Annotated in this window: 116 protein-coding genes, 7 tRNA genes, 1 pseudogene and 2 riboswitches (1 of these 126 running past the window's edge); of the genes and pseudogenes, 104 read left to right on the top strand and 20 right to left on the bottom strand. The window is 31.2% G+C overall.

Annotation, left to right across the window (positions count from 1 at the left end):
• The 4 genes from ACREVX_RS11405 to ACREVX_RS11390 form a co-directional block, all read right to left on the bottom strand.
• Nucleotides 1-314 carry the beginning of an ABC transporter permease gene (locus tag ACREVX_RS11405; RefSeq protein ID WP_431544304.1) on the bottom strand. The gene continues 469 nt to the left of window position 1, outside the view, so the window shows 314 of its 783 coding nt (coding positions 1-314); its start codon is at nucleotides 312-314; the stop codon falls past the left edge of the window.
• Nucleotides 314-1,171, bottom strand: a complete 858-nt coding sequence (locus tag ACREVX_RS11400; RefSeq protein ID WP_431544303.1) for an ABC transporter permease — start codon at nucleotides 1,169-1,171, stop codon at nucleotides 314-316. The genes ACREVX_RS11405 and ACREVX_RS11400 overlap by 1 nt, the downstream gene beginning before the upstream one ends.
• Nucleotides 1,172-1,179: 8 nt before the next feature.
• The gene (locus ACREVX_RS11395) at nucleotides 1,180-2,253 is read right to left on the bottom strand and encodes an ABC transporter ATP-binding protein (RefSeq protein WP_431544302.1); all 1,074 of its coding nucleotides are present in this window, start codon (nucleotides 2,251-2,253) and stop codon (nucleotides 1,180-1,182) included.
• 239 nt (nucleotides 2,254-2,492) lie between these two features.
• The gene (locus ACREVX_RS11390; RefSeq protein WP_431544301.1) at nucleotides 2,493-2,687 is read right to left on the bottom strand and encodes a CD1375 family protein; all 195 of its coding nucleotides are present in this window, start codon (nucleotides 2,685-2,687) and stop codon (nucleotides 2,493-2,495) included.
• A gap of 418 nt (nucleotides 2,688-3,105) precedes the next feature.
• Between ACREVX_RS11390 and ACREVX_RS11385 the strand changes: the two genes are divergently transcribed.
• The 11 genes from ACREVX_RS11385 (at nucleotide 3,106) to larB (ending at nucleotide 14,933) form a co-directional block, all read left to right on the top strand.
• On the top strand, nucleotides 3,106-3,891 hold the full coding sequence (locus tag ACREVX_RS11385; protein WP_431544300.1) for a CAP domain-containing protein: 786 nt from the start codon (nucleotides 3,106-3,108) through the stop codon (nucleotides 3,889-3,891).
• A gap of 285 nt (nucleotides 3,892-4,176) precedes the next feature.
• Nucleotides 4,177-5,019, top strand: a complete 843-nt coding sequence (locus tag ACREVX_RS11380; RefSeq protein WP_431544299.1) for a CPBP family intramembrane glutamic endopeptidase — start codon at nucleotides 4,177-4,179, stop codon at nucleotides 5,017-5,019.
• Nucleotides 5,020-5,366: 347 nt separating this feature from the next.
• Nucleotides 5,367-6,398: a glycosyltransferase family 4 protein gene (locus tag ACREVX_RS11375; protein WP_431544298.1), complete on the top strand. Its 1,032-nt coding sequence runs from the start codon at nucleotides 5,367-5,369 to the stop codon at nucleotides 6,396-6,398.
• A gap of 4 nt (nucleotides 6,399-6,402) precedes the next feature.
• A complete protein-coding gene (locus ACREVX_RS11370; RefSeq protein ID WP_431544297.1) occupies nucleotides 6,403-7,392 on the top strand; it encodes a lysylphosphatidylglycerol synthase transmembrane domain-containing protein in 990 nt (329 codons plus the stop codon).
• Between the two features lie 68 nt (nucleotides 7,393-7,460).
• The gene (locus tag ACREVX_RS11365; RefSeq protein ID WP_431544296.1) at nucleotides 7,461-8,645 is read left to right on the top strand and encodes a glycosyltransferase family 4 protein; all 1,185 of its coding nucleotides are present in this window, start codon (nucleotides 7,461-7,463) and stop codon (nucleotides 8,643-8,645) included.
• 210 nt (nucleotides 8,646-8,855) lie between these two features.
• Nucleotides 8,856-10,073 (top strand): efflux RND transporter periplasmic adaptor subunit, encoded by a 1,218-nt coding sequence (locus ACREVX_RS11360; protein ID WP_431544295.1) that lies wholly within the window; start codon nucleotides 8,856-8,858, stop codon nucleotides 10,071-10,073.
• On the top strand, nucleotides 10,063-10,752 hold the full coding sequence (locus tag ACREVX_RS11355; RefSeq protein WP_431544326.1) for an ABC transporter ATP-binding protein: 690 nt from the start codon (nucleotides 10,063-10,065) through the stop codon (nucleotides 10,750-10,752). Before ACREVX_RS11360 ends, ACREVX_RS11355 begins: the two co-directional genes overlap by 11 nt.
• A 2-nt stretch (nucleotides 10,753-10,754) precedes the next feature.
• Nucleotides 10,755-11,939, top strand: a complete 1,185-nt coding sequence (locus tag ACREVX_RS11350) for an ABC transporter permease (RefSeq protein WP_431544294.1) — start codon at nucleotides 10,755-10,757, stop codon at nucleotides 11,937-11,939.
• A 179-nt stretch (nucleotides 11,940-12,118) separates the two neighbouring features.
• Nucleotides 12,119-12,553, top strand: coding sequence for a hypothetical protein (locus ACREVX_RS11345; protein ID WP_431544293.1), 435 nt, complete (start codon nucleotides 12,119-12,121; stop codon nucleotides 12,551-12,553).
• A gap of 221 nt (nucleotides 12,554-12,774) precedes the next feature.
• Nucleotides 12,775-14,133, top strand: a complete 1,359-nt coding sequence (larC, locus tag ACREVX_RS11340; RefSeq protein WP_431544292.1) for a nickel pincer cofactor biosynthesis protein LarC — start codon at nucleotides 12,775-12,777, stop codon at nucleotides 14,131-14,133.
• A gap of 53 nt (nucleotides 14,134-14,186) precedes the next feature.
• Nucleotides 14,187-14,933, top strand: coding sequence for a nickel pincer cofactor biosynthesis protein LarB (gene larB / locus ACREVX_RS11335; protein WP_431544291.1), 747 nt, complete (start codon nucleotides 14,187-14,189; stop codon nucleotides 14,931-14,933).
• A gap of 131 nt (nucleotides 14,934-15,064) precedes the next feature.
• On the opposite strand, the gene ACREVX_RS11330 is transcribed toward larB, so the two are convergent.
• Nucleotides 15,065-16,192: a glycosyltransferase family 4 protein gene (locus ACREVX_RS11330; protein ID WP_431544290.1), complete on the bottom strand. Its 1,128-nt coding sequence runs from the start codon at nucleotides 16,190-16,192 to the stop codon at nucleotides 15,065-15,067.
• A 182-nt stretch (nucleotides 16,193-16,374) separates the two neighbouring features.
• On the opposite strand from ACREVX_RS11330, the gene ACREVX_RS11325 reads away from it, so the two are divergent.
• Genes ACREVX_RS11325 through ACREVX_RS11310 form a run of 4 tightly spaced genes read left to right on the top strand, consistent with a single transcriptional unit; the run spans nucleotide 16,375 to nucleotide 19,510 of the window.
• Nucleotides 16,375-17,385 carry a CotS family spore coat protein gene (locus ACREVX_RS11325; protein WP_431544289.1) on the top strand — a complete coding sequence of 337 codons (1,011 nt, stop codon included), beginning with the start codon at nucleotides 16,375-16,377 and terminating at the stop codon, nucleotides 17,383-17,385.
• Nucleotides 17,386-17,389: 4 nt separating this feature from the next.
• Nucleotides 17,390-17,626, top strand: a complete 237-nt coding sequence (locus tag ACREVX_RS11320; protein WP_431544288.1) for a hypothetical protein — start codon at nucleotides 17,390-17,392, stop codon at nucleotides 17,624-17,626.
• Nucleotides 17,627-17,677: 51 nt separating this feature from the next.
• The gene (locus ACREVX_RS11315) at nucleotides 17,678-18,442 is read left to right on the top strand and encodes a spore coat protein (protein ID WP_431544287.1); all 765 of its coding nucleotides are present in this window, start codon (nucleotides 17,678-17,680) and stop codon (nucleotides 18,440-18,442) included.
• Nucleotides 18,443-18,454: 12 nt separating this feature from the next.
• Complete coding sequence (locus ACREVX_RS11310; protein WP_431544286.1) at nucleotides 18,455-19,510, top strand: CotS family spore coat protein; 1,056 nt, start codon at nucleotides 18,455-18,457, stop codon at nucleotides 19,508-19,510.
• 70 nt (nucleotides 19,511-19,580) lie between these two features.
• Here ACREVX_RS11310 and ACREVX_RS11305 read toward each other — a convergent pair whose 3' ends face one another.
• Nucleotides 19,581-20,714, bottom strand: a complete 1,134-nt coding sequence (locus ACREVX_RS11305) for a glycosyltransferase family 4 protein (RefSeq protein ID WP_431544285.1) — start codon at nucleotides 20,712-20,714, stop codon at nucleotides 19,581-19,583.
• A gap of 139 nt (nucleotides 20,715-20,853) precedes the next feature.
• Here ACREVX_RS11305 and ACREVX_RS11300 point away from each other — a divergent pair, with 139 nt between their 5' ends.
• The 13 genes from ACREVX_RS11300 to ACREVX_RS11240 all read left to right on the top strand — a co-directional run bounded on the left by ACREVX_RS11300 (nucleotide 20,854) and on the right by ACREVX_RS11240 (nucleotide 34,639).
• Nucleotides 20,854-21,858: a CotS family spore coat protein gene (locus tag ACREVX_RS11300; protein WP_431544284.1), complete on the top strand. Its 1,005-nt coding sequence runs from the start codon at nucleotides 20,854-20,856 to the stop codon at nucleotides 21,856-21,858.
• A gap of 199 nt (nucleotides 21,859-22,057) precedes the next feature.
• Nucleotides 22,058-22,972 (top strand): sporulation peptidase YabG, encoded by a 915-nt coding sequence (gene yabG, locus ACREVX_RS11295; RefSeq protein WP_431544283.1) that lies wholly within the window; start codon nucleotides 22,058-22,060, stop codon nucleotides 22,970-22,972.
• 214 nt (nucleotides 22,973-23,186) lie between these two features.
• The gene (locus ACREVX_RS11290; RefSeq protein WP_246599354.1) at nucleotides 23,187-23,444 is read left to right on the top strand and encodes a Veg family protein; all 258 of its coding nucleotides are present in this window, start codon (nucleotides 23,187-23,189) and stop codon (nucleotides 23,442-23,444) included.
• A 287-nt stretch (nucleotides 23,445-23,731) separates the two neighbouring features.
• Nucleotides 23,732-25,294 (top strand): DUF3794 and LysM peptidoglycan-binding domain-containing protein, encoded by a 1,563-nt coding sequence (locus tag ACREVX_RS11285; protein ID WP_431544282.1) that lies wholly within the window; start codon nucleotides 23,732-23,734, stop codon nucleotides 25,292-25,294.
• A 170-nt stretch (nucleotides 25,295-25,464) separates the two neighbouring features.
• Nucleotides 25,465-26,307: a 4-(cytidine 5'-diphospho)-2-C-methyl-D-erythritol kinase gene (ispE, locus tag ACREVX_RS11280; RefSeq protein ID WP_431544281.1), complete on the top strand. Its 843-nt coding sequence runs from the start codon at nucleotides 25,465-25,467 to the stop codon at nucleotides 26,305-26,307.
• Nucleotides 26,308-26,531: 224 nt separating this feature from the next.
• Nucleotides 26,532-26,723, top strand: coding sequence for a CLC_0170 family protein (locus ACREVX_RS11275; RefSeq protein ID WP_431544280.1), 192 nt, complete (start codon nucleotides 26,532-26,534; stop codon nucleotides 26,721-26,723).
• Between the two features lie 44 nt (nucleotides 26,724-26,767).
• Nucleotides 26,768-28,228, top strand: a complete 1,461-nt coding sequence (locus ACREVX_RS11270) for a spore germination protein (RefSeq protein ID WP_431544279.1) — start codon at nucleotides 26,768-26,770, stop codon at nucleotides 28,226-28,228.
• Nucleotides 28,229-28,266: 38 nt separating this feature from the next.
• Complete coding sequence (locus ACREVX_RS11265) at nucleotides 28,267-29,376, top strand: GerAB/ArcD/ProY family transporter (protein WP_431544278.1); 1,110 nt, start codon at nucleotides 28,267-28,269, stop codon at nucleotides 29,374-29,376.
• The gene (locus ACREVX_RS11260; protein WP_431544277.1) at nucleotides 29,366-30,541 is read left to right on the top strand and encodes a Ger(x)C family spore germination protein; all 1,176 of its coding nucleotides are present in this window, start codon (nucleotides 29,366-29,368) and stop codon (nucleotides 30,539-30,541) included. The genes ACREVX_RS11265 and ACREVX_RS11260 overlap by 11 nt, the downstream gene beginning before the upstream one ends.
• A gap of 60 nt (nucleotides 30,542-30,601) precedes the next feature.
• The gene (spoIIR, locus tag ACREVX_RS11255) at nucleotides 30,602-31,231 is read left to right on the top strand and encodes a stage II sporulation protein R (protein WP_431544276.1); all 630 of its coding nucleotides are present in this window, start codon (nucleotides 30,602-30,604) and stop codon (nucleotides 31,229-31,231) included.
• Nucleotides 31,232-31,308: 77 nt separating this feature from the next.
• Nucleotides 31,309-32,679 (top strand): germination protein YpeB, encoded by a 1,371-nt coding sequence (ypeB, locus tag ACREVX_RS11250; protein ID WP_431544275.1) that lies wholly within the window; start codon nucleotides 31,309-31,311, stop codon nucleotides 32,677-32,679.
• Nucleotides 32,680-33,026: 347 nt separating this feature from the next.
• Nucleotides 33,027-34,058 carry a D-alanine--D-alanine ligase family protein gene (locus ACREVX_RS11245; protein WP_431544274.1) on the top strand — a complete coding sequence of 344 codons (1,032 nt, stop codon included), beginning with the start codon at nucleotides 33,027-33,029 and terminating at the stop codon, nucleotides 34,056-34,058.
• Between the two features lie 161 nt (nucleotides 34,059-34,219).
• A complete protein-coding gene (locus ACREVX_RS11240; protein WP_373471366.1) occupies nucleotides 34,220-34,639 on the top strand; it encodes a YwiB family protein in 420 nt (139 codons plus the stop codon).
• A 468-nt stretch (nucleotides 34,640-35,107) separates the two neighbouring features.
• Here the strand turns inward: ACREVX_RS11240 and ACREVX_RS11235 are convergent, their stop codons facing one another.
• On the bottom strand, nucleotides 35,108-35,536 hold the full coding sequence (locus tag ACREVX_RS11235) for a hypothetical protein (protein WP_431544273.1): 429 nt from the start codon (nucleotides 35,534-35,536) through the stop codon (nucleotides 35,108-35,110).
• Nucleotides 35,537-35,708: 172 nt separating this feature from the next.
• Nucleotides 35,709-36,026, bottom strand: a pseudogene (locus ACREVX_RS11230) (DUF4158 domain-containing protein); the annotation flags it as partial.
• Between the two features lie 142 nt (nucleotides 36,027-36,168).
• On the opposite strand from ACREVX_RS11230, the gene ACREVX_RS11225 reads away from it, so the two are divergent.
• The 17 genes from ACREVX_RS11225 (at nucleotide 36,169) to rho (ending at nucleotide 50,182) form a co-directional block, all read left to right on the top strand.
• Nucleotides 36,169-36,564, top strand: a complete 396-nt coding sequence (locus ACREVX_RS11225; RefSeq protein WP_431544272.1) for a 5'-nucleotidase C-terminal domain-containing protein — start codon at nucleotides 36,169-36,171, stop codon at nucleotides 36,562-36,564.
• A gap of 127 nt (nucleotides 36,565-36,691) precedes the next feature.
• Complete coding sequence (gene sigY, locus ACREVX_RS11220; protein ID WP_431544271.1) at nucleotides 36,692-37,222, top strand: RNA polymerase sigma factor SigY; 531 nt, start codon at nucleotides 36,692-36,694, stop codon at nucleotides 37,220-37,222.
• Entirely contained in the window at nucleotides 37,223-37,630 is a 408-nt protein-coding gene (locus ACREVX_RS11215) for a hypothetical protein (protein WP_431544270.1), read from the top strand.
• Between the two features lie 300 nt (nucleotides 37,631-37,930).
• A complete protein-coding gene (locus ACREVX_RS11210; RefSeq protein WP_431544269.1) occupies nucleotides 37,931-38,137 on the top strand; it encodes a PLDc N-terminal domain-containing protein in 207 nt (68 codons plus the stop codon).
• Nucleotide 38,138: 1 nt separating this feature from the next.
• Nucleotides 38,139-39,065: an ABC transporter ATP-binding protein gene (locus tag ACREVX_RS11205; protein ID WP_431544268.1), complete on the top strand. Its 927-nt coding sequence runs from the start codon at nucleotides 38,139-38,141 to the stop codon at nucleotides 39,063-39,065.
• Nucleotides 39,052-39,807, top strand: coding sequence for a hypothetical protein (locus ACREVX_RS11200; protein ID WP_431544267.1), 756 nt, complete (start codon nucleotides 39,052-39,054; stop codon nucleotides 39,805-39,807). The genes ACREVX_RS11205 and ACREVX_RS11200 overlap by 14 nt, the downstream gene beginning before the upstream one ends.
• A gap of 63 nt (nucleotides 39,808-39,870) precedes the next feature.
• Nucleotides 39,871-40,587, top strand: a complete 717-nt coding sequence (locus ACREVX_RS11195; protein WP_431544266.1) for an ABC transporter ATP-binding protein — start codon at nucleotides 39,871-39,873, stop codon at nucleotides 40,585-40,587.
• Nucleotides 40,577-42,172: a putative ABC transporter permease subunit gene (locus tag ACREVX_RS11190; RefSeq protein WP_431544265.1), complete on the top strand. Its 1,596-nt coding sequence runs from the start codon at nucleotides 40,577-40,579 to the stop codon at nucleotides 42,170-42,172. Before ACREVX_RS11195 ends, ACREVX_RS11190 begins: the two co-directional genes overlap by 11 nt.
• 353 nt (nucleotides 42,173-42,525) lie before the next feature.
• Complete coding sequence (locus ACREVX_RS11185) at nucleotides 42,526-42,852, top strand: DUF2651 family protein (RefSeq protein WP_431544264.1); 327 nt, start codon at nucleotides 42,526-42,528, stop codon at nucleotides 42,850-42,852.
• On the top strand, nucleotides 42,845-43,216 hold the full coding sequence (locus ACREVX_RS11180; protein WP_431544263.1) for a GNAT family N-acetyltransferase: 372 nt from the start codon (nucleotides 42,845-42,847) through the stop codon (nucleotides 43,214-43,216). Before ACREVX_RS11185 ends, ACREVX_RS11180 begins: the two co-directional genes overlap by 8 nt.
• Before the next feature lie 62 nt (nucleotides 43,217-43,278).
• Entirely contained in the window at nucleotides 43,279-43,533 is a 255-nt protein-coding gene (locus tag ACREVX_RS11175) for a hypothetical protein (RefSeq protein ID WP_431544262.1), read from the top strand.
• Between the two features lie 5 nt (nucleotides 43,534-43,538).
• Nucleotides 43,539-43,982, top strand: a complete 444-nt coding sequence (locus tag ACREVX_RS11170) for a hypothetical protein (RefSeq protein ID WP_431544261.1) — start codon at nucleotides 43,539-43,541, stop codon at nucleotides 43,980-43,982.
• 317 nt (nucleotides 43,983-44,299) lie between these two features.
• Nucleotides 44,300-45,169 carry an AraC family transcriptional regulator gene (locus tag ACREVX_RS11165; protein ID WP_431544260.1) on the top strand — a complete coding sequence of 290 codons (870 nt, stop codon included), beginning with the start codon at nucleotides 44,300-44,302 and terminating at the stop codon, nucleotides 45,167-45,169.
• A gap of 427 nt (nucleotides 45,170-45,596) precedes the next feature.
• Nucleotides 45,597-45,896, top strand: a complete 300-nt coding sequence (locus ACREVX_RS11160) for a ribose-5-phosphate isomerase (RefSeq protein ID WP_431544259.1) — start codon at nucleotides 45,597-45,599, stop codon at nucleotides 45,894-45,896.
• A 314-nt stretch (nucleotides 45,897-46,210) separates the two neighbouring features.
• The gene (gene pyrG, locus ACREVX_RS11155; RefSeq protein ID WP_431544258.1) at nucleotides 46,211-47,812 is read left to right on the top strand and encodes a CTP synthase; all 1,602 of its coding nucleotides are present in this window, start codon (nucleotides 46,211-46,213) and stop codon (nucleotides 47,810-47,812) included.
• 280 nt (nucleotides 47,813-48,092) lie between these two features.
• The gene (locus ACREVX_RS11150; RefSeq protein WP_431544257.1) at nucleotides 48,093-48,437 is read left to right on the top strand and encodes a hypothetical protein; all 345 of its coding nucleotides are present in this window, start codon (nucleotides 48,093-48,095) and stop codon (nucleotides 48,435-48,437) included.
• Between the two features lie 218 nt (nucleotides 48,438-48,655).
• Nucleotides 48,656-50,182, top strand: a complete 1,527-nt coding sequence (gene rho / locus ACREVX_RS11145; protein ID WP_431544256.1) for a transcription termination factor Rho — start codon at nucleotides 48,656-48,658, stop codon at nucleotides 50,180-50,182.
• A gap of 50 nt (nucleotides 50,183-50,232) precedes the next feature.
• Here rho and rpmE read toward each other — a convergent pair whose 3' ends face one another.
• On the bottom strand, nucleotides 50,233-50,451 hold the full coding sequence (gene rpmE / locus ACREVX_RS11140; protein WP_431544255.1) for a 50S ribosomal protein L31: 219 nt from the start codon (nucleotides 50,449-50,451) through the stop codon (nucleotides 50,233-50,235).
• 184 nt (nucleotides 50,452-50,635) lie between these two features.
• On the opposite strand from rpmE, the gene ACREVX_RS11135 reads away from it, so the two are divergent.
• The 10 genes from ACREVX_RS11135 to upp all read left to right on the top strand — a co-directional run bounded on the left by ACREVX_RS11135 (nucleotide 50,636) and on the right by upp (nucleotide 58,152).
• Nucleotides 50,636-51,220, top strand: coding sequence for a thymidine kinase (locus tag ACREVX_RS11135; RefSeq protein WP_431544254.1), 585 nt, complete (start codon nucleotides 50,636-50,638; stop codon nucleotides 51,218-51,220).
• Between the two features lie 2 nt (nucleotides 51,221-51,222).
• Nucleotides 51,223-52,128 carry a DUF1385 domain-containing protein gene (locus ACREVX_RS11130; RefSeq protein WP_431544253.1) on the top strand — a complete coding sequence of 302 codons (906 nt, stop codon included), beginning with the start codon at nucleotides 51,223-51,225 and terminating at the stop codon, nucleotides 52,126-52,128.
• Nucleotides 52,129-52,171: 43 nt separating this feature from the next.
• Complete coding sequence (gene prmC, locus ACREVX_RS11125) at nucleotides 52,172-53,023, top strand: peptide chain release factor N(5)-glutamine methyltransferase (RefSeq protein ID WP_431544252.1); 852 nt, start codon at nucleotides 52,172-52,174, stop codon at nucleotides 53,021-53,023.
• 95 nt (nucleotides 53,024-53,118) lie between these two features.
• Entirely contained in the window at nucleotides 53,119-54,198 is a 1,080-nt protein-coding gene (gene prfA, locus ACREVX_RS11120) for a peptide chain release factor 1 (RefSeq protein ID WP_431544251.1), read from the top strand.
• 69 nt (nucleotides 54,199-54,267) lie between these two features.
• The gene (locus ACREVX_RS11115; RefSeq protein ID WP_431544250.1) at nucleotides 54,268-54,870 is read left to right on the top strand and encodes a hypothetical protein; all 603 of its coding nucleotides are present in this window, start codon (nucleotides 54,268-54,270) and stop codon (nucleotides 54,868-54,870) included.
• 36 nt (nucleotides 54,871-54,906) lie between these two features.
• Nucleotides 54,907-55,635: a ZIP family metal transporter gene (locus tag ACREVX_RS11110; RefSeq protein WP_431544249.1), complete on the top strand. Its 729-nt coding sequence runs from the start codon at nucleotides 54,907-54,909 to the stop codon at nucleotides 55,633-55,635.
• 34 nt (nucleotides 55,636-55,669) lie between these two features.
• Complete coding sequence (locus tag ACREVX_RS11105) at nucleotides 55,670-56,716, top strand: L-threonylcarbamoyladenylate synthase (protein WP_431544248.1); 1,047 nt, start codon at nucleotides 55,670-55,672, stop codon at nucleotides 56,714-56,716.
• 53 nt (nucleotides 56,717-56,769) lie between these two features.
• The gene (locus ACREVX_RS11100; protein WP_431544247.1) at nucleotides 56,770-56,967 is read left to right on the top strand and encodes a hypothetical protein; all 198 of its coding nucleotides are present in this window, start codon (nucleotides 56,770-56,772) and stop codon (nucleotides 56,965-56,967) included.
• Nucleotides 56,968-57,046: 79 nt separating this feature from the next.
• Entirely contained in the window at nucleotides 57,047-57,496 is a 450-nt protein-coding gene (gene rpiB / locus ACREVX_RS11095) for a ribose 5-phosphate isomerase B (RefSeq protein ID WP_431544246.1), read from the top strand.
• 26 nt (nucleotides 57,497-57,522) lie between these two features.
• Nucleotides 57,523-58,152, top strand: coding sequence for a uracil phosphoribosyltransferase (upp, locus tag ACREVX_RS11090; RefSeq protein ID WP_431544245.1), 630 nt, complete (start codon nucleotides 57,523-57,525; stop codon nucleotides 58,150-58,152).
• 80 nt (nucleotides 58,153-58,232) lie between these two features.
• Here upp and ACREVX_RS11085 read toward each other — a convergent pair whose 3' ends face one another.
• Together ACREVX_RS11085 and ACREVX_RS11080 are read right to left on the bottom strand one after the other, a co-directional pair.
• Nucleotides 58,233-58,778 (bottom strand): NADH peroxidase, encoded by a 546-nt coding sequence (locus ACREVX_RS11085; protein WP_431544244.1) that lies wholly within the window; start codon nucleotides 58,776-58,778, stop codon nucleotides 58,233-58,235.
• A gap of 198 nt (nucleotides 58,779-58,976) precedes the next feature.
• Complete coding sequence (locus ACREVX_RS11080; RefSeq protein ID WP_431544243.1) at nucleotides 58,977-59,672, bottom strand: Crp/Fnr family transcriptional regulator; 696 nt, start codon at nucleotides 59,670-59,672, stop codon at nucleotides 58,977-58,979.
• A gap of 135 nt (nucleotides 59,673-59,807) precedes the next feature.
• Between ACREVX_RS11080 and ACREVX_RS11075 the strand changes: the two genes are divergently transcribed.
• The 19 genes from ACREVX_RS11075 (at nucleotide 59,808) to ACREVX_RS10985 (ending at nucleotide 77,306) form a co-directional block, all read left to right on the top strand.
• Nucleotides 59,808-60,518, top strand: a complete 711-nt coding sequence (locus tag ACREVX_RS11075; RefSeq protein ID WP_431544242.1) for an ATP-binding protein — start codon at nucleotides 59,808-59,810, stop codon at nucleotides 60,516-60,518.
• Between the two features lie 236 nt (nucleotides 60,519-60,754).
• Nucleotides 60,755-61,243 carry a deoxycytidylate deaminase gene (locus tag ACREVX_RS11070; RefSeq protein ID WP_431544241.1) on the top strand — a complete coding sequence of 163 codons (489 nt, stop codon included), beginning with the start codon at nucleotides 60,755-60,757 and terminating at the stop codon, nucleotides 61,241-61,243.
• Nucleotides 61,244-61,318: 75 nt separating this feature from the next.
• Nucleotides 61,319-62,347 (top strand): glycosyltransferase family 4 protein, encoded by a 1,029-nt coding sequence (locus ACREVX_RS11065; RefSeq protein WP_431544240.1) that lies wholly within the window; start codon nucleotides 61,319-61,321, stop codon nucleotides 62,345-62,347.
• 77 nt (nucleotides 62,348-62,424) lie between these two features.
• Entirely contained in the window at nucleotides 62,425-63,555 is a 1,131-nt protein-coding gene (wecB, locus tag ACREVX_RS11060; RefSeq protein ID WP_431544239.1) for a non-hydrolyzing UDP-N-acetylglucosamine 2-epimerase, read from the top strand.
• Nucleotides 63,556-64,273: 718 nt separating this feature from the next.
• The gene (locus ACREVX_RS11055; RefSeq protein ID WP_431544238.1) at nucleotides 64,274-64,639 is read left to right on the top strand and encodes an ATP synthase subunit I; all 366 of its coding nucleotides are present in this window, start codon (nucleotides 64,274-64,276) and stop codon (nucleotides 64,637-64,639) included.
• Between the two features lie 53 nt (nucleotides 64,640-64,692).
• Nucleotides 64,693-65,373, top strand: a complete 681-nt coding sequence (locus tag ACREVX_RS11050; RefSeq protein WP_431544237.1) for a F0F1 ATP synthase subunit A — start codon at nucleotides 64,693-64,695, stop codon at nucleotides 65,371-65,373.
• A 33-nt stretch (nucleotides 65,374-65,406) separates the two neighbouring features.
• A complete protein-coding gene (gene atpE / locus ACREVX_RS11045) occupies nucleotides 65,407-65,649 on the top strand; it encodes an ATP synthase F0 subunit C (RefSeq protein WP_431544236.1) in 243 nt (80 codons plus the stop codon).
• Between the two features lie 66 nt (nucleotides 65,650-65,715).
• On the top strand, nucleotides 65,716-66,195 hold the full coding sequence (locus ACREVX_RS11040; RefSeq protein ID WP_431544325.1) for a F0F1 ATP synthase subunit B: 480 nt from the start codon (nucleotides 65,716-65,718) through the stop codon (nucleotides 66,193-66,195).
• 1 nt (nucleotide 66,196) lies between these two features.
• Nucleotides 66,197-66,730 carry a F0F1 ATP synthase subunit delta gene (locus tag ACREVX_RS11035; RefSeq protein ID WP_431544235.1) on the top strand — a complete coding sequence of 178 codons (534 nt, stop codon included), beginning with the start codon at nucleotides 66,197-66,199 and terminating at the stop codon, nucleotides 66,728-66,730.
• Nucleotides 66,731-66,745: 15 nt separating this feature from the next.
• On the top strand, nucleotides 66,746-68,263 hold the full coding sequence (gene atpA, locus ACREVX_RS11030) for a F0F1 ATP synthase subunit alpha (RefSeq protein WP_431544234.1): 1,518 nt from the start codon (nucleotides 66,746-66,748) through the stop codon (nucleotides 68,261-68,263).
• 95 nt (nucleotides 68,264-68,358) lie between these two features.
• Nucleotides 68,359-69,225: an ATP synthase F1 subunit gamma gene (gene atpG, locus ACREVX_RS11025; protein ID WP_431544233.1), complete on the top strand. Its 867-nt coding sequence runs from the start codon at nucleotides 68,359-68,361 to the stop codon at nucleotides 69,223-69,225.
• 93 nt (nucleotides 69,226-69,318) lie between these two features.
• Complete coding sequence (atpD, locus tag ACREVX_RS11020; protein WP_431544232.1) at nucleotides 69,319-70,713, top strand: F0F1 ATP synthase subunit beta; 1,395 nt, start codon at nucleotides 69,319-69,321, stop codon at nucleotides 70,711-70,713.
• 44 nt (nucleotides 70,714-70,757) lie between these two features.
• Nucleotides 70,758-71,156, top strand: coding sequence for an ATP synthase F1 subunit epsilon (gene atpC, locus ACREVX_RS11015; RefSeq protein WP_431544231.1), 399 nt, complete (start codon nucleotides 70,758-70,760; stop codon nucleotides 71,154-71,156).
• 361 nt (nucleotides 71,157-71,517) lie between these two features.
• Entirely contained in the window at nucleotides 71,518-72,246 is a 729-nt protein-coding gene (locus ACREVX_RS11010) for a YwmB family TATA-box binding protein (RefSeq protein ID WP_431544230.1), read from the top strand.
• A gap of 27 nt (nucleotides 72,247-72,273) precedes the next feature.
• The gene (gene murA / locus ACREVX_RS11005; RefSeq protein WP_431544229.1) at nucleotides 72,274-73,539 is read left to right on the top strand and encodes a UDP-N-acetylglucosamine 1-carboxyvinyltransferase; all 1,266 of its coding nucleotides are present in this window, start codon (nucleotides 72,274-72,276) and stop codon (nucleotides 73,537-73,539) included.
• Nucleotides 73,540-73,764: 225 nt separating this feature from the next.
• Nucleotides 73,765-74,829, top strand: a complete 1,065-nt coding sequence (gene spoIID, locus ACREVX_RS11000) for a stage II sporulation protein D (RefSeq protein WP_431544228.1) — start codon at nucleotides 73,765-73,767, stop codon at nucleotides 74,827-74,829.
• Nucleotides 74,830-74,973: 144 nt separating this feature from the next.
• A complete protein-coding gene (locus tag ACREVX_RS10995) occupies nucleotides 74,974-75,762 on the top strand; it encodes a peptidoglycan DD-metalloendopeptidase family protein (RefSeq protein WP_431544227.1) in 789 nt (262 codons plus the stop codon).
• Nucleotides 75,763-75,883: 121 nt separating this feature from the next.
• Complete coding sequence (gene spoIIID, locus ACREVX_RS10990) at nucleotides 75,884-76,138, top strand: sporulation transcriptional regulator SpoIIID (RefSeq protein ID WP_431544226.1); 255 nt, start codon at nucleotides 75,884-75,886, stop codon at nucleotides 76,136-76,138.
• Nucleotides 76,139-76,271: 133 nt separating this feature from the next.
• Nucleotides 76,272-77,306 carry a rod shape-determining protein gene (locus tag ACREVX_RS10985; RefSeq protein ID WP_431544225.1) on the top strand — a complete coding sequence of 345 codons (1,035 nt, stop codon included), beginning with the start codon at nucleotides 76,272-76,274 and terminating at the stop codon, nucleotides 77,304-77,306.
• 143 nt (nucleotides 77,307-77,449) lie between these two features.
• Here the strand turns inward: ACREVX_RS10985 and yyaC are convergent, their stop codons facing one another.
• A complete protein-coding gene (gene yyaC, locus ACREVX_RS10980; RefSeq protein ID WP_431544224.1) occupies nucleotides 77,450-78,004 on the bottom strand; it encodes a spore protease YyaC in 555 nt (184 codons plus the stop codon).
• A gap of 294 nt (nucleotides 78,005-78,298) precedes the next feature.
• Here yyaC and ACREVX_RS10975 point away from each other — a divergent pair.
• The 13 genes from ACREVX_RS10975 (at nucleotide 78,299) to aroD (ending at nucleotide 90,320) form a co-directional block, all read left to right on the top strand.
• Nucleotides 78,299-78,373 (top strand) — tRNA-Thr (locus tag ACREVX_RS10975).
• A gap of 4 nt (nucleotides 78,374-78,377) precedes the next feature.
• Nucleotides 78,378-78,462: transfer RNA gene (locus tag ACREVX_RS10970), tRNA-Tyr, on the top strand.
• Between the two features lie 23 nt (nucleotides 78,463-78,485).
• Nucleotides 78,486-78,561: transfer RNA gene (locus ACREVX_RS10965), tRNA-Val, on the top strand.
• Nucleotides 78,562-78,585: 24 nt separating this feature from the next.
• A tRNA-Thr gene (locus ACREVX_RS10960) sits at nucleotides 78,586-78,660 on the top strand.
• Nucleotides 78,661-78,665: 5 nt separating this feature from the next.
• Nucleotides 78,666-78,750: transfer RNA gene (locus ACREVX_RS10955), tRNA-Tyr, on the top strand.
• 108 nt (nucleotides 78,751-78,858) lie between these two features.
• Nucleotides 78,859-78,960, top strand: a riboswitch (SAM riboswitch).
• A 158-nt stretch (nucleotides 78,961-79,118) separates the two neighbouring features.
• Nucleotides 79,119-80,294: a methionine adenosyltransferase gene (gene metK, locus ACREVX_RS10950; protein WP_431544223.1), complete on the top strand. Its 1,176-nt coding sequence runs from the start codon at nucleotides 79,119-79,121 to the stop codon at nucleotides 80,292-80,294.
• A 268-nt stretch (nucleotides 80,295-80,562) separates the two neighbouring features.
• Nucleotides 80,563-82,803, top strand: a complete 2,241-nt coding sequence (recD2, locus tag ACREVX_RS10945) for an SF1B family DNA helicase RecD2 (RefSeq protein ID WP_431544222.1) — start codon at nucleotides 80,563-80,565, stop codon at nucleotides 82,801-82,803.
• A 58-nt stretch (nucleotides 82,804-82,861) separates the two neighbouring features.
• The gene (locus ACREVX_RS10940; protein WP_431544221.1) at nucleotides 82,862-83,890 is read left to right on the top strand and encodes a hypothetical protein; all 1,029 of its coding nucleotides are present in this window, start codon (nucleotides 82,862-82,864) and stop codon (nucleotides 83,888-83,890) included.
• 53 nt (nucleotides 83,891-83,943) lie between these two features.
• Nucleotides 83,944-84,543 (top strand): ComF family protein, encoded by a 600-nt coding sequence (locus tag ACREVX_RS10935; RefSeq protein ID WP_431544220.1) that lies wholly within the window; start codon nucleotides 83,944-83,946, stop codon nucleotides 84,541-84,543.
• 486 nt (nucleotides 84,544-85,029) lie between these two features.
• A complete protein-coding gene (gene hpf / locus ACREVX_RS10930) occupies nucleotides 85,030-85,560 on the top strand; it encodes a ribosome hibernation-promoting factor, HPF/YfiA family (protein ID WP_431544219.1) in 531 nt (176 codons plus the stop codon).
• A gap of 240 nt (nucleotides 85,561-85,800) precedes the next feature.
• Nucleotides 85,801-88,302 (top strand): preprotein translocase subunit SecA, encoded by a 2,502-nt coding sequence (gene secA, locus ACREVX_RS10925; RefSeq protein ID WP_431544218.1) that lies wholly within the window; start codon nucleotides 85,801-85,803, stop codon nucleotides 88,300-88,302.
• Between the two features lie 94 nt (nucleotides 88,303-88,396).
• Nucleotides 88,397-89,504 (top strand): peptide chain release factor 2 gene (prfB, locus tag ACREVX_RS10920; protein WP_431544217.1). Its coding sequence is split into 2 segments (ribosomal slippage): nucleotides 88,397-88,474 and nucleotides 88,476-89,504, totalling 1,107 coding nucleotides; the frame shifts between segments, so codons are not numbered across the junction.
• A 51-nt stretch (nucleotides 89,505-89,555) separates the two neighbouring features.
• Entirely contained in the window at nucleotides 89,556-90,320 is a 765-nt protein-coding gene (aroD, locus tag ACREVX_RS10915; RefSeq protein WP_431544216.1) for a type I 3-dehydroquinate dehydratase, read from the top strand.
• A 99-nt stretch (nucleotides 90,321-90,419) separates the two neighbouring features.
• Here aroD and dhaS read toward each other — a convergent pair whose 3' ends face one another.
• Together dhaS and proS are read right to left on the bottom strand one after the other, a co-directional pair.
• Nucleotides 90,420-91,013 carry a dihydroxyacetone kinase transcriptional activator DhaS gene (gene dhaS, locus ACREVX_RS10910; protein ID WP_431544215.1) on the bottom strand — a complete coding sequence of 198 codons (594 nt, stop codon included), beginning with the start codon at nucleotides 91,011-91,013 and terminating at the stop codon, nucleotides 90,420-90,422.
• 59 nt (nucleotides 91,014-91,072) lie between these two features.
• Entirely contained in the window at nucleotides 91,073-92,509 is a 1,437-nt protein-coding gene (gene proS, locus ACREVX_RS10905) for a proline--tRNA ligase (protein WP_431544214.1), read from the bottom strand.
• Between the two features lie 329 nt (nucleotides 92,510-92,838).
• On the opposite strand from proS, the gene ACREVX_RS10900 reads away from it, so the two are divergent.
• Together ACREVX_RS10900 and ACREVX_RS10895 are read left to right on the top strand one after the other, a co-directional pair.
• Nucleotides 92,839-95,001, top strand: coding sequence for a Tex family protein (locus tag ACREVX_RS10900; protein WP_431544324.1), 2,163 nt, complete (start codon nucleotides 92,839-92,841; stop codon nucleotides 94,999-95,001).
• Between the two features lie 58 nt (nucleotides 95,002-95,059).
• Nucleotides 95,060-95,173: riboswitch (FMN riboswitch) on the top strand.
• Between the two features lie 90 nt (nucleotides 95,174-95,263).
• On the top strand, nucleotides 95,264-95,902 hold the full coding sequence (locus ACREVX_RS10895) for an ECF transporter S component (RefSeq protein WP_431544213.1): 639 nt from the start codon (nucleotides 95,264-95,266) through the stop codon (nucleotides 95,900-95,902).
• Between the two features lie 50 nt (nucleotides 95,903-95,952).
• Here the strand turns inward: ACREVX_RS10895 and rimI are convergent, their stop codons facing one another.
• From rimI to tsaE, 3 genes are read right to left on the bottom strand one after another with little or no spacing between them, the layout of a single operon-like run.
• Nucleotides 95,953-96,402 (bottom strand): ribosomal protein S18-alanine N-acetyltransferase, encoded by a 450-nt coding sequence (rimI, locus tag ACREVX_RS10890; RefSeq protein WP_431544212.1) that lies wholly within the window; start codon nucleotides 96,400-96,402, stop codon nucleotides 95,953-95,955.
• Nucleotides 96,395-97,108, bottom strand: a complete 714-nt coding sequence (gene tsaB / locus ACREVX_RS10885) for a tRNA (adenosine(37)-N6)-threonylcarbamoyltransferase complex dimerization subunit type 1 TsaB (RefSeq protein ID WP_431544211.1) — start codon at nucleotides 97,106-97,108, stop codon at nucleotides 96,395-96,397. The genes rimI and tsaB overlap by 8 nt, the downstream gene beginning before the upstream one ends.
• Entirely contained in the window at nucleotides 97,105-97,563 is a 459-nt protein-coding gene (gene tsaE, locus ACREVX_RS10880; protein ID WP_431544210.1) for a tRNA (adenosine(37)-N6)-threonylcarbamoyltransferase complex ATPase subunit type 1 TsaE, read from the bottom strand. Before tsaE ends, tsaB begins: the two co-directional genes overlap by 4 nt.
• A gap of 266 nt (nucleotides 97,564-97,829) precedes the next feature.
• Here tsaE and ACREVX_RS10875 point away from each other — a divergent pair.
• From ACREVX_RS10875 to ACREVX_RS10820, 12 genes are all read left to right on the top strand, one after another.
• Nucleotides 97,830-97,905: transfer RNA gene (locus tag ACREVX_RS10875), tRNA-Trp, on the top strand.
• Nucleotides 97,906-97,943: 38 nt separating this feature from the next.
• Nucleotides 97,944-98,019, top strand: a tRNA-Trp gene (locus ACREVX_RS10870).
• A gap of 109 nt (nucleotides 98,020-98,128) precedes the next feature.
• Nucleotides 98,129-99,097, top strand: coding sequence for an NAD(P)/FAD-dependent oxidoreductase (locus ACREVX_RS10865; protein ID WP_431544209.1), 969 nt, complete (start codon nucleotides 98,129-98,131; stop codon nucleotides 99,095-99,097).
• 601 nt (nucleotides 99,098-99,698) lie between these two features.
• On the top strand, nucleotides 99,699-100,610 hold the full coding sequence (gene cysK / locus ACREVX_RS10860) for a cysteine synthase A (protein ID WP_431544208.1): 912 nt from the start codon (nucleotides 99,699-99,701) through the stop codon (nucleotides 100,608-100,610).
• A 188-nt stretch (nucleotides 100,611-100,798) separates the two neighbouring features.
• The gene (gene epsC / locus ACREVX_RS10855; RefSeq protein WP_431544207.1) at nucleotides 100,799-101,383 is read left to right on the top strand and encodes a serine O-acetyltransferase EpsC; all 585 of its coding nucleotides are present in this window, start codon (nucleotides 100,799-100,801) and stop codon (nucleotides 101,381-101,383) included.
• Nucleotides 101,384-101,397: 14 nt separating this feature from the next.
• Nucleotides 101,398-102,390, top strand: coding sequence for a tRNA epoxyqueuosine(34) reductase QueG (queG, locus tag ACREVX_RS10850; RefSeq protein ID WP_431544206.1), 993 nt, complete (start codon nucleotides 101,398-101,400; stop codon nucleotides 102,388-102,390).
• Between the two features lie 38 nt (nucleotides 102,391-102,428).
• Nucleotides 102,429-103,136, top strand: coding sequence for a lysophospholipid acyltransferase family protein (locus tag ACREVX_RS10845; RefSeq protein ID WP_431544205.1), 708 nt, complete (start codon nucleotides 102,429-102,431; stop codon nucleotides 103,134-103,136).
• 147 nt (nucleotides 103,137-103,283) lie between these two features.
• Complete coding sequence (gene nth, locus ACREVX_RS10840) at nucleotides 103,284-103,919, top strand: endonuclease III (protein ID WP_431544204.1); 636 nt, start codon at nucleotides 103,284-103,286, stop codon at nucleotides 103,917-103,919.
• A gap of 184 nt (nucleotides 103,920-104,103) precedes the next feature.
• Nucleotides 104,104-104,694, top strand: coding sequence for a DUF1836 domain-containing protein (locus ACREVX_RS10835; protein WP_431544203.1), 591 nt, complete (start codon nucleotides 104,104-104,106; stop codon nucleotides 104,692-104,694).
• 12 nt (nucleotides 104,695-104,706) lie between these two features.
• Complete coding sequence (gene pepT / locus ACREVX_RS10830; protein ID WP_431544202.1) at nucleotides 104,707-105,933, top strand: peptidase T; 1,227 nt, start codon at nucleotides 104,707-104,709, stop codon at nucleotides 105,931-105,933.
• 178 nt (nucleotides 105,934-106,111) lie between these two features.
• On the top strand, nucleotides 106,112-107,509 hold the full coding sequence (locus ACREVX_RS10825; RefSeq protein ID WP_431544201.1) for a S1C family serine protease: 1,398 nt from the start codon (nucleotides 106,112-106,114) through the stop codon (nucleotides 107,507-107,509).
• A 129-nt stretch (nucleotides 107,510-107,638) separates the two neighbouring features.
• Complete coding sequence (locus ACREVX_RS10820) at nucleotides 107,639-107,830, top strand: hypothetical protein (RefSeq protein ID WP_431544200.1); 192 nt, start codon at nucleotides 107,639-107,641, stop codon at nucleotides 107,828-107,830.
• 122 nt (nucleotides 107,831-107,952) lie between these two features.
• Here the strand turns inward: ACREVX_RS10820 and ACREVX_RS10815 are convergent, their stop codons facing one another.
• Both ACREVX_RS10815 and ACREVX_RS10810 read right to left on the bottom strand, forming a co-directional pair.
• Nucleotides 107,953-109,944 carry a fructose-1,6-bisphosphatase gene (locus ACREVX_RS10815; RefSeq protein WP_431544199.1) on the bottom strand — a complete coding sequence of 664 codons (1,992 nt, stop codon included), beginning with the start codon at nucleotides 109,942-109,944 and terminating at the stop codon, nucleotides 107,953-107,955.
• A 204-nt stretch (nucleotides 109,945-110,148) separates the two neighbouring features.
• Nucleotides 110,149-111,828 (bottom strand): SulP family inorganic anion transporter, encoded by a 1,680-nt coding sequence (locus ACREVX_RS10810; protein WP_431544198.1) that lies wholly within the window; start codon nucleotides 111,826-111,828, stop codon nucleotides 110,149-110,151.
• 289 nt (nucleotides 111,829-112,117) lie between these two features.
• Between ACREVX_RS10810 and ACREVX_RS10805 the strand changes: the two genes are divergently transcribed.
• From ACREVX_RS10805 to ACREVX_RS10795, 3 genes are all read left to right on the top strand, one after another.
• Entirely contained in the window at nucleotides 112,118-113,134 is a 1,017-nt protein-coding gene (locus tag ACREVX_RS10805) for a MarR family transcriptional regulator (protein WP_431544197.1), read from the top strand.
• A gap of 202 nt (nucleotides 113,135-113,336) precedes the next feature.
• Nucleotides 113,337-113,906 carry a LemA family protein gene (locus ACREVX_RS10800; RefSeq protein WP_431544196.1) on the top strand — a complete coding sequence of 190 codons (570 nt, stop codon included), beginning with the start codon at nucleotides 113,337-113,339 and terminating at the stop codon, nucleotides 113,904-113,906.
• Between the two features lie 10 nt (nucleotides 113,907-113,916).
• A complete protein-coding gene (locus ACREVX_RS10795) occupies nucleotides 113,917-114,738 on the top strand; it encodes a TPM domain-containing protein (RefSeq protein WP_431544195.1) in 822 nt (273 codons plus the stop codon).
• 78 nt (nucleotides 114,739-114,816) lie between these two features.
• On the opposite strand, the gene ACREVX_RS10790 is transcribed toward ACREVX_RS10795, so the two are convergent.
• Nucleotides 114,817-115,077, bottom strand: coding sequence for a DUF4230 domain-containing protein (locus tag ACREVX_RS10790; RefSeq protein WP_431544323.1), 261 nt, complete (start codon nucleotides 115,075-115,077; stop codon nucleotides 114,817-114,819).
• Nucleotides 115,078-115,343: the final 266 nt, after the last annotated feature.

Below are 115,343 nucleotides of genomic sequence, written 5' to 3'. Positions count from 1 at the left end.
ATATAGAGAAGTGAATCTATAATTCCTTTTCCTTTAAACTTATGCCTTTTTAGCCCAAGAGCTCCAATTGTTCCAATTACTGCTGAGATAATAGTACTTAAAGTTGCAATGGTTAAACTATTTAAAAGTGCAGTGAGTACATCGTCATCATTAAATAACTTAGTGTACCAATCAAGAGTAAATCCACTAAAAACTACATTTGACTGGGCTGAATTAAAAGAGTACATAATAATTATTGCAAACGGAACATATAAAAATGCGAAAATACAAAATATATACGTTCTTTCTAATACTTTTGATAACTTTGAATCCATTAGAACACCTCCGCGTCTAATTTTTTACCAATAATTTTTACGTAAAATAAAATTAAAATTAAGGATATAAAAATCATTACAATTGATAATGCTGCGCCAAATGGCCAATCGTTTGCTTGTAAAAATTGATTTCTAATAAGATTTCCAATGAGCATTACATTGCTTCCACCCATTAGGTCTGGTATGAAAAAGAGTCCTACAGAGGGTACAAACACTAGAATGCAACCAGCGACTATCCCAGGCATAGTTAGAGGTAATGTAACGTTTATAAAAGTCTTCCAGCTACTAGCCCCAAGATCTTTAGAGGCTTCTATATAAGATTTATCCAGTTTATCTATTGAATTATAAAGTGGAAGCACCATAAATGGAAACATTGTATATATCATTCCAATCATTACTGCTCCATAGGAATATAACATCTTTAATGGTTCTTTAATAATCCCAGTTATAAGTAGTATATGGTTTAATGACCCATTGGTACTTAAAATTACAATCCACCCATAAGTACGTATTAATGAATTAGTTAAAAAAGGTGCCATTATTAAAAGCATTATTGCAATTTTGTATTTTTTTAGCTTAGTAGCAAAGTATGCAAAAGGATACCCAAAAACCAAGCTAAATAACGTTGTAACAAATGCTACTACTATAGAGTCCCAAAACACCTTAACGTATAATGAACTGGCCATTCTTGTATAATTCGAAATTGTTGGTATATAGACTATGGAACCATCATCACCTCTTTGCATAAAACTGATAAACACAATATACAAAAGGGGCACCGCAACGAAGAAAAGCATCCAAAATGATATTGGTCCTATAGTTAAACCCTTTAAAACATCAATCTTTTTCTTTCTCATTTTTTCACCTAACCTTCTTCTACTATAACTACGTCTTCAGGTTCGAAGGACATCCAAACCGTGCTACCTATTTCTATTAAATCCTTCTTTTTATCATAATCGTAAGCTATAATTTCTAGTCCACTTTCAAGTTCCATAGTAGTTTTAATAATAGATCCGATATAGCTATGTTCCTTTATTATTGCAATAAGTCCAAATTGTGGTTTTAATGTACTATATTTAATGTTTTCAGGTCTTATTAAAATATAACTTTCTTTATTTCCAGAATTATCATAATCTTTATAGTCTACGTTCATATCATTTTCACCGAAGTGAACAGATATTTTTTGTTCGTCAATTTTTTTTATTTTAGTCTTAATTAAATTAGATTCTCCAATAAAACTTGCTACAAATTTTGTTTGTGGTCTCTCATAAATATCTTCAGGGGTGCCTATCTGTTCTATAACTCCTTCATTCATAACTGCTATCCTATCTGACATATTAAGAGCTTCCTCCTGATCATGGGTAACATATACGAAGGTAATCTGTAACTTTTTCTGAAGTTTTTTGAGCTCAACTTGCATTTGCTTTCTAAGTTTTAAATCAAGTGCGCCTAAAGGCTCGTCTAGTAGTAATATTTTGGGCTTATTTATTAATGCCCTACCTATTGCAACTCTTTGTTTTTGACCACCGCTTAATTGGTCTGTTTTTCTTTTTTCATATCCATCTAACTGCACTAAGCTAAGCATTTCTCTAACTCTTTTTTTTATTTCTACCTTATTAACCTTTCTAATTTTTAAAGCATAGGCTATATTATCAAACACATTCATGTGTGGAAATAATGCATAATTTTGAAATACTGTATTTACATTTCGTTCATTAGGCTGTTTGTTTTCAACATGACTACCTTCAAGCAGGACACTACCACTTGTTGGATTTTCAAAACCAGCTATTATTCTTAAGGTTGTTGTTTTCCCACAACCGCTTGGGCCTAGTAACGTTAGAAACTCACCTTTTTTTATAGATAGCGATATATTCTTAATGACTTCTTGATTTTCAAAGTTTTTTATTATATTGTCCATTTCTAATATGATTTCTGACAATTTCTAAGTCCCCCCCGTATTTTTTATACTTAAATTAATAATTTTTAAAATTACTTACTTTCTATAATACCATAATGTTCTATATTTTATGATATTTCTTGATTTAAAATAATAAAAATAACACAATGTACAAGCTATAAATTATACATTGTGTTATTTTAAATTTGGAATAATTATTATGAGCAGGTAAAAAGGCAATAAAAAAAGACTAATAAAAGTCTTTTTTTATGTGCTAAATATTAGTTTGTTATAAGGTTAAGTGGTGTGTCAGAATTACTTATGTCGCTTACGCTAGAAGCAACTGATGTTTGATTAGCATCGACACTTGATGCTAAAGGTGTTAAATTTTCAATTACAGCATCTCTAAACTGATCTGGTACATTATGAATTGTTCTTAGTCCTGCCTTTACAAGCCTATAATACATATCAACCATTTATATACTTCCTTTCACTAATAAGCATTTTGAAATAGAGTTAGAATATTTATCGCAGCTTAATTATTATTAAATTTATTATTTAGCCACGAATAGACGAACGCCCCTATAAACGTTTTCAAAATTCTCCATTTTGAACTAATAAGATGGACTTATAGTATATTATTTACATAATTAATTTAAATATACATTTTTATGAAATTATTTTCTTGATATATATATATTATATAAAAGAAGATAGAAATAGTTCCTAAATATTAAATATAAGCGTATTAACTATAAATATATGTAATTATGACAAATTACGACATGATTTCCATTAATAAAAAAACTGTAAACATAATTTAGATGTTAGTATAGGTATACAAAGAAAAAATAATGCTTTGTATATTAAAATTAGAAAAGTGAGGTACAAAAGATGAAGAAAACTTTAAGAGCATTAATATTATCAGTAGGTATTTTAGCAACAACAGGAATAAGTACAGCAGTGTACGCACAAGATTTTAATACCGTAAGTTACACAGTTATTACAGGAAGCAACCTTCAGCAGATATGTGCTAAGTATGGAATTCAACTTCCAGCGTATTTAACAGTTAAGCCTCAGGTAAAGGCACCTACAAAGGTAGTTCCTGCGAAGGCAGCACCTACTAAGACAACACCTGCTAAGGAAGCAACATCACCCGTTAAGGCAGCGCCAACACCTGTCAAGGAAGCACCAACGCCTGTTAAGGAAGCACCAGCGAAGGCAACTCCAGTGGAGGCTACCCCTACAAAGGCAACTCCTAGTAAGACAACAACAGCACCAACTTTATCTGCAGATAATAAATTAGAAAAAGAAGTAGTTACACTAGTTAATCAGGAAAGATCAAAACAAGGACTAGCTCCATTAAAAGAAAATGTTAAGCTTTCGAATGTAGCTAGAACAAAGTCAGAGGATATGGCGAAGAATAACTATTTTTCTCATACATCACCAACTTATGGATCACCTTTTGATATGATGAAACAATTTGGTATAACATATACAGCAGCTGGTGAAAATATTGCTATGGGTCAGCCAACTGCGGCCTCAGTAATGAATGGTTGGATGAATTCTCCGGGACACAGAGCTAATATTTTAAGTAAGAATTTTACTGAAATAGGAGTGGGACTAGCTAAAAACACTAATGGATCTATTTATTGGACTCAACAGTTTATTGGAAAATAAGTAGCTAAATACATATCTGTGTTTCTTAATATTGGAGTTTACAATATAAGAAACACAGATTTTTTTATGGAATAAAATATTAAGTCATGACATATAGTAGTGATTATAGATAACAGAATTTGCACTAAGTTAATATATGATAAATAAAATGTATGTTACACTTAGTTGTGTGATATTAGAAAGGGAGTAATCCTTTTTAAATATCTATAGGTGTAGATAAGATAAAAAATATATGTTAATTGTACAGATTTTGGAGGAGTACAATAAGTTAGAGAGAGTGATGGAGTGAAATTTTTAGATAACATAGAAAATGGAAGCACTAATATTAAAAGAATGGGAATTATTAAAGCTATATGTGTAATGGTTCTTTCAATTTTATTAGAAGCGCTAGGACAAATGCCAGTTGAGTTTTTAAATTTATTTTCTGGACGATTTGAAAAGGTAGTACCTTATGTAGTTTTTGTTTTCGGGGTACTGGTTAAATATTATGTTATCATTATTTTATTCAAATGGCTTAGTAACAAATCAGATGAGCAAAAAACTAAACATTACTTAAATCTTAGTGATTATGTTTATGCAGGGCTTATAATTATAGCTTTTCGTTTGATATTTGATAACAGCGTAATCTTTTGGGTTAGTAATATTTCTATGCCAGATTTTATAAATGAATCCTTTAGTGATCTTTCTGTTTCACCAATTATATTAATGCTTAGTGTTATGGTGGTATCACCTATATATGAAGAGATTATTTTTAGAGGGATATTGCTAAAAGGGATGTCCAAAAAAATAAATCAGGGTATAGCACTTGTTGCCTCTGCATTATTTTTTGCATTAGTACATATGAATGTTCCTCAAGGAATAAATGCATTTTTTTTAGGTCTAGCTCTTGGCTCTATATATTTAAGAACAGGATCAATTTATTTAAGCATATTTGCCCATTTTGTAAATAATTTTTTAGCACTTTCGATTTCTTCAATGTTTTCATTAATAGGTGGAAAGTATGCTATAGAAATTCATGGATTGTTTCTACTAGTAGGAGTTATACTTTTAGTTATAGTTTATGGTGGGTCTAATTCAAATAAAACTAACATTAAACCAAAAATATATAAAAAACATATGGAAATGTAGATATTTTTATTATGTTAGAGTGAAAATAAAACAAAATTTTATTAATAAACAAGAAACCTCTAACTTAACATGTTAGAGGTTTCTTGTTTATTTTCAGTATTCATCATATTTATCAGCTCCAGTTTTTTATTAAAATATAAGTGGTAAATTTATGGAATATGAGCATATAACTAAAATATAATGAATTAATATTAAAAAATAATTAATTGGGCAAGATAGTTTATGTGTAGCACTTAATAGTTATTTGGGAGATTTAAGAAAATTTTAAGGTAACATTAATCAATTTTTAATAATAGTAGAGTACAATAAATATATAAGCAAAGTTACATTAGTTAGGAGTGACTAGAATGCCTACTATAAATATGCTGTCTTCAGCAGATAAATTCAAAGGTCAAGGGGTGGGGTCAGCTTACCTAGAACAAGTAAATTTAGTTCAAAATGGATTAGATAAAGAATATAAAGTTGTAATAAATAAAAAAGCGATGACTGAAATAATGCATTATCATACTATTGATATAAAGCATTATTTAAGTGTGCCATTTGCTAAAAGAAAGGGTGTAACTGTATGTTATGTGCACTTTTTACCTGAAACTATTGAAGGAAGCATTAAACTACCTAAATTAATTAGACAAATTTTTTATAAATATATTATAAGTTTCTATAAAAAAATGGATTATTTGGTTACAGTAAACCCTAATTTCATATCAAAACTCGAAGCTTACAATATAAATAGAAAAAAAATAACGTACATTCCTAATTTTGTTTCAACTGAAAAGTTTTATGATGTTTCAATTGAAAATAAATATATTGCAAAGGAAAAATTGAAAATTCCAAGGGATGCTTTCGTTGTGCTCGGAGTAGGTCAGGTACAAACTAGAAAAGGTGTACTTGATTTTATTAGTATAGCTAAAAAACTTCCTAATATACAATTTGTTTGGGCAGGGGGGTTTTCTTTTGGGAATATTACTGATGGTTATAAGGAACTGAAAAATAAAATGGAAAATGCACCTAAAAATTTATTATTTACAGGAATAGTTGAAAGAGATTTGATGAATGATATATATAATGTATCTGATGTGCTTTTTATGCCATCATATAACGAGCTTTTTCCTATGTCTATACTTGAAGCAATGAATACTCACACTCCAATATTGTTAAGAGATTTGGAGCTGTATGAGGATATATTATTTGATTATTACTTAAAGGAACATGATAATGAAGGGTTCATTCGGGTTATTGAAAAGTTAAAAAATGATTTAAATTATTACAATCAGGCTAAAGATAAGGCAGTGCGGGGACATAATTTTTACTCTAGAGAAAGTGTGCTTTCTATGTGGAAAGATTTTTATAACAAGGTATCTAAGGTAAAAGGTAGGTAATCTAATGAAAAATTATAAATTTAATTTCATTTTGGGTATAACTTCGGTAATTATATTTGTATTGCTAATTATATTCACTCATGGGTGGATGGATTTAATTCATCAAATGAATAATTTGCAAATTAAATGGATAGTTGCTGCAGCTCTTTCAATGGTATTATATTGGAGCTTTGAAGCTAAAACGTTACAAACTATTATATCTTTAACAAAAAAAGACTATAAATTTAAAAAAGCATTTAAAGTTACTATGATTGGACAATATTTTAATTCGATAACGCCATTTGCATCTGGCGGTCAGCCAATGCAATTATATTCGCTGGTAAAACAAGGACTAGGAGTAGGTAGTTCTGGTTCAGCTCTTATGATTAAATTTATTATTTATCAAGCAATTTTAACTATTTATTCCTTAGTGCTTATACTTTGGAAAGCAAGTTTCTTCAAAGCGAGAATGAGTAATTTATTTTATTTAATTGGGATAGGATTTGCGATAAATGCTGGTATAATTATATTCTTGATTGTATTCTCTAAATATAGAAAACTAACACATAAATTAATAACATTTTTATCTAAAATATTAAAAAAGACTAAATTAGTAAAGAATATGTCAAAATTAGAAAACCGTATTAATGACAATTTAAATCAATTTCATGACAATATGGAGATAGTAAATAAGAGCAAGGCATTAATGTTTAAAGCTGTTATTTATACAATATTTCAGTTAACAATAATTTTTGTTATTCCTTATCTTATTTATCTTAGTTTCGGTATGAGAAATGCGAATATTGAGAGTATGATAGCTGGAACTGCTTTTGTAATGATGTTAACGGCGTTTATACCATTACCTGGAGCCGTGGGTGGAGCAGAAGGGGCCTTCTTTATGTTCTTTGGTTTGTTTTTTGCAGCTAATAATATACTGGCTGCTATATTGTTATGGAGAATGATTACATTTTACTCTTGTATAATCTTTGGTTTTTATGCATTTATTAAGAATTAAGAAAGGCCCGTAAATGCATATGATTTAGATGATCTTAAGAAAATTATAGTATTTGAAGGGGACTGATTATGAATATTGGAATTTTTACTGATGCTTATTATCCACAAGTAAGTGGGGTAGTTACTTCTACTATGATACTGAAAAATGAATTAATTAGACTAGGGCATAAAGTAACTATTATCACAGTAACTCACCCAGATGTAGAGGAGCGGGAAGGTATAATTAGATTGCCTAGTATACCGTTTTTCCTTTTACCTTCTCAAAGAGTTGGGATGATATATTCTCATAAAATTATGAGTAGAATAAAAAAATTGGATTTGGATTTAATACACACACAAACAGAATTTAGTGTAGGGATATTTGGAAGAATAGTGTCTAAAAGATTAGATATTCCTGTGGTTCATACTTATCATACTATGTATGAGGATTATATTCATTATGTGTCCAAGGGTATAATGCTTAAGCCCGCTTCGCAATTTGCAAAGCAGGTAAGTAAACTATATTGTAGGGATTGTAGCGCTATAATAGTACCAACAACCAAGGTTAAAGATGCACTGCGTCATTATGGGTTAAGACGACATATAGATGTAATACCTACAGGAGTTGATATGCAGCCGTTTGAAAAAAACAATTACAATGAGGAACTTATTAGAAATGAAAAGAAATCTTTTGGGATAAATGAAACGGACCCAGTTGTATTATTTATCGGACGGATTGCAAAAGAAAAAAGTATAGATGTAATAGTGAATAGTATGAAACCACTAATTGAAAAAATGCCTAATTGCAAACTACTAATGGTAGGTGATGGGCCGGAACGTGAAAACTTAGAAAGTCTTTCTAAAGACCTAGGAATTGAAAAGTCTGTAATATTTGCAGGCGAAAGACCTTGGGCAGAAATAGGCATGTATTATCAAATGGGAGATGTGTTTGTGGGTGCGTCCTTAACTGAAACACAAGGATTAACATTTACTGAAGCAATGGCGGCACAAATTTTAGTGGTAGCAAAGTATGATAAAAATTTAGATGGTATAATTGAAGATAATGTTAACGGAAGGATTTTTTATGAAGATAAAGATTTAGAAGGAATATTATTTGATATTTTGAGTGATAAAGGTAAATGTTCGTTTATGGTGGAAAATGCTTATGGCGGAGTAGAGTTATTGTCATCTAGGCGTTTTGGAGAAAATGTTGAGAGAGTTTATATGGAGGTTGAAAAACAAAGTTATATGCTAGCTAATCAGAAAGTAACATAACATAGTTAAGAAGGTGGAGATTATTTGTATAATCCATCTTTTTTTTGGTTTCATTAACGTTGATGTAGCTAAAATTATAAATATTATTCCGTTTATGTAGAAAAATGGTCGTTTAAAGCTGTTTATATTGATATATAAGAATATAATGGTAAAATATTAAGGTGAGCATGATATGTGAGTGCTTAATATGTATTTATGGGGGAAGAATTTATGAAAAAGAAACATATTATTTTTATTAGCATTATTGGTTTAATAATAATATTTGGTATTATTGCTTATGTTTTTAAAAACAATAAAGATTTAGCTTCAAGTAAAAGTGAATCGATAGCTTTATATACTATACCAACCAGAGAAAAAGTATTTGTAAATGGTATTATTGTTCCCGAAAAAACTGAGAACATATACAAAGACGAATCAAAAGGAAGCATAAATAAGGTTTCTATTACTGATGAACAAATAGTAAAGAAGGGAGCGGCTCTTTTTACATATAAAAATGATTTGATTACAGATCAAATAGATGAGGCGAACCAATTGCTTACTACTAGTAATAAGCAGAAAAAGAAATTACTTGATAAACAGGCAGATGCGAAAACACTTTTATCAAAGCAAAAGGCAGATGCAAAAAAGCAAGTAGCAAAGCAAGAGCGAGCAGCAGAAAGTCAAAGGAAACAAGCGGCAGCACAAGCAGGTGTTGATATTGCTAGTGCTCAAAGCGTTCCTGTAGATAGTGCTTCAATCGTTGCATCGCTCACAGCGAATACCGAGGCTTTGCTTAGCAGCTATCCAGATCAAATAGATGCTGCGCAAACTCAAATTGACACCGCTAGCAATCAGGTTAAAAAGCTAAAAGCTAAGGAATTCGCTTATATTACAGCACCTATAGCTGGTAAAATAATTTTAAGTGATACTAATGATATGACAAAACCGTATATTACAATTGAAGCGACTACGTATTATGTAAAAGGAAGTATTAATGAAAAAGATCAGACAAAGCTAAAGGAGAATCAACAAGTTGATATACTTATATTTGCTACTAATAAAACCTTAACTGGAAAGGTGAAAAGTGTAGGAAAGAGTCCAGCATCTGGGGGAGAAGCGGCGGCAGCGCAAGCTACCACAGGTGGTTCTTCTATATCTTATTATGATGCAAATGTGTCACTAGATTCTCAAGAAAATATTGTTAACGGTTTTCATGTACAAGCTACAGTAAGACTTGAAGGTGAAGAGATAAAAATACCTAAGAGTTCATTGCTTGAGGAAGCTGGCAAACAATATGTGTTCAAGGTTGTTAATAAAAAGTTAACCAAATTAGCAATTACTACTAAAAAGGGTACGGATACAGAGGTTATTGTGCTTAGTGGCTTAAAAGAAAATGACAGTATAGCAAAAACTGCTAAAGACATGAAAGAAGGTATTTCTGTTGAGTAATCTTATTGAGCTTACAAATATTAATAAATATTATAAGTTAAAGGACTCTAAATTACATGTATTGAAGGATATAGATTTAATTATAGAGCAAGGAGAATTTGTTATGATAATGGGGAAATCAGGTAGTGGAAAAACTACACTTTTAAACCTTCTTGGTTTCCTTGATCATTTTGATAACGGGCAATATGAATTTAATGGCAAGGATGTTACTCACCTTAGTGAAAATGAAAGATCAGAAGTTAGAAATAGTAATCTGGGATTTATATTTCAACAGTTTCACCTTATAGATTCATTGTCTATTGGTCAGAACGTTGAACTTCCTTTGCTTTATAAAGAAAATAGTGATATATCTAAAAAAGAAAGAGCAAATAGGGTAGAAAAGTATTTAGAGATTGTAGGACTCCTTCATAAAGAGAAGCAATCACCTTCACAGTTATCAGGAGGACAACAGCAGCGTATTGCAATAGCAAGAGCGCTTATTAACAATCCTTATGTGATTTTAGCTGATGAGCCAACAGGTGCTCTAGACAGTAAAACCAGAGAGGAAATTATGAATATATTAAAGAAACTTAATGAAGAAAATAAAACAATAATAATGGTAACACATGATCATGATTTAACTAAGTATGCTAGCAAAGTAATCCATCTAAAAGATGGAGTGATAACAAAGGTGGATTAGATATGTCTATAATAAATTTAATCAAAACTTCAGTATACAGTCTAAAATCACATAAATTAAGAGTTTTCCTCACAATGATAGGAATAATCATTGGTATAAGTTCTGTAATATCCATTATGTCAGTTGGTAATGGGCTAAAGGTAAAAATGAATGAATCTATGGCTGACACCGATGCAAATAAAATAAATATTACTTTTGAGCAAGAGAACTTAGAAGCGGATTTGAATTTGATTGAACCCTTTAGCAAATCGGATTCGTATTATCTTAAGAATGTGGACGGGGTAGAGAAGGCTGAGGCTGCTGCTCAGGGAATGGGTGGAATGAATTTCACATCAGGTGAAGGCTCATATTTTGATAAAAATACATTTATAATGTTACAAGATTATGATGAGAAAGAAATAACAGTTAAGTATGGTCGTTCTCTTAAAAAAGATGAAAATTCTAAAAAGTTAATTATGTTGGACTTCGTTGCAGCAGAGGCCCTTTTTAAATCTCCAGAGAATGCAATAGGTTGTGGAATAACAGTAAATGGAGTAATCTATGAGGTAGTAGGAGTTTTAGAAAAAGCGGGTGCATTTTCTCTAACCGGTGGAACTAGTTATATTTCAAAGGATTCAAGTGATGATATGAACTCGGATAACGCTATTTCAAGCTTAGATGTTTATATTAAAGCTGGTTACGACAAAGAGAAGGTTTTTGAAGGCATAAAAAAGAAGCTTATGGAATCGCATTCGAATATAAAAGGTGAGTATAAGCTTCAGGACCCTCAGGCAACAACTAAGATCTTTGAACAGATTATTGGTTATTTAACTGCTTTCGTAGCATTAATTAGTGGTATTTCCTTATTTGTTGGGGGAATAGGGGTAATGAATATAATGTATGTTTCTGTAACGGAGCGGAAACGAGAAATTGGTATTCGAAGAGCCATTGGAGCAAAACCTAAAAGTATATTGCTTCAATTTCTTATAGAAGCAATTATGGTAACAGGCCTTGGTGGGTTACTTGGCATATTATTCGGATTTATTTTTTGTAAAATAATTGGTATATTTATGCCATTCCCTCCAGTTATGAGTCTAGCAAGCGTTATAGGAGCAACTGCAATTTCTGTTATTATTGGAATAGTTTTTGGAATTATTCCAGCAATTAATGCATCTAAAATGGATCCAATTAAGGCAATTTACAATTAGTCATCTCCTGCGGAGCTGCAAACAGCTCCGCAGGAGATGCATTGACGACTTCGGAAGGAGATTTAAACTCCAACTTATAGAAGTGGGAGACTTTCCTTCTGAAATGTAATTAATATTATTAAAAAAATTTTGGTGAAAGCCATTATTATAAAAAAATAGATTTTATAGGGGGAAATATTATGGAAAATATTCAAAAACCAAAAGTCGGAGGGTGGATAAAAACATTGTGTATTCTTCAATTGATTGGCAGTGTACTTTCATTAACAGGTATAAGCAACTACTCTAAAATAGATGACCTTAACGTCACGACTGATGCAGCAAATAAAGCCTTGGGTAAAGCATTTCAGATTCCTCAAACCACGACTTTAAGTATAACTATTGGGTTGGTATTAGCAATAATATTAGGCGTAAGTATTATTTTGATATTAATGAAGAAAGAATTGGGGATATATATTTATTTTACTGTTGTAGTGGCACAAATAGTATATACAATTGTTAGAAGTGGATTTACCTGGTTTATACTCGCTAATTTGATAATGCCTATACTTATGGGTATATTTATTTGGAAGAAAAAAGAAATATTTAGTATGGAAACAAAAAATATAGAAGCGTAATATTAGTAAAAATTTAAAATATTAATTAAGCCCCCTTTTATGGAAACAACAATAAAAGTTGTTTTCATAAAAGGGGGTAATTTTATTTTAAATTTAAATAGTGAAATTATATAATATCTTATAAAAATTAATTATTTAAGGTGAGTAAATAATATTATATATGGTAAAATAAGAAAAGAGTTATAAAATGAGAAAAATATGAAAGATTGGAGTGGGTAGAAATGAAAATACTTTATTATGATTGTTTTTCAGGTATTAGTGGGGATATGAATTTAGGAGCATTGGTAGATTTAGGTGTAGATAAGAAATATTTAATAGATGAGTTAAGTAAATTAAATTTAGATGGATATGAAATAAAAGTTTCAAGAGGTGTAAGAAAAGGAATAGAGGGTACTAAGGTAGATGTAGTTTTAATGGGACATCATCATGAACACCAACATACAGAGGGAACTAACGAACATCATCATGAGCATTCTCATAGTGATATGCAAGGGGTTAATGAACATGAACATGGGCATATTCATGAATATGATGAAGCTGGACACTCTCACGTACATATTGAGGAGAGTAGTGCTACACATGAACATAGAAATCTTAAAGATATAAATGAGATTATAGAGTCTAGTGAATTGAGCTCTAAAGTAAAAGAATTAAGCAAAAAAATGTTTGTGAAGGTTGCAGAGGCTGAGGCAAAGGTTCATGGGAAAACCTTATATGAAGTTCATTTCCATGAGGTAGGCGCAGTGGATTCTATTGTTGATATAGTTGGAGCTGCCATTTGCTTAGACAATTTAAATGTTGATAAAATAATGAGTTCCTCAGTAGAACTTGGTGGTGGATTTGTTAAGTGTGCACATGGACTTATACCAGTACCGGCACCTGCTACAGTTGAAATTTTAAAGGGAATTCCAGTAAAGCTTGGAGCTGTACCATTTGAAACTACAACACCTACAGGGGCAGCAATTCTTGCAGCCAACGTATGCGAATTTAAAGATGATAATAATTTTATAATAAATAAGATCGGCTATGGAGTAGGGAATAGGGATACAAAGATTCCTAATGTATTAAGAGCTATGTTAGTAGAAGAAATAGACAAGTCAGTAACTGATAAAAAGTTACCTGGAGAGGGACATAAAACCGAATATGATAGTGAAATAGCCCAGGAAATTATTGAATGTAATATTGATGATATGAATTCAGAACTGTATGAATATATTATTGATAAGCTTTTTAATGAGGGAGCTTTGGATGTTTATCTAACACCAATTATAATGAAAAAAGGAAGACCGAGCATAAAGATAAGTGTTTTATGCACTTTAGATAAAGTAGAAAAGGTGAGGGAAGTTCTCTTTAGAGAAACTACCACATTGGGAACACGAGATTTTGAAGTACATAAAACTATGCTTCAAAGGAAATTTATTAAATTAAATACTAGTTATGGTGAAGTTACTGTAAAAGAAGCTTACTACAAGGGTGAAAAAATAAAAAGTAAATTAGAATATGAAGAATGTAAAAAAATTGCTAAAAGTAGTGGTATGTCTATAAATGAGGTATATGAAAAAATAAAAAGCGAAATATAAGGTTATGTAAAAATCAAAAGATTAAATTCTATTTTTAAGAAGGTGGGAAATATATGAATTCACAGGAAATGAAGGAATTTCTTAAAAACATAAAAGCTGGGGATATATCTATTGATGACGGAATTGATAAATTAAAAGATTTGTCGTATTCAGATCTAGGATTTGCTAAAATAGATAATCATAGAGAACTTAGAGTTGGATACCCAGAGGTTATATATTGTGCAGGTAAAACTACTGAGCAGATAAAGGACATTGTTAGTTTAATGCTTACCAAAAATGTAAATATCCTTGGTACAAGGGCATCTAAATTAATGTATGAAGGGGTAAAAGAAGTATGTGGTGATGCCCAGTACAATGAGCTTGCAAGAACAATTGTAATTAAAAGAAAAGAAGTGGAGATTCAAAGTACATATATTGCATTAGTAACTGGCGGAACTTCTGATATACCAGTTGCTGAGGAAGCGGCGATTACAGCTGAAATTTTTGGGAACAGGGTCGAAAGAATTTATGATGTAGGGGTAGCAGGTATTCATAGACTATTTGAAAATTTAGATGTTATACGCCGAGCTAAAGTAGTTATTACTGTAGCGGGAATGGAAGGTGCATTAACAAGCGTCGTTGGAGGACTCGTTGATAAACCAGTCATAGCAGTACCTACAAGTGTAGGCTACGGAGCTAGTTTTAATGGACTTGCCGCACTTCTAAGCATGTTGAATAGTTGTTCTAGTGGGGTTAGTGTTGTGAACATTGACAACGGCTTTGGAGCAGGGTATTTGGCAAGTATTATTAATAAATTATAAGGTATAAAAGAATTTATTAGGGTGGATTACAAATGGAAACAAGTATGAATGAGGTAGTTAATGTTAATAAATTTAATATGAAAATAAGTATGAAATCTCTTTATAGTCACTAGAGATTTCATGCTTTTTTATTAAGCCAATTCATTATTATAGACACTCTCATAAACTTTAAGAGTATTTTGCGCAGTATTTTGCCATGAAAATTCACTAGCCCTTAATAATGCTTTAGAACTAAGGTCATCTCTTAGACTTTCATTTCCCAGTAAGTTACCTATAGCCATTGATATCTCAGTGATATCATAGGGGTTTATTAAAATGCCACCATTACCGACAACCTCTGGAATAGATGTAAGGTTAGATGCTATTACAGGGGTACCACAATTCATAGCCTCAAGGGGTGGAAGTCCAAAACCCTCGTAAAAGGATGGATATATGAAAGTATCACAAGAGTTATAAAAAACAGGTAAATCCTCTTCTGGTACAAAACCAGTAAAAATAACGTTAGATTCTATTTTAAGCTGGCGTACAAGTTTTACTAGATTTTGACTAGGGTCTCTATAACCACCTACTATAACTAAATCATAATTTTTACTTAGATCCTTATATACTTTAGAAAAAGCAGTTATTGCAGAGGCGACATTTTTTCTTTCGCTAAAACCACCTAGGTAGAGTATAAATGGCTTTGTTAAATTATACTTAGTTTCTAGAACACTTTTGCAGTGAAGTTTATCCAAAGGAGTATATTTTTTATCTGCAGCTAAGGGTGTTACAAAAATCTTTTTTTCGTCTATTGGAAAAAATCTAAGAATGTCTCGTTTTGAAAATTCAGATACAGTTATTATTCCATCACAGCCACCCATAATTATAGGCATTTCTTTTAAAAATTTTAATAAATATCCTCGTCCAACTGTTTCTGGCATAACATATGGAATTAAATCGTGTATTGTGACTATCTTCTTGCAAAATATATCCGGGGAAAAACCTATACCGTTTTGGGGCATATGATATATGTCTATGTTCTCATTTTTTATGTTTTGGGGAAAATAATAATCTTCAAAAAAACGTTGGTGTTTTTTGGAGGTAATTATTATTTTACAGTTTTCTTTTTTTATACTTTCGTAATTATTACCTGACCAAAAAACATGGTAACTGTTTATAGAATCTATGTTGACCAAATTTTTAAGTATATTTTCTGTATAAGTTCCTATCCCGGTGCCGCTATATAAATTGATGCCCCTAGCATCAATTGCGATCTTCATAGGTTTCACTCCTTCAAATTATTAAAAAAACCTTATATTTATAAAAAATCTCTTCAAAAAGATAATATATATTAATATACTATTTTACATTAAAAAGTGTGTCATTTAAGCAAATATATTTAAGCACAAAATATTCGCGCGGTTCATATATTGCAATAGAACAATATTTTGGAGGCGAGCATTTGGAAATAGATGAATTAAAAGAGATAGTACAGGATAGTTATTCTATTTGTATAAACCATATACAAAAAATAAAAAATGTTTACAAAATAAGAACTAAAAATGAGATGTATTGCCTTAAAATCATTAATTATGAGCTTAAGCATTTTTTATTTATTATTGGCGCTATAAAACATTTGCAAAGAAATGGGTTTCAAAGTATCCCGGAAATTATACAAACTTGTGATAACGAGGAGTATATAACACTTGAGAAAAAGCATGCTTATTTAACGCCTTGGGTAGATGCAAGGGAGTGTAATTACGATGATCCACTAGATATAAAATTATGCACCTCAAAACTTGCGCAGCTCCATATAAAGAGTTTAAATTTTAAAGTTACACCTGATATGAAACCTAGAATAGCGTGGCTTAAATGGATAGAGACTTTTAAAACACGTGAGAATGAAATATTAGACTTCAAGAGAAGGATAAATGAAAAAGAAAATATTACTGGGTTTGATAGCAACTATTTAAAAATAATGAATGAAGAATTATCACGATCTACTAGTTCGATAAATAATTTATGTAAAAGCGATTATATAAATAAGATGAAAGACGAAATTAAACATAGGGGCTTTTGTCATCATGATTATGCTCATCACAATATACTTATGGAAAAAGGTGGAGGAGTGAGCGTTATAGATTTTGATTATTGCATCTTAGATACTCATTTGCATGATTTAAGTAGCCTCTTATTAAGAAGAATGAAAGGTGGAAAATGGAGCATTGAAAATGCACTTTTTATAATGGATGAGTACAATGCTACAAATTTAATATACAAAAGTGATATAGAGGTTATAGCAGCATTTATGGAGTTTCCTCAGGAATACTGGCAAATAGGAATTCAATGTTATTGGGAAAAAAGAATTAAGGGTGAAGATTTTTTCATTAAGAAACTTAAAAAAATGCATGAGGATGAAGAATGTAAGCAGATTTTTATAGAAAAATTTAGAAAAATAAAATATGGGAGGTAAGTATATGGGAAAAAATAAAAAGGACACGTGCAATGATGTATACAATGAGGATCCGGAAAATGAAATAATTCATCCGCAGGAGTCAACTGTAGAGGATTATGATATGAAGCTTGAAAATATGAAAGAAGATATAAAAAATCTTAAAAAGATAAGGAGAAGGCAAAAAAAACTTGATGAACTAGAATTTGAGCAAAGAGAAATATTAAAGAAAATGGACAAAAATTCTAAAAAGAATAAATAGTATTAGGTCTTTATCTTTATTAACTAATAGATATAATTTGAGGTGATGCCAGTGGCAATAAGCATCTATAATGATTTTTCTGACTATATGATGTATAAAGGTATTAAAAATGTAGAAAAAATCGAATTTAAATATGAGAATATAGCAGAGACTATAACAGAAAAAAAAATAATAGAGCAATTTAGAGTTATCCATGAGGTACATGAAAAATCAATAGGGTTTAACGGATATCTTAGAAATAGATTAAATAACAATACGGGGAAAACCATAGAGGCATATAAAATTTCTATCAAAAAGCTCTCTAGCGATATAAATAGTATTAATGAAAATGGACCTAAAAATTCTTTTGAAGAATTGATTGTTAAATATGGAAGTGGTGTTATAACTAAGGGTAAGGCAGCTATAGTTGCAGCGTGCGGCACGGATTATCTAGAAATTATAACAAGGAGCATGAGGCGAGGTGAAATATGTTTAGGTAATACAGATTTTCAAAACCTTAGGAAAAATGAGTTTATTGAAGTGGTTAGTTTTGCGAGTTGTTGTTACAATATGGTGGAAATAGATTGTTTTCTTTTACTTAGTAAATTAAAAAGAAAAGGGCTGAAGGTTGATTTTAGAAAGATGGCAGATGAATTTTGCCTAATCGAAGGACTAGGAAATTCTAGCTCAAAATTTCTATTAGCATTAATGTCTTATCCTCATGAATTTATGAAATGTTGTAATAGATATAGAGCAGGCACTAGGTTGTGGCATGAGGACAGGTTTTCACAGAAGCTTATAAAAGCTTTAATTCAAGATGGAGATTCTTTAATTTAGAGAGGTGACAAGATGTTAGACGTTAGATATAAAGATAGAGCTTATTTAAGTAAATATGATTTAGATGTGAACCTATTTAGTGAATTTGATCTAGTGGTGTATGATGTTATTCCAGTAAGAAAAGTATTTATACTTAATACAAATAAGGGCGATAAAGTTTTGAAAAAAGTAAATTATAGTATAGACCAACTTGAGTTTATTAACTATGGAATTGAATATATCAAGAAAAATAAATTTAACAGAATTATAGAATTTGAAAAAACAAAGTCAAATTTAATATATGTTCCTTGGGAAAGTGATATTTATTGTATTATGGATTTAGTAGAAGGCAGAGAGTGTGAGTATAGCAATCCAGTGGATGTAATGCTTACAGCTAGAGCGATAGCAGGGCTTCATAGAGGATCTGAAGGGCTCGTATATGAAGAGGGATTTAAAACGCAACTTGCCAAGAATAAAGAGAGGTTACTATGTGGTAAAGTGATAGAAAATTTCAATAAAAAACTAAATGAACTTTTGTTTTATAAAGATATAGCAAAATTAAATGAAGATAAAAATGAATTTGATTGTATATTTTTAGAGAATGTTAAGTATTATGAGGATAATATAATAAAAAGCATAAATATCCTTAAAAAGTCAGATTATTATAATTTGTGTAATGAAAAAGAAAAAATAGCATTTTGTCATCATGATCTGGCCCATCACAATATATTAGTTAATAAGGAAGAGGTATACTTTTTAGACTTTGATTATGCGGTTATAGACTTAAAGGTACATGATATTTGTAATTTTACAAATAAAGCCATTAAAGATTTTTGTTATGATATTGAAAAATGTCATAACATAATAAGTGAATATACAAAAGTAAATCCATTAGATGATAGGGAACTTAAGGTGCTTTATGGAATGCTAAGCTTTCCAGAGGATTTTTATAGTATATCTAAGGATTATTACACAAGGAAAAAGCAGTGGAGTGAGGAGATATTCTTAAACAGGCTAAAGAGAAAAGTAGAATATAAAAAAGATAGAGAGCAGTTCTTAGAAGCTTTTAAGAATTATTATAATTGTTAGATTTAAACCCCTACATAGTGATATATTAACTATGTAGGGGTTTAATTTTGGGTTATTATTAACAATAAAATCATTTTGGATTTGTACCTAATATGCTTTGATAAGCTGTTAACGTATCTGTAGCGGTATGTTCCCAGGTTAATTCAGCAGCCCTTTTTAATCCTTTAGTTATAAGTGATTCTCTTAAATCACTATCATGTATCACATTATACATTTTTTCACTTAAGTCATCAACGTCATATGGATTTACTAGTAAAGTTGAATCCTTTACTATTTCAGGAATAGAGGTAGCATTAGACGCGATTACAGGCACACCACAGGCCATTGCTTCTATTGGGGGTAGTCCAAAACCTTCATAGAAAGAAGGGTATACAAATAGCTCACAAGCGTTATACATGTAGGGGATATGCTCCATAGATATAAACCCTGGGAAAATTACATATTCATCAATATGAAGATCTTGTGCTCTTTTTTTATATATATCATATGATTTACCTTTATTACCTGCAATGACGAGTTTCATATCCTTTTTTAGTTTTGGCAGGAGCATGCTAAACGAATTTAGTAGTCCAACAATGTTTTTTCTAGGACTAAATCCGCCAATATATAAAATATAATCTCCTGTTATAGAATAATTTTTTTCGATAATAGATCTACTAAGAGTTTTGTCATAGGGTTTATAAATATCCTCACTAGCTAAATGGGTTACATATATTTTTTCCCGAGGAAAGTTGAAAACATTAATAATATCTTCTTTTGAATATTCTGATACAGTAATTATACCATCACACAGTGGGATAATATTTGGTAACTTTTCATTGAAAATTTTAAGGTATTGATCACCAACTGTATCTGGCATTTTATAAGGAATTACATCATGCAGCGTAATAACGAAAGGACAGTTTTTACGAGCGGGTAATCCAACACCATTTTGAGGAACGTGGTATATGTCTATAGACTTGTCTATTAATGGGTTATAGGTATCAACCTCACTCCAAAAATTGTTTTGATTATCTTGTTTAATCTTTTTTATTTGGAAATTTTTTTTAAAGGGTATAGCAAGCTTGCAATCATCAGGTACATATAGCAAATAGTCATTATAATTGTCAATTTTATTTAAAGAGTGAATTAGCTGGTATGAATAAGTTCCTATACCAGTCCCTCTATACCATTTTGCAGCTCTAGCATCAATTCCAATTTTCATTATAAGACTCCTTAAACACTGATTTAATATATCAATATATTTCATTATATTAAAAGAAAGCATAAATGTTATTAAAACATGGAAGAATTTATTCTAAAATTAAATATTAGTAATATAAATTATAAGGGGGGTGAGTAACATGATGAGGGAATTTGAAATTGAAAGACAGTACGGAATTAAAATAGAGAGTATACGTCCTAATAAGGGAGTGTATTTATTAAAAACAGATGGCGGAACTAAGTGTCTAAAGAAAATCAGTTACGGGACACAAAAACTTTTGTTTGTATATGGAGCTAAAGAGCATCTTGCAAATAATGGTTTTGACAAGATTGATAGATATTATTTAAATACCGAAGGAAATCCTTATGCTTTAGTTAACGAAGATATTTACACGTTATCCACATGGATAGATGGTAGGGAAAGTGATTTTCATAATGAGGAAGATCTGATCTCTGCTGCAAAACAATTAGCTTATATGCATATTGCATCAAAGGGATATGATCCACCAGAAAACAGTAAGCTTAAAACGGACCTTGGAAGATGGCCACACTTAATGGAAAAAAGAATAAAGTCTTTTGATAAAATGCTTGGAATGATTAGAAAAAAGAAGAATAATAAAACAGATTTTGATATGAACTATATTAGGAGTGTGGAATCTCAAAAAGAACTAGGCAAAAGGGCTATGGCTATTTTAGATGATTCTAGGTACTTTGATATATGTAGACTAACTGAAGAAGAAAAAGGATTTTGCCACCATGATTATACTTATCATAATATTATTATTGACAAAAATAATGACGTTAATATAATTGATTTTGATTATTGCAAAAGAGAAGTAAAGGCATTCGATTTATCTAATTTTTTAATCAAAATGCTTAAGAAGCAGGATTGGGACATAAAATATGCTGTAATAGTTTTAGAGGCATATAGTAGTGTAAATCCTCTGTCATTAGAAGAGTACAGACTCATATATGCATTTTTGGTATTTCCACAACGCTATTGGAGGCTTTGCAATAGATTTTATTATAATGAAGTTACTTGGATCCAAAATACCTTTAACAAGAAGATGGAGGAGTTAATTTCTGAAAAAGAAAAGTTTATGGTATTTATTGAAGATTATAAGAAACAATTCAACCAGAGGTAACATGCATCAGGCTATCTATAGCATGAACATTTATAGTATGCAACAGACTATTTATAGTATGCAACAGACTATTTATAGTATGAATAATGCTGTTTATTAAAGTTATGTAGATATTATTTTTACATAACTTTTTTTTGTTTTCACCTATTAGTCATATTTCCATAACATATAGTATGAGTTTAAATATGGAGGTGGCAAAGTGAAAATAGGGGACGTTGTAGTGAGGAAATCTTACGGTGGGGATATTACATTTAAAATAATAGATATTGTTATAAGAGATAATAAGGATGTGTTTTTACTTAAAGGGATAAACTTAAGAATAGAGGCAGACTCTTTAAGTGATGATCTACAATTGGTATCAGAAGATATAATTTACGAAATAGATAGGGTTTTTAATAAAAAGGTAAATGAATCTATAAAAAGGATATTAGTGAATCGTATTAAAGGAACTAGAGGAGACAAGGCATCTACTGTAGATTTTAAAAGTAAAATTAAAGAAATGCAGCTAAAACAAGAAAAGTATAAAGAATATAAAAATAAGGACATGACATTTGGGCGTCCAGGTAAAATACTACATGTTGATGGGGACGCAGACTATTTGGAAGTCTGTTTGAAAACTTACAAGCAATTGTCCTTAGATGCAGTAGGCAGAGTTGTATCTGAGAAAAATCAACCAAGTGAGATAGTAGATTTAGTTAAAGAAGTTAAACCGGACATAGTAGTAATAACAGGGCATGACGGTATGGTCAAGGGAATAACTGATTATATGGATTTAAATAATTACAGGAACTCTAAGTTTTTTGTAGAGGCGGTTGTTGCCCTTAGAACTTATAATGGAAGTTATGATGATTTAGTTATATTTGCAGGGGCATGTCAATCGTGTTATGAATCAATTTTAGATGCTGGTGCAAATTTTGCTAGTTCTCCAGAACGAGTCTTAATTCATTGTTTGGATCCAGTTTTAGTTTCTGAGAAGATTGCATACACAAATATAGAAAGTGTTGTAGCTATAGAGGATGTAATACAAAATACTATAACAGGGATTGCGGGCATAGGTGGATTACAAACTAGAGGGAAGTATAGAGAGGGGTTTCCTAAATCTAAGTTTATATAATTAATTTTAAAAAAAAATTGAATTTAAAAGAATTAAAGTAAAGCCATGTTTTAATTAGGTAAAAGGACATAAATTAGATGAAAATTAATTATATGATGAATAATCTATGAAAATCAATTTTGTTAAGGTGAAATGAACATTGACAAAATTACGATACTAGTGATAAAATATAAAGTTTAGTTGACAAAAATATATATATGGTGTATAATATAAAATGTGGAAAGAGGTGTTTGCTGTGGAAAAAATAAATGTATTGACTTCAATAAAAGATGAAATTGAAAGTCATGTTGGCGAAAGAGTAACATTAAAAGCTAATGGCGGAAGAAGGAAAATTCTTGTAGATAACGGAGTTATTGAAAAGACATATCCAAACATTTTTGTTATTAGATTAGAAAAGGACACCCACAGGACAGTGACATATAGTTATTCAGATGTTTTGACAAAAACGGTTCAAATAGTTTTTGCAGGATAAAACGATACTGCAACATAGTATCGTTTTTTATATTTATAAATTAATCTTATTAATATGAGATTGGCGAGGCATATATTAAATAGAATGTTTAAGCGTTAGCAATAACGAAACATTTTATATAATATATGCCTTTGTTTTAGTTTTAAAAATTATGTTGGAATTTGTAATACGAATTAAAAAATCAAATATCATATTTTGGGCATTGTTTCTATATATATTATTAGTAGGTTTTTTAGTGAGGAGCAATTCATAAATGCTTCCACGATAAAAATACAAGGAGGTATAATGTGGAAATAAATTTGATAAGAGAAAACATAGAATATGAGCAATTACTAGGGGAAAATTCAGTAGATACAGTGGTGAAAGAGGAATTTGTAATACCGGATACACAGCCAGATGTTAGAGAAATTCTAGTGCTGGATGTCAAAGCTCTAATAAATTCTAAACAGATAATTGAGAATAAGGTATATTTAGAAGGTCAGATTCAATATAACGTACTTTATATGACAAAGAATCAAGAACGCACAGACGTGGAAAATGTAGTGTATAGTTCTAAGTTTTCAAATACAATTGATATAAATGGTGCAATGCCAGAAATGCTTTGTGATGCCGATTGTTTTGTAGAACATATGGAATGTAGAATAGTTAACGAGAGAAAAATATGTATAGAGGGTATATTGAGATCAAAATCTGAAGTATATAAAAACTTTGTTTTTCAAATTGTTAAAGATATAGATACAGTTAAGGATGTCCAATTTTTAAAGAATCCTACTAGTATAGACAAAGTAATAAGAAATTTCACTGGTGAACTTGTTGGTAAAGCTAATATAAAAATACCAATGGAGAAACCAGAAATTGCTAAAATGATAAAATTTGATGTAAATATTCATAAAAAAGAAATAAAACTGTATGAGGGGAAAATTCAAATTAATGCATATGCATTAATTAATATGATATACAAAGGAAAAGATAGCAGAGAGTTATCTTGTATTGAACATGAAGTAATGCTTAATAAAGAACTAGAATTTGAGGATGTTAATCCTTATATGGACAACTACACAGACTTTAAGGTAGACGGTATGGAGTTCGATATTAAGGAAGATGATTTAGGAGAAAAAAGAATTATTGATGTGGAATTTTCAATAAAAACAAACACAAGAGCTATGCATAAAGAAGAAGTTGATATGATTGAAGATGTATACTCGCCAACTACAAAACTTGAGATGGATAAAAAAGATTATAACCTTAATGTAATGCAGGGACAGTTATTAACTGAGACATTGGTTAAAGGAGACATAGAGTTAGATAATACTATGGCAAAACCAAGCAAGGTTATTATGTGTAATGCTAGTGTTTGTATAACAGATAAAAAGGTTATGGAAGATAAGGTTGTAGTTGAGGGTATAATGAATGTAACGGTATTATATAGAAGTGATGATGAAGAAAAATATCTATCTGCAGTCTCTGAGGAAATTCCGTTTACCTGTGGCGCTGATATATTAGGTGCTAAGATAAATATGAGTAGTATGTGTAAAGTATCGCTAGAGAATATAAATGTGGACATAGAGGCAGGAAATATAGCAATTAGAGCTGTAGTTAAAGTATATGTTAGAGTGAATTATATGGTTGAAAAGAAATTTTTAGTAGATGTTTATCCAATAGAAGGTGAAGCACCTGTGAAAAAGGCTAGTATTACAATTTATGTAGTTCAGGTTGCAGACACCTTGTGGAAAATTGCTAAAAAATATAATACTACAATACACGAAATCGCAAGAGTAAACCAAATAGAAGATCCAAATGTTATAAAGGTTTCACAAAAGCTTATAATACCAGGTAGAATAATTATATAAATAATGACAGTGAAATTGGTAAAAAAATCCCACAGCGTTATTAATAACGCTGTGGGATTTTGATTTTTTAAAAGTAAATGTAGCAATATTAAATTTGTTGTAATATACTGAATTTAATGGTGCCGTTTCTAGTGGAAGTTCGGTCGTATAAAAAGAGTTGGAGGAAAGTCATGTTAGTAAAAGCTTATGCAAAAATAAATATATCTTTAGATATAATAGGTAAGAGGGAAGATGGATATCATTTACTAAAAATGATTATGCAAAACATAGACTTATATGATTCTCTGTCATTTCAAAAATGCAACAAGGGTATTAATATAAGCTGTAATAAACCGTACATACCTACAAATGATAAGAATTTAGTATATAAAGCTGCAAAGCTTTTTATGGACACTTATAATATTAATGAGGGCGTTAATATATACCTTAAAAAGAATATTCCTGTAGCAGCTGGTATGGCGGGTGGTAGTACAGATGCAGCGGCTGTTTTTAAAACACTTAGACAATTATTTAAAATAGACGTGGATGATAATGAACTTATGAATTTAGGTGTTAAAATAGGTGCTGACGTTCCTTTTTGTATAAAGGGGGGGACTGCTTTGTGCGAAGGAATAGGAGAAATAATCACTCCACTTACACCTTTTAAAAATCAAATCTTAGTTTTAGTTAAACCTAATTTTGGAGTTTCAACTAAGGATGTTTTTAAAAATTTAGACATTAGTAAAATTTTCAAACATCCTGATACAGAAGAATTAATAAGAGCTATGGAGGAGGAAAGACTGGCGGATGTATGTAACAATATGAAAAATTTACTAGAAAATGTTACGCTAAGAAAATATCCTGTGCTTAAAAGAATAAAAGAAGATATGGGTAAAATGGGCGCGGTTGGTTCAATGATGACTGGAAGTGGACCGACGATATTTGCTTTTTTTGATGATATGTTAAAGGCTCAAAAGTGTTATGATAAATTTAAGATTCAATATAAAGAAGTATATATAACAAGAACAATTTAAATAAAATTTTATAATGATTTGCAAGAACGTGTAAAACCCTTAAAGGGTTTTACACGTTTTTTATATTTATGAAAGTGAATATTTATATAAATGAATATTTTTTTAACGTGTCGTAAAAACTAGTTATAGAAAAGTAGACAATTAACATTAATAATGCAGCTCCGCAGGAGATGATTTAATGTTTGTATTACATTACTAATTAAATTTAAATAGGGAGAAATAAAATGAGAGTTTTAGATTTATTTGATATGTATTTTTTAGCAATGATGCTTATTCAAGGTACAGTAGTGCTTATGGTGGATGCAAGGGACTTTAAAAAATCAGGTATGGGGGTCATTAGTAAGAAAGCACGAGTATTAGGGGGAGTTGCAATTACTATATCTATCATTTTATTTGTGCTTAGATGGCTATTATAAGGGGAAATATATATTTACTTGATACATATAAGGAAGTGAAAAATATGAAAGAAGATATTAATGACGAAATTAAGCCTAGTGCAGAGGAAAACATAACATATCTAAAAGAACTACTTGAGGATAACTCTGATGTTATCTTTAGAACTTTTAATGTTGGAGAGTGGAAGGCAGCGCTAGTTTACATTGACAGTATGGCAGATAAAATTTTATTAAACGACTTTGTATTAGAACCGTTAATGTTGTCATCAAAAGGAATAGAAGATGTAGAGGAAATAAAGGATAACATACTTGCAGTTACGGATATGCATGAGGTGGAAAAACTAAGCGAAGGAGTTAAGGCCGCACTCTCTGGGGAAACTTTAATGTTTATAGATAATCTAAACTGCGCATATGTTATTGCAACGCGGTTTTGGCCTAATAGAGGAATAGGAGATCCATCTGGTGAAACTGTAATTAGAGGGGCGAGAGATGGGCTTACAGAAACTATAAGGTTTAATACTGTGTTAATTAGAAGGCGAATTAGAGATACAAGGCTAAGAATTAAAGCAAAAACTATAGGAATCAGATCCAAAACCGATGTGGCTATTATGTATATTGACGATATAGTTAATAAAGATGTGCTTCAAGAACTTGAGGATAGAATTGATGAAATAAATATTGATGCTGTTTTTGATAGTGCCTATATTGAACAGCTTATTGAAGATAATAAATATTCACCGTTTCCTCAAATACAAAGTACAGAGAGACCAGACGTAGTAGCTGCAGCGCTATATGAGGGCAGAGTAGCGTTACTTGTAGATAATTCTCCTTTCGCAATTATAGTTCCAACTACGTTGCCTAATTTGTTCCAATCTCCCGATGATTACTATCAAAGATGGATGCACAGTTCTATAATTAGATTTCTTAGGATAGTTGCTATATTTATTTCTCTTACCGCACCTGCACTTTACGTCGCGGTTACCTCGTATCATACATCTATAATACCTACCAAATTAGCTTATGCAATAGCGGCATCTAGGGAAGGAGTACCATTTCCCGCATTTATAGAGGCCATCATTATGGAACTGTTTTTTGCACTTCTTATGGAGGCTGTTATAAGGTTACCAAGGCCTATAGGAGCTACCGTTGGAATTGTAGGAGGGCTTGTTATAGGGCAATCTGCAGTAAGTGCTGGAATAGTTAGTCCCATTATGGTAATTATTGTGGCACTTACGGCTATAACTACATTTGTAACTCCTAATTATGAAGTTGCTACTGCATTTAGACTAGTTAGGTTTTTCCTTATTATTGCTTCGGCAATTGTAGGATTTTATGGAATAATAGTAGGCCTTATCATACTTCTCATTCATTTGGTAAGGATGAAGAGCTTTGGTATACCTTATTTAGCACCAGCAGTCAGTACTGATATTAGTGATTTAAAGGATATGTATATAAGAGCCCCAACATCTGAGCTAAAAGAAAGGCCCAAATATATGAAAACAGGGGATAAGATAAGACAAAAATAAAAAACATCGTCATCTAGTATGGAGGTTAAGGAGATATTATGAGAGAGAAAAAAATAATTGGGGATTTCGGATTATTCACTACTATATCTGTAGCTATAGTGGGTGTAGGAATATTTTCTTGTCCAAGAGAAGTTATAGATAAGGTAGGTAGCGACGCATGGATAGTTACGTTAGCGGCAGGCGTAATAATTTGTTTATTACTTTATCTTATTTACAGGGTGATGATGAAAAATAACTTTGAGGATCTTACAAATATACTGCAAAACACTTTTGGAAAGATTCTTGGAGGAATATTCGCTATTACATTTGCAATGTATAGCATATATATTGTATCCCTTGGGATGCGGGAGTTCGTTGAAGTAATTAAACTATATTTATTAAGGCGGACCCCTACAGAATTTATTTTAATGACCACTATTTTAACAGGAACCTATTTAGTTCGCGGTGAAATTGGTGATCTGGTTAAATTTAATGAAATTTCATTTTGGCTTATGTTTGTTCCTGCATTTACAGTTTTAATTTTTACCGCAGTAAATGCGGATTTCACAAATTTATTACCAGTGCTTAATAATAAACCGATGAATTATTTAAGTTGTTCAAAATATATTTTATTCTGTTTTGGGGGGATAGAAATAGCTTATCTTATTCTTCCTTATCTTAAAAATAAGAACAATTCATCTCGAATATTAAGAAAAAGTATTATGTTTGTAACTTTGTTTTATTTAGTTGTAATGATTCTTGTTTTAGCAGTGTTTTCTAAATCACAAAGTAAAATTTTATTATGGCCAACTATTACTATGATACAGTCTTTAGAAATATCAGGCACATTTATAGAAAATTGGGAAGGGATAGTCATGGCATTTTGGATATTTTTTTATTTTACTACATTTGTTAACACATACTTCTTTTCAGGCGAAATTGTTAAAAATGTATTTAAATTAAAAGATATTAAGTTATCTTCACTATTGATAATGCCTATTATTTATGTTGTAGCATTATACCCGGATAATATAGCTCAGCTTTATGCCATGCAGTTTAGAAGTGTTCTGGTTCTATTAACGGCATTATTTCTTTTCGTAATATTACCAATACTTATCTTACTTGTGGGAAAAGCACGCGAGAGGGGGAAAAACATAAATGAAGCTTAAGAAGATGTTGCCACTTATCCTTTGCTGTATGTTGCTTAGTGGGTGCTGGGATAAAGTAGAGATAGATAGACGTAATTTTATCTCCACTATAGCTATAGATGTAGGGGAAGATATAGCCAAAGAAAAGGAACTTAAAAAACTTAATTTAGTAGAACCCTCTTCAAGTATAAACATTAAAAAGATCAATGTAACTTATGGATTCCCGGATATGAGCATGGCGGGGGCTGAAAAGGGTGGGAGTGCTCAGGAAAAATACATTAATACTCAGGCTTATTCAATGGAGGATGCGTATTCCGAGGCTATGGCAAAAAGTAGTAGAGATATATATCTTGGTCATACAAAGCTACTTATATTATCTAGCGATATATTAAATCATAAAGATACTGTCAAAGAGATAGTAGATTATCTGCAGCGTAATCCTAGCATAAATAGGATGGTTCAGGTAGTTGTATCTGATGGCCGGGCTGAGGACTATGTAAAATTCAAACCAGAAACGGAAAATAGTACCCAATATTATATTTCCGGACTTATGGACAATAGCAATAGAAATTCTAGGATTATGAGCATGACAATTAATGAACTTCTTATATTATTAAGCGAAAATGGGAATGCGTTGCTACCTATGATAAGTTTAGATAAGGAAAAAAATGAACTTATGTTAAGTGGCGCTGCTATAATTGAAGATTATGAATTAAAAGGATCCTTTTCACCACTTGAGCTAATTAACATTCAACTTTTAAGTGGTAAGTTTAAAGCAGGTAAAAAAGCTATATATTTGGATGGACACCCTATTGACTATTTGATAGATGGATATCATAGGAAAATTAGAATTGTACAGAAAGATGATAAATTAATTATTAATGTTGATATAAACCTTGAGGGGCAAATAGGTGGATATTATGTAGGTAAAAAAATACTTGATGAAGGTCAACTTAAAAATATACAAAACGCTTTTAATAGTTCCATTAGTGAAGACTTGAGAAAAGCTATGGAACTAGCTATAAAAGAATATGGGATAGATCCATTTGGGGTCAGAGAACATATTGAGAAATTTAACCCCTCATTATGGAATAAAATTGAGAAGCGTTGGAAGATAAAATATAAAGAGGCATCAGTAAATGTAACTGTTGATACGAAAATTCGAAGAATTGGGGCAACTGAGTGAATATGATTACATAATATGGTGATACTCTTAATATAAAACATTGTATTCGGGGGGATAAACATGAAAAAATTTATATTAACGAGTTTTGCCTTAATAATTATAATTTCTTTGGTAATAAACGGGAATAATGCAAATGTGAAAGCAACTCAAAGTGATGTCGCAAGTAAACTTATAAGATTTCATGTTATAGCTAACAGTGATAACGATATAGATCAAAAGCTAAAATTAAAAGTAAGAGATTCTGTTTTAAAATATATATCACCAAAACTTTCCACATGTACGAGTATAGAGCAGTCAAGAAAAATTATAAATAATGAGAACAAAAATATGAAAAAAATTGCAGAAAAAATTATAAAACAGAATGGATTTAAATATTCAGTAGTTACGAGCCTATCAGATGAAAATTTTCCGATTAAAACATATGGAAATATAACTCTCCCTCAAGGTCAATATGAGGCTTACAGGATAATTATTGGAACTGGCACAGGCCAAAATTGGTGGTGTGTTATGTTTCCACCATTATGTTTTGTAGATATTACAAAAGGAAATGTTTCTTACCAGAAAACTGAAAAAGAAATGAAGACAGTATTATCAGATGATGAATACAAGTTAGTTGATAATACTGTAAATAGTCAGAAAATAGTTGTTAAGTTTAAACTGGTTGAGATTTTTAGTAAATGGGTTAGCTAAGAGAATATTAAAATCTAATAAAAGGATGACAATCTATAATTGTTATCTACTGGCTAAGAATATCAGGAGGGAAAGACATGAAAATGCTAAAGAAAAGAATTTTGTATACAAGTATTGTAACTATAATTGTCGTATTTTCAACTACTTTTGCTATATTAATGTTTTTGGAAAGGCTAGATTATAGAAACTATCTTCAAGGTCAATATAGTAAAAATATGTATGATCTTGTTGATTCTGTACAAAATATAAGAGTAAATCTTGGTAAGTCCGCTATTGTTGGTTCTAGAGAACAAAGCATAATAGTTTTCGAAGAAATATTTAGATTTTCGGCCGCTGCAAATGATAAATTACATTCATTGCCTCTTGACCAAGTGGTTGTTGGGGATACTAGTGAATTTTTAACTCAAGTAGGTGATTTCTGTTATTCACTTGCCAAGGCATCGTCAGAGGGCAAGGAACTTAGTGATAAGGAGTATGATGAAATCGATAAATTAGAACTACAATCTTACACACTTCAAGAACAATTAAACGGAGTGCTTAGTGATATAAATGAAGGCGCAATTAAATGGGGAGAAATCAGGAAAAAAAGTAGCAGAGTACTTGCAAAAACAGGTGGAGACCTAGTTAATGAGAAATTTACGGGTATACAAAAGCAAATAGTCCAATATCCAGCTTTAATTTATGATGGGCCATTCTCTGATAATATATTAGAAATAAAACCTAAAGTAATGTCCCAAAAACAAGTAAGTGAAGAAGCTGCAATTAAAATAGTAAAAAACATGTTAGGTGAAGACAAAATAGCAAACATTGAAAGTAAGTCAGTACAAGGTAAAACTGTAATACCTACCTATACATTTAACATAACATTTAAAGGGAGAGAAAAAAGTGGTGGAAAAGCGGTAATAGAGGTAAGTAAAAATGGAGGCAGGGTAGTATATTTATTAGATAGTAGAGATGTAGGAGAACCAACCGTAGATATTGAAAAGGCAGTAAAAGATGGAAGCGAATTTATATCTAAAATAGGATATAAAAATATGGAGCCTACATATACTCTTAATTATGAGAATACAGCAGTTGTGAGTTATGTATATAAACAAGGAGAAGTATCAATTTATCCTGATCAAATAAAACTTAAGATTGCATTAGATGATGGCAGTATTATAGGAATTGAGTCTGAAAAATTCTTGATTTCTCATGTTGAAAAAAGAGATATAGGTACTCCTAAAGTAACAATAGCAAAAGCTCGAGAAAAGGTTGGTAAAAGACTTAAAATAACTAAAACAAGTTTAACGATTATTCCTACAGATACTAATAAAGAGGTTTTGTGTTATGAATTTTCAGGAACATACAAGGATAAAAATTATATAGTATATATCGATGCGAATACTGGTTATGAGCAAAGGATTATTGAAATAATAGATACTCCTAACGGAAAATTAACTATTTAACGACATTTCAGAAGGGATGGCCAAATTTCTATAAATAGGAGTATAACTACCTTAACATAAATATAACTTTAAAGGGAATATAAATCTCCTTCTGAAGTCATTAATATACAGCTCCGGAGGAGATGACTTAATTAAATAAAAGATGTGAGGATATCTGTGTATAAAGTACATGGGTATCCTTTATTTTAGAAATTAAAATACAAAGCAATAGATAAAGATGATATAATGTTATATAGGTTAAAAAAAATATGTAAATTAAAAAAATATATATTCTGAAAATATATTTAGTAAGCTTATGTTTTGATTATTGATAATATGCTTATTATGGTTATAAGGAGATGTCGAAAGTGAAAAAGAAAATAGCAATATTATTTGGTGGACAGTCCACAGAACATGAGGTTTCAAGAGTATCAGGGGCTTCAGTGTTAAGAAATATTGATCAAACAAAATATGATATATACCCTATAGGGATAACCAAGGAAGGGTTATGGTTTGAATATACTGGGAACATAGATAACATAGAAGATGGAAAATGGGAAACTGACGAATATTTCAAGATAGCAGATGGTCAAAATCTTATATTTAATAAAGAGATAGATGTAGTATTTCCAGTGCTTCATGGGCTATTTGGTGAAGACGGTACTATTCAAGGTATGTGTAAATTATCAAATATTCCTTGTGTAGGACCAGGGGTAATGGCTTCAGCTATTTGTATGGATAAAATATATACAAAATATTTACTTGAAAAATTCAATGTAAAACAAGCTGGCTATGTGGTCATAAATTCGCATGATTATGCACAAAATAAAGATTTAATAATACAAAATATAGAAGAGAAACTTGATTATAACATATTCATAAAACCATCTAATGGTGGGTCTTCTGTTGGAATATCAAAGGCGCATAACATATCTGAATTAATTATTGGAGTAGAAGAAGCACTTAAATATGACAGAAAAATTTTAGTTGAGCAGGCTATAAATGCAAGAGAAATTGAAGTGGCTGTGATTGGTAATGACTATCCGGAGGCATCAGTACCAGGTGAAATAATTCCTGCAAAAGAATTTTATGATTATGAAGCTAAATATAAAAGTGAAGCATCAAAGCTTTTAATACCTGCAGCGTTATCAGATGAGAAACTACGATTTGTTAAAGAAGAAGCTATAAGAATTTATCAAATATTAGATTGCGCGGGCATGGCAAGAGTTGATTTTTTAGTAGATAAAGAAACCGAAGATGTTTATCTAAATGAGGTCAATACTATTCCAGGTTTTACTAAAATAAGTATGTACCCTAAAATGTGGAAAGCCACGGGAAAAACTTATGTAAAACTTATTGATGAACTTATCCAGCTCGCTATAGACAGAAATAATAAGTAGAGAGGGAGAATTTTATGACAACAGCTTTGGCTATGATTTCTGGAGGTCTTGATAGTACTCTTGCAGCAAAACTTGTAAAAGATCAAGGCATAGAAGTTATCGGAACCATCGACAAAGGAAGAAATAAATAATTATATTATTAATTAGTGAGGGGTAAATTTATGAAGAAAAATGCAATAATTTCAGTTGTAAGTAGACAATTGGATAGTGAAGATGATGGGGATGAAATTGAGGTGGTAACGCCTGGTGAATTTTATAAAAAGGATAATAGTTATTATGCAGTGTACGAAGAGACTGAAATTTCAGGAATGAAGGGTACTACTACTACATTAAAAATTGATGAAGAAAAATTCACACTTATAAGAACTGGAACAACTAATACGCAAATGAACTTTAAAAAACATATAAGAGATTTAACCTTATACAGTACACCTCATGGAGCATTAGATCTTACTGTAGACACTAGGGAACTGAAAATGAACATAGATAATAATGGTGGAGAAGTTTTTATAGATTATGATATGATAATAGGGAATCAACAAAGTTTAAGCACGACTTTACAAATTAATATTAAAGCATAACAACAAATAGTACCTTTAAACCTTAGTAATATAAGGGCTTAAGGGTATTTTATTTTTAAATTAATTAGATGGATATATAAATTATATTTAAATATATATCAAAACTGTATTGATATCAGAGGAAAAGTCTTTTGCACCTGGAGTTAACACAAAAATCTAACATTTAATTAATTTTAAACCTGATTTACAAACTTTAGAAGATATAACATAAACTAATATCCCATTAAAGTCATCTCTTTAAACATTATAGCTGTAAGGTGCAGACCTTATTTCTGTAACCCAAATAAAAAATGCTAAAATATTACTAAAATATTTAAAGTGTATACGAAAGCAGTAGTATTCAACTACATATAATAATTATATTCTTTTGAAAAGTTCTCGCCAACATAAGTCTGGGTAACACCAGTAAGAACTTTAAAATATCTTCATACCCCCAATAGTACGACTGTGTTAACCGTTAACAGTCCATCATCTTTCTTGAGTTGCGCTAGTTTTTAAATGTTTTATGAAGTCAATCCTTAAGTCAGCTTCTTTAAAAACATCTAATAAATTTAAATCATGCCAACGATTTGATATTTTACGCTTAAATTTCAAAAGATTTTTTGCCTCTGGTTGTTTGGGAGATGGAGAAATTTTTATTCTTCCATTTCCTATATCTAGAATTTTAACCTTTTCATTTTTATGAATAGTCTTATTTAGCTTAGATAAATAATCTTTCATAGATGATTTTATCTTTTCAATAAAGTCATTTACATCTAAAGGCTGATTTATTGCTAAGTAATATTCCTCTTTTTTTATATCAAAGTCTTTTGGAAGATCCTCATCAGGATTCCTGTATTTATCAGCGCCACTTATCCAAACCTCTCTGCAGCGAATCTTATCCTTTAAAGCCTGCAAGGCACATAATTCATAGTTAGCTCTCTTAATTCTAAGTGCGTTATTTTTCCATCAGGATTAATGCTGAAATCATTGAACCATATTATTTGTTGCGTGTTATTATTTTGTGATTCAGTAACAAGGAACAAGTCAAAGTTTTGATAGTTTCAACTGTCAACTTATTAAAAATATTTTAAAAGATATTATTTTCATATGTATTTATAGCTGGAGAAACTATACGCTCTAAAGTTTCTTCTGTAGTAGCCTCAATTTTTATTTTGTAAAACCTTTTATATAGTTGTTGCTTTAAATAATCAATATCATCATTACTAGGTAAAACTATTTGTATAAGCCATTCTTTAATTGATTCCATATCAGTTTTACTATATTCACGAAAGCAAAGTTCTTCTCGAATTTGCTTCTTATGAAAGAAAGCATTTCTGCTATTAAAATCATAATTTAAATAAGTTTTTTTATTAATTTTAAGTTGTTTTGCAATGAACTCGATACTTTCTTCTGAGACTGCTTATTTACTCACAGGAAATTTACCGTAATTTTGTAAAGATTTATACAGCACTGCAAATCCTATTTTTGCATCATTTGATTTATTATAAACTAATTATAACCTATCCATGCTTATTAAAGATCATTTTATGGCAAGGCTTAAGGATAATACTTATACTGAGTTTATAAATAAAGTTCAGATGGATGCAGCAAAGGTTGATATATCTAATGTAGCTATTTTTGATAACCACTGCAAGGGATTTAAGCATAATGTTATCATGAGAGATATTATAGCTAATTACAAATATCCAAACGCTCTAAAGGTAATAAATTTAAAAGGATCCAATATTAAGGATGATCTAGAAAAAAATTTAGAATATTTTTGTATAGTTAATGGCAAATTAGAGGTGTGCATGGATGGTGTTTATCCTAAACTTAAACATTATAATTATGATATGTGGGAGGGTGATTACGCGGTGGTAATTATCAAATGTTTAAGGGGAGACCTGTCCTTAAAGATATTTCCATTGATATGGCTGAATTAATTGCAAATTATATTCTTGAAAGAAAAAAGCAAAATATAATAATAATAATAATAATTATACATTATAATAAATATAGTGAACTTTTTAATCAGTATTTACGTTAAATGATTGCTAGGGGTGATTGTTATTGGATGAACTAGATCTTATTAATAGAGCTAAAGATGGAAATAAAAGCGCGCTAAATTCTCTTTTAAAAGATAATTATAATATTTTAAAAGGTTACACAGTGAAAATGGTAGGAGACCCACACTTAGCACAGGATATTATTCAAGACGCCATGCTTAAAGCTGTGCTTAATATAAATAAATTTGAGCCTAGAGCAAAGTTTTCTACTTGGCTCATAAAAATAGCTACTAATGTTTACAGAGATTATTTAAGAAAGAATAAATTCGTTAAACAAATAGAGGAAACTGCTATTGATAGAGGAAAACAATTAGAAGACACTGTAATATTAAATTTTGAATATCAAGAGGTAATGAAAATAATTTTAAAGTTACCTTATGAGAAAAGGGCTGTATTTATTTTAAAGCATTATTATGGTTATAAATATGAGGAAATATCAGAAATTTTAGGATGCCCTCTTGGAACAGTTCGGTCAAGGCTTCATAATGCAGTAAAATATATAATAAGTGAAACTTACAGAAAGGAGATTATATAAATGAAGGATTCTGAAAGAAACAAAAATTCTTTGATTGATGAATTTTATAATGAATCTCAGGAGAAACCCTCTCAAAACACAGTGCACTCTGAGGCTGACTTAGAATTTAAAAGTGTGCTAAATTCCACTGCTAAGAAAATGGATATTTTAAATGAAGATATGTTTAATTTTGATATAGACACCCTAAGCATAATAGAGCAAGGGGAGTGTATAAGAGAACACAAGAAGGCCAATATTGAATTTATTTTGTTTATATTATCATCTTTTACAATGCTTGCTGTATATGCTTTAGTCATCATTAAACTAGGACCTAAGATACTAATTATTTCTCAAATTTTCATTGTAATCATTGCTCCTTGGATAATAATACCTATTTCATTTTTTAAAAGAAGGGGAAGTGAAGTTTAATAATGATTTTAGATAATCAACTAATTATTATAATAACAATACTTATTCCTATATTGATAGTACAAGGGGCGTGGATTTTTTTTGATGCACGGAGTCGTAAAGAAAAATATTATTGGTTTTGGGGAATTTATGGGCTGATGAATATACCAACTAGTCTTCTTATTTATCTACTAGTAACTCGTGTAATATTAAAGAAATTGAGGAATAAAAAGAATAAAAAATAAAATGAACTTTTTGATATTGATTGCGTTAAAGCTATGAAAATATAAATACGAGAATATAGAAAAAGGGTGAATAGATATGTTTGAAGGAATGGCTTTAATAGAAATAATAAAATTACTTGCACCTGTAATAATACTGGAGGTAGTTCTTGTGGTGTTCTGCTTATATAGATTGACGCGTGACGAGGTGAAATTTTTACCTAAGTGGGTGTGGGGTTTAATTATAATTTTCATTCAATTAATAGGTGCCATAACCTTTTTATTAATAGGAAGAGAGCGTGAATAATATGATTAAAGTGGTAAATATAAATAAAAGATATGGGAATTTACAAGTTTTAAAAAATATATCTTTTGAAATAAAAAGGGGAACAATATATGGTTTTTTAGGTCCCAATGGATCAGGGAAAACTACAACTATGAATATACTTTCAGGGTTAATTGATTTTAATAGTGGAGAAATATATTTAGATGGGAAAGATTTTAAAAAGAATAAGAGGCAATTATTAAGGAAAGTGGGATATATTCCACAAAATCCAGTTTTCTACAATTACATGAATGCTGTTGAATATCTTCACTTTATTGGGGAGATAGCCGATATGCAAGAGAAAAGTATAAGAGAAAGAACTATAGAAATTTTAGATATTGTAAAGCTTACTGATGCAGCAAATAAAAAAATAGGACAATATTCTGGTGGAATGAAGCAGCGACTAGGAATCGCGGTGGCACTATTTAATAATCCAGAATTAGTTTTTTTAGATGAGCCAACCTCTGCACTTGACCCTGAGGGAAGAATGGAAATATTAGAATTTATTAAAGGCCTAAAGTCAGAAGGAACTACTGTTTTTATGTCTACTCATATTTTGAGCGATATAGAAAGGATTTGCGATGAGGTAAGTATTTTGGATAAAGGGGAAATACTCGTATCTGATAATTTAGTCAATTTAAAGAATAAGTATATTCAACCTATATTTGATATCGAGTTTGAAAAACATTGTGTAAATCTAGCAAGAGTTCTTTTAAACTATAAGTGGGTAGAAAAAGTTTTGATAAATGAAAATAAAGCCTCTATCTATGTTAATAGTTTAGTTATTGCTAAATCCGAACTTTTGAAAATAATTGTGCAGGGCGAAAATAATATTTTATCTTTTAATTTAAGAAAAAGTAATCTTGAAGATATCTTCATGAGGCTGGTGAATAAAAATGACAACATTTAAGGCGTATATTAAGAAAGAAATAATGGAATCTAAAAGACAATATAAATATATAATACTTGCTGTAGGAATAATTGCATTTGCTATTTTAGATCCATTTATGTTAAAGCTACTCCCTAAAATACTGGAAAAACAATTACAAGGAGATTTAAGTTCACTTTTTATTGCCACACCTAAGAGTGCCATTAACAATTATATTAAGGATCTTTTCCAAATTGGAAACTTATTCATAATATTTACATTGGCAAGTTCACTAAATGAGGAAATAAATGGGCAAAAACTCGTGTTTCCATATTCTAAGGGAAGTAAGCCAATTGGCATAGTGCTTGCTAAGATAATTCATTATACTATTGTGGTAACCATATTAACCTTTATTGGATTTTTAACATGTTATTACTATGCTGGTATTTTGTTTGAAGGAGAAAATGCTAGTTTATCAGGAGTTATGAACTCAGCTATTTTAATGTCTGTGTACTATTTTTTTAATATTGCCTTGGTAACATTTTTCAGTAGCTTTGTGAAGAAAAGTGTAACAGCAGGTTTTATAACTCTTATGATAACTTTTTTAAGTGCTGCACTTGTAAATTTGAATACAATTGGAAAGTTTATGCCATATAAATTAGTGGCAGGAGCGAATCTATTTGCGTTAGATGGTTATTTATATACTATAGGATTTTCAATTTTGTGTAGCATTATTTTTATAATAGCTACTATTTTTAATATGAACAAAGTTGAAGTAATTTAATGCTTATTTAAAAAAAACAAGTAAAAACACATTACAATTTATATATGAAAAGGGGAAAGGGATATGTTAGAAATTAAGAATTTTTCAAAGATTTATAAAGGTGGGAAAAAAGCTGTGGATAATTTTAGTCTTACAGTGGAAGCTGGAGATATTTATGGGTTTATAGGGCACAATGGAGCTGGAAAGAGTACAATGATAAAAGCCATTGCTGGGGTACTTGATTTTGAAGAAGGAGAGATCTTTGTTGACGGACATAATATTAAAAAATATCCAATAGATTGTAAAAAAGCAATTGCATATATACCAGATAATCCAGATATATATGAGCATTTAACAGGTATTCAATACTTGAATTTTACGTCTGATATTTTTAGAGTTGGAAAAGAAGAAAGGCAAGAACGCATTGGGAAATACGGGGATTTATTTGAAATTACAAGTGAGCTTGGAAATCTGATTTCTTCTTATTCTCATGGAATGAAACAGAAATTAGCTTTGATTTCTGCCCTAGTCCATAAACCAAAATTATTGATGCTCGATGAGCCATTTGTAGGATTGGACCCAAAAGCATCTCTTAGCCTAAAAAATACGATGCATGAAATATGCAAAGAAGGAAGTGCTATTTTCTTTTCTACACATGTGCTTGATGTAGCAGAGAAACTTTGCAATAAAATCGCCATTATTAAAAATGGTAAACTTATTGAAGCGGGAGATACAGAAACCTTAATTCAAAATCAATCCTTAGAATCACTTTTTATGGAGGTAGCGGACAATGCAAAATAACACATTGATTCTTTTAAAGGCACAGTTTCTGAATCAATCCGGAGTGAACACTTTTCGATATGAGAGCGATAAAAAGAAGAAAAATAGAGTTGTTATATTAGTTGCAATAATGACTATACTTATATTTATGCTTTCTCTATATTGCTTTGGTATGGGATATGGAATGGGTAGTATAGGACTAGCGCGGATTATTCCAGGTTATGCATTTACGATTACAAGTTTGCTTGTTCTGTTTTTCACTATACTTAAGGCTAGTGGAATATTATTTGCCTTCAAAGATTACGATATGCTTATGGCACTTCCAGTTCAAACAACCACTGTCATCACAAGTAGATTTCTATTGATGTATGGAATGAATGTACTTATATCACTTGTTATTATGCTTCCTATGGGAGTTGCCTACAGTATATGGGTTCATCCGCATATGATATTTTATGTAATGTGGCTTATTGCTATATTTGTAACACCTTTAGTACCAATGACAATAGCAGCAGTTATTGGTGCAATCATTAGCGCTATTTCAGCTAAGTTTAAACATACGAATATTATTAGCATCATACTATCATTTGCCCTGTTAATTGGGTTTATGAGTTTAAGCATGAGTGCAGGAACGATGAATACAGGGCAAATAGATATTAGAAAATTAGCAGCACTAGGCGCAATGTTATCCAAGAAAATGAATCAGATATATCCATTAACAGGTATAATGGAGAAGGCTATTTGTCAATATAGTGCTGCTTCATTCCTTGTTTTTTTAGTAATTTCAGTCATATGGTACTATGTATTTGTAAAAATTGTTTCCATAAAATATATAGCCATCAATACTGGACTCACATCGCACCAAACTAAGTCAAATTATAAATTGCAAAGTTTAACGGTATTATCACCTCTAAAGACGTTATACCTAAAAGAAATGAGGAGATTCTTTGCGTCTTATCTCTATGTGGTCAATGTAGGCGTGGGCGCAATGATACTTATAGTAACATCAATTGCATTTTTCGTTATAGGAATAGATAAAATGGAGCAACTCATTGGAATTCCAGGTATAAAATCTATGATTATGAGCTTTGTACCCTTTGCAATTTCTGGGTTGTTAGCAATGACATGTACCACTGCGGTGTCACTTTCACTAGAAGGCAAGAATTTATGGATATTACAATCAGCACCTATAGATGCGGCAACCATATATAGGAGTAAAATGGCAGTCAACATAGCTATCCTATTGCCTGTGTCACTACTTAGTTCTCTATTAATGAGTCTCTCTTTGAAATCGAATATCATGTTAACGGTATGGATTTTTGTTATACCACTTGTGTATGTGGGCTTAACTTCTGTATGGGGAATCTTCATTAATCTTAAAATTCCGAATTTTACTTGGGATTCTGAAGTGATTGTAATCAAGCAAAGCATGTCATCTATGTTTGGGGGTCTGGGCGGAATGATATTTGGTATTATACCTATTGGAATCTTATTACTTCTGCCAGGTGTTGATAGAAATTTACTTGCGGGAATAATTACTCTTGTAGTCATAGGTATTACGGCACTGCTTTATAAAAAAGTGTGTGAATCGGAACTACCAAGATAGTTTAATGTTATTGAGTTTTGGAGATATCTTAGTCTTTTTAACATTTCTTTGAAGCTATTTTCCATTTTAATTTAAAGTTTCTATTTCTACTTTTACTGCAATAGTGTGTAAATCCAAGAAAATCAAAGGTTTCCGGTTTTTTTATTGGGTGTTTTTGCCTTACCCGCCAAAAAGGTATATTAGCATATTGAAGGTTATAAGATAGGAGAGCAATAGAAATTATGTTACATAACAATATTATTTATTAGTATTGAGTAACATTTAATTTATGCTTTTCATATAAAACATTCAAAATCGTTGCTAAATAAGGAAAGTTGACGATTTTTTTAAATTTATTTTTTAGGAGGGGAATAATGAGCGTATATAAAAAAATGGCGCCATACGTTTTAACAGCGGCAGCTTCGTTTTATCTTTTACCACTGATTGGCAAATCTACAGGAAGTTTCATTATTATTTTAGTGATCATATTACCATTAACTTGTTTTGTAACATCATGTGTATATGGTTTCAAAAATGGATGGAATATTATTTTTCCAATTATTATAGGTATCCTTTTTATTTTTGCAATTATTATCTATTTCAACAGTACGGCTTGGGTTTATAGTATGGGTTATTCAATGATATCGGCAGTGGGTGTTTTTATAGGTAAAACTATTCGTAAAAAGGAGAATCATGGATAAAATAATATTTAGAAAATTAGAAATAAAAGAATGTGAGAGAATAGGTGAGATCAACCCTTCACAATATATTGGTAGAGCCTGGAGAAAAGTTGCCGGGAAACGTATATTGGTTGATATTAATTTTCAAGATAATGATTGGCCTAATGGCTATAAATATCATTACAATCATTTGAAAAACACCCTTCTAAATGGTGGGGTGGCATTGGGTGATTTTGATGGTACCAACAAATTATTGGGATTTGCAACTGTGAATCGGAAGTTTTTTGGCACAAAGTATAACTACGTCATATTAGATCAGTTATTTATAACGTTAGAGTATAGAAATAAGGGATTGGGTAAGCAACTTTTTATGCTTTGTGTGTGATGGGCATTGAACTTCTAACGTCGCTACAAAAAGGATCAAAAAAATAAATGAGGAGAACATATATGATAATTTCTAGACCTTATGAAAATGAAGCGGATTTATACGTCATATCAGAGTTTTTAGACGCAACTTATGCACTGAGTAATGACCAAATTAATTGGAGTGCTGCAAGATGGCAATGTTATGCCTATTTTGTAAATCCCTTGCATTTAATGAGTGGAAATGACTATTGGTTAAAATCAATTCGAATTTGGGAAGATGATGGACACGTTGTAGGGGTTGTAAGGCCTAACCCCCGTAATGGATTGTTGGTGTGATAAGTTTGTTTATAAGCTTTGCAGTAACGTATGGAGTTCTAAGTTTATTTTATTTGATTAATATCGGAGGTATTGATACAACTTTAAATTCATATTCTGATATAATAAAATGGTTCTTTATGGATATGTTTCAGTACATTTGCATTTTCACTTTTATTATGCTTATTCAGTCGGTTATGGGAAATAGCATTGTGTCTAGCATCGTAGGTGGAATAATACTTTTGGTACCACTTTTTATAATAATGATATCAGAGAATTTATTTTATAGATACTATGGATTTATTGAATACATATCTGCGGTTTTTGATAAATTTTATAGATGGTTAAACATTTATAGCTATAATTCTCCTCATCAAAACTACATTAAAATAGCAACAGATCAAGGCTATAGTGGGGTACGGCAACCATTCATGAACGAATGGTTGCCGTACCCCTTAATGGGAACATGAACATTAAAACATCTTCATAAAAGTGAATATACTTTACGTAGATATTCATAATTGTTTTGTTGTGTTTTGCAAACGCAATTTTATAGGGTTTTTGTCCCTACGTAATCGTATACCTTTACATATAGCAGTTTGTTTTAGCATCAAACTATAGTTTATAAAAATGGTGTTTAATGGTATAATTTTTCTAGCGATTAAGTCGCAACGGTATAATTATTCGAAGTAAGGCTAATTTATATTTTATTTGGACAAATGAAAGCAAGATAGGATAGGAAATAACAGTTATATTTTAGTACAATTTGTACATGGAGGTGAGAAAAATGAATTTTATTCAAAGCTTGCAGAGGGCAATCGACTATATGGAAGAACATATATTAGAACCGATTACTTATGAAGATGTTGCAAAGAATGTCTACATGTCAAGCTATCATTTTCATAGGACATTTAGTTTAGTGACCGGTATTACAGCAAATGAGTATATTAGGAATAGAAGATTGTCCATGGCGGGTCAGGAACTCTCTATATCTGATGCAAAGGTAATTGATATTGCTCTAAAATATGGTTATGATTCGCCCGAAAGTTTTACAAAGGCATTTACCAGATTCCATGATATTACGCCGAATTTGGCAAGGCGTGCAGGTATGAAATTAAAATCTTTTAATCGCCTTCTCATTAAAATAAAATTGGAAGGTGGTACTGTTATGGACTACAGAATTGAAAAACGAGAAGCATTTAAATTATTGGCTAAGGTTGCAAAGTTTAGAAATGAATCAATTTCAGAAGAGGGAAATACTGAAATTCCAGACTTTTGGAAAGAATGTGGTAAGAATGGCACATTTGATGTTTTGAAACAAAACGCTAGTAAGCATTATATTTATGGAGCTTGTGCACCAATATCAAAAGAAAGCACACATTTTGATTATGGTATAGGTATGGAATATACCGGTGGTAGTGTACCGGAAGGATATACTATATGGGAGGTAACCCCTACATTATGGGCTGTATTTAAATGTATTGGTGAAACTGAGGATTGCATAGGAGAAATATGGGGTAAAATCTTTTCAGAGTTTCTTCCCGGTTCAGAATATAGCATACTTGATGATACTGATTTTGAATTGTACTCTCAAGAATCTAATGTAGATTGTTTTTGCGAAATATGGATTCCAGTTGAGAAGAAGAAATATGTATAATTGATATTATAAGTTATGAGTGTAGTTTAAACTTAATAGTTAGTACGTAATTTTGGTATTATTCAACATCAACCCAAAAGGCAGCAATGCCTTTTTTCTTTTTCTTAGATTGATGATAAACTCCTTTTCAATAGATATATTAGATTAGCCTATGCATTGATATTAGTTAGCTTAGGTTATTTTTAAATTGCTGTTGGTGTGATTCAGAGGTTAGTTCTTTTATCTTTCAATACTCTTTATCAATTTTAAAGTATTAAGGAATTATTATGGGAACTAAAAAAATAAGTATGAGATAATAAGGAGCTTAATAATTTAGCTTCTTTTTTATTTATGTATATTAAGTTACAAATTTAATTCTATGGATAGTTTTGTGGATTATTGTCAATAATTTAGTTAACGAAATAATAGAGAATCTAGGAGTGGTTTAATGCTTAGAAATATTGATTATGAGAAGATAATAGAGACTATTTGTTACGTTAAGGGTATAAAAAGGAATGAGACATTAAAAATATTAGGAGATAGAGAATATAAGTATGTTTTACTTTTATTATTGAAAAAGTATAAATGTAGTGATATTGAATATGTTCATAAGGATTTTCCGATTTCTAGTAAAAGAACAGTTAATTATGGGCTTAAAAAAGCAGAGGAAAGATTTTTCATTAATAAAGAATTTAGAGAAATGTATTTTGAAATAGAGGATATATTAGAAAAAACAAGTCGGATTTGAACCAGAAATTACACAATATATGAGTCAAAAAAAAAGAAAAAGAAAAAAAGACTGGTTAATGATAAAGAAGTGTGATAAAATATTAATATTGTTTTAAAAAATATTAATTTAAAAAAAACTATACCATTATATTTATAGGGTAGTTTCTATTATAAAATTTCATGGGGTGTTTGTCAAGCTATTTTTTAAAAAAGTGTAGACTTTTTATTAAGTTTCACATAATCATGTATTGTTAATACTTTAAAGGTTTAGAAATACTTAAAAGTTAAAAATATAAAATTACAATGGATAATAAAAACATAGGAGGAATAAGTATGAGTACTAAGTACATATTTGTAACAGGCGGGGTAGTTTCATCCCTAGGGAAAGGTATAACAGCAGCATCACTTGGGAGACTTTTAAAGAATAGGGGGCTTAAGGTTTCTATTCAAAAATTTGATCCATATTTAAATGTTGACCCAGGTACTATGAGTCCTTATCAACATGGAGAAGTTTTTGTTACTGATGACGGTGCAGAAACAGATTTAGACTTAGGACATTATGAAAGATTTGTTGATGAAAATTTAAGCAAGAGTAGTAATGTAACTACAGGAAAAGTATATTGGTCAGTTATATCAAAAGAGAGAAGAGGAGATTTTCTAGGAGGTACTGTACAAGTAATACCACATATAACTAATGAGATAAAAGAAAGAGTTTATAGAGTAGCTAAAGAAAAAGATGTAGATGTTGTTATAACTGAAATTGGTGGAACTATTGGAGACATAGAATCTTTACCTTTTTTAGAGGCTATAAGACAAGCAAAATATGAAGTAGGAGTAGGAAATGTTTGTTTTGTACATGTTACATTAATACCATATTTAAGAAAAGCTGGAGAACTTAAAACAAAACCTACTCAACATTCTGTAAAGGAACTAAGAAGCATAGGTATTCAACCAGACATCATAGTATGTAGATCTGAAAAGGAAATATCTGAAGATATGAAGGCTAAAATTGCTATGTTCTGTAATTTGGAAGCGGATTCTGTAATTCAAAATTTAGATGCTGAAAATTTATATGAAGTACCACTGATGCTTCACAAAGAAGGATTAGATACTCTAGTATGTAAAAAATTAAAACTAGAATGTCATGAAATAGATAATAGTGAATGGATAAATATGGTTGATAGATTAAAAAGTCTATCAGGAAATGTTAAAATAGCACTTGTAGGAAAATATGTGGAACTTCATGATGCATATATTTCTGTTGTTGAGGCATTAAGTCACGGAGGTCTTGCTAATGACTGTAATGTAGAAATAAAATGGGTAAATGCTTGTGATGTAACTTCTGAAAATGCAAGTGAAATATTAGGAGATGTAGATGGAATATTGGTTCCAGGTGGATTTGGAGATAGAGGAATAGAAGGTAAAATTGAGGCAACAAAATACGCTAGAGAAAATAAAGTGCCATTCTTTGGAATATGCCTTGGAATGCAGTGTGCCGTTATAGAGTATGCAAGAAATGTAGCAGGACTAAGTGAGGCAAATAGTTCGGAAATTGATTCTGATACTAAATACCCAGTAATAGATTTAATGCCAGATCAAAAGGATTTGGATGAAAAAGGTGGAACCATGAGACTGGGGTTATATGCATGCAAATTAACAAAAGATTCTAATGCTCAGAAGGCATACGCTGATCAAGTTATATATGAAAGACATAGACATAGATATGAATTTAACAATGAATATAGAAAGGCTGTAACTGATGTAGGACTTATACTTACAGGAACAAGTCCTGATGCGAAATTAGTTGAAATAGTTGAAATTAAAGATCATCCTTGGTTTGTGGGAGTTCAGTTTCATCCAGAACTTAAATCTAGACCCAATAATCCACATCCACTATTTATTGATTTTATTAAGGCTTCAATAGAACATAAATAGAATATAATAAATAATACTTGAATATATCCTATAGGGTAGACTAATTTAAAAGTCTAACCTATAGGATTTTTAATTTTTAGTAATATAACTTTCCTGAGATAATTTATGAAAAATAAAAATTATTACATTAATTATAAAATAAATACCTTATTAACAATAAAAAATTAGAAGGAATTTGATAAGATTTATAGAATTAAATAGTATAGATTATAATGAAATAATAGAGTGAATTATTAAAAAAATATAGAAATGAGTAAATCTTATTATGGAGGTGAAGTTATTGATATTCGATACTAATATTGCTATGGCTTTAAAAAATTCCAATGGCGAGTATAAGATTGAACAACTGACAATATTCGAAATAGAGAAAATGAAAACTAAATTTTCATCACTTATCATTAATGTGAATAAAGGTAATGACATATTAGTTGAGGTTAAGTGTCCTTTATGTAATGAGGATCATTTGTATCACTACAACATTAACGAACTTTTGAAAAGAAACATGGTTATAGGGGGCTGTGAGCAATTAGGTCTACCTATATTTTTAATTGGTAAAAATCAAAAAATTATTGAAAAAGTAAATGAATACAAACAAATTACAGAGAAAATTTGTGCTTTGATATAGGCAATGATAAGAAACTATAAAATATACACCCCTAAATTAGGGGGTCTCTAGGAAGGTTAGTTAGAATTTTAGATATAGTGGATTAAAATTATTAAATAGGATATAATTAGCACTATATATCATTTCTAAAAAAATTCATTGGATAGTTAAATCGTTTTTAAATTCCCATGATATTTATTAAATAGATATTATATAAATACCCTTCGGAGGTGCAGATTTTGATAAACAAAGGAATAGACAATATGACAGTAGTCGAGCTACGTGAACATTGTAAAGAACTCGGCATTAAAAATATTTCTAAATATAAAAAAAGTGAGTTAATTGAAGAAATTAGTAAAATAACGCCAGTTTCCATGCAAAAGGACGGTGTGACTCTAAGAGAAAAGATAAGCCCTAAAATTATTCCTGAAGTTGAGAATAATATGGTAGAAAAACCAGAAAAGTTAGAAAAGCCAGAAAAGCAAATCGATAGCAGTCCAATTCAAAGTTCACAATCTGTTGAAAATCAAGTGATTGATACAGGCTTTAAAAATCAAAATGATAATCAAGTAATTGACACAGGTTTTAAAAATCAAAATGAAAATAAAAAAGAAAAATTGCAAGAAATGATAAATGAATCAGGCTCTGCAAGAGGAGTTCTAGAAATAATAGAAAATAATAGCTATGGTTTTCTAAGAGGCAATAACTATTTATCGGGTTCTGATGATATTTATGTTTCACCATCCCAAATTAGAAGATTTAATTTGAAAACAGGTGATGAAGTAGAAGGTAAAGTTAGAATACCTAAAGAAGGAGAAAAGTTTAAGGCACTCTTGTATGTACAGGGAGTAAATGGAGAAAATCCTGATAGAGCTGTAGGTAGAAAACCTTTTGAAAAATTAACTCCTATTTATCCAACTCAAAGACTAAGACTAGAAACTACTTCAAGTGACTTATCTTCAAGAATTATGGATATTATTTCGCCAATTGGTAAAGGTCAAAGGGGTATAATTGTAGCACCACCAAAAGCAGGAAAAACAACACTTCTTAAAAAAATCGCTAATAGTATCTCTATAAATCACCCAGATATAAAATTAATTGTTGTTTTAATAGATGAGAGGCCAGAAGAAGTTACTGATATGCAAAGATCTATTAAAGGTGAAGTTATCTATTCAACTTTTGATGAAGAACCAGATCACCACACAAAAGTAGCTTACATGGTACTTGAAAGAGCTAAAAGAATGGTAGAACAAGGGCAAGATGTAGTTATATTATTAGATAGTCTAACAAGGCTTTCTAGAGCTTACAATCTAACAGTAACGCCATCGGGAAGAACTTTGTCTGGCGGACTTGATCCAGCTGCAATACTTATGCCAAAGAAATTTTTTGGTGCAGCTAGAAACATCGAAGAGGGTGGAAGTTTAACAATACTTGCTACGGCTTTAGTAGATACAGGAAGTAGAATGGATGACATGATTTTTGAAGAGTTTAAGGGAACCGGAAATATGGAAGTACATTTAGATAGAAAACTTCAAGAAAAAAGAATATTCCCAGCAGTAGATATCTATAAATCTGGAACAAGAAGAGAAGATTTATTACTTACTAAGATTGAAATGGATACTATATACAATTTAAGAAAGATAATGTATAGAGAAGGTAATTCCATAGGTGTAACAGAGAAACTCTTAAATCTAATAGCACAAACTAAAAATAATAATGAATTTTTACAAATGATAAATAAGAATTTTGATATTTTGGCAAAATAATATAGAAATAAAAAAATGGAAAAGATAATTAAATCTTTTCCATTAATATATTATTTTATATCTTCACTTTTTATGTTAAATTTCTTCATGAATCTATCAACTCTTCCACCAGCATCAATGTTCTTTTGCTTACCAGTATAGAATGGATGGCAATTAGAACATACGTCTACTTTAAGTTCTTGTTTAGTAGATCCTGTAATAAAAGTGTTTCCACATGCGCATTTAACAACTGTATCTTTATGGTATTCTGGATGTATTCCTTCTTGCATATTTTTCACCTCTTTCTAAAATAAATATGTATCCGTATTGTCAACTATTCAATTTTATCATATAATTAATAATGAAGTCAATAAGAATAAAAATATTTTTTACTTTAATTTACTGTGTAAATTTGATAATATGTATACAGACAAGTTTTTATTTAGATGTGAATTAACAAAATGGAGGTTTAACATGTACGGACCTAAAGATCATGGTTGGGTGGAAGTTATTATAGGGCCCATGTATAGTGGGAAGTCTGAGGAACTTATAAGAAGAATAAGAAGAATAAAAATTGCAAAACAAAAAGTACAGGTTTTTAAACCTGAGATTGATAATAGATACAGCAAGGTAGATGTGGTGTCTCACTGTGGAACTAAGGTAGACGCAGTTCCAGTTAAAGATAGTACTGAGATATTAGCTCTTATAAATGAGGATACGCAAGTTGTTGCTATAGATGAGGTTCAGTTTTTTGACAAAGGTATAATAGAAGTAATTACAAGACTTGCTGATAATAATAAAAGGGTTATATGCGCGGGACTAGATATGGATTTTAGGGGTGTTCCTTTTGGACCAATACCGGCACTTCTTGCAGTTGCGGAATTTGTTGATAAAATCCAGGCTATTTGCGTGGTATGTGGTAATCCTGCTACTAGAACTCAACGTTTAATTAATGGAAAACCAGCTAAATATGGGGATCCTATTGTATTGATAGGGGCTAAAGATTCATATGAGGCAAGATGTAGAAAGTGTCACATTGTTCCTAGGGAAGGGGTGTAGCTATGGCTAGAAAGGTAAATGTCGGAGGTCAAGCAGTGATTGAAGGGGTTATGATGAGGGGTAGCACAGGAATCGCTACTGCTGTGAGAAATACTCAAGGTGAAATTGTAGTAGAGAAAAAAAACTATATTTCATACACTAAAAAGAATAAAATTTTAGGGCTACCTATAATAAGAGGATTTGTTTCTTTAATTGAATCTTTAATTATAGGAGTGAAAACATTGAATTATTCTGCTTCTTTCTTTGAAGAGGAAGGGGAACCTTCTAAAGTAGATAAGTGGCTAGAAAAAATATTCAAAGATAAAAGCAATGATGTAATTATGGGTATGTCACTTGTATTTTCGCTTATTATATCTGTTGGATTATTTTTTATTTTGCCAACGCTTGTGGCTAGTATTTTTAGTAAAATAGGAGCTAGCGCAATGGGTCTTAATATTGTAGAAGGAATAATTAGAGTTTTAATATTTTTAATATATGTGTATCTTATAGGAAAAATGGAAGATATTAAGAGGGTGTATGAATATCACGGAGCAGAACATAAAACTATATTTTGTTATGAAAATGATGTTGATTTAACTCCAGAAAATGCAGCTAAATTTGGGAGATTACATCCAAGGTGTGGTACAAACTTCCTGTTTTTAGTTATGATAGTTAGCATAATAGTTTTTTCTTTAACTGGTTGGAATTCAATATGGGAAAGAATAATGTATAGAATAATACTTCTTCCTTTAATTTCGGGCGTTAGTTTTGAAATTATTAAGTGGATGGGAAAAAGCGATGGAAGATTAGCTAAAATCTTCTCTTATCCAGGCCTTAAATTGCAGAAACTAACTACAAGGGAACCTGATTTATCTCAACTAGAGGTTGCAATAAAGGCACTTAAGGTAGCTGAGGGTATTGCAGATTAACTAGCTATTAACCTTGGGGTGATTATGAAAGAGGTGGAAAAGAATGAATATAGGAGAAATACTTTTAAAATCATACCAAATTCTAAAAAATGTTAAAATTGAAAGCTATTTGTTGGATTCACAACTTTTACTTGGCAAGGTTATAAATAAGGATAAATTGTTCATAATGATTAATAGAGATTTTAATCTTAATGAGCAAGATGAAAATGAATTTTTACGATTAGTTGAGCTTAGAAAAAATAAAATGCCTATAAAATATATTTTAGGTGTGTGTGAATTTATGGGAATGGATTTTATTGTAGGGCCAGGAGTTTTAGTGCCAAGACCTGATACAGAAATTTTGGTTGAAGAGGTAATTAAAGTAATAGCGCAAAAAGGTTATACTAAAATTTGTGATGTATGCACGGGAAGTGGAGCTATAGGTATATCAATTGCACAAAGTGTTAAAAATACAATTGTAATGATGTACGAAATATCAAGCGTGGCAATAGAAGTAGCGAATATTAACATAAAAAGGTTCGATTTATCTAATAGGGTTAAAGCCAGGCGAAGTGATTTGCTTAAAGGACCAATAGATAAAAATATGAAATTTGATGTAATAGTTTCTAATCCGCCCTATATTAGAAAATCGGTTATACCAACTTTAATGGATGATGTAAAGAATTATGAACCGATTATAGCTCTTGATGGTGGCGAAGATGGTTTAGATTTTTACAGAAGGATTACCCTGGAAAGTTTGCAGGTTTTAGAAAAAGGTGGGCTTCTAGCTTTTGAGATAGGATATGATCAAAAAGACGAAGTCACTGATATCCTTTTAGAAGCTGGATTCAAACAGATAGAATGTATTAAAGATCTATCGGGAAATGATAGGGTTATAAAAGCTATATTAGGGTAATAAGATAGAGTAACAATTAGTAGGATACAGATTGTATTTCATATCCAATTATGATATAATTATTAGTATGAAAATATATATACGGAGTGATAAAAATGTTAGATAGGCTTGATTTTACTGAAAATAAATATGATGAACTTACTATAAAAATTAGCGATCCTTTGGTTATTGCTAACCAAAATGAATGGCAAAAGTTATGTAAAGAACATGCAGCGCTTGAAATAATTGTTACAAAATATAGAATATACAAAAAAGCTAAAGAAGATTTAGAAACAAATAAAGAAATGCTCAGAGAAGAAACTGATAGAGAAATGAAAGAAATGATTCAAGAGGAAATTAAAGATTTAATTGAAGTTAAAGAAACTATGCAGGAAGAATTGAGAATTTTACTTTTGCCTAAGGACCCAAATGATGAGAGAAATGTATTTGTCGAAATTAGAGCAGGAGCAGGTGGAGATGAAGCGGCACTATTTGCGGCAAATCTCTTTAGAATGTATACAAGATATGCAGAACGTAATAGATGGAAAGTTGAAGTAATGAGTGCAAATGAAACTGATATTGGTGGGTTTAAAGAAATAGTATTCATGATAAAAGGAGAATCCACATATAGTAAATTTAAATATGAAAGTGGAGTTCATAGAGTTCAAAGAGTTCCTGACACAGAATCAAGCGGAAGAATTCATACGTCTACAGCTACTGTAGCAGTGCTTCCAGAAGTTGATGATGTTGATATTGAAGTTAATGCAAATGATTTGAAAATTGATGTATTTAGAGCATCTGGTAATGGAGGACAATGCGTTAATACAACAGATTCTGCAGTGAGAATGACGCATCTTCCTACAGGACTTGTAGTTTCTTGCCAAGATGAGAAATCTCAGTTAAAGAATAAAGAAAAAGCTCTGAAGATATTAAAATCTAGATTGTTTGATAGAGCCGAGGCTGAAAGATCCGCAGGAATAGCTGAAAATAGAAGGAGTCAAGTAGGCACTGGAGATAGAAGTGAGCGAATAAGAACTTATAACTATCCTCAAGGAAGAGTAACAGATCATAGAGTAGGGTTAACAATTCATAGATTAGATTCTTTTCTTGATGGAGATATAGATGAGATGATGAATACACTTATAACTGCTGATCAAGCAGAAAAGATGAAAGCTATGGGTGAAAATAACAACTAATAAGTAGCTTTTCCACAGGAAATAATTAATCTTGTAAAAATATTATTAGTATAAGTGAAGGGTGAAATTATGAATATAAATAAAGCCATCAGAAAGCAAAAAAAAACTTATAAACGGTTTATGCTATCTATGTGCTTTATTTTTGTTGTATTACCGATTATATTGATGGTATCAAGGACTATAAATATATTTTTTATAATCTATTTAATTTGTATAGAAATGATGATTTCTTTTGTTTTACTTGTTAGGATTAACGAAGAATATATTGATTTTAAAGTTGAAGGGTATAAAATTAGTATATGGTGTGGAATAATAAAAGTTAAATTTATTGTTATATGTAAAAAGGTTGCTTTAGTCCATGCACAGGGACAAGGTAAGGATTCAAGAATAATCATAATAACAAAATCAAGATTTAGGAATAAAAAAATTTATCCCATAGATATAAATTTCTCAATGAAGTACCCGTATGCAGATCAAATGTATAGGGAAATAAAAATTTCAATGCCAGAAGAAAATTTTTTTTATTTTTTAATTAATAAGGGTGGATTTAAAAAATATATTTTACTAGATGAATTATATAAAAGTTGCGAGCAAGCATTATTTTCTGATGATGCTATAGAAAAAATTAAAGAATATAGGGATAAGGTTATAAATTCGCCCCACTATAAATAGAATTATTATAATTCTATTTATAGTGGGGGTATAAAGTTGCAAAATAGTATTGTTATAATTATCATATTCTCTGGCGTAATGGCTTTGATTGGTACTATGATCGGGGCATTGTTAGGAGTTGTTATTAATAGACCATCTAAAAAATTTTTAGGTAATATTTTAGGATTTGCATCAGGACTCATGCTCTCTATTGTAGTTTTTGAACTTATTCCAGATGCTATAAAAAAAATGGGTATTTTTGAAACATTATTGTTTTTAATCCTAGGGATCATTATTGTTGTAATAATAGATAGAGTGAGTAATTTAAGTAGTAATTTAAACTCTCAATATGCAAAAGTTGCGTTCATGGTTGCTGTGGGAATGATGATACATAATTTTCCAGAAGGACTCATAATGGGATTTGGTTTTGTTAATGGAGATAGCTTAGGGCTCAAAATGAGTTTAATAATTGCAATACATGATGTTCCGGAAGGAATAGCTGTAGCAGCTCCAATGATGCTTTCGGGAATAAAAGGTAGGAAGATATTATTTTATGCTTTTTTAACAGCGCTTCCTACTGCAATTGGTGCTTGGCTCGGAATTTATATTGGAAGTATATCTATGGAAATATTGGGAGGTGCTTTAGCTTTTGCATCTGGAGTTATGCTATATGTGGTTTATGGGGAGATGATTCCGCAGTCTAGAAAACTTTGGCCAGGAACAACAAGCACTTTGGGCATACTTTTAGGGATGATAGTAGGCTTATTTATGACGAATATGATTTAATGGCACTTAAAGTGCTAAATTAAGAGGTGTAAGGGTGAATACTAAAATTGTAATGTTAGACGAAAATAATATAAAACAAAATATAATTAACGAGGCCGGAGTTGTTATAAGCGAAGGTGGATTAGTTGTTTTTCCTACGGAAACAGTTTATGGTCTTGGGGCAAATGCATTAGACGAGGTAGCTGTAGGAAATATTTTTAAAGCGAAAGGAAGGCCTCAGGACAATCCTCTTATTGTGCATGTATCTGATTTTAAAATAGATCATTTAGTAATGGAAGTACCAAACAGTGCTAAGAAAATAATGAATAGATATTGGCCTGGTCCAATAACACTTATTTTTAAGAAGTCTGATCTTATTCCAAGTGTTACAAGTGCAGGACTTGATACTGTGGGGATAAGGATGCCATCAAACATAATTGCAAGAAAACTTATTGAAGCAGCAGAAACACCCATTGCAGCGCCATCAGCTAATATATCAGGCAGACCTAGTCCTACTGATGTGGAAAGTTGTATTGAGGACTTAGATGGAAAGATAGACTATATTTTAGGCGGCGATAAAAGTGAGGTAGGTCTTGAGTCAACAATAGTTGATTGTACTTGTACTCCACTTTGTATATTAAGGCCTGGAGCTATAACCATTGAAATGTTAAGGGAAATAGATGATAAAATATATATTGATAAAAATATAATGTCAAAACCAAATAATGATTTTAAGCCTAAAGCACCTGGCATGAAATATAGGCATTATGCACCAAAATCACCAGTAAAAATTATATGTGGAGATTTAGAAAAAACTATTGCAAAAATCAATGAAATAGTGCAAACTAATATAGGCAACAAGAAAATAGGGATTATAGCAACAGATGAAACGAAGGATAAATATCCAAATGGCACGGTTGTGTCTTTGGGAAGTAGAAAACATCTAGATAGTATTGGCAGGAATCTTTTTGAAGTATTAAGAAGTTTCGATGATATAGATGTAGATTTGATACTGTCAGAAGCATTTGAAGAAAAGGGAATAGGTCTCGCTATAATGAATAGGCTTAAGAAATCTGCAGGTTTTGATATAATTTACGTTTAGGCTAAATAAATTGTAAGTTATATTTATTCTAGAGGAATACAAGGAGGATGACAATGGATATATTATATGTTTATAATAAAAAAGCCAGAGAAAGCTATGGGATACAAGCTATTTTTAATAAAATATGTGGTATAAACAACGTATCCCCCGATGTTAGAATTAATTTAGCTCATTTAAAAAAAAATAATATATTAAAGAATAATGCATTCTTATTATTGGATAAAATAAGGAAGATAGTGGTGTTTAAATAGTTTATTTAAATGTCGATATCTTCTTTTTTTGTAATAAAATATATTATAGCACAGAATATTTTATCGGAGGTGTTTTATAATGAAGATAGCATTAGGTAGTGACCATGGTGGGTTCGGCTTAAAAAAAGAAATAATTACGTATTTGGAGAGTAAAAAGATTGAGGTAAAAGATTTTGGTACTTATACGCAGGAATCTTGTGATTATCCAGATTATGCACTAAAAGTTGCAGAGGAAGTAGCCGCCGGAAACTTTGAATTTGGTATAATAGTATGTGGTACAGGTATAGGAGTAAGCATTGTTGCAAATAAGGTGCCAGCGATAAGAGCTGCGTTATGCAGTGATACTTTTAGTGCTCATGCAACGCGTCAACATAATAATGCTAATATACTTACTCTTGGCGCTAGAGTTGTAGGCGTTGGGTTAGCTCTTGATATAGTAGAGGTATTTATTTCTGCTAAATTCGAGGGAGATAGGCACCAAAAAAGAATTGATAAAATTACTAAAATAGAAGAAAGATATACTAAATAAACATTAAAAAAATGGAGGAATTACATATGAGTAAAGTTACACAAATTACACACCCACTTATACAACACAAATTAGCGTACATAAGAGACAAAAACACAGGTTCAAAGCATTTTAGAGAGTTAGTTGAAGAGGTTGCAATGCTTATGGCTTATGAAGTTACACGTAATGTGCAATTAGAAGAAATAGAAATTGAAACTCCTGTGTGTACTACTAAATGCAAAGTTTTGGCTGGAAAGAAAATGGCTATAGTACCAATACTAAGAGCGGGACTAGGAATGGTTGACGGTGTTCTTAACCTTATACCAGCGGCTAAGGTTGGACATATAGGAATGTATAGAGATGAAGAAACATTACAACCAGTTGAATATTTCTGTAAACTACCACAGGATATAAATGAACGGGATGTAATTATTACAGACCCTATGCTTGCTACAGGAGGTTCTGCAATAGATGCAATTACAGCTCTTAAGAAAAGAGGAGCAAAAAATATAAAAATTATGTGTCTTATAGCTGCGCCTGAAGGAATTAAAAATGTTCAAGAGACGCATTCAGACGTGGATATATATGTAGCTTCAATTGATGAAAAATTAAATGAAAAAGGCTATATTGTTCCGGGTCTTGGTGATGCTGGAGACAGGTTATATGGAACTAAATAGTAAAATCGCTCCAGAAAATAAGAAATAAAAAACAACCTACAGATAATAATCTGTAGGTTGTTTTTATGATTTATTAGATTTTATTCAAAATATCTATCTAATAATCCCTTAAATGCACGACCATGACGAGCTTCATCTTTACACATTTCATGTACTGTATCATGAATTGCATCATAGTTAAGTTTTTTAGCTAATGTAGCTAAATCTTTTTTACCCTGGCAAGCTCCGTGTTCAGCATCAACTCTCATTTGAAGATTTTTCTTAGTGTCATCTGTTACTACTTCTCCAAGCATTTCAGCAAATTTTGAAGCATGATCAGCTTCTTCAAATGCTATTCTCTTATAAGCTTCTGCAACTTCAGGGAATCCTTCTCTATCAGCTTGACGGCTCATTGCTAAATACATACCGACTTCGGTACATTCTCCAACAAAATTAGCTCTTAAACCTTCTATTACTGATGCATCTACATCTTTAGCAACTCCAACCTTATGTTCATCTGCCCACGTCATGTCATTTTCATCTTTCTCTATAAATTTATCACTTTTTGCTCCGCATACTGGACATACATCAGGTGCAGAATCTCCTTCGTGGATATATCCACATACTGTACAAACAAATTTCTTCATATATATTTCCCCCTCGTATTCTTTGGACGAAGTAACAATTTTAAATTGTCCCTCTTTTATATTAAATACCATAATTTACTAAGCTAATAGAAAATTTGTATTTAACTTTCTAAAACAACTATACATCAACGGATAACTATTATCAAGTAAAATTAAGTATTTTTTAGAAAAAGATTTCGAGGACATTCGACAATGTAGTTAAACTAATATTTCTTCAATTTTATCTAAATCTTTTATTTGAACTAAGTTTTTATTGAAATCTATTAATCCGTCATTTTTCATATTAACAAACTCCCTTGAGAGAGAGGGTCTTTGTACTCCTAAATGCTCTGCAAGATTTTTTCTGGACATGGGGAGTACAAGGTCTAGGTTTTTCTGAAATTCATATTGAGAAAGTAAGTAGTTAGATATTTTTTGTCTTAGGGTTTCAAAAGACAGTTCTTTAATTTTTTTATTTAATAACAATATTTTGCCCGATAACAATTGCATGAAATTATTTAAGACTATGGGATGGGAACTACACATAGATATAACATCTTTTTTTGAAATATAAAGTATGATTGAACCTTTATAAGACACAATGGTAGCAGGATATATATTCGTATTTGAAAAAGCGATTGCTTCACCAAAAATTTTTCCCTTATTTAATTTTGAAAGTGTAACAATTTTCCCGCTTGCGTAATGTTTTTGAACCTCGAGTTCACCTTGAATTACGATGCCTAAAGAGTCGCAGAGGTCACCCTCGAAGGCCACTATACAGGTAGTACATTCGGTGCAGTTTTTGCAGTTATCTGATATTGTATAGTTTATGTTTTGAATTAAATTTTTAAGCTCAAGTGAAGTTAAACCATTAAATAAAATACAACTTTTTAAACAATTTACTAGTTTGTCCATAAAATCACCTTCAAAATTTGAATTTGGTAACGCATGTTACATACCATTACATATAATTTTAATATAATTAGATTATAGAGTCAATCTAAAAATTAATTGAGTATATATATATTGAAAATTTTAGGAGGAGTTAAATTGAAAAGAAATATTATTAGTATAGATGAAAAGAAATGTAATGGTTGTGGAATATGCATAGATGCCTGTCATGAAGAGGCTATAGAACTTGTTGATGGAAAGGCTAAATTAATAAGTGACGAGTATTGTGATGGGCTAGGTGATTGTTTGCCTGAGTGTCCTACTGGTGCTATTAAGATAGTGGAAAGAGAGGCTACTGATTACGACATAAAAGCTGTTGAGATGAAAAAAGATAATTTACCTTCTGGGTGTCCTGGTACAATGGAAAAATCTATAAAAAGAACTGCATCATCAGTTGTTTTAAATAAAGCAACTAAAATTGATGAAACATTTGAGCAGGCAAGGCCTTCGGAGCTAAGTCAATGGCCAGTGCAGTTAAAATTAGTTAACTCAAAAGCGGGATTTTTAAAGGATGCAGATATATTGGTAGCTGCAGACTGCGTAGCTTATGCTTATGGAAATTTTCATAAAGAATTTATAAAAGGTAGAATAACTTTAATAGGATGTCCAAAGCTTGATGATAGTAACTTTTATAAAGAGAAGATTACAGAAATATTAGAAAATAATGATATAAAGAGTATTACGGTAGTTAGGATGGAAGTGCCTTGTTGCACAGGTATTGTGAGCTGCGTAAAAGAAGCTATGCTAAGTGCTAAAATAATAGTTCCATATAAAGAAGTTATAATTGGTATAAATGGAACAATAATATAATATTACCCAAAACAAAATAACTTAAGATTTATTAGTGCCTATCAAAATATTAAGAAAAGCATAAAATATGCTTTTCTTTTTTTGATTTATAGAAAATTAATATATATAGGATATTAAATACTTTAAATACTTGCTGTTTTAGTGTAAAATAATAGTGATTGATTATTAGATTAAAAATTAAATTAAATTAATTTATTTTATCTAAATAGTTAAAATAATTTATATGAGGTATAATTATGGGAAGAATTGACAAACATAATTATTATTTGGATATATGTGAAACAATATCTGAACGAGGAACGTGTTTGCGCAGAAATTTTGCTGCAATAATAGTAAAAAATGATGAAATTATGTCTACGGGATATTCAGGAGCACCTAGAGGAAGAAAGAATTGCTGCGATTTAGGGGTATGTAGACGGGAAGAATTAAAAGTGCCAAGAGGCACAAGATATGAGCTTTGCAGGTCTGTACATGCAGAACAAAATGCAATCATATCGGTTAGAAGAAATGATATGTTAGGTGCGACTTTGTATTTAGTAGGGAAAGAGGTAAGTACAGGAGAACTAGTTAAAAATGCATCACCGTGTTCTTTGTGCAAGAGATTTATAATTAATTCTGGTATAGAAAAGGTAATAATTAGAGATGATAAAATACAATATAAAACTGTGTATGTAGATGAATGGATAAAAAATGATGACTCACTTCAAGGTGATGGTGGGTATTAATTATCTGCTAATTAGTATCCACTGGTGATTTGTTAAATAATAGGTACACTCTTTTATGAAAGAAAGGTTTTTTAAATGAGCAATATTTTTATTCTAGCAATAATTTCTGCTTTAATTTCATTTATTATTACGCCTTTGGTTAAGAAATTAGCAATAAAGGTTAATGCAATTGACGTACCTAAAGATAACAGAAGAGTTCATATAAAACCAGTTCCGGTTATGGGAGGACTTGCTATATACATATCTTTTGTTGTAGGAGTCGTTTTATATAATGGAATTTTAACGACCTCTCAAATAGGGATAATTATTGGTGCAACTATTATTGTTATTGGGGGCATTATAGATGATATTAAAGATTTAAGGCCAAAATATAAATTATTAATACAGGTAGCAGCAGCCATATGCCTTTTATTGTCAGGCATAAGCATAGCTATTATAGCTAATCCTTTTAAGGTATTCTATCCTTATTTAAATATAGGATGGATTAATATTCCCGTTACAATAATATGGATTGTTGGAGTTACTAATGCTTTTAATTTAATAGATGGATTAGATGGTTTAGCAGCAGGTGTAGCATTTATATCATGTGTTACTTTAATGATAGTATCGCTACTTAATGGAAGACTTGAAGCTGCATTTTTAACAGCTGTGTTGAGTGGATCAATTTTAGGATTTATACCGTATAATTTTAATCCAGCTTCTATTTTTATGGGGGATACGGGTTCTCAATTATTAGGGTTTCTTTTAGCTGCTATTTCAATTGAAGGAGCAATTAAATCAGCAACAGCTTTTATAATTGCAGTTCCGGTTTTAGCTTTTGGGATACCTATCTATGATACTCTTTTCGCTATGATAAGACGTAAAATAAATGGAAAATCTATAATGCAAGCAGATAAAGGTCATTTACACCATCGGCTTTTGGATATGGGTATGAGTCAGAAACAAGCAGTTATTATTATGTATTTTATAAGTGCTGTTCTTGGTGGGATTGCAATTATAGCTATGCAACTTAGTAATCGAACGGCATATTTTTTGTTAGTGATTGTAATGGTTGCAGTAGTTTCGATAGCTTGGAAATATGGAATATTTCATCAAAAAGATTAATTATATTAATATTAATTAATATATGATTATAAAATAACATGCAGTTTTAAACTAATATAAAGTAGGAGTGGATCCTGTTGGAAAATATTAAAGTAATAGTAATATTTGGTACAAGACCTGAGGCTATAAAAATGGCACCTCTTATTAAAGAGTTAGAGAAAAATTCTCGAATACAATGCACAGTATGTGTCACGGCTCAGCATAGAGAAATATTAGATCAAGTTCTGGATATTTTTAAGATTAAGCCTCAGTATGATTTAAATATAATGAAAGCAAAACAAAGCTTAACGGGGATAACGTGTTCCGTGCTTGCAGGTCTAGAGGAAGTTTTCGAAAAGCAGAGACCAGATATAGTTTTAGTTCATGGAGATACTACAACAACATTTGCGGCATCTCTTGCAGCTTTTTACAGGAAAATACCTGTTGGCCATGTAGAAGCAGGGTTAAGAAGTCATAATAAATATTTCCCATATCCAGAAGAAATGAATAGGAAGTTAACGGGGGCAATAGCTGATTTGCATTTTGCACCTACAACTACATCTAAAGAAAATTTATTAAGAGAAGGAATAGATGAAAGTGCTATTGTGGTAACTGGAAATACGGTTATAGATGCTATGAAATATACAATTAAGGATAATTATATTTTTGAAAACACTGAACTAAATACAATCGACTATAAAAATAAGAAAGTTATTATTGTTACTGCTCATAGAAGAGAAAATTGGGGAAGTGGAATTGAAAATATATGTAATGCTTTAAAAATTATAGCTAAAGAAAATAAAGATGTTGAAGTGTTATATATTGTTCATCCTAATCCAATAGTTAAGGATATGGTACATAACATTTTAGAAGGAATAGATAGAATACATTTAATTCAGCCTATAGACACTAAAGAAATTCATAATCTAATGAAAAAATGTTACATGGTTATGACGGACTCGGGAGGTATTCAAGAAGAAGCTCCTCATTTAGGAAAACCTGTTTTAGTGCTTAGGCAAGTTACTGAGAGGGTAGAAGCTATGAATGCTGGTACAGTAGAACTTGTTGGGACAGATATAGATAAGATTGTATTACATGCAAGTAAGCTCTTGCAAGATACGGATGAGTATATTCAAATGAGTAAATGTATTAATCCTTATGGTGATGGAAATGCATCTGTTAAAATAGTAAGGGCACTACTTAATTATTTTAATAAAAACAAGATATAAAGTTATGTTGATAATGCAATAAAATTATCACAGTTTACAACGATTTTAAACAAATTCAAGAATTTAGAAATATAATTCTTGAATTTGTTTTTTTAAAATTTTTTTACGGGTGAATAAGGTTAAAATAACAGTTTTAAAAATTAAAAACCCATATGAATATAGAACAACATATTAGTATTAATTAGATTATATATAGTTGTATGTGGTATTTAATAGCTTATACCCATTATATTATGTAAGATAGGCTGTAAATATAAGTATTAAAATGCAAATATTAATATTAAAAAAATATATTAATAATAAAATTATGAATTAATAAAAATTTAATATTGCAATTGTTTATAAAAAAAGAAAAAAATAATTTTAAAAAAAAATTTTTAATTTTTTTGTAAATGTTTAACTAAATAATATTAAACTTATAAAGTTTCTAAAAGTTAATAAAGATAAGTAATAGTAAAATACGCGTAAAACTATTTTGAAAATTTAGAATATTCATAATAGTTTCGAAAAACATTCAATTGAATAATATAAGTGAAAATTAGTTGTATTATCCATAATATATAACAAAGTGGAGATATACAGAGTAATATACTTATTTTATTGATAAAATCGACTTAGGTAGCTATATATTTCCTAAAAACGAGTTATTTTAGATTTTATTTATGAAAATTAGTAGACTATAATTAAAAATGCTACTAAATAGTGAGGAGAATAAAAAGTGGATAGTGATTTTAGAAAAATGTTTAAAGAGATTGCGTTGTATGATTTTTTTATTTCTTTGATTTTTGCTACCGTGATATATTTTACAATTAAATCATATGCATTATTTTTTATATTAGGTGTAATAATAGCACTAGTAAATCTTTTTGTTAATGGTATTATAACAGAATATTCTCTAAATGGTAAAAATGTAAAAAGTACAGGCATAATAGTTTTAGGATCTATAATAAGGGTTATATTTGTAGGTCTTATTGGGTTTATGATTGGTAGACATAACATATATAATATAATTGCATATATTTTTGGTTATAGCTTGCAGTTCATATCCTTGGCGGTTTATGGAATAAAAAATAGGAATACGTAATGAATAATTTGAACATGCAGTAATTAATATTAACATTGAAGGGAAGTGATTTAATGGATAAGATAGCGCCGTTATTTCATATTAAATTTTTTGGTTACAGTATTGGGATTGCGGAGAGTATATTCGTTCAGTGGTGCATAATAGCAATAGTAGCAATATTATGTTTATGCTTTATAAGGAACTTAAAAATAATTCCTAATAAAAAACAGAACATAATAGAAATGATTATGGATGCTATAAACAATTTGGTTAAAGATAATATGGGAGAAGAGTATATGGGATTTGTACCTTATATAGGAACAATAGTAATCTTCTTAAGTATTTCGAATATTACGGGGATCATAGGGGTTACACCGCCGACAGTAGATTATAGTGTAGCATTAGCATTAGCATTAATAACATTCCTTGTTGTTCAATGGTTTGCTATAAAGAAGGTTGGATTAGGTCACTATTTTAAGGGGTATGTTAAACCATTTGCGTTTATATTACCAATTAATATTATAGAGAGAGTAATGCTTCCAGTATCATTAAGTTTTCGATTATTTGGCAACATAACTGCAGGTGTTGTAATTTTAGATTTGGCATATAAGAGTTTAGGAAGTATTAGTGGTTTTGCACAATTGGTTGTTCCAATACCATTACATTTTTATTTTGACTTATTTGATGGTCTTATTCAAATGGTTATTTTCGTAATGCTTACAATGGTTAATATAAAGGTTATTGCAGAACACTAGAATTAGTTTTTAAAAATTAAGGAGGAATATATTATGGCTATAGATTCAGCAACAATAATTACAGCAGCGTCTGCAATAGGCGCAGGTCTTGCAGCGATAGGATGTATAGGCGGAGGAATAGGAACAGGTAATGCAGCGGCTAAAGCTGTCGAGGGAGTAGCAAGACAACCAGAAGCTAGAGGATCTATCATTAGTACACTAGTTATAGGTGCTGCGTTTTCAGAGGCTTGCGCTATATACGCATTCCTAATAGCATTAATTTTAGCTTTTAAGTAAAATGGCACATATCAAAATGAGGAATTTTGAAATTAGGCCTAAAGGGGGCTTTAATAGATTATGAATTTGAGCATAAATATATCTACAATTATATTCACTATAGTAAATTTTATTGTGTTACTGTATATCTTAAAGTACTTTTTTAGTAAGCCACTAAATAAGATAATGGATGATAGAAAAAATGGAATAAGTACATCTATTAAGAATGCTAAAGATAATGAAGAAAAAGCAGAAATTTCAGTAAAAGAAAAGGACCAATTATTGCATGAGTCAAGATCAAAGGGAAGAAAAATAGTAGAAGAATATAAAGTGAAAGCCCAAAATATTTCTCAAGAAATTATTGATGATGCAAAAAAAGAATCAAATATAATTATGGAAAGAGCAAAAGTAGAAATTGAAAGAGAAAAACATAAAGCAGAAAGTGAAGTAAAGAAACAAGTTATAGATTTATCTTTAATATTGTCTGAAAAAGCTCTTGAAAAGCATATAGATGAATCGGAACATAGAAAATTAATTGAGGATTTCATATTTAAGGTAGGTAACTAAAATGTATGAGTTTCTAGATAAAAGATATGCGCTGGCACTGTATACAGTTGCAGAGGAAAAAGGTAAAGTAGATGAGTATTTAGATGATTTAAGACAAATTGTTTTAATTATTAAGAATGATTCTGAATTTTTAAAAGTGATTAAGCATCCTAAATTAAGCACTTCTATAAAAAAGAAGATGTTTATTAATATCTTTAAGGGCAGAATTGATGAAGAAGTTTTATCTTTTTTACTTATTCTTATAGAAAAAGATAGAATAATGTATATTGAGGAAAAACTTAAAGAAATGGAGAAGATTCATTTAGTAAGAACTAATACTTTGCTAGTTGAAGTTAAAACAGTAATACCACTTAAGGAAACTGAGCGGGAGAGTTTACGCGAGAAGCTAGTGAAAATGTATGATAAGAAAATAATTTTTGATGAAAAATTGGATAAAAGAGTTATAGGCGGTGTATATCTAAGGGTTGGAGACGACGTCATCGATGGTACAATTAAAAGCAGGTTAGAGGATATGAAAAAGATAATGTTTAAATAGAATGGAGGTGAGTTTATGAATATAAAGCCAGAAGAAATAACATCCATAATAAAAAAAGAAATAGAAAGATATGAAAAGACTATTGATACTGTTGACTCAGGCACCATAATTCAAATTGGTGATGGGATTGCAAGAGTATATGGATTAGATGAATGCATGGAGAATGAACTTTTAGAATTTCCTAATGGTATATTTGGTATGGCATTGAACTTAGAGCAAGATAATGTTGGATGTGTGCTACTAGGACCTGAAAAGGGCATCAAAGAAGGAGATATAGTTAAAAGAACCGGTAGAGTGGTTTCAGTTCCAGTTGGGGAAGCGTTACTCGGAAGGGTTGTAAATGCTTTAGGTGTGCCAATAGATGGTAAGGGCCCAGTAAATACTACAGAAACAAGAGAAGTAGAAGTAGAAGCACCTGGAGTTATACAAAGACAATCAGTTAAAGAACCACTTCAAACTGGAATAAAGTCAATAGACTCCATGGTTCCAATTGGAAGAGGACAACGAGAACTTATAATTGGGGATAGGCAAACGGGTAAAACAGCTTTAACTATAGACACTATTTTAAATCAAAAGGGTAAAGATGTTATATGTATATATGTTGCTATTGGTCAAAAACAATCGACTGTCGCATATATTGTTAATACATTATCTGAAATGGGCGCAATGGATTATACAATAGTTGTAGCATCAACGGCGTCTCATTCAGCTCCTCTACAGTATTTAGCACCTTATGCTGGATGTAGTATGGGAGAATATTTTATGCATAATGGTAAAAATGTATTAATAGTATATGATGATTTATCTAAGCATGCAGTTGCTTATAGAGCTATGTCACTATTACTTCGTAGACCGCCAGGTAGAGAAGCTTATCCAGGGGATATATTCTATATCCATTCAAGATTACTTGAGAGGGCGGCAAAACTTTCTGATAAATTAGGTGGAGGGTCGCTCACTGCACTTCCTATAATTGAAACTCTTGCGGGTGATGTTACTGCTTATATACCAACTAATGTTATTTCTATAACTGATGGTCAAATATTTCTCGAGGCCGAATTGTTCCATTCAGGGCAAAGGCCAGCAGTTAATGCCGGAATATCAGTATCGAGGGTTGGTGGAAATGCTCAAATAAAAGCCATGAAACAAGTTACAGGGACCTTAAGACTTGAACTTGCTCAATATAGGGAGCTTGCAGCATTTGCTCAATTTGGTACGGATCTTGATAGAGATGCGAAGATGAGACTAGAAAAAGGGAAAAGATTAATTGAAATATTAAAACAAGATCAATATGCGCCAGTGCCAGTAGAAAAGCAAGTTATGATTTTCTTTGCTGGGGCCAATAATTATCTTATGGATATTCCAGTACACCAGGTAATAAGATTTGAAAAAGAATTTTTTGAGTATATGGACACACATTATAGAGATATAGGTAAGGAGATAGCAGACAAGAAGGTATTGGATGATAGCATAAAAGAACAACTTGTTGAAGCCATAGAAGAATTTAAAAAAATATTCGTAATAGAAGAACATTAACGATATATATGTCACATTAATTGTTAATGCAGCACTAATAGGCTCTAATTAACTAGCCTCATAATATATTTATTGAGGTTAAAGAGAGGTGAAATATGTCGGGTATGGGGCTTGTCGCGATTAAGCGAAGAATAAAATCCATAACAAATACTACTAAAATAACCAGAGCTATGGGGCTTGTTTCCACATCTAAATATAAAAAAATAAAAGGGCTTGTAGATACTAACAATAATTATGTAAAGAAGCTTGAGGAAACAGTTAAGCAAGTTAAAATTAATTATGAAGAGGATAACATTTATCTAAGTGGCAATAATAATATTACAAAATTATATATTGTATTAACCTCTGATGCGGGCCTTTGCGGTGGGTTTAATTGGACGGTAGTAAATAAAATGTTAATTAGTGTAAAGGGTAGCGAGGAAAGTAACTCTATGGACTACAATGTAATTATTGTAGGCCAAAAGGGAAGAAGTCTACTTAAAAAGCATAATATTCAAACAGTTGCTGAATATGTTGAAACTTCAGATATACCTATTCAAAAGGAAGCTACTACCATTATGAATCGTGCACTAAGTATGTATATTAGTGGCCAGGTAGGTGAAGTTCACATTGTTTATAAAAAACTTGTCTCAGCACTGAAAAATGAAGTTATAGTAGAAAAATTACTCCCTTTAAATTTAGATAATGAACATAATTCAAATAAAGAGTATGTAGATATTCAGGCAGTAGATGAAACGGCAATGCAAGAAATCATTTCATTATATTTAAGTGGTAAAATGCTTAATTCTATGCTACATTCAAAAGCTAGTGAGCACAGGGCTAGAATGGAGTCTATGGGATCAGCTACTACTAATGCTAATGATATGCTTGATAAACTGAATTTAAGTTACAATAGGATAAGACAAAGTGAAATTACGCAAGCAATTTCGGAAATAGTTGGAGGGGCGGAAGCTCAAAAGTAGTTTGAGATAAGGAAGCTCAAAAGTAGTTTGAGATAAGGAAGCTCAAAAGTAGTTTGAGATAAGGAAGTGCAAAGGTAAAAAGGAGTGAGAACAATGCCGGGACATATAGGGAAAGTAGTTCAAATAATAGGGCCAGTTATAGATATAAAGTTTGACTCAGATAGTCTTCCTAATCTTTTTAATAGTATTGAAATACAGATGGAAGATAGAATTGTTGTAGCTGAGGTTGAACAACATATTGGTGATGATATTATAAGGGCGGTAGCGATGGAAAGTACTGAAGGGTTAAGACGTGGTCTTGAGGCTGTTGATACAGGTAACGCAATATCAGTGCCAGTTGGAAATGTAGTACTAGGAAGATTATTTAATGTCCTAGGAAAACCTACGGATGAATTGGGAGAAGTTAAAGCAGAAAAGTATATGCCTATTCACAGGTTAGCCCCAACGTTTGAGGAACAGTCTGTGGAGCCGGAAATATTTGCAACAGGTATAAAGGTAATAGACTTAATTGCCCCATATCAAAAGGGCGGTAAAATTGGTCTTTTTGGTGGTGCAGGAGTTGGTAAAACTGTACTAATTCAAGAACTTATGAATAACATTGCAAAAGAAAACAATGGGCTTTCGGTATTTACTGGAGTTGGGGAAAGAACCCGTGAAGGTAATGATCTTTATAATGAAATGAAAGAATCGGGAGTTATAGATAAGACGGCTTTAGTTTTTGGTCAGATGAACGAACCACCTGGTGCTAGGATGAGAGTTGCATTAACAGGTCTTACTATGTGTGAGTATTTTAGGGATCAAGGTCAAGATGTATTGTTATTTATTGATAATATATTTAGATTTACGCAAGCTGGTTCAGAGGTGTCTGCATTACTTGGCAGAATACCAAGCGCTGTTGGTTATCAACCAACACTTGCCACAGAGATGGGGCAATTACAAGAACGAATTACATCAACAAAGCAAGGAGCAATTACATCGGTGCAGGCAGTATATGTACCTGCAGATGATTTAACAGATCCAGCTCCGGCTACTACATTTAATCATCTAGATGCCACTACAGTATTATCGAGAGGAATAGTTGAGCTTGGTATTTATCCGGCTGTAGACCCATTAGAATCTACTTCAACAATGCTTGATCCTAGAATAGTTGGCAAGGAGCATTATGATGTAACAATAAAGGTTAGACATATTCTTGAAAGATATAAGGAACTTCAAGATATTATTGCAATACTTGGGATAGATGAATTATCTGATGAAGATAAATTGGTAGTATTAAGAGCAAGAAAGGTTCAAAGATTTTTATCTCAACCATTTACTGTAGCCGAGCAATTTACTGGAATGAAGGGCAAATTTGTGCCGGTAAAAGAAACAGTGAGGGGATTTAAAGAAATCCTTGAAGGTAAACATGATGATCTGCCAGAAGCGGCATTTATGTTTGTTGGGTCTATAGAAGAGGCAGTAGAAAAAGCGAAAACATTGGCTAAATAATAAGATAGTATTAAGAATATGCATAGAAATGGAAGTGTTTTCATATGGAAAAGCATATAAAGCTGACTATACTTACTCCTGAAAAGGAATTTTATAGTGGTGAAATCCTGAGCATTAATACAGAGAGTGATGAAGGCAGATTTGGTATCCTTGCAAATCATGTGCCTATGATAGCTCCTTTAAAACCAACGGTAACAACATTTATAGACATGGATGGTAAAGCATTAAAAGCTTTTACATCATCGGGGGTTTTAAGAGTAGTTGATGGAACTATAGAAATGTTATGTAGGGCCTGTGAATGGCCAGAAAATATAGACGTTGAAAGAGCAAAGCAGGCTAAAGAAAGAGCAGAAGAAAGATTGGGAGATAAGCATGGAGTTGGGTTTGTAAGAACTGAAAATGCTATATTAAGGGCACTTGAGAGAATTAAAACAAAAGGATAAAAAATGTGAAATGAGGATATTAATTTATCTTCATTTTTTTATGCTCAAAACTATACTAATATTCTTAGTATAGACTTTGAAATTACAGTGAGGAATATGAAGTTTGATTTAGAAATATGAATAAATTATTTTAAGCACATTTACATTAAAATTTTATATATTAATAATATAAAGAATATATATATCAATCATTAATTTCTAAAGGGCCCCCGCCTAAACAACAAACCCAATAATCCTCTTCGCATTAGTGCTGGGGGATGATTTTATTAATAATATTAATATTAAAATATCATTATTTATAGAATAGAAAAAGAAATTATTGTCAACAATTTAATAAAGAGGACAAGGGGGGGAAGTTAAAATGAAAAAAAAGAGCGTATCACTTTTGTGTATAGTATTAAGCCTAATAATTTTACAAGTTAATGTTAAATTTACTAATGCACAAGAGGGAGTTAATTTATTTGATGAAATATTAATAGTATCTAAAAGCAAAACCGTAGAATATGGTTTAAAAACATCGTTTAATACTGAGGTAAACCCAAAAGAAATAGTCAACTATTTAATTGAATCCTTAGATCTTAATAATAAAGATATAAAATTAGTCAGGTCTGAAGATGGATATTCTTATTGCATAGAGTTTTCAGGTGTTAACATTGAAGGATATATAGAGGGTTTAAAATCTAATAACGAGGCCTTGAAAAACGGTAAAAAAAATAATATAACGATAAACATAAGTAAGAAAATGAATGAAAACGGACTAGAAGCCCTTAAAAATAAAGTTATAAATAGCATTGGAAGCCACGGTAAAGATATTAAATGTTTTCAATATCTTAAGGCTAAAATTGATGATAGTTCAAGTTTAGCGGTAAATTATATTAATGGTGCAATAATAAAAATTCTAAAGTCACGTGGTGCCAAAAATATTGATACAGTGAGTATAAATAATGGACTAAGTACTATAGCATATACGCAAAAGTATAATGAGGAGTTAATTAATAACAAGTTAATTGATTTTAATTATGCTATATGTAATTATTCATCAGGACGGTACATTATTATTGGTACACCTGAAATAATTATAACTTATTAAAAACTAACAATATAATGGAGGAAATATATGGATAAATTAGTTATAAAGGGTGGGAAAAGATTACAAGGTGAAGTAAATGTTAGTGCAGCTAAAAATGCGGTTCTTCCAATACTTGCAGCAACAATATTAAACGGTAATAGCTGTACTATAGAAAATTCTCCTATGCTAGAGGATGTATTTGTAATTTGCGACGTATTAAGATCTCTTAAGGCAGATGTTAATATAGATAAAATAAATAATATAGTAAAAATAAATACTGCTAATTTGTTTGATAATGGTGCTAATGATGAATTAGTAAGAAAAATGAGAGCATCTTTTTTAATAATGGGACCTATGCTTGGAAGATTTGGTAGTTTTAAAATATCTTTGCCAGGTGGATGCAATATTGGGACTAGACCTATTGACCTTCATTTAAAAGGATTATCAGCTCTGGGAGCTGAAGTGTTTGTAGGACATGGATATGTGGAGGCAAAAGCAAAAAAATTAATAGGATGTAATATATATTTAGATTATCCATCAGTTGGCGCTACAGAAAATATAATGATGGCTGCAACGCTTGCACGGGGAGAAACGATAATAGGAAATGCAGCAGAGGAACCAGAGATAGTAGATCTGGCAAAGTTTTTAAGAGGTATGGGAGCACAAATAAGTGGGGAAGGAACGGATACTATAAGGATTTTAGGAGTTAGAGATTTTAACGAGGTTGTTTACAAACCGATATACGACAGAATAGAGGCAGGTACATTTATGATAACTGCTGCAATAACAAAGAGCCTAGTTAAAATTAATGGAATTGATGAAATACATTCAAAACCAATAATAGCAAAACTTACAGAAATGGGAGTAGCGATAGAAATTAATAAGAACAGCATAATAGTGGATGGACGAAAAAAATTAAATCCAATAGATATAAAAACTATGCCATTTCCAGGATTCCCCACAGATATGCAGGCGCAGATGATGAGCTTACTATGTACGGTAAAGGGTACGAGCATAATTACGGAAACTATTTTTGAGAACAGATTTATGCATGCTGTGGAACTTAAGAGAATGGGAGCGAATATAAAAATAGATGGCAGAAGTGCTGTAATAGAGGGTATAGATACGTTTACTGGTAGTGATGTTACAGCTACAGATTTAAGGGCAGGCGCAGCGTTAATACTTGCAGGGCTTACTGCAGAGGGTACGACTACAATAAAGGACATATATCATATCGATAGAGGGTATGTATCTATAGAAGAGAAATTAAAGGGGCTAGGAGCGGATATTGAAAGAGTACATTCGGATAGCTGAGATATTAACAAAAAAAATATAATAAAAATATAAAACCAAAAGAATTGGAGTATATGTGATTTATATATTCTAATTCTTTTAGTTTATTTTAGGAAGATTTTGAAGCTACGCAGGAGATGATTTAATTCTTTCTTTTATAAGAAATTTATATCCTCAAAATGTAATATTATTTATAGTTATTTAATATGTATATTGTAGAGTTTTTTTGCATGAGAGGAGAAATAAATGAGAAGAGTTTTTATTACAGTGCATTTGAAAAATCTTATTTTAATAGTAACTGCATGTATTGCATTTATAGTAATAACTTCTATTCTATTAGTGGGAGTAGGAAAGAACGGAGAGAACGCAATTATAAATAAAAATAATAGCTTTGAAATTAAGTCGGATGACGATAAAGTTATTATTAAGTATAGCGAGCTACCAAAAATTTCTAAAGTTAAAGTATTTATTACAAAAGAAAATATAATAAAGGAACTTGATTTAGAGGAGTATGTCACGGGGGTTGTTGCTGGGGAAATGCCGGCTGCATTTGAACCGGATGCCTTAAAGGCCCAAGCAGTGGCTGCTAGGACATATGCTTTGGCACACGTTATAGAGGATGGGGGCTCACCATGTAAAAATGCTAATGGTGCTAGCTTGTGTGACACAACGCACTGCCAAGTTTATGTGACTAAGGCGGAACGTATAAAAGATTGGAATAAAGATAATAAAAATAAAGGTGATCAGTTATGGGATAAGATAAAAAAGGCGGTTGAAGATACAAGGGCGCAGGTCTTAACATATAATGATGAATTGGTAATGGAACCTTATTATTTTTCAACTAGCAGCGGGAAAACTGAAAATTCTGAAGAGGTATTCAGCACTAGTATACCTTATTTAAGGAGTGTAGAAAGTCTAGGCGAGGAAACCGTAAAAAATGCTAAAAGTATTAATAATTTTAAATATGAGGAGATAATTAAAATTATTAATAGTAATTATAATAATGCGAAGGTAACTACGGCGAGTATTAAGAATCAAATAAAGATAATAGAAAGGACGGAGGGCGGGAGTGTTAAGAATATTAAGGTGGGAAATATAACTATGTCAGGTAGTAAATTCAGAACAATGCTTGGCCTAAAATCATCAAATTTTCAAATGAAGTTTAATTCAAGTGGAATAGAGATAGATTGTAGTGGATATGGGCATGGTGTAGGAATGAGCCAATGGGGTGCAAATGCCATGGCCAAAGATGGGAAAAGTTATACTGAAATATTAACGCATTATTATCAAGGCGTTGCTATATCCAAATAAAAAATAATATTTTTAAGCTGGTTATCCTTTATAAAAAGGGATAATCAGCTTTATTTTTTGGAAAAATAAATAAGTATAAATAAATTTTATAAAATATGTATGTTTTATTACATTATGGACAAAAATACAAGTGGAGGTGTTTGTATGGATAAGAACGCAAACAACAATAAGACATTAAATTTTTTAAAAAAGGAAGGCTTTTATGTAATTTTATTTGTTTGTTTATGTATAGTAGCTACAGTGGCATCTATAACAGCAAATAATAATAAAAAGATTTCAAGTAATCAAGAAGCATTACAAAAACAACAAGCTAGTGCAGCAAATGTACTAAAAGAAGAACAAAAACAATATGATGGTGCACTTCAAGTGAAAGAAGAAGATGAGAATAAGGCTAAGGCTAAGGAACTTAAAGAGGTGCCTAATATTAAAAAAGTCACTACTGAAACAATAGCAGCCGCAGCTTCAACAACAATTAATGCTAAGTTTCAAAAACCTGTGGCAAATGGAACGCTCGCAAGGGCATATTCAAAAGATATTGATGTTGTAGTGTGGAAGACTGATGGAAGTTACAGAACAAACTTAGGTATCGACATTCAAGCAAAACTAGGTGAGAAAGTTGTATCTGCTATGGATGGAATAGTTAAAGTAGTTGGTACTGATGTTGATGGTCAAAGGGGTCAAATGGTTCAAGTAGATCATCAAAATGGTTTTGTTACTAATTACTCTAATTTAGATGCAAAGATACTAGTGAAAAAAGGCGATAAAGTAACTAAAAATCAACAAATTGGTTGTGTGGGAAACACTAGCTTAAATTCATATAATGAAGTTTATGGTTCTCATATGCATTTTGAAGTTTTACAAAATAATAAGAATATTGATCCTGCTAAATATGTAACATATGAAAAATACCAACCAGTAACAATTAAAAAATAACCAATAACCATCTCAATTAGTCATTTTTTTGAAATATATAGCAAGATGACTAATTGGAATGGAATTTAAAAGCTAGGTATTGCATATTTATAAATATAGAAGGGTTTAGGAGGTAACACTTTTGAAAGACTATATTGAAGACCGTGTATTAGAAGTTGCAAAATATATTATTGAATCAAAATCCACAATAAGAAGAACAGCCAAAGTGTTTGGAGTTAGCAAAAGTACAATACACAAAGACATGACGGAAAGATTGCCAACTATAAATCCTATAATTGCTAACCAAGCAAAAACAATTTTGGATTTAAATAAAGCAGAAAGGCATATAAGAGGTGGAAGAGCAACAAGGCTTAAATACAAGGCAATAGAAGGATAAAGACATTTCAAGCTAAAACCTATAAAAGATAAAAAGAATTTTTAATAAAAAAGAGGTTTTTTTATGTCTTTATAGAATAAAGTTTAGTATAATTGAAATAACGAATATACTAAAGAGCAGGAGTGGTTTTGAGATGTTTTTTTTTAGAATGGGTACAGATATGGGTATAGATTTAGGTACAGCTACAGTGCTTGTATACATTAAAGGTAAAGGTGTTATCCTAAAAGAGCCATCTGTTGTTGCAATAAACAGAAATAATAATAGGGTGCTAGCAGTTGGGGAAGAAGCAAGAAAAATGATAGGAAGAACACCGGGTAATATTGTTGCCATTCGTCCTATGAGGAATGGTGTCATTTCAGATTATGATATAACTGAAAGAATGTTAAAGCATTTTATAACAAAGGCTTGTGGGAAAAGAAGGTTATCTGCTCCGAAAGTTGTAATTTGCGTTCCTTGTGAAGCAACGGAAGTAGAAAGAAGAGCAGTAGAGGATGCAGCTAAAAATGCTGGAGCCAAGAAAGTCCAACTAATAGAAGAACCCTTAGCTGCGGCAATTGGAGCAGGACTGGACATTGGTAAAGCGAGTGGTAATATGGTTATTGATATCGGTGGAGGAACTACTGATATTGCAGTAATTTCTTTAGGAGGCATGGTTGTACGTCAATCGCTTAAAGTAGCGGGAGATAGGTTCGATGAGGATATAATAAAATATATCAGGAAAAAACATAAGTTAATGATTGGTGAGAGAACTGCAGAGGACTTAAAAATAAACATAGGTTGTGCTTACAAGCAAGAAGAAAATACAAGCATGGAGATACGGGGAAGAGATCTAGTTACAGGACTCCCTAAAAATTTAGCAGTAACATCAGAGGAAATGAGAGAAGCCTTGAAGGATGCAGTAGTTTCAATAGCAGGATGTGCACATTCAGTGCTTGAAAAAACACCACCGGAGCTTTCGGCAGATATAGCTGATAAAGGAATAGTTATGACTGGTGGAGGAGCATTACTTAAGGGATTAGATAAACTTATACAAGAAGTAACTAGAGTCCCAGTGTATTTAGCTGAGGATCCAATTTCGTGTGTAGCACTTGGAACAGGTAAGGTTCTCGATTATATGGGTAAACTAGATAGCTCATTTACTGGAGGCAACAATTATTTAATTGATTAAAAACTGCATACAAGCTATAAAAATAAGCAATACAATTATTAAATTAATTGTATTGCTTATTTTTATAGCTTGTAGAAAAATTCATGCTACTTAGCATTTTTTTATAAAATTAATTTATTGGAAATTTATCTAAAGAAAATAATTTAGTTAGAAGTCAAATCTTTTTCTCCATCGGTAAGAGCATACAAATAATATGAATGTACAAGGGACCGACTTAATACATTAGCAATTTCCATAACTAAACTAAGTCTTATATTTCTATTAGTGAACACTTCACTATCATCACTTGAATCTACTATACCTATTAATGAAACATTACCTACTTTAGGTAGGGTTTTTCCTACACCTTTACCAGGGTGAATTGGATAATTTCTAGCTTGAAGTTCCCCAATGTTGGAGATGTCACCTAAACATGCATCGACACCTATTATAGTACAATTTGGGTGTAAAGCGTTTATTTCAGATAATTTACTATCTATGTTTAGGGCATGAATTGGATTATCTATAGTTCCATATACTGGCAATGGAAAGGAGCTATTTTTCAAAAATGTACCCACGAGTGGGCCTAGGCAATCACCAATACATCTATCGGTGCCTATACAAACAACTAAAGTGTTTTTATCTATATAATCTTTTAGGTAATTGGAGATTGTATAGTAGGCTAAAGGATCTTTATAATGTGTTTTAGTCTTACTCAAAAAAATACCTCCTTGTATAACGCTATAGAAAAATAATTTGATATTATTTTCCTATCAATTATTTATATGAATAAACTCTGCGATTTATTATGATAAGAGAATAAAAAAATACTATTTTGAAAATAGAAAATATTTATAATAAGTTGCATAGGTGATTAATGATGAGTATGTGAGTGAATGATATAGTAATGGTGAGATAACCTTATGTAATGACTCAAAATGGAGTTGAAGTTATTAAATTAAAGTTGTATAATAATTCTTGTCGACACGGTAAAGCGACGAAAAATATAATAGGCTGGCATGGCTCAACGGTAGAGCAGCTGACTTGTAATCAGCAGGTTGTAGGTTCAATTCCTATTGCCAGCTCCAACATGGAGGAGTTCCCGAGTGGCCAAAGGGGGCAGACTGTAAATCTGTTACGTAATGTTTCGATGGTTCGAATCCGTCCTCCTCCACCATTTACTTTATTACCACAAACTATGGGAGCATAGCTCAGCTGGGAGAGCATCTGCCTTACAAGCAGAGGGTCACAGGTTCGAACCCTGTTGTTCCCACCATAGTGATTTTTAGGCTAAATACATGCTGGCATGGCTCAACGGTAGAGCAGCTGACTTGTAATCAGCAGGTTGTAGGTTCAATTCCTATTGCCAGCTCCAAACATGGAGGAGTTCCCGAGTGGCCAAAGGGAGCAGACTGTAAATCTGTTACGTAATGTTTCGATGGTTCGAATCCGTCCTCCTCCACCAAAAGACATCAATGGATGTCTTTTTTACTTAGTAAATTTTAAAAGAATATAGAATCTGTTGACACTGCTAAATGCATGTGGTAGCATTGTCAAAACTTAATATTGATAACTCTTATCAAGAGAGGTGGAGGGAATAAGGCCCTATGAAACCCGGCAACCGGTGCATTACACCATGGTGCCAATTCCAGCAGTTATATCTGCAAGATAAGGGAGATGGTTAAAAAACCTCTTCTTATATTTAGAAGGGGTTTTATTTTTGAGGTAAAATATATTGAAATGATAAGTCAGTAAGGGCTGATATTTTAGCTACGCTAGAGATGATTTAATAGTGCTAAATAGAATTTTTTAGCACTCGAAAGGAGAAATATAATGAAACGATTATTTACATCAGAATCAGTTACAGAAGGACATCCAGACAAAATTTGTGATCAAATTTCAGATGCTGTACTTGACGCTATATTAGAACAAGACCCTTATGCAAGAGTTGCATGTGAAACGGCAGTTACAACAGGAATGGTATTAGTCATGGGAGAGATAACAACTAGTTGTTATGTAGATGTTCCTAAAGTTGTTAGAAATACTATTGAGGGTATAGGATATACTAGAGCTAAATACGGGTTTGATGCTAGCACATGTGCTGTAATTACGTCTATCAATGAACAATCACCTGATATAGCCATGGGAGTTGATGAGGCTTTAGAATCGAAGTCAGGCCTTGTTGATAAGATAGATTCAATAGGTGCTGGAGATCAAGGTATGATGTTTGGGTTTGCAACAAATGAGACACCAGAGTATATGCCACTACCAATTGCTATGGCTCATAGACTTGCAAGAAAGTTGAGTGAAGTAAGAAAAGACGGTACTCTGGGATATTTAAGACCAGACGGAAAAACTCAAGTTACTGTAGAATATGAAGATAATAAACCGGTGAGAATTGATACCATTGTTATCTCAACTCAACATGGCGTAGAAGCAACTCACGACCAAATTGAGAATGATTTAAAGAAATATGTAATAAATGCTATAGTACCAAGTGAATTATTAGATGAAGATACTAAATATTACATAAATCCTACAGGTAGATTTGTAATTGGAGGACCACAAGGAGACTCTGGTCTAACAGGAAGAAAAATCATAGTAGATACTTATGGTGGATATGGTAGACATGGCGGCGGAGCATTCTCGGGGAAAGATCCAACAAAAGTTGATAGATCTGCTGCATATGCTGCAAGATGGGTTGCTAAAAATTTAGTAGCTGCAGGAGTTTCTGATAAATTAGAAATAGAACTTGCTTATGCTATAGGTGTAGCTAAACCGGTATCAATAGAAGTTGATACTTTCGGAACGGGAAAAATTGCAGATGATAAAATTGTTGAAATAATTAAAAAGGTTTTTGATTTAAGGCCAGCTGTTATTATAAGAGAATTAGATCTAAGAAGACCTATCTACAAACAAATAGCAGCCTATGGACATTTTGGAAGAACTGATTTAGATTTGACATGGGAAAAATTAAATAAAGTAGCTGAAATAAAGAAATATATATAACAAAGATAGATTGATCTAAAAAGAGGGATAACAATTAATTATTGTTATCCCTCTTTTTAGCAGGTTAGTATTAATCTTATATTAAATTGTATTTAAATTGAAGATTAATACTAAATTTACATAATTTATATATGATGTGAAGAATATTAATTAGAATTTTGATAAAACTTAAGATAGGGGTATACTAAAGGTTAAATATACAAAATACATATGATATAATAATATTAATATTGTTATATGATATAAATTTCTAAATAGGGGAGATTTTATGCCAGAAATACAAGGAACGGTTGATGATGTAGTATTTCATAATGAAGACAATGGATATATAATTGCTCATTTGTTTGATAACAAGAAGCAAATAACTGTGGTAGGAATTGTACCATACATAAGCGAAGGTCAGAATTTAAAATTAACGGGGGAGTGGGTTACACATCCTCAATTTGGAAAACAATTTAGAATATCTTACTGTGAGGAAATAATACCTAGTTCCCTTATAGGTATAGAAAAGTATTTAGCTTCAGGAGTTATTCAGGGGATTGGGCCTGTAACTGCTAAAAAAATTGTAGAACGTTTTGGTGAAAACACTATGAATATATTAGATAATGAAATTGAGAAATTAAAAGAGATAGATGGTGTAGGCCAAAAAAAAATAAAATTAATTTTTGAATCATATTCTAAGCAACGGGAAGTTAAAAACATAATGATATTTCTTCAAACATATGGGGTCTCGCCTAATCAATGTGTTAAAATTTATAAAAAGTATGGAGCGGACTCCATAAAGGTCGTAAAAGATAATCCTTATGTGTTAACCGAGACAATCTCTGGGGTAGGATTTAAAATTGCAGATAAGATAGCTCGGAGTTTAGGTATAGACAAAGAATCGCCTTTTAGGATACAAAGTGGAATAAATTATGTGGTAAATGAATTTTGTGCTAATGGTAATACTTACATGCCTCTTGATAAATTACAAAAGGATTCTAAAAATATTCTTGGGGTCACGGATGACGAAATTGAGAAGAATATTTATGATAATGTGTTGCATGGAAAATTGAAAGTAGAAGACATTGATGAGGAAAAGTGTGTGTTCACTATGCCTTTTTATTATTGTGAATTAAGTATAACAAAGAAAATTATAACTTTATCTGTAGCAAAATATGATGAAGTAGAAATAGAAATAGAAGAAAAAATAAAAAATTTCGAGAATGAAAAGAATATAGAATTTGCAATGTCGCAAAAGGCTGCTATTTGTGGCGCTATTGAAAATAGCATTGAGGTTATAACTGGAGGTCCTGGTACTGGAAAAACTACAATAATAAACTGTATTACAGAGGTATTTGAAGAAGCTGGAATGAAGGTATACATGGCAGCTCCTACTGGTAGAGCAGCTAAAAGGATGACGGAAGCTACTGGGCGCGAGGCAAAAACTATACATAGATTACTAGAACTTGGAATAGGAGGGGATGATGGATCTGAGTTTTTTAAATCTGAGGAATCGCCACTTGATTGTGATGTGCTGATTGTTGATGAAGCCTCTATGATTGATATAATGCTTATGAATAGTTTGCTAAAGGCTATTAGCATAGGAACAAGGCTTATAATAGTGGGGGATGTTGATCAACTGCCATCAGTGGGACCGGGAAATGTACTTAGAGACATTATTGAAAGTAATAGTGTTAAGGTAGTTAAACTTAATGAAATTTTTAGGCAGGCTAGGGAAAGTATGATTATTGTTAATGCTCATAAGATTAATAATGGTGAGATGCCTATTTTAAATAAAAGAGGCAAAGATTTTTATTTTATTGAAAACAATGAGCAGGAAAAAATCGTGGATAGTATAATAACTTTAGTTAATACTAGACTACCTAAGTTTAATAAAGACTGGGATAAGATGAAGCATATTCAAATACTGTCTCCTATGAGAAAAGGAATACTTGGAATAGAACATTTAAATGAAAGACTTCAGGAAGTATTAAACCCTAAGTCAAGCCATAAAAAAGAAAAGGAATATAGGAATACTATTTTTAGAACTGGCGATAAAGTTATGCAAATTAAGAACAATTATGCTATGAAGTGGCATAAAATAAGTGCGAAGGCTGAAGACGGAACTGGTATTTTTAATGGCGATGTGGGGTATGTTGAAGATATTGATGAAAACAATGAAAATGTAGTTGTGATTTTTGATGATGATAAACGAGTTGAGTACGAAGGCATAAATTTAGATGAACTAACACTTGCATATGCTATCACAATCCATAAGAGCCAAGGTAGTGAATTTGAAGTTGTAATCATGCCTATGTTTATGGGACCTCCACTACTTATGAATAGAAATTTACTTTATACGGGAATTACCAGAGCTAAAAGTATGGTCGTTTTAGTAGGAGGGGTAAAAGCTATTAGTTTTATGAAAGATAACAATAGGAGTTTTGAAAGATATTCTGCACTTGGCTGGAGAATAAGACAAATAGTAGATGCTAATATGGAGCCTTATGAAAATTACATTAATTAAATTATAAAAATCCTTGATAGCATCGAAGATGATAATTTAACTATAAAGGAGATTTTACATGTTCTATTACGCAAAATTAAACCTTAGTAAGGAGAAAGATGAAGTTAGCAAAGATATTTTAAGATGCGCTTTAAATAATAAAAGAAGAATAGATGTTGTATCTGCATTTTACAATTCGTCAGATATATTTTTAAAAACTATAATCGCTTTTGCAAATGAGAAGAAGAATATATTGTATATAACAAATGAAGATGACCAGTGTATTGATATTAGTTATTTTATTAGTGAATTTAGTAACTTGGCTCAATATGTAAATTCAAATGATTCTAATTATAATAATGTAAATGAACAATTATATATATGTAATTATCAAGATGCATTAAAATTACAAGAAAAATTTGATTTGGTTATTTATAATGATATTAGAAGTTTTCCCAAATATAACAAACAACAAATAAAAAGAATTTTATTAAAAATGTGCAAAGCTGGAGGCACAGCTATAGCCTATTGTATAGAGAATGTTTTTGATGAGGGGATTACAATAATGTTTCCGCTTAAAAACACTAATATACCAATAATAGAACCTAGAATTATAACTACAAGAATAAATCTTAGCGCAGACATACCACTTGTGGTTTATGAATATCTAAATTGGTCAATTATATCTAATAGGAAGGTGATAATATTTACACCGGATGCACAAAAGGCTACAGCAGTATTTGAGTATTTAAGTATTTTGAAAGAAAAGTTAAGTGAAAATATATTTTTATTTATTGCTGGCAAAAGTGATGATTATATTAAATTAAAGTTTATTAATAAAGAAAAAGGAATAATAGTAACAAATGATTTTGAAGAAAGTTACGTACAATTCCATTATATTAACGTAATAGTTTATTTTGCTGATGATGAGAAATTCAATTATAAACAATTATTGTGTTTATCAAGTAAGGTTGGAAGATATGAAAATGAACATAAGGGAGAAGCTATATTTTTAGCTAATGCTGAAACTGAGCAAATGGATGAAGCTAAAAGTATAGCTAGAAAATTTAATGAGAAGGCGTGGGAAAGAGGATTATTAAATATATAAAAAGTATATTTTATTGTTTAGCAGGACTTATATATTCAGGAGATGAGTCATGTGTGATTTGTAACGGGTATAGTCAGGAAGGCGAAGCGTTATGTAGCTTTTGCAAGGGTAAACTTAGGAGATGTGGCGAAAATTTTTACATTGGTAAGGGTGACGAGAAATATCTAGCTATGTCTGTGTTTTACTATTCGAGTATTATAAAAGAGTTAATTATTAGGCTTAAATACAAAAACGATTTTACATGTGGAGAAATTTTAGCTGAATATATGGTCCGATTTATTAAAAATAGCGAATTACAATTTGACTTAATATCATTTGTACCTATGACTAAAAGAGCACTTAAAATTAGAGGGTATAATCAAAGCGAGTTCTTAGCAAATTACTTATCGAGGCTTCTAAATATTAAAGTAATATGTAATTTAGTTAAGACGTACGATACTAAAGATCAAATAGGACTAAGTGGTGAGGAACGTTGGGTTAATATGGAAAAATGTTTTAAAATCGAGAAAAATAAATTTATAAAAAATAAAAATATTTTACTTATAGATGATGTTATAACTACAGGGGCTACAGCGTTTCAGTGTGCGAATGCGCTAAAAGAAAATGGGGCAAACAATATTTATGTATTGACTATAGCTAAAAGTAATGTATAATACTTATTGTAGTAAGTTAGGTTTGTGGTTGAAAGTCGATGCCAGTCGCAGGCGAAACGATCCACGTAAGTTAAACAAAGTTTAGTGAGCATGGTGCGGCTTAGAGGTTAGTCCTGCCGTTTAGTAGACGAGAGTGTTAGTAGTGAGAAGGTAATTCTGGGTAGCCAAAGCTCCAGCAGGCGAGTGTGGGGTCAAAAACCAGGTCAACTAACTTACTAAAGTACTTATAGTGCGGCTATGACAGTCAGAAATGACTGTCATTTCTTTTTTTGATTATCATTTAACGAAATTTAAGCTCCTTAGGATATGATTTAACTCAGGAAGTAGGGCGGTTGTAAGATGTTATCTATTAAATTGAATTAATATTATGTGAATTCTCATTTTAATGGTTGCTATTTTGCAATAAAAGTAATAGAATTAAACTATCAAACATATAACATACCTAAAGATAGTGAGGTGTGCGAATATTAGGGAGGGGCTGTACGTATGAAAGTTAAACTAATCGGAAAGAATATTGAGATAACAGAAGCCTTGAAAAATATTATAGAAAAGAAAGTATCTAAATTGGATAAATATTTTAATCCAGATGTGGAGGCTCAAGCAACCTTGGGTGTTCAAAAGAATAGACGTACTATAGAAATTACAATTCCTTTTAATGGAGTGATTTTAAGGGCTGAAGAGCAAAATGAAGATATGTATATAGCTATAGATATTGTAGCTGATAAATTAGAAAGACAACTTAGAAAACATAAAACAAAATTAGAAAAAAGAAATCATGTGACTTCTCTTAAATTCCAGGGTACACAACAACTTAATAATGTTGAGGAAGATAAAGAACCTGAGATAGTAAAGACAAAGAAATTTGCTATTAAACCAATGTCAGCTGAGGAAGCTGTACTTCAAATGGAATTAGTTGGTCATAGTTTCTTCGTATATATGAGAGATGATAGTTCAGAAGTGAATGTAGTATATAAAAGAAAAGATGGAGATTATGGTTTGATAGAACCAGAATTTTAAATTATAATAAATTTAAAGGATTAAAGTAAGTATATTTACTTTAATCCTTTTTTTAACGGCATCTCAGCTCCACAGGAGATGATTTAACTTTGAGAAATATGCTAATATTATAAAGTAAAAATATTAGTGGTTTATTTACAAAATTTATAACATTATATAAGTTGAATAGCAATATATTAAGTGGTATAATTTAAAAGTGTAAATTAGTAAGACTTTAAACGGATTGTGAGGATGAAAAATATGAAAATTTTCGATAAATTTTTTGGAAGTTATAGTGATAGAGAAATAAAAAAAATAAGTTCGACTGTAGATAAAATAGAGGCGTTGGACTCAGAAATGACCAGCTTAAGTGATGAAGAACTTAGAGCAAAAACCCAGGAATTTAAAACTAGATTAAATGACGGAAGCACTTTAGAAGATATTTTACCCGAAGCGTTTGCGGTTGTTAGAGAGGCTTCTTGGAGAGTTCTTCATATGAAGCATTTTAGAGTACAACTAATTGGGGGAATAGTACTTCACCAAGGAAGAATAACGGAGATGAAAACAGGTGAAGGAAAAACTCTTGTAGCAACGCTTCCATCATATTTGAACGCGCTTGAAGGAAAAGGTGTTCACATAATTACAGTTAATGACTATCTTGCAAAAAGAGATAGAAATGATATGGGGCAAATACATGAATTTTTAGGAGTTTCTGTAGGTGTTATTATCCATGACATAGATCAAACTCAAAGGAAAGAGGCCTATAATTCAGACATAACATATGGAACAAATAATGAATTTGGATTTGATTATTTAAGAGATAATATGGTTGTTTATAAGGAAGAAAGAGTTCAAAGGGGATTAAACTATGTAATCGTGGATGAGGTTGATTCTATACTGATAGATGAGGCTAGAACACCTCTAATTATATCTGGAGAAGGAGATAAATCTACAGACTTTTACAAAGTTGCAGATTATTTTGTTAAAACTCTAGTTCTTGAGGAAGATTATACTATAGATGAAAAAGCAAGTGCTGTTATATTATCTGATTCAGGAATAGACAAATCAGAGAAGTTTTTTCACATAGAAAATTATGCTGATGCAGAGAATATGGGTATCCAACACCATGTTGTTCAGGCTTTAAAAGCAAACTATATTATGAGAAAAGACAAGGACTACATGGAGAAAAATGGAGAAGTTATTATTGTAGATGAGTTTACAGGAAGACTTATGGAAGGTAGAAGATATAGTGATGGACTTCACCAAGCTATTGAAGCAAAAGAGGGAGTTAAAATTGAAAAAGAGTCAAAAACTCTTGCAACAATTACTTTCCAAAACTATTTTAGAATGTATACTAAGATTGCAGGTATGACTGGTACTGCACTTACAGAAGAAAATGAATTTAGAGAGATATATGGACTAGATGTAATAGTAATACCTACTAATATGCCGTTAATAAGATTAGACAATGCTGATTTGGTTTTTAAAACTGTTAATGGAAAATATAAAGCTATAATAGATGAAATAGTTGAAACTTATAATGAAAAGCAACCAGTTCTTGTAGGTACCGTTAGTATAGAAAAATCAGAACTATTATCTGAGCTGCTTAAGAAAAGAGGAATTCCTCATCAAGTACTCAATGCTAAATACCATGAAAGGGAAGCGGATATAGTATCTCATGCAGGTTCAATTGGAATGGTTACTATAGCAACTAACATGGCTGGTCGTGGTACAGACATTAAGCTTGAAGATGGAGTTGCCGAGGCTGGTGGACTTAAGATAATTGGAACTGAAAGACATGAATCTAGAAGAATTGATAATCAGCTTAGAGGCCGTTCTGGTCGTCAAGGTGATTTAGGAAGCACAAGGTTTTATATATCACTTGAAGATGATTTAATGAGGATATTTGGTTCTGAGAGGCTTCAAGGGGTTGTAGGAAAATTAGGTTTAACTGATGAGGATGCTATCGAAAGTAAAATGGTAAGTGGAGCTATCGAAAGTGCTCAAAAGAAAGTAGAAGGAAATAATTTTGATATAAGAAAAAATGTTGTTCAATATGATGATGTAATGAATCAACAAAGAGAAATAATTTATAGACAAAGAACTGAAGTTCTTCAAGGTGAAAATATAAAGGGACAAATTGAAGAAATGATGAAAGATGTTATTTTTGCTGCAGTTGATTCACATCTTACTAGCAATGAAGAAACTCTTGATGAAGAGGTTGTGAGTTTAGTAAATTATCTTGAGGAGATTTATATTCCAAAGGATATGATTTCAACAGAAGAATTGGCTAAAACATCTAACGATGAAATTAAGGATGCACTCTTAGATTTAGCTCATAAAATGTATGATGCAAAAGAAGAAAATTTTGGAGAAGAGCAAATAAGAGAAGTTGAACGAGTTATTCTTTTAAGAGTAGTAGATAGTAAATGGATGGATCATATCGATGCAATGGAACACTTAAAACAAGGTATTGGTCTTAGAGCTTATAAGCAACAGGATCCATCACAAGCATACCAAATGGAAGGCAGTGACATGTTTGCTGATATGGTTGAAGCTATAAAAATAGAAACTATTAAATATCTATTCCACGTGCAAATAGAAAAACCACCTGAAAGAGAAAGGGTTGCTCAAATTACATCAACAAATCATGATGATACCATTAAAAAAGAGCCAACTAAAAAGGAAACTAAACAAGGAAGAAATGATGAATGTGCTTGTGGTTCAGGTAAAAAATATAAAAACTGTTGTGGCAGAGGATAATTACAAATTATTATTTTTAAGTGAAGCTATAAAAGGGGCGAGCAATGATCAATTGTACGCCTCTTTTATAAATATAATGAGAGAGGTGTTATAGTTGATAATATTAATTGAAGAAATATTAAGCGAAATAAATGTGTTAAAAACAAATGTAGAAGAAATTCGGGTGTCTCTTTGACGTAACATCAATGGAAAAACAATTAAAAGAGCTTGAGTTTAAGATGCAGGAAACCGTCTTTTGGGACGATATAACACGTGCGCAACAAATTACGCAAGAAGCTAAAGGCATTAAAGATAGGATTGATAGATTTAATTTAGTAATAAGTAAAATAGAAGATATAGAAGTGCTCACTAAGTTAAGTCAAGAGGAAGAAGATGATTCCTCAATAGGTGAGATAAAAAATGAATTAAAAGAGTTAACAATTGACACCGACAGGTTTAGGATAGAAATATTATTATCTGGAAAATATGATAAAAATAATGCAATTTTAACCCTTCACACTGGTGCAGGTGGAAGTGATGCTCAGGATTGGACGGAAATGCTTTATAGAATGTACACGCGTTGGTGTGAAAAGAAGGAATATAAGGTAGAAGTCTTAGATTACCAACCATCTGACGAGGCAGGTATAAAAGCGGTTACATTAAAAATAACTGGTGAGTATGCATATGGATATTTGATGGCTGAGAAGGGAGTTCATAGGCTTGTGAGGATTTCACCTTTTAATGCAAATGGAAAAAGGCAAACTTCGTTTGCTTCTTGTGAAGTGCTTCCAGAGCTTACGCAGGATCAAGATATTGAGATAAAGGTGGATGACCTTAGGATAGACACCTATAGGTCTGGAGGCGCAGGAGGCCAACATGTAAATAAAACTGACTCAGCAATAAGGATTACCCATATACCTACAGGCATTGTGGTTCAGTGTCAAAATGAGCGGAGCCAACATAGTAATAAACAAACTGCAATGAAGATGCTTATGGCAAAACTTTTGGATTTAAAGGAAAGGGCTAAAAAAGATAAAATAGAAGACTTAACTGGGGATCTTAAAGAAAATGGCTGGGGAAGTCAAATTAGATCTTATGTATTTCACCCATATAATTTGGTTAAGGACCATAGAACTAATACGGAGATGGGAAATGTAGGAGCAGTCATGGATGGGGATATCGATATTTTTATTGAGGCTTACCTTAGACAGGCTAATAAATAGTTTTAGGCTGTCTGAAAAACGTAGGGTAGGTAAATAAAGGATGGGTTAATAATGAAGAAAGTAGTTAAAATTAAAGACATTATTATAGGAGAAGGATTACCTAAAATTTGTGTGTCAATGGTGGGAGAAACTATTTCAGAACTTATTGACGAAGCAAATTCTTTAAATGGGTTAGATCTAGATGTTATAGAATGGCGCGTAGACTTTTTTAAAGACGTTACAAATATAGATAAAGTTAAAGAAGTATTAAAAGCAATTAGGAAAGTTTTAGCCAATACTCCTATTGTGTTTACTTTTCGTAGCGCTAAAGAAGGTGGGCAAAAAGAAGTGGAATCATCATTTTATTTTGAATTAAATAAATTAATTGCACAAACTAAACTTGTTGAAGTTATAGATGTTGAGTTATTTAACGATGAAAAAGATGTAAAAAAATTGGTTGAGGTAGCACATGCAGCTAATGTAGCGGTTATTATATCTAATCATGATTTTCACAAGACTCCAGAAAAGGAAGAAATTATATCAAGGTTACGCAAGGCACAAGAATTAGGAGCGGATCTTCCTAAAATTGCAGTAATGCCTATGTGTGCTAAAGATGTAATTACACTTCTAGACGCAACGCGCATTATGAATGAGGAATATGCAAATGGTCCTATTATTACAATGTCTATGGCTGGGCAAGGAGTTATAAGTAGATTATCAGGAGAATTATTTGGCTCAGCATTAACATTTGGCGCAGCGAAAAAAGCTTCTGCACCAGGACAGATTTCTGTAGTAGATTTACGAGGAGTTATTTCGTTACTTCATAATAATATATAAAGAAAATTTAGATTGATAATAAACTAATAATTAAAGAAGAAAAAGGTTATGTCAAAACAATTTGACATAACCTTTTCCTTATCTATATAATATAGATATTTATTTTTCAGGATGATAGTTAGAGGATCTAGTTAAAGCACCTAACATACTTCCTTCAACTACATCATTTAGTCTACCTACCATTGTTTCTGGTGATTCTACCATTCTGTTTTTTATCCACTGCACTGTGATGCCGACAAAAGCATGAGTATAAAAATCTGCTACAAAACTTTTATCGGTGTCCGTTACTTTAATTTCTAAGGATTCGTTTATGTTGGTGGAAATATCATTTACTACTCCCATAATGAGGTCATAGGTTTTCTCAAAAAGATATCCATCAAATGCATTTTGACCGGGAGTGTTAAGTGCATTAATATAAAAGCATTTATTCTCCATAAAATATACTAAAGTTTTATACATTCCATGTGTCCAATGTGCATAATTTTTACAATCGGCTATATTTTCTATGGCCTCAGTATAATAAATCCAGTTAACAAGATCAAATTTATCCTTAAAATGATAGTAAAAGGTTTGCCTGTTAACGCCACAATTATCTGCGATTTCACGAATAGATATTTTAGAAAGTGGAATTGTTATCATTAATTTCTTAATTGATAGAGCAAGAGCCTCTTTCGTTAATTGTGATTCTGACATTATTCTCACCTACAATTAATTATTATAAAACATAATGGATACTAGTAAGCTCTTACTAACTAGTAAGCTCTTCCCCAAATAACATTTGTTTTAGCTGGCTGTCCGCAACATAAGCAAACACCTTTATCCTCGCTTTGATCAAATGGCATACATCTAGATGATGCACCGGCTACTTCTTTTACTTTTTCTTCGCAAGTTAGTTCCCCACACCATGGAGCAGTTACAAATCCTAGGTTTTTATCAAGAATATCTTTTAATTCTTTTACAGTTGTTGCAGTAAAGCTTCTATTATCTTGTGCCGCTTTCGCTTTTTCAAGTAGGGATTTTTGAATATCTATTAAAAGCTCAGGTACTAATGTAGCAAGCTCTTCCATTGGAACAAATATTTTTTCACGGGTATCGCGTCTTACAAGTACTACTTGATTTTTCTCTATATCTTTTGGTCCAACTTCTAAACGTAGTGGAACACCTTTCATCTCATATTCACTGAATTTCCATCCTGGCATCTTATCACTAGTATCCATTTTAACCCTAGCAACTTTGGATAACATATCTTTTAACTGCGTTGCTTTTTCAATTACGCCTTCTTTATGTTGCGCAACTGGAACAATCATAAGTTGGATTGGGGCTACTGCTGGTGGTAATATTAAACCATTATCATCACCATGAACCATAATTATTGCGCCAATAAGTCTTGTAGACATTCCCCAAGATGTTTGGTGAACATAAGCAAGTTTCCCAGTTTTATCTGAATACTGTATATTAAAGGCTTTTGCAAAACCATCTCCAAAATTATGTGATGTACCACATTGAAGTGCTTTTCCGTCATGCATTAAACTTTCAATTGTGTAAGTTTCATTTGCGCCTGCAAATTTTTCTTTTTCTGTTTTTTTACCGCGAATTACAGGAATAGCAAGGGTTTCTTCACAAAAAGTTGCATACACATTAAGCATTTTAAGTGTTTCTTCTTTTGCCTCGGCCTGCGTTGCATGTGCAGTATGACCTTCTTGCCATAAGAATTCAGAACTTCTAAGAAAAGGTCTTGTTGTTTTTTCCCATCTTACTACAGAACACCATTGGTTATATAATTTAGGGAGATCATTGTAAGATTGAATTATTTTTGAATAGTGATCACAAAATAATGTTTCAGAAGTAGGTCTGACGCAAAGTCTCTCTGCAAGGAGTTCGTCGCCACCGTGTGTTACCCAAGCAACCTCTGGTGCAAAGCCTTTAACATGATCTGCTTCCTTTTGTAGCAAGCTTTCAGGAATGAACATTGGCATATATACATTTTCATGACCTGTGTCTTTAAACATCTGATCTAAAGTTTTTTGGATATTTTCCCAAATAGCATAACCATAAGGCCTTATAACCATACAACCTTTAACGCTTGCATAGTCGGCAAGTTCAGCTTTTTTAACAATATCTGTATACCACTTTGCAAAATCTTCATCCATTGAGGTAATAGCTTCTACAAATTTTTTTCCATTTGCCATAATTATCATATCTCCTTGTAAAATAAAATTTTTTGAAATAAATACAAAAAAACCCGTATCCCCAAAAGGAACCGAGTATTATTTTAATAATAGGTACTCTACATTTAATCATAGAATAAAAATAATAATATGTCAAGAAAACAATTATTTACAACTTTTTATGTGATATGAGGATTGAATTAGTGGTATGATTAAATATGTTAATTTTAATTGATTAATTTAAAATATAAATTATGTGAGGAGGATTGGTTATTTAGCGTATAGAAATAAATAGAATAGATAATGGTACTATCTATATGAATATGACGCTAATAAATGACCAAAATAATATGGAAAATATAAATAGTAGATTAATTAAAGAGTTTGCAATAACTATAAATCAGGCGGAAAGTGTAATTGAATTATTAGATGAGGGGAATACAGTTCCCTTTATAGCTAGATATAGGAAAGAAAGAACCGGTGGACTGGATGATATAATACTAAGAAATTTTACAGAGAGGTTAATATATCTTAGAAATTTAGAGGAAAGAAAAACAGATGTAATACGTCTTATTGGTGAGCAAGAGAAGCTAACTGATGAAATTGAGAAGTCTGTAAACAAATGTGAAACACTTACAGAGATAGAGGATATATATAGACCATTTAAGCCTAAGAAAAGAACTAGAGCTATCATTGCAATGGAAAAAGGGCTTAAACCTCTTGCGGAAACTATTTTTAGTGGTGAGTTTAAAGGTGATATGGATGAGCTTACTCAAAAATTTATAAATGAAGAAAATGGAGTAAGTACTTCTATAGAAGCACTTCAAGGTGCTGGCGATATCATTAGTGAAATAATTTCAGATGAAGCGAGCTCACGAAAGTGGATTAGAGCACTAGTACATAATCATGGAAATGTAGAAACAAAAGGAAGTTCAGAGGAAACTACTCCATTTGAAATGTATTATGAGTATAAAGAAGGCGTTAAGTCTATTCCGCCACATAGAATTCTTGCTATAAATAGGGGCGAGAGTAGTAAGATACTTTCTGTAAAAATTAAAGCTGATAATGATCAAATCATAGAGTACTTGAGAGTCAAATGCTTAAAAGGAAATAAGGAAACAGATAAATATATAGAGCTCAGCATAATTGATTCAGTAAAAAGACTTATATTTCCCTCAATTGAGAGAGAAATAAGATCAGAACTTACAGAAAAGGGTGAAATCGGAGCAATAGAAATATTTAAAGCTAATTTGAAGGCTCTTTTAATGCAGTCACCTATAAAAGGGAAAGTAGTACTTGGTTTTGATCCTGGATTTAGAACTGGGTGCAAAATAGCAGTACTCGATGATACAGGTAAGGTTTTAGATATGGCTACAGTATATGCTACTGCGGGTAGCACAGATGGCGTTCGAAAATCTATAGCTATCATTAAAGATCTAGTAATTAAGCATAATGTAGAAGTAGTATCACTTGGTAATGGAACTGCTAGCCGTGAGTCTGAAGGGATTTTAGCGCAAATTATTAAGGAACTTAAAGAAGAAAAATTAAAAGACTTATATTATGTTATAGTTTCAGAAGCAGGAGCTTCGGTATATTCTGCGTCAGAACTTGCGTCTAAAGAATATCCCAATATAGATGTGTCAATTAGAGGAGCTATTTCTATAGGGAGAAGACTTCAAGACCCACTGGTGGAGCTCGTTAAAATAGATCCTAAAGCTATTGGAGTTGGTCAATACCAACATGATGTGACACCTAAGAAGCTTGATGAATCATTAAAAGGAGTAGTTGAGGATTGTGTTAATGCTGTTGGGGTAGATCTTAACATTGCAACACCTTCACTATTAACTTATATATCGGGAATAAACACTGCTATAGCTCAAAACATTGTAGTGTATAGAGAAGAAAATGGTAAGTTTAAAACTAGAAAAGAATTGTTAAAAGTTAAAAGACTGGGAGCAAAGGCATATGAGCAGTGTGCAGGATTTTTAAGAGTTATGGAGGGCAGCGAATTTTTAGATAACACCTCAGTACATCCAGAAACTTATACTGCTACTAAAAAACTATTAGAGTCTTTAAGTTATACAAAAGAAGATCTTAAATCTTTAAACTTTAAGGATATGGATGAGAGGTTAAAAGAGGTTAATGTTACAGAACTAGCACAAAAATTAGAAATAGGAGTTCCGACGCTCAGGGATATTATTAAAGAAATTAAAAAGCCAGGTAGAGATCCAAGAGAGGAATTACCAAAACCAATATTAAAAACAGGGGTAGTTAAAATGGAACACCTTAAAACAGGAATGAAACTTATGGGTACTGTTAGAAATGTATCTGATTTTGGAGCTTTTGTTGATATTGGCGTTCATCAAGATGGGCTAGTACATATTAGTCAATTATCAGATAAATTTGTAAAACACCCATTGGATGTGGTTAGCGTTGGAGATATAGTAGAGGTTAGTGTACTTGAAGTTGATGAAAAAAGAAAAAGAATATCTTTATCAATGAAAAATCTATAATTAATAGCTTGCTTTTTATGTGAAACGTATATATAATTAAAGTATAAAAATAAAATTTAATAATCTTCAGGGCGGGGCGAAATTCCCCACCGGCGGTAAAGCCCGCGAGCCGTAAGGCTGATTCGGTTAGATTCCGAAGCCGACAGTAAAGTCTGGATGAAAGAAGATGCGATATATATATACGAATGAGCCCTGACATAATTTTATGTCGGGGTTTTATTATATCCATCCCTAGAAGAATATTTATTAGGGGGTACTAAAAATGAGAGACGAAAAACTTGTAAGACTAATCAAAATTTCACTTTTATCTGTTATGGCTTTTCTTTTAATGTACATCGAATTACCAATACCAATATTTCCTGAGTTTTTAAAAATTGATATCAGTGATTTGCCAGCGCTTCTAGGAGCTTTTGCATTAGGACCAATAGCAGGAGTCATGATTGAACTATTTAAAAATTTATTGCATGGACTACTTGCAACAAAAACAGCATTTGTAGGAGAACTTGCTAATTTTCTAGTAGGTGGAGTTTTAGTATTTATTTCTGGATATATATATAAAGCTAAAAAAAGCAAGGGTGGCGCTATTATCGCACTAGTAACAGGAGTAGTGTGTATGTCAATTTTTGCAGCAGTTCTGAACTATTTTATTATATTACCTTTATACCAGTCGGTATTAGGATTTAAAATAAGTATGGTAGTAGGAGCAGGATCAATTATAAATCCTAATATTAAAGATTTAACTTCTTTCGTTATATGGATGATTATTCCTTTCAATTTATTCAAGGGAGTAATAATATCAGCAATGACTTTAGCTTTATATAAGAGTGTGTCACCTATACTTCATAAAGAACATATAGAACAAAAATATAAAGATAGTCAAAGAGTTACTAATAAAAAATAGTATTAAATAAACGGGTACCTATATTATAGGTACCCGTTTATTTAACTTAACTATAAATTTCGATTCCACATAATTACTGCATCTTCTCCATTATCTTCATAATAATTGTGTCTAAGGCCTTCTTGATTGAAACCATATTTTTCATATAGGTTTATAGCAATAAAATTTGAACTTCTAACTTCTAAAGTTATTGCGGAAATCTTTTGTTTTCTGCAAATTCTAAATAAAGCCTCAACAATCATGTCTCCAGCTCCATGACCGCGAGCCTCTGGGTGTACGGCAACATTAGTAATATGAGCCTCATCTATAATTACCCACATACCGCCATACCCTACTATAGAATTACCGCTTTTTAATACCACATATTTAGCAAATTTATTATCTAACTCACTTTGGAGCGATTCAAAACTCCAGGAAATAGGGAAACTTAATTCACTAATATTGAGTATTGATTTTATAGACGTAATATCCATTGGGTAAATTTTAAAATCACTATTCATTTTTCTTTTGCCTCATTTTCTCTTCGTATTCACGCTCCGCTTGGGGCTTTCTAAGATAAATGGGAATTGCCCCATAGATATCATCGGTTACTCCAGAGTATAGGAGCTTAAGACCTAATTCGCCTAGAGAAGAAGCCTTAGCTAGATTTAAATGAGCAGGTGCAAAACTAATATTAGGTAAATTAGTTATAAGTTTTTCTTTGAATTTTGGGACACCATCCCCAACAAAGGTAATGTTACAATCTTTATCTTTAAGTATATTTATTAACTCGTCTATTGAAATATTAACATAATCTAGGGTTTGGTTAAGCTCGTTATTATCAAAATTATATAAAGCAGTATAAACATTATCTCTTAGAGCATCAAGGATAGGACATATAATACCATTAGTATAGGCTAAGTTATATGCTAAAGAATCTAAAGTAGATACAGTTACAAAAGGTTTTTGGCAGCCTTGACTTAATCCTTTAACGGTAGCCATACCTATTCTTAGTCCTGTAAAAGAACCAGGTCCTTTAGACGCCACAAAAGCATCTATATCATCAATATTCATCTTCGTATTTTTAAATAGATCATCAATCATAGGCATAAGTATTTGAGAATGTTGTTTTTTAAAGTTAAAAGTTATTTCGCCAAGTACTTTATTATCGTCAAGAATTGCACATGTCGCTGCCTGCGTTGCGGTGTCGAGACTTAAAATTTTCATAGTTTTATCTCCTTTATGTAATCATATCTTTTATCTGTATATTCCATTTTAATTTTTCTATAGTTATCTGAAATTTCAAGATCTTTTTCTATGGTTATAGTTAAATTATTTGGTGGAATCAATTCTTTAATATAATTAGCCCATTCAATAATACTAACCCCATCGCTAAATATATATTCATCAAAGCCTATAGCTTCTATTTCGTCTGGATCATTTACCCTGTAAACATCAAAATGATTTAATTTTAGCCTACCTGTATATTCATTTACAATTGTAAATGTAGGACTTGTAATATGATCTTCAATATCTAAGCCTTTTGCAATTCCTTTTGTTAAATGAGTTTTGCCAGTACCTAAGTCTCCAATCAGGCAAATTATATCACCAGAATTTACAAGTGAGCCTAATAATTGTCCTATTTTATAAGTTTCGTCTATTGTAGTTACTATGTATTCCATAAGTTTCACCTCATTAAATATTTTATCCTAAAATGTAAAAAAAGAAAAGGGTTCATAGTTTAAAGGTGAGTAATTCCTAATAATAAATTGAAATTAGATTTTATTTTATACATGTTGCAGCTCCGCAGACGATAATTTATTTTCCGTTTAGTATTGATGATTTAAGATTGCTTGACAGTTAAAGTTTTGTATAGTACACTATTTAGGTAAGTGACAGTTATAGTGGAAGTGAAAATTAGTATTAAATCGTAAATTATTATAATTATAGGGATATAGCTCAGTTGGTAGAGTAGTGGTCTCCAAAACCATTGGTTGTAGGTTCGACCCCTACTATCCCTGCCATTTTACGATTTGATTTTTAAAATTTCAAGACTTAATAAAGGGATATGGCTCAATTGGTAGAGTAGTGGTCTCCAAAACCATTGGTTGTAGGTTCGAGTCCTACTATCCCTGCCAAATAAAACCTGTGAAATTAATTTCACGGGTTTTTACGTTGATTTAATAAATTTAATATCAGGCGTCTGAAAATGAAATTTGAAGATTCCTTGTAACTGGAGGGTATGTTATGCAATATGATATAGTAGTAATCGGCGGAGGCGTCGCAGGCCTTGCAGCTGCTATTTCAGCTAAAGAAAACCATGAAGGTAAAATTATAATTTTAGAAAGAGAAAATCAATTAGGCGGAGCACTAAATCAGTGTATTCATAATGGATTTGGTAAAGGTATCTTTAGTGAGGAGCTTACGGGGCCAGAATTTGTGCAGAAATTCATAGATAAAGTAAACGAACTTGGAATTTTATATAAATTAAATACTACGGTTTTAAATATAAATGATTCTAAGGAAATTAGTGTAGTAAATACATGTGATGGAATTTTGAAAATTAAAGCAAAGGCTATAATTTTTGCTACAGGGTGTAGGGAGAGGCCAAGAGGGTTTTCGAATTTGCCAGGTAGTAGATGTGCAGGTATTTATACAGTTGGATGTGCGCAAAAGTTTATAAATATAGAAGGATATATGCCAGGGAAGCAAGTAGTTATATTAGGGACTGGTGATATTGCATTAATAGTCGCAAGAAGACTAGTAATAGAAGGTGCAAACATAAAAGCTGTAGTTGAAAAAAAAGAGTCTATAGAAGCATATGATAAAAAATTGATAAATTCACTTAATGACTTTAATATACCATTAAGAACAAAACATAAGGTGATAGATATTCAAGGTAAAAGTAGGATTGAAGGAATTACCTTAGTAAAGCTTGATAATAATAACGAAATAATTAAAAATAGTGAAGAATATATTTCTTGTGATACATTACTTTTATCAGTGAATCTATATCCTGATAATGAACTTGCAAAACAATCAAAAGTTATAGTTGCTGGGTCTACGGGGCGTATTGTGTTAAATGAAAATTCACAAACGAATATAGCGGGTGTTTTTGCTTGTGGAAGCGTAGCTAGTGGATATAGTTATGCAAATAATGTAGTAAAGCAAGGATACAGTATAGGTAAAATCACATCACAATATATAAATAATTAAAATCCATAATAGAATGTTGTAAAAAACAAACAAAATACTGTTGACATATTTTGAGGATAAGAATATAATAAAGAAAAGTAATTCATACTAGAATACTAGGGAATGCTAAAAAATAATAAGAAATACTAAGAAAAAGGAAAGTAATATAAGAAGAATTTACAGAGAGAGAGTCTAAAGCTTAGAAGATTCTTATTGGAAACTTATGTGAAGTGCCCTTTGGAGTTATGTACCGAATTGGTCACATAAAAATAGATAACAAGTTAAAGATTTAAAAATCAACCTAATTGTTATTAAATTTATGTGACCAAAGTAGGCTACATCGGGATTCGCCCGTTATTGTGATAGAGCATAACATTGTGCTTTAAAAAGTGGTGTTATAATTACTATAATAATTATAACTTAGAGTGGGACCACGAAGTGAAACTTCGTCTCTAATGTTAGAGGGAGTTTTTTTTGTACCCAAAAACTTGTAAAATGATACATTATTAAATATATATGTATTGGTTTTATATTTTAGAAATTATTGAACCATGGATAGCTTTAAATGTAAATTATTTATTATGAAATGTAATTTAATTATTAAAAATGGAGGGATATTATTATGATGTATAACAATGTTTTAGATATGATAGGAGCAACACCGGTTTTAAAATTAAATAAATTAGTGAATGGTGATATGGCTGATGTATTTGTAAAATTAGAAAAATATAATCCAGCAGGAAGCATAAAAGATAGAGCAGCACTTGGTATGATAGAAAGAGCAGAAGAATTAGGTCTTTTAAAAGAAGGATTTACTGTAGTTGAACCAACTAGTGGAAATATGGGAATAGCACTTGCAATGATTGGAAGAATTAAAGGATATAATGTAATTATTGTGATGCCAGATAGTATGAGTGTTGAGAGAAGAAATTTAATTAAGGCTTATGGAGCACAACTTGTGCTTACTGATGGTTCAAAAGGTATGAAAGGTGCTATAAATAAAGCTAGGGAAATAGCAGAAGGAAAACCTGAGTATTTTATACCACAACAATTTGTTAATTTAGCAAATCCAGAAAAACATTATGCTACTACTGCAGAAGAAATTATTAGTGATGTAGAAGATGTAGATGTTTTTGTTGCAGGAGTAGGAACTGGTGGAACAATTACTGGTGTAGGTAAAAGATTAAAAGAAATTAGAAGTGACATTAAAGTAGTTGCAGTTGAACCAGCAAAATCTCCAGTATTATCAGGAGGAGAACCTGGTCCACATAAAATACAAGGAATAGGAGCAGGCTTTACACCAGACATTTATGATGCGAGTGTAGTTGATGAAATAATAAATGTTACTGATGAAGAGTCTTTTGATTTAGCAAAAAGAATGGCTAAAGAAGAAGGGATATTAGTAGGAATTTCAACAGGAGCTAATATTGCAGCAGCTATAAAAATTGCTAAAAGATTAGGTAAAGGCAAAAAGGTTGTTACAGTTGCACCTGATGGAGGAGAAAAGTATATTTCAATGGGGATATATGACTAGAATTAAAGTAAGCTTAAAACATTTGTTTCTAATCTATAGATAAAAAAGGCACATGAAGATAGAGTAATATACTGACTATTTATTTATTTATTTAAATGTGCCAAGCATGAGAGTTTTAAATATCCAAATTTATATAAAAAACTGATTTGGATATTTACAAACTATAATTCTATAGGAGGAATTATCGTATGTTTAAAATGTTAAAATATGAAATTAATAATGTATTAGAAAAAGATCCGGCAGCAAAGAATTGGGTGGAAGTGATATTATTATATCCATGCATACATGCTATTATTTTATATAAAATAGCACACTTTCTGTATAACCATAAAAGATTTTTTATGGCTAGAGCTATATCCCAAACAGCTAGGTTTTTTACTGGAATTGAAATACATCCGGGGGCTAAAATCGGAAAAGGATTATTTATAGACCATGGAACGGGAGTAGTTATTGGAGAGACGACAGAAATTGGAGACAATGTAACCATGTACCAAGGGGCTACGCTAGGGGGTACAGGGAAAGATACTGGTAAAAGGCATCCTACCTTAGGAAACAACGTTATTGTAGGTGCAGGAGCAAAGGTTTTGGGCCCAATTAATATAGGAACTGGTAGTAAGATTGGTGCAAATGCAGTAGTTTTAAAAGATGTATTACCAAGGGCGACTGCAGTAGGTATACCTGCAAGAGTAATTTTTGTGAATGAAATTACAATAATAGAAATTAAAGATTATGCAGGGAGCGTTAAAAGAATATATAACGATATGGTAATATAAAAGGGAACTTTCATATGGATGTTAAGAAAGAAATAATAGAATTTTGTAAAGTAAATGGATTGGATGTTATAGGATTTAGCGAGTGTAGGATGTATCATGAGCTAAGTCCTTATTTCCATGAAAGAAAAAAAATTGGGTTTGATAATGAATTTGAGGAGCAAGATGTAGATAAGAGGATAAATCCTTTTATATATATGGCAGAGGGGAAAACAATAATTACTATTGCATTTCCGTATTTATATAATTTAGATTACGGCAATAAGATTAATTTTTCTAGTTACACACTAGGAAGAGATTATCATATTGTTACGTCTCAATATATGGAAAAAATATGTGAATTTATTAGAGGGCTAGGATTCAAAGCGGTTCATCTTGTGGATAGTAATGCGTTACCTGAAAGGTATATTGCAAAACTTGCTGGAGTAGGATTTATAGGTAAAAATAATACATTAATAACGAAAAAATATGGATCGTATGTTTTTTTGGGGGAAATTATAACTGATTTAGTAATAGAACCTGATAAACCAATTCATAACGGATGTGGAGATTGTGACATATGTTTAAAATCATGCCCTACAAAATCTATAACAGAGGGGAAAGTAGGAATAAATAACAATTCAAATATATGCTTATCCTACATAACTCAAAAAAAAGATATAGAAGACTACTGGTTTGATAAATTAGGAGGTAGATTATTTGGATGTGATACTTGTCAAAGAGCATGTCCATTCAACGTAGAGATTGAGTTTAGTACGATTAAAGAACTTAAACCTTATGAACATATGAAAGAAATTGAACTTGAAAATCTTATTAGTATTGATAATAAATTATTTAAGTATAAATACAAAATAACTTCTTGTGGATGGAGAGGTAAAAATATAATTAAAAGAAATGCAATCATTAATGCGATTAACACCCAAAAACGTAAAATTATGGATGTTAACAAGGATACATCACCTTATATAAGAGAATATTATTATAGACTTTTAAAGCATTTCAAATTATAATAATTATGAAGCTATTTTCTATGAAAGGTGGAATTCAGATGATCCCCAAAGTGATGTTAGGAGTAATAGATTTTTTGCCCGATAAGGTTGTAACATATATAGCAAAAAAAATGTTAGATTCATACATTAACAAATATGCAAACATTAAGACAATGGGTATGGAGAAAATTAAAGATATAAAATCTCCAATAATTTACATATGCAATCATTTAAGTAATGCGGATGGTATTGTTATGAACAAGTTATTAAAAGACAACAACGTAACTTTCGTTGCAGGTGTAAAACTAACAGATAATAAACTTACTAAATTAGGGTTTCATGTAGCTAAAACCATACAATTGAAACCGAATTCAGCAGATAAAGAAGCTATATCCAAAATAGTTAATACGTTAAAGGCTGGCAATAACATTATGATTTTTCCAGAAGGTACGAGAAGTAGGAATGGGAAAATGATAGAGGGCAAAAGAGGTCTAATACTAATGGCTAAATTATCAAAGGCTAGAATCGTTCCAATGGGTATTTGGGGAACTGAAAAGCTTTTACCTATTAACGATGGTAATATGGCATCAGAAAGATTTCATCATGCAGATGTAAATATTAAGATTGGTGACCCTATAACACTTGACGGTAAAAACCAAGGTGAGGACAGAGATGAATATTACGACAGAGTTATGTTTGAAATAATGTCAAGCATTGCTGTGATGATTCCAGAGCAGTATCGAGGAGTATATTCTGACTGCAAGTGATTGCTATTACCTCAAGTATTTATATGTATTTAATAAATATACGTTGTTGCCTAGCGAGTTGGGGTTAACAACGTATTTTTATTAAACATTAAATATGGGTTATTTTTATGGGGTTTGTGATAAAATATTTTTAAGCAGGTGAATAATATGAATAAAAAAACCATCAAAGTTGTACTAGAAATTCTTAATGAAACGTATGTTGGTGTAAAATGTGGGCTAGATTTTTCGTCGCATTATGAGCTTTTAATATCAACAATACTATCTGCACAATGTACAGATGTGCGGGTAAACGTTGTTGCAATGGAGCTTTATAAGAACTATAATACACCGCAATCAATGATTACCTTGTCAAAAGAAGAACTAGGAGAAAAAATTAAGAGTTGCGGGTTTTATAATAATAAGAGTAAAAATATTTTAGGAGCGACAAAACTTATACTAGAAAAACATAATGGTGAGGTGCCGGGTTCTATGGAAGAATTAATACTACTTCCGGGGGTTGGAAGAAAAACTGCTAATGTGGTACTATCTAATGCATTTGGTATTCCTGCTATTGCAGTGGATACTCATGTATTTAGAGTCTCAAAAAGAATTGGACTTGCTACTGGAAAAAATGTTGAACTTGTAGAACAAGAGCTTATGAAGAATATACCGAAAAAAATGTGGAGTGATGCTCATCATTTCATTATATGGCATGGACGAGAAATATGTAAAGCTAGAAAACCTAATTGTGGGGTATGCCCCATAGCACCTTATTGTGAATTCCTAAATGGCAAGAGAAAGTAATATATTATTTTCTGTTTTTAGGATTAAACATTAATTAATTGTATAATAGTGTTGTATATGTTGGTTACATCTAATGAACATTTTAAATATACCAGTTTATTTTTAAGATAATATATTTGTAAATTAATATAAAAATATGGATTATGTCTAATCTACACTATATAATAGAAGCGAGGTGTAATAAATGAACTATAACAAGGAGAGTCTAAATGAATTAGTAGAAGAAATAATAGGAGCAAAAGATATTAGTTTGGCAGAAATACCATGTGTAGATTTATATATGGATCAAGCTACTACTTTTTTTAACGATAAGCTTGGTAGCCTTAAAAGAAATGAAGACGATAAAATCCTTACAAAAACTATGATTAATAATTATACTAAAGGCAAAGTCTTAATGCCTGCTAAAAATAAAAAATATACTAAGGAACATATGATTTTACTTACACTTATTTATAATTTGAAGCAAACTGTATCTATAAATGATATAAATACAATTTTTGATCCTATTATAGATGTAAAAGCTCCAAAAAGTATTAGCATTCCATTAGAAGATTTATATAATAATTTTTTAGATATTAAAGAAGTGCAAAATAAAGAGTTTGCACTTGATATGGATAAAATTGCCCAGTCTATAAAAGAGAAGATTAAAGAGATGGGAAAAGAGGATGGAGAATTAATAGAATTAATATTAATGCTGCTTTCACTTATTAATAAAGCTAATATGCAAAAGCGAATGGCAGAAAAATTAATTGATAGTTTTTTAAAAAAAGAATAAGGAGATGGCAATATGTCAAATGTTGTAGAAAAATTTTTAAAATATATAAGTTATGATACTAAATCAGATGAGGAATCAACTTCAGTCCCAAGCACTGAGGGGCAGATGGTACTTGCAATAGAATTGGTGAAGGAACTAAAATCTATGGGGATAGAAAATGCCAATGTAGATAAAAATGGATATGTAATGGCAACACTTAAGTCTAATATAGAAAAAAATGTTCCTATTATAGGCTTTATAGCTCATATGGATACGGCTCCTGATATGCCAGGGATTGCCGTTAATCCTAAATTAATTGAAAACTATGATGGAGAAGATATAATACTAAATAAAGAAAATAACATAGTATTATCTCCTAAAGATTTTCCAGAATTGAAAAATTACTTAGGAAAAACTCTTATTACAACAGATGGAACAACGCTTCTAGGGGCTGATGATAAAGCAGGAGTTTCAGAGATAATGGCAGCTGTTGAACATCTAACTCAAAACTCTGATATCCCTCATGGCACAATTTGTATTGGATTTACTCCAGACGAGGAAGTGGGTCGTGGAGCAGATAAGTTTAACGTTGAAAAATTTGGTGCGGATTTTGCATATACTATGGATGGTGGAACTATTGGAGAGCTCGAACAAGAAAACTTTAATGCGGCAGGAGCGAAAATTTGCATTCATGGAAGAAATGTTCATCCAGGATCAGCAAAAGGAAAAATGATTCATTCAACGCTTATAGCAAATGAATTTGTAAACTTTATGCCATGTAATGAGACTCCGGCTACTACGCAGGGGTATGAAGGATTTTATCACCTAATTAGTCTTAATGGCGAAGTGGAAGAAACAAAACTAAATTATATCATAAGAGATTTTGTTAAAGAGAACTTTGAAAATAGGAAATTATACATTAAAAATGTAGCGGACAAATTAAATGATAAATATGGTGAGGGCACAGTTGAAATACAGATTAAAGATCAATATTTTAATATGAAAGAAAAAATAGAACCAGTTAAACATATTGTGGATACCGCATTTTTGGCCATGAAGGAAGTAGGAATAAATCCTATAATGGTTCCCATTCGTGGTGGAACCGATGGTGCAAGGCTTTCATTTATGGGGCTTCCTACGCCAAATATATTCGCAGGAGGTCACAATTTTCATGGTAAATATGAATTTGTTCCAACGTTTGCTATGGAAAAGGCTGTTGAAGTAATACTTAAAATAGTTGAGTTATATACTGGTAAATAATAATATACAAGTATACTAAAGAACTACTCTTTTTAAATTCTTAAAAGGAGTAGTTTTTTATTTAAAGTTAGTTCAAGGTTTGTTAACAATTTTGCCACTATATTGTAACATAAAAGTCTTAAAATATAATTAAAGCTAAAACATAACCCGTGGAATAAAAAATAAGGAGGCAAATAGTATGAGTGATGATATAAATAATAATAAGGCAGATGAAAATGCAATTAATAGTGAAAACACAATTGATAAGGCTAGTACAATCGATAATGAAAATATAATTGATAATGCAAGCACTATTGAAAATGCTAACGATTCTTATAAAAGCACAAACCAAGAGGCAAAAGAAAATATTGAGGCAAACGTACTCAATGATGAGTATAGGGAAAGAGAAAGCGAAACTATGCCTATACAACTAGAAAATACTGATTATACGCAGGTAAATGATAAAAAAATCAAAAAACAAAAGGGTGGTATGAGAAAAAGAATTGTATCATATATAATCGTAGGTGTAATATGTTCTACACTTGGGGGCGCTGGATCTGCTATTGTTACAATGAATATGATGAAAGATTCTAGTGCTGAGGTTACAACGCAGCAACCTAGTGTGAAAGCACCATCTACAACAAGTACAAAGCTTGTTACTAGTACTAGTACGGAAAATTTAACTGTACCTGAAATTGTAAAAAAAGTTAGTTCTTCAGTTGTAGCAATATCAACTAATAGTTCTAGTGTAAGTAGTAATATTAATGGCCAGTCCCGAGGTCAAGAAGGTGTGGGAACTGGAATGATATTTAGTGAAGATGGATATATTTTGACTAATTATCATGTTGTAAGTGGAGCACAGAGTATTAAAGTTATGCTAAGTGATGGAAAGGAAGTTACTGCAAAGGTAGTTAATTATGATGCACAGGCTGATGTAGCTGTAATTAAACTTGTAGATGGTACAAAAGTTCCAGGTGTAGCTATATTTGGAGATTCTGATGCTCTTGAAGTAGGAGAATCTGTAGTCGCTATAGGAAATCCTCTAGGAAAAGAATTGCTTGGGTCAGTTACTACAGGCATTGTGAGCGCAGTTAATAGACAAGTGAGTATCGAAAATAAAGATTTAAAATTTATACAAACTGATGCAGCAATTAATCCAGGTAATAGTGGTGGACCGCTTGTAAATTCTAAAGGCGAGGTTATAGGAATAAATACAGCTAAAATTGCTTCTACAGGTCAAGACGCAGTAGAAGGATTGGGTTTTGCTATACCTATCAATACTGTTAATCCTAAAATTGAGAATTTAATTAAACCTATGCTCAACATTGGAATTGCATGCAGAGATATAACTGAAGAGATTTCTAAGCAACGTAATTTGGAAGTAGGGGTATATGTTTTGCAAATCAAAGAATTTAGTTCAGCAGAAAAGTCTGGTATAGAAGTTGGTGATATAATTACAAAGTTTGATGGTCAAGAAATTAAGACTGTGGCAGAAATAAATAAGATTAAAACTACTCATAAGGCTGGAGATATAGTTAAAATAGAATTAGTTAGAAATAAAAAGACAGTAAAAATAGATTTAACACTTTCTGAATAAGGCAGATATATATGTTAGATGGAAAAATAGAAATCATATGATTTCTATTTTTTTTATTTATTTATTAGCAAATTTAAATACATAAAAAAATATATTTTGTGGGAAAATAGAAATAAAGGGGTGATAAATATGGAAATGAATACAAGAGACACTATTATGAAAAAATTATTAGATGCACAAGAAAATGTTAGAGACTATCAATCATTTGCAACAGAGGTATCATCAGATGAAGTAAGTAGTACGTTTAGGGAATTTGCAGAGCAATCAGCAATGCAAGCTCAAAAATTGCAACAATTGTTAAGTAAGCAAGGTATTGAGTAATAATATTCTTCAATGCTAATTGAATTAAATGTTTAATGCTAAAACGAATAAGTTAAAAATCCACTTGGCGAGTTAAATACCAAGTGGGTTTTATTTATGAATACTAAAATATATTTAAAATATTATCCTTGTTCTTTGATAAGCCCTTTTCTGTATGCGGTAAGAAGTAATTCTAAATCCTCAATTTGGTCCTTGATTTCAAGGCCTACATCTGTATCTACTACACGTATACGGTTTGAAGATTTTTCTAGAATTATGGTGGAAGAAAGAATATCCTTACCTTCATCAATAGCCTTTTGAGTAGATTCAAATGGTGCATGGGAGGCCAGGAGCAATCCATAAGAATTATAAATGAGTGTATATCCTGCAATACCTGTTTCTGGTTGGTATGCTTTAGAAAAGCCACCATCAATCACTAAAAGTTTACCGTTTGCTTTTATTGGGCTCTCACCTTCTTTAGTTTTTACAGGAACATGGCCATTTATAATATGTGAATCATTTGGGTTTAAGCCAAATTCAATTAAAATATTGTTGCATGTTGTTTCATCATCTCTGTACTTATAATACGGATTCTTAATCTCTTTATGAGAACTTTTATCATCTATAAAATATCGTTCAAAGGTAGCCATCTTATCCTTACCAAATAAAGGGGAATTACAGCCACACCATAAATACCATACGTTATCTAGGGCATAAAGCTTAGATTCTGAATTAACTTTCCCAAAATAAGCTTCGCGAGCGAGTCTTTCCGTTCTATCAATATAAGATTTTCCGCTGTAAGTTATGTTATCTATTTTCATTTTTTTAAAACTACCATCCTCGCTTAATGAAACACAACCATGGTAAAGTAAATTAGAGTTATATTTAGAATACATGCTTCCGGTGGTATACAAAAATCTAATATGTTCTTGGAGTTTCTCACTATTTGCAAAAGAAGATTTAAGTCTGGTTATAAGTTCTGTTTCATCTTCGGTTAATTTATAAGGATCAGTAGGGTCAATGGTTGGGAAATTAGTGTCGTTAAGTACATATTCTTTTCCATCAATATTTATGGTGCCATTTTCATAATCTATTTTGCTAAGCAGTAACCTAGACTCCATTTCATAATGAGGGCGCCTTTTTATTAGTGCACCTTCAAGTTTAAACTGAATTATTGTAATAGCTTTATGCATTTGCGACATTAAATTAAGATCCTTTTCCCTATAATTATTTTCAGGGAAAACTTTAGGTTTAAAGGATTTACACGGATCGTTATTATAAAAATCTAAAGCAAATGTTGCAAGGGGCAATAAGTTAATGCCGTAACCTTCCTCTATTGTTTCCAGGTTTGCATACCTTGTTGAAATACGAAGAACATTAGCAATGCAGGGTTCAGAGCCAGCTGCGGCGCCCATCCAAAGCATATCATGGTTACCCCACTGTATATCAATAGAATGGTAGTCCATAAGAGTATCTAATATTATATGTGCACCAGGTCCTCTATCATAAATATCACCTATAATATGAAGTCTATCTATAGCAAGTCTTTGAATTAGGTTTGAAATAGCAACTATAAATTCTTTTGCTCTTCCAATTCTAATTATGGTCTGGATAATTCCATTATAATATTCCTGTTTATTAAAGGTACTTTGTTGTTCATGAAGTAATTCTTCAATAATATACGAAAAATCTGGAGGAAGTGCTTTCCTCACTTTAGATCTAGTATATTTAGAAGAGATGATTCTGCAAAATTCAATAAGTTTATAAAGCGTTATTTTATACCAATCTTCTATGTCGGCTTCTTCTCTAAGTGATATTTCTAATTTTTGTTCTGGGTAATAAATAAGAGTTGCTAGTTCTTTTTTTTCGCTATCTCTAAGTGAATTACCAAAGATATCATTAATCTTCCTTTTAATTACGCCGGAAGCATTCCTTAGTACGTGAGTAAAAGATTCATATTCACCATGAAGATCCGAAAGAAAATGTTCAGTTCCTTTAGGTAGATTTAAAATCGCTTGTAAATTTATAATTTCTGTACAAGAATCTGGAATTGTAGGGTACTTGCTAGCTAGTAGTTTAAGGTATCTCAAATCTTCTTCTAAAGTATCGATAGATGTTTCACTAGAAAATATCATTTTTGACTCTCCTTTATATTGCAATAGTTTTATTAGTATAGCTTGTTTAATATAAAAGTTATATTAGTATTATAATACATTATTGGAGTATAGAGTATAATTAAGATGAATTTTTTTTATTTTAGTAATGTATTGATAATCACACCTAGAAAAAACACCTATATATCAAATATTGATATATAGGTGTTTTTTCACATTAGTTAATTATAAGGTGGTATTTTTTCGTTTTACTAAGGCCTTAGCCTTCTCTAATAAGAAATTAGCTCTTGAAAGAGATTCTTCAATATTATTGCAGATATTTTCTGCACCTAAACTATCAATGAATCCATATTTACCAAGAGCATTAAGAGGTTGGTCTTGAAGACTTAATAATATTAACGTTGTGTGATGTTTCTTGCAAAGGGCATTAAGCATTTCTAAAGCATGGTAACCTGTAGCATCGATAGCAGGTACATTTGACATCTTTAAAATTAAAACTAGAGGAGGAATTCCTATTTCTTTAATCGTACGTATAAATTTATCTGCTGCGCCAAAGAAGAAAGGTCCATTAATTTCATATAGAGATACATTATCTGGAGTCTTTATGGTATCTATATACTCTAATTGGTCTTCATCTTCACTCTCATCAAGAACATATCGTACGTCTGTAACATCTGCCATTCTTCTCATAAACAATAATGATGCTAGAAGCATACCTATTCCTATAGCAACTACGAGGTCGAAGAACAGTGTTAAAGAAAAGGTAACTAAAAGTACGGCTGCATCACTTTTAGGGGCCTTAAGTATTTGGGTGAATGATTCCCATTCTCCCATATTGTATGATACTACAATTAATATTGCAGCAAGAGAGGACATCGGTACAAGTTTTATATATGGCATAAATACTAATAGTATTACAAGCAATGATATAGAATGAACAATACCTGCAACGGGAGTTCTACCTCCGTTTTTTACATTAGCTGCAGTACGAGCTATTGCACCAGTCACTGGGATTCCACCAAATAGGCCTGAGAAAATATTAGCTACTCCTTGACCCACAAGTTCCATGTTAGAGCGGTGCGAACCACCAATCATACCATCAGCGACTACTGCAGATAATAATGATTCTATTCCACCTAAAATTGCAAGGGTTAGAGCAGGAAGCATTAGTTGTTTTATCATAGCAAAAGATGTATGAGGAATAGAAATAGTAGGTAATGAACCTGAAATGTTACTGAAACTACTTCCAATGGTTGCTACATTGAGATTTAATACAAGGGCAACCACGGTAGTAAGTACTATTGCTATAAGGGTCCCAGGAATTTTTTTATTTATTTTAGGCCAAAACACAATTATTAAAAGTGAAACAATACCAATAATAGTGCTTTGCACATTTAAAGTACTAAAACTGCTTAGATAAGCACCCCATTTAGGAATAAATTCAGAAGGTACGCTTGCCATATTTAAACCGAAAAAGTCTTTAATCTGGGTAGAAAATATAAGAATTGCGATACCACTTGTAAATCCGGTTGTAATAGGGTAGGGAATATATTTTAGCATGCTACCGAATTTTAAAAGACCCATTAATATAAGAATGATGCCAGCGAGCACTGTAGAAACGATTAGTCCATCGATGCCAAATTCCTGAACAATGCCAAATACAATAACTACAAAAGCACCAGTAGGCCCACCGATTTGAACTCTGCTTCCTCCTAACAAGGAGACTATAAATCCACCTACAATTGCTGTGTAAATTCCTTTTTCAGGGGATACTCCAGAGGCTATGGCGAGAGCTATAGATAAAGGGAGAGCTATGATAGCAACAATGATTCCAGCAATAAAATCTTTGATAAATTGATCTTTAGAATAGTTTTTTAAACAGGTATACAGTTTTGGGACGAACATGATTTCCACTCCTTTATTTTAATTAGCATTCGAATATTAAAAATAAATTAAATTCAAGTTTTATCAGCTCCGTAGGAGATGATTTAACTTGAGATATACTAATTTATATTATTAAATTTTAAAAACAACATTCATAATTATATCATATTTTTTTGAAAAGAACAATGCGTAATATGTATTTTCTTGTAATATTGAGATAACATTATAAAATCCTTTTGTTGATTTGGTATAATTTTTTTGATACAATATACTGTATATCAATTATAACTAACATATAAGGGGAAATTTTATGCAGCAAAAGGAATATTTATTTAATATACATTCGTTATATAATATAGCTCGGTACGCTTTTTTGAAAATTGAGTCTAATTATGCGAGGACGGTGGAAACCTCAGGTATAACTCTGCCTCAACTTAGAATACTTTGGATTATTAAGGTATTTCCAGGAATATCACTTAGTAATATTGCTAAAATAGGATGTTGGACCTCACCGACAGTTAGTAATATGATCAAAATATTAATTGGTAAAAAGCTAATATATAAAGGGGAAACTAGTAATAAAAAAGTATATAAGTTTCAACTTACAGAGAGTGGAGACTTGTTTATAAATATAAATAAGCAAAACAAACAAAAAAAAATAATACTATTTGATCTAATTGGACTATTTTCACATAAGGAACTAGATTTTATTATCGAAATATTCACGGGCATTATCATAAAGGAAAAGAATGAATTTATTTTCGATTATATAAAGAGGATTAATGAAATGAGTTTGAAAATTGATTTAACGGGTTTTGACGTAGATGCGGTGAGTCTTATAGAAAAAACAATAAGTGTTTATAATCTTTTAAGAACATTTATTTTAACTATCAAAAGTAACCATAGTGAACCGCTTAAAGAATTTAATGTTACATATGCTCAACTACGAGCAATGTGGATAATTGCAGCATTTCCAGGAATTACATCAAGTGAGTTAAGCGAAATTAGTTTCTGGTCACCATCTACAGTTCATGTAATAGTAAAAAATCTAGAGGTTAAACATTATATTCATAAAGAAAAGGCTTTAATAAAAAATGCTTATTATTTAGATATAACAAAAGAAGGCGAAATTTTAATAATAGAAGATTATATAAAAAACCAAAAAAGTTTATTGATCTTTGAGGAATTAAGGGGTATAAGTTTGAAAGATATTTTAACAATGAATAGTCTGTTAATTAGAATGAATAATAAATTAGGCAATTATAAGACAGAGGAATATGTAAAAAAAACTTTTGATATTATTCAAAATAGAGCATTTGTAAAATAAAAGAAAAAGCACATTAAACATTTATTTGTTTAATGTGCTTTTTCTTTTATGTATTAAAAATATCTTTTTTAAATAATACATAATTTCAAAGAATAAATAGCAAATTAGTATAGTAACGTTAATAAACTCATAAATTATTATGTAAGGATAGATTTAATAATTAATAAGTATATCTTCTATAAAATAGAGAGGTGGTATTGGAATGAATAAAACGTTAAGAACAATTGCGATTGTTGTGGTAATCATCCTAATAATAACGATGCCCATTATTGGAGGTTACAATAAGATGATAAGTTTAGAGCAAAAGGTAAAGGTATCAGAGGGAAACATAGATACACAGCTACAAAGAAGATCAGATTTAATTCCGAACTTAGTAGAAACAGTTAAGGGCTATGCAACGCAAGAAAAACAGATTTTTACGCAAATAGCAGATGCCAGGGCTAAACTTGGCGGTGCGCAAAATGTAACAGATAAAGCACAAGCGGATAGTGAACTGGGGAGCGCGGTTTCAAGGCTTTTAGTAGTTGTAGAGAATTATCCGGATTTAAAATCTAGTGCAAATTTTAAAGATTTAACGGTGGCACTAGAAGGCACAGAGAACAGAGTAGGTATAGCAAGGCAGGATTATAATACAAATGTTAATGACTATAACAGTACAATTAAAAAATTCCCGAACTCAATTATTGCAAGAAATTTTGGTTTTGATGAAAAACCATATTATAAGGCTAGTGAATCAGCTAAAGAAGTACCAAAAGTTGACTTTACTAAGTAGGTGATAGAATATGAAGAATTATTTAAAGTTTAAAATTAGAGTTTTTTCCATAGCTATGATTAGTATATTGATGTTAAGCCAAATAGTCGCTATGAATTTAGTGAAAGCTGCTGTTGATTTTCCCAGCGTTACGGATTTGAAATATGTTAATGATTATGCTAATGTAATGGATGATGATTCAAAACAATATATTCTATCGGTGGGGAAGGAATTAGAAGATAAAACAGGAGCAGAGGCTACTGTAGTGGTTATAGATTCCGTTCAGGGTCAAAGCGTAGATGCGTATGCTAATGGTATTTTTAGAAAATGGGGAATTGGTAAAAAAGATAAGAACAATGGATTATTGATACTGCTTTCAGTAAAAGAAAAGCAATGGAGAGTGGAGGTAGGTACAGGGCTAGAAGGTGCTGTTACTGATATTTTCTCATCAAGGGTAATGAATGATTTTGCAGTGCCTAAATTCAAACAAGCACAATATGGAGAAGGACTTAGGGTAGCATATTCAGTCTTATCAGACAATATAGCAAAAGAATACAATGTAACACTAGATAAAAATATTAATGTTCCACAAAATAATGGAGCGCCGGAAAATTCAAATACATCTAAAAAAGGAAATATGATTCTAATAATAGGGATTGTTGTATTAATTTTTTTAGATATTATTTTTAACAGAGGTAGGATAATTAGATTCTTGATGAAAATATTATTTTGGAGCGTGCTTCTTGGACGAGGTGGAAGAAATGGTGGAAATGGCGGTGGCTATGGAGGCGGGTCTTCTGGAGGTTTCGGTGGTGGATCATCAAGTGGTGGTGGATCTTCTGGAGGATTTTAATAAATTAAAACTGAATAGAATAGAATAGATAAAAAGCAGAAACGGATTCATTTTCTGCTTTCATCTTTTTTTGCAGAATTATTTAAAATTTATTGTTATATTTTCAAAATCCATAGAAGATAGAAGGCCTTGTAAAAGTAATTTAGTGTTTTCGTTGGCCCCTTCTAAAAATCCTGTTTTCAATAAATCGACTTCGATATTTCTCTTCTCATTACTTATCTCATCAATCATATCTTGCATACTTAGTTTGTTAAATATTGACGACTTTTCATCATAAACGAATAAAGCTTTATCATTTATAACATGATCTAGAATTATAGCCTTTTTTAGGGTTATAATTATTTTTTTATTTATTAGATAATATAAATATATTTTTATAAAAAGTATGTTTTAAACTAGGAAATTATGTATAATAGTTAATAAAGATGTAGTTGATTTATGTTGAAGAGTTGTTATTATATTAAACCCAAAAGGGAATAGACCAGCTAGTTAAAGTCAACTATTAGTTTGAAATTTATTTAGAATTATTTTGATTAATTTTAAGCACAACAAAAAGACCATTGGTAAACACGAATGATTACATAAAATGGATATTAAATTGTTGA

Source organism: Clostridium sp., assembly GCF_050717545.1.
Lineage (GTDB): Bacteria > Bacillota > Clostridia > Clostridiales > Clostridiaceae > Clostridium_AD.
Note: the sequence above shows the minus strand (reverse complement) of the source record. Positions and strands in the feature narration are given on the sequence as shown.

Bases quoted from the DNA above. Each gene is read 5' to 3' on its own strand.
- ACREVX_RS11130 (WP_431544253.1), top strand. From the start codon at position 51,223: ATGGCTAGAAAGGTAAATGTCGGAGGTCAAGCAGTGATTGAAGGGGTT.
- rimI (WP_431544212.1), bottom strand. From the start codon at position 96,402: ATGAATAGTGATTTTAAAATTTACCCAATGGATATTACGTCTATAAAA.
- ACREVX_RS10845 (WP_431544205.1), top strand. From the start codon at position 102,429: ATGATCCCCAAAGTGATGTTAGGAGTAATAGATTTTTTGCCCGATAAG.
- nth (WP_431544204.1), top strand. From the start codon at position 103,284: ATGAATAAAAAAACCATCAAAGTTGTACTAGAAATTCTTAATGAAACG.
- ACREVX_RS11360 (WP_431544295.1), top strand. From the start codon at position 8,856: ATGAAAAAGAAACATATTATTTTTATTAGCATTATTGGTTTAATAATA.
- ACREVX_RS11035 (WP_431544235.1), top strand. From the start codon at position 66,197: ATGTATGAGTTTCTAGATAAAAGATATGCGCTGGCACTGTATACAGTT.
- epsC (WP_431544207.1), top strand. From the start codon at position 100,799: ATGTTTAAAATGTTAAAATATGAAATTAATAATGTATTAGAAAAAGAT.
- metK (WP_431544223.1), top strand. From the start codon at position 79,119: ATGAAACGATTATTTACATCAGAATCAGTTACAGAAGGACATCCAGAC.
- ACREVX_RS10865 (WP_431544209.1), top strand. From the start codon at position 98,129: ATGCAATATGATATAGTAGTAATCGGCGGAGGCGTCGCAGGCCTTGCA.
- cysK (WP_431544208.1), top strand. From the start codon at position 99,699: ATGATGTATAACAATGTTTTAGATATGATAGGAGCAACACCGGTTTTA.
- tsaE (WP_431544210.1), bottom strand. From the start codon at position 97,563: ATGGAATACATAGTAACTACAATAGACGAAACTTATAAAATAGGACAA.
- upp (WP_431544245.1), top strand. From the start codon at position 57,523: ATGAGTAAAGTTACACAAATTACACACCCACTTATACAACACAAATTA.
- ACREVX_RS10900 (WP_431544324.1), top strand. From the start codon at position 92,839: ATGGAAAATATAAATAGTAGATTAATTAAAGAGTTTGCAATAACTATA.
- ACREVX_RS10810 (WP_431544198.1), bottom strand. From the start codon at position 111,828: ATGTTCGTCCCAAAACTGTATACCTGTTTAAAAAACTATTCTAAAGAT.
- ACREVX_RS10820 (WP_431544200.1), top strand. From the start codon at position 107,639: ATGGAAATGAATACAAGAGACACTATTATGAAAAAATTATTAGATGCA.
- atpD (WP_431544232.1), top strand. From the start codon at position 69,319: ATGCCGGGACATATAGGGAAAGTAGTTCAAATAATAGGGCCAGTTATA.
- atpE (WP_431544236.1), top strand. From the start codon at position 65,407: ATGGCTATAGATTCAGCAACAATAATTACAGCAGCGTCTGCAATAGGC.
- spoIID (WP_431544228.1), top strand. From the start codon at position 73,765: ATGAGAAGAGTTTTTATTACAGTGCATTTGAAAAATCTTATTTTAATA.
- ACREVX_RS11305 (WP_431544285.1), bottom strand. From the start codon at position 20,714: ATGAAAATTGGAATTGATGCTAGAGCTGCAAAATGGTATAGAGGGACT.
- ACREVX_RS11115 (WP_431544250.1), top strand. From the start codon at position 54,268: ATGAATATAAATAAAGCCATCAGAAAGCAAAAAAAAACTTATAAACGG.
- ACREVX_RS10805 (WP_431544197.1), top strand. From the start codon at position 112,118: ATGCAGCAAAAGGAATATTTATTTAATATACATTCGTTATATAATATA.
- ACREVX_RS11190 (WP_431544265.1), top strand. From the start codon at position 40,577: ATGCAAAATAACACATTGATTCTTTTAAAGGCACAGTTTCTGAATCAA.
- ACREVX_RS10825 (WP_431544201.1), top strand. From the start codon at position 106,112: ATGAGTGATGATATAAATAATAATAAGGCAGATGAAAATGCAATTAAT.
- ACREVX_RS11265 (WP_431544278.1), top strand. From the start codon at position 28,267: ATGAGAGAGAAAAAAATAATTGGGGATTTCGGATTATTCACTACTATA.
- ACREVX_RS10940 (WP_431544221.1), top strand. From the start codon at position 82,862: ATGTTCTATTACGCAAAATTAAACCTTAGTAAGGAGAAAGATGAAGTT.
- ACREVX_RS11165 (WP_431544260.1), top strand. From the start codon at position 44,300: ATGAATTTTATTCAAAGCTTGCAGAGGGCAATCGACTATATGGAAGAA.
- ACREVX_RS11050 (WP_431544237.1), top strand. From the start codon at position 64,693: ATGGATAAGATAGCGCCGTTATTTCATATTAAATTTTTTGGTTACAGT.
- ACREVX_RS11390 (WP_431544301.1), bottom strand. From the start codon at position 2,687: ATGGTTGATATGTATTATAGGCTTGTAAAGGCAGGACTAAGAACAATT.
- ACREVX_RS11085 (WP_431544244.1), bottom strand. From the start codon at position 58,778: ATGAAGAAATTTGTTTGTACAGTATGTGGATATATCCACGAAGGAGAT.
- ACREVX_RS11225 (WP_431544272.1), top strand. From the start codon at position 36,169: ATGGCAAGGCTTAAGGATAATACTTATACTGAGTTTATAAATAAAGTT.
- ACREVX_RS11195 (WP_431544266.1), top strand. From the start codon at position 39,871: ATGTTAGAAATTAAGAATTTTTCAAAGATTTATAAAGGTGGGAAAAAA.
- ACREVX_RS11330 (WP_431544290.1), bottom strand. From the start codon at position 16,192: ATGAAGATCGCAATTGATGCTAGGGGCATCAATTTATATAGCGGCACC.
- ACREVX_RS11100 (WP_431544247.1), top strand. From the start codon at position 56,770: ATGGATATATTATATGTTTATAATAAAAAAGCCAGAGAAAGCTATGGG.
- ACREVX_RS11080 (WP_431544243.1), bottom strand. From the start codon at position 59,672: ATGGACAAACTAGTAAATTGTTTAAAAAGTTGTATTTTATTTAATGGT.
- ACREVX_RS10995 (WP_431544227.1), top strand. From the start codon at position 74,974: ATGGATAAGAACGCAAACAACAATAAGACATTAAATTTTTTAAAAAAG.
- ACREVX_RS11345 (WP_431544293.1), top strand. From the start codon at position 12,119: ATGGAAAATATTCAAAAACCAAAAGTCGGAGGGTGGATAAAAACATTG.
- ACREVX_RS10985 (WP_431544225.1), top strand. From the start codon at position 76,272: ATGTTTTTTTTTAGAATGGGTACAGATATGGGTATAGATTTAGGTACA.
- ACREVX_RS10800 (WP_431544196.1), top strand. From the start codon at position 113,337: ATGAATAAAACGTTAAGAACAATTGCGATTGTTGTGGTAATCATCCTA.
- larC (WP_431544292.1), top strand. From the start codon at position 12,775: ATGAAAATACTTTATTATGATTGTTTTTCAGGTATTAGTGGGGATATG.
- ACREVX_RS11160 (WP_431544259.1), top strand. From the start codon at position 45,597: ATGCTTAGAAATATTGATTATGAGAAGATAATAGAGACTATTTGTTAC.
- ACREVX_RS11370 (WP_431544297.1), top strand. From the start codon at position 6,403: ATGAAAAATTATAAATTTAATTTCATTTTGGGTATAACTTCGGTAATT.
- pepT (WP_431544202.1), top strand. From the start codon at position 104,707: ATGTCAAATGTTGTAGAAAAATTTTTAAAATATATAAGTTATGATACT.
- larB (WP_431544291.1), top strand. From the start codon at position 14,187: ATGAATTCACAGGAAATGAAGGAATTTCTTAAAAACATAAAAGCTGGG.
- ACREVX_RS11010 (WP_431544230.1), top strand. From the start codon at position 71,518: ATGAAAAAAAAGAGCGTATCACTTTTGTGTATAGTATTAAGCCTAATA.
- ACREVX_RS10895 (WP_431544213.1), top strand. From the start codon at position 95,264: ATGAGAGACGAAAAACTTGTAAGACTAATCAAAATTTCACTTTTATCT.
- proS (WP_431544214.1), bottom strand. From the start codon at position 92,509: ATGGCAAATGGAAAAAAATTTGTAGAAGCTATTACCTCAATGGATGAA.
- ACREVX_RS11065 (WP_431544240.1), top strand. From the start codon at position 61,319: ATGAGCAATATTTTTATTCTAGCAATAATTTCTGCTTTAATTTCATTT.
- ypeB (WP_431544275.1), top strand. From the start codon at position 31,309: ATGAAAATGCTAAAGAAAAGAATTTTGTATACAAGTATTGTAACTATA.
- ACREVX_RS11205 (WP_431544268.1), top strand. From the start codon at position 38,139: ATGATTAAAGTGGTAAATATAAATAAAAGATATGGGAATTTACAAGTT.
- ACREVX_RS11215 (WP_431544270.1), top strand. From the start codon at position 37,223: ATGAAGGATTCTGAAAGAAACAAAAATTCTTTGATTGATGAATTTTAT.
- ACREVX_RS10835 (WP_431544203.1), top strand. From the start codon at position 104,104: ATGAACTATAACAAGGAGAGTCTAAATGAATTAGTAGAAGAAATAATA.
- ACREVX_RS11310 (WP_431544286.1), top strand. From the start codon at position 18,455: ATGTTAGACGTTAGATATAAAGATAGAGCTTATTTAAGTAAATATGAT.
- atpA (WP_431544234.1), top strand. From the start codon at position 66,746: ATGAATATAAAGCCAGAAGAAATAACATCCATAATAAAAAAAGAAATA.
- ACREVX_RS11290 (WP_246599354.1), top strand. From the start codon at position 23,187: ATGTGGAAAGAGGTGTTTGCTGTGGAAAAAATAAATGTATTGACTTCA.
- ACREVX_RS11210 (WP_431544269.1), top strand. From the start codon at position 37,931: ATGTTTGAAGGAATGGCTTTAATAGAAATAATAAAATTACTTGCACCT.
- dhaS (WP_431544215.1), bottom strand. From the start codon at position 91,013: ATGTCAGAATCACAATTAACGAAAGAGGCTCTTGCTCTATCAATTAAG.
- rpmE (WP_431544255.1), bottom strand. From the start codon at position 50,451: ATGCAAGAAGGAATACATCCAGAATACCATAAAGATACAGTTGTTAAA.
- prfA (WP_431544251.1), top strand. From the start codon at position 53,119: ATGTTAGATAGGCTTGATTTTACTGAAAATAAATATGATGAACTTACT.
- ACREVX_RS11350 (WP_431544294.1), top strand. From the start codon at position 10,755: ATGTCTATAATAAATTTAATCAAAACTTCAGTATACAGTCTAAAATCA.
- ACREVX_RS10795 (WP_431544195.1), top strand. From the start codon at position 113,917: ATGAAGAATTATTTAAAGTTTAAAATTAGAGTTTTTTCCATAGCTATG.
- murA (WP_431544229.1), top strand. From the start codon at position 72,274: ATGGATAAATTAGTTATAAAGGGTGGGAAAAGATTACAAGGTGAAGTA.
- ispE (WP_431544281.1), top strand. From the start codon at position 25,465: ATGTTAGTAAAAGCTTATGCAAAAATAAATATATCTTTAGATATAATA.
- ACREVX_RS11200 (WP_431544267.1), top strand. From the start codon at position 39,052: ATGACAACATTTAAGGCGTATATTAAGAAAGAAATAATGGAATCTAAA.
- tsaB (WP_431544211.1), bottom strand. From the start codon at position 97,108: ATGAAAATTTTAAGTCTCGACACCGCAACGCAGGCAGCGACATGTGCA.
- ACREVX_RS11300 (WP_431544284.1), top strand. From the start codon at position 20,854: ATGATGAGGGAATTTGAAATTGAAAGACAGTACGGAATTAAAATAGAG.
- ACREVX_RS11375 (WP_431544298.1), top strand. From the start codon at position 5,367: ATGCCTACTATAAATATGCTGTCTTCAGCAGATAAATTCAAAGGTCAA.
- atpG (WP_431544233.1), top strand. From the start codon at position 68,359: ATGTCGGGTATGGGGCTTGTCGCGATTAAGCGAAGAATAAAATCCATA.
- rpiB (WP_431544246.1), top strand. From the start codon at position 57,047: ATGAAGATAGCATTAGGTAGTGACCATGGTGGGTTCGGCTTAAAAAAA.
- queG (WP_431544206.1), top strand. From the start codon at position 101,398: ATGGATGTTAAGAAAGAAATAATAGAATTTTGTAAAGTAAATGGATTG.
- atpC (WP_431544231.1), top strand. From the start codon at position 70,758: ATGGAAAAGCATATAAAGCTGACTATACTTACTCCTGAAAAGGAATTT.
- ACREVX_RS11275 (WP_431544280.1), top strand. From the start codon at position 26,532: ATGAGAGTTTTAGATTTATTTGATATGTATTTTTTAGCAATGATGCTT.
- ACREVX_RS10815 (WP_431544199.1), bottom strand. From the start codon at position 109,944: ATGATATTTTCTAGTGAAACATCTATCGATACTTTAGAAGAAGATTTG.
- ACREVX_RS11135 (WP_431544254.1), top strand. From the start codon at position 50,636: ATGTACGGACCTAAAGATCATGGTTGGGTGGAAGTTATTATAGGGCCC.
- pyrG (WP_431544258.1), top strand. From the start codon at position 46,211: ATGAGTACTAAGTACATATTTGTAACAGGCGGGGTAGTTTCATCCCTA.
- ACREVX_RS11240 (WP_373471366.1), top strand. From the start codon at position 34,220: ATGAAGAAAAATGCAATAATTTCAGTTGTAAGTAGACAATTGGATAGT.
- secA (WP_431544218.1), top strand. From the start codon at position 85,801: ATGAAAATTTTCGATAAATTTTTTGGAAGTTATAGTGATAGAGAAATA.
- hpf (WP_431544219.1), top strand. From the start codon at position 85,030: ATGAAAGTTAAACTAATCGGAAAGAATATTGAGATAACAGAAGCCTTG.
- ACREVX_RS11185 (WP_431544264.1), top strand. From the start codon at position 42,526: ATGAGCGTATATAAAAAAATGGCGCCATACGTTTTAACAGCGGCAGCT.
- prmC (WP_431544252.1), top strand. From the start codon at position 52,172: ATGAATATAGGAGAAATACTTTTAAAATCATACCAAATTCTAAAAAAT.
- aroD (WP_431544216.1), top strand. From the start codon at position 89,556: ATGAAGAAAGTAGTTAAAATTAAAGACATTATTATAGGAGAAGGATTA.
- ACREVX_RS11320 (WP_431544288.1), top strand. From the start codon at position 17,390: ATGGGAAAAAATAAAAAGGACACGTGCAATGATGTATACAATGAGGAT.
- ACREVX_RS11260 (WP_431544277.1), top strand. From the start codon at position 29,366: ATGAAGCTTAAGAAGATGTTGCCACTTATCCTTTGCTGTATGTTGCTT.
- ACREVX_RS11365 (WP_431544296.1), top strand. From the start codon at position 7,461: ATGAATATTGGAATTTTTACTGATGCTTATTATCCACAAGTAAGTGGG.
- recD2 (WP_431544222.1), top strand. From the start codon at position 80,563: ATGCCAGAAATACAAGGAACGGTTGATGATGTAGTATTTCATAATGAA.
- ACREVX_RS11180 (WP_431544263.1), top strand. From the start codon at position 42,845: ATGGATAAAATAATATTTAGAAAATTAGAAATAAAAGAATGTGAGAGA.
- ACREVX_RS11175 (WP_431544262.1), top strand. From the start codon at position 43,279: ATGATAATTTCTAGACCTTATGAAAATGAAGCGGATTTATACGTCATA.
- ACREVX_RS11070 (WP_431544241.1), top strand. From the start codon at position 60,755: ATGGGAAGAATTGACAAACATAATTATTATTTGGATATATGTGAAACA.
- ACREVX_RS11400 (WP_431544303.1), bottom strand. From the start codon at position 1,171: ATGAGAAAGAAAAAGATTGATGTTTTAAAGGGTTTAACTATAGGACCA.
- spoIIR (WP_431544276.1), top strand. From the start codon at position 30,602: ATGAAAAAATTTATATTAACGAGTTTTGCCTTAATAATTATAATTTCT.
- ACREVX_RS11385 (WP_431544300.1), top strand. From the start codon at position 3,106: ATGAAGAAAACTTTAAGAGCATTAATATTATCAGTAGGTATTTTAGCA.
- ACREVX_RS11270 (WP_431544279.1), top strand. From the start codon at position 26,768: ATGAAAGAAGATATTAATGACGAAATTAAGCCTAGTGCAGAGGAAAAC.